This is a genomic window from Micromonospora sp. BQ32 (assembly GCF_059358895.1).
This window is the reverse complement of sequence record NZ_JCADBI010000017.1, coordinates 57,672-153,008: the sequence shown is the minus strand read 5'-3', so window position 1 is coordinate 153,008 and position 95,337 is coordinate 57,672. Positions and strand designations below refer to the sequence as shown.

88 protein-coding genes (1 of these 88 cut by a window edge) are annotated in these 95,337 nt (G+C 70.4%); 39 read left to right on the top strand and 49 right to left on the bottom strand.

The features are described 5' to 3' along the window. Positions 1-277: 277 nt before the first annotated feature. The 5 genes from AC5L30_RS27190 to AC5L30_RS27170 all read right to left on the bottom strand — a co-directional run bounded on the left by AC5L30_RS27190 (position 278) and on the right by AC5L30_RS27170 (position 6,901). Positions 278-1,477, bottom strand: coding sequence for a right-handed parallel beta-helix repeat-containing protein (locus AC5L30_RS27190; protein ID WP_494870575.1), 1,200 nt, complete (start codon positions 1,475-1,477; stop codon positions 278-280). Positions 1,478-1,680: 203 nt separating this feature from the next. Beyond that, positions 1,681-2,598 carry a manganese catalase gene (locus AC5L30_RS27185; RefSeq protein WP_494870565.1) on the bottom strand — a complete coding sequence of 306 codons (918 nt, stop codon included), beginning with the start codon at positions 2,596-2,598 and terminating at the stop codon, positions 1,681-1,683. Between the two features lie 97 nt (positions 2,599-2,695). Next, the gene (locus AC5L30_RS27180; RefSeq protein WP_494870563.1) at positions 2,696-4,006 is read right to left on the bottom strand and encodes a M20/M25/M40 family metallo-hydrolase; all 1,311 of its coding nucleotides are present in this window, start codon (positions 4,004-4,006) and stop codon (positions 2,696-2,698) included. A 142-nt stretch (positions 4,007-4,148) separates the two neighbouring features. Then, positions 4,149-5,291 carry a carboxylate-amine ligase gene (locus AC5L30_RS27175; RefSeq protein WP_494870561.1) on the bottom strand — a complete coding sequence of 381 codons (1,143 nt, stop codon included), beginning with the start codon at positions 5,289-5,291 and terminating at the stop codon, positions 4,149-4,151. Between the two features lie 323 nt (positions 5,292-5,614). After that, complete coding sequence (locus AC5L30_RS27170; protein WP_494870560.1) at positions 5,615-6,901, bottom strand: cytochrome P450; 1,287 nt, start codon at positions 6,899-6,901, stop codon at positions 5,615-5,617. A 177-nt stretch (positions 6,902-7,078) separates the two neighbouring features. On the opposite strand from AC5L30_RS27170, the gene AC5L30_RS27165 reads away from it, so the two are divergent. The 5 genes from AC5L30_RS27165 to AC5L30_RS27145 all read left to right on the top strand — a co-directional run bounded on the left by AC5L30_RS27165 (position 7,079) and on the right by AC5L30_RS27145 (position 11,380). Then, positions 7,079-7,840: a cyclase family protein gene (locus AC5L30_RS27165; RefSeq protein ID WP_494870559.1), complete on the top strand. Its 762-nt coding sequence runs from the start codon at positions 7,079-7,081 to the stop codon at positions 7,838-7,840. 12 nt (positions 7,841-7,852) lie between these two features. Further along, positions 7,853-9,496 carry a thiamine pyrophosphate-binding protein gene (locus AC5L30_RS27160; RefSeq protein WP_494870557.1) on the top strand — a complete coding sequence of 548 codons (1,644 nt, stop codon included), beginning with the start codon at positions 7,853-7,855 and terminating at the stop codon, positions 9,494-9,496. Positions 9,497-9,591: 95 nt separating this feature from the next. Continuing rightward, on the top strand, positions 9,592-9,975 hold the full coding sequence (locus AC5L30_RS27155) for a VOC family protein (RefSeq protein ID WP_494870556.1): 384 nt from the start codon (positions 9,592-9,594) through the stop codon (positions 9,973-9,975). 389 nt (positions 9,976-10,364) lie between these two features. Next, on the top strand, positions 10,365-11,078 hold the full coding sequence (locus tag AC5L30_RS27150) for a GAF and ANTAR domain-containing protein (RefSeq protein WP_494870555.1): 714 nt from the start codon (positions 10,365-10,367) through the stop codon (positions 11,076-11,078). Between the two features lie 119 nt (positions 11,079-11,197). Continuing rightward, a complete protein-coding gene (locus AC5L30_RS27145) occupies positions 11,198-11,380 on the top strand; it encodes a ribonuclease (protein ID WP_494870554.1) in 183 nt (60 codons plus the stop codon). A 330-nt stretch (positions 11,381-11,710) separates the two neighbouring features. Here the strand turns inward: AC5L30_RS27145 and AC5L30_RS27140 are convergent, their stop codons facing one another. From AC5L30_RS27140 to AC5L30_RS27125, 4 genes are all read right to left on the bottom strand, one after another. Further along, a complete protein-coding gene (locus AC5L30_RS27140; RefSeq protein ID WP_494870552.1) occupies positions 11,711-12,118 on the bottom strand; it encodes a four-helix bundle copper-binding protein in 408 nt (135 codons plus the stop codon). A gap of 78 nt (positions 12,119-12,196) precedes the next feature. Beyond that, positions 12,197-12,709 carry a hypothetical protein gene (locus AC5L30_RS27135; RefSeq protein WP_494870551.1) on the bottom strand — a complete coding sequence of 171 codons (513 nt, stop codon included), beginning with the start codon at positions 12,707-12,709 and terminating at the stop codon, positions 12,197-12,199. Positions 12,710-12,712: 3 nt separating this feature from the next. Further along, the gene (locus AC5L30_RS27130) at positions 12,713-15,148 is read right to left on the bottom strand and encodes a molybdopterin oxidoreductase family protein (protein WP_494870549.1); all 2,436 of its coding nucleotides are present in this window, start codon (positions 15,146-15,148) and stop codon (positions 12,713-12,715) included. Positions 15,149-15,317: 169 nt separating this feature from the next. Continuing rightward, positions 15,318-17,144 (bottom strand): thiamine pyrophosphate-requiring protein, encoded by a 1,827-nt coding sequence (locus tag AC5L30_RS27125; RefSeq protein ID WP_494870548.1) that lies wholly within the window; start codon positions 17,142-17,144, stop codon positions 15,318-15,320. Between the two features lie 222 nt (positions 17,145-17,366). Here AC5L30_RS27125 and AC5L30_RS27120 point away from each other — a divergent pair, with 222 nt between their 5' ends. From AC5L30_RS27120 to AC5L30_RS27110, 3 genes are read left to right on the top strand one after another with little or no spacing between them, the layout of a single operon-like run. Beyond that, a complete protein-coding gene (locus AC5L30_RS27120) occupies positions 17,367-17,762 on the top strand; it encodes an STAS domain-containing protein (protein WP_494870547.1) in 396 nt (131 codons plus the stop codon). Between the two features lie 58 nt (positions 17,763-17,820). Further along, a complete protein-coding gene (locus AC5L30_RS27115) occupies positions 17,821-18,627 on the top strand; it encodes an alpha/beta fold hydrolase (protein WP_494870546.1) in 807 nt (268 codons plus the stop codon). After that, positions 18,624-19,868: a PP2C family protein-serine/threonine phosphatase gene (locus AC5L30_RS27110; RefSeq protein WP_494870544.1), complete on the top strand. Its 1,245-nt coding sequence runs from the start codon at positions 18,624-18,626 to the stop codon at positions 19,866-19,868. The genes AC5L30_RS27115 and AC5L30_RS27110 overlap by 4 nt, the downstream gene beginning before the upstream one ends. A 61-nt stretch (positions 19,869-19,929) precedes the next feature. Here AC5L30_RS27110 and AC5L30_RS27105 read toward each other — a convergent pair whose 3' ends face one another. From AC5L30_RS27105 to AC5L30_RS27065, 9 genes are all read right to left on the bottom strand, one after another. Next, complete coding sequence (locus AC5L30_RS27105; protein ID WP_494870543.1) at positions 19,930-21,216, bottom strand: ricin-type beta-trefoil lectin domain protein; 1,287 nt, start codon at positions 21,214-21,216, stop codon at positions 19,930-19,932. Positions 21,217-21,335: 119 nt separating this feature from the next. Then, positions 21,336-22,682 carry an RICIN domain-containing protein gene (locus AC5L30_RS27100; RefSeq protein ID WP_494870542.1) on the bottom strand — a complete coding sequence of 449 codons (1,347 nt, stop codon included), beginning with the start codon at positions 22,680-22,682 and terminating at the stop codon, positions 21,336-21,338. 371 nt (positions 22,683-23,053) lie between these two features. After that, positions 23,054-23,620: a DM13 domain-containing protein gene (locus tag AC5L30_RS27095; protein ID WP_494870541.1), complete on the bottom strand. Its 567-nt coding sequence runs from the start codon at positions 23,618-23,620 to the stop codon at positions 23,054-23,056. A 57-nt stretch (positions 23,621-23,677) separates the two neighbouring features. Beyond that, positions 23,678-24,514, bottom strand: coding sequence for an S-methyl-5'-thioadenosine phosphorylase (locus AC5L30_RS27090; RefSeq protein ID WP_494870540.1), 837 nt, complete (start codon positions 24,512-24,514; stop codon positions 23,678-23,680). A gap of 43 nt (positions 24,515-24,557) precedes the next feature. Continuing rightward, entirely contained in the window at positions 24,558-24,983 is a 426-nt protein-coding gene (locus tag AC5L30_RS27085) for a hypothetical protein (RefSeq protein WP_494870539.1), read from the bottom strand. Further along, entirely contained in the window at positions 24,980-26,146 is a 1,167-nt protein-coding gene (locus AC5L30_RS27080; protein WP_494870538.1) for a molybdopterin-dependent oxidoreductase, read from the bottom strand. The genes AC5L30_RS27085 and AC5L30_RS27080 overlap by 4 nt, the downstream gene beginning before the upstream one ends. Then, positions 26,143-26,856, bottom strand: coding sequence for a class I SAM-dependent methyltransferase (locus AC5L30_RS27075; RefSeq protein WP_494870536.1), 714 nt, complete (start codon positions 26,854-26,856; stop codon positions 26,143-26,145). The genes AC5L30_RS27080 and AC5L30_RS27075 overlap by 4 nt, the downstream gene beginning before the upstream one ends. Further along, the gene (locus AC5L30_RS27070) at positions 26,853-27,533 is read right to left on the bottom strand and encodes a TIGR04282 family arsenosugar biosynthesis glycosyltransferase (protein WP_494870534.1); all 681 of its coding nucleotides are present in this window, start codon (positions 27,531-27,533) and stop codon (positions 26,853-26,855) included. The genes AC5L30_RS27075 and AC5L30_RS27070 overlap by 4 nt, the downstream gene beginning before the upstream one ends. Beyond that, entirely contained in the window at positions 27,530-28,207 is a 678-nt protein-coding gene (locus AC5L30_RS27065; RefSeq protein ID WP_494870533.1) for a glycosyltransferase family 2 protein, read from the bottom strand. The genes AC5L30_RS27070 and AC5L30_RS27065 overlap by 4 nt, the downstream gene beginning before the upstream one ends. A 147-nt stretch (positions 28,208-28,354) precedes the next feature. On the opposite strand from AC5L30_RS27065, the gene AC5L30_RS27060 reads away from it, so the two are divergent. Next, on the top strand, positions 28,355-29,719 hold the full coding sequence (locus AC5L30_RS27060) for a hypothetical protein (RefSeq protein WP_494870531.1): 1,365 nt from the start codon (positions 28,355-28,357) through the stop codon (positions 29,717-29,719). Here the strand turns inward: AC5L30_RS27060 and AC5L30_RS27055 are convergent. After that, positions 29,691-30,770: an NAD-dependent epimerase/dehydratase family protein gene (locus AC5L30_RS27055; protein ID WP_494870529.1), complete on the bottom strand. Its 1,080-nt coding sequence runs from the start codon at positions 30,768-30,770 to the stop codon at positions 29,691-29,693. The genes AC5L30_RS27060 and AC5L30_RS27055 overlap by 29 nt on opposite strands. 160 nt (positions 30,771-30,930) lie before the next feature. Here AC5L30_RS27055 and AC5L30_RS27050 point away from each other — a divergent pair, with 160 nt between their 5' ends. The 8 genes from AC5L30_RS27050 (at position 30,931) to AC5L30_RS27015 (ending at position 35,657) form a co-directional block, all read left to right on the top strand. After that, positions 30,931-31,626: a response regulator transcription factor gene (locus AC5L30_RS27050; RefSeq protein WP_494870528.1), complete on the top strand. Its 696-nt coding sequence runs from the start codon at positions 30,931-30,933 to the stop codon at positions 31,624-31,626. Then, positions 31,619-32,635, top strand: a complete 1,017-nt coding sequence (locus AC5L30_RS27045) for a sensor histidine kinase (protein ID WP_494870526.1) — start codon at positions 31,619-31,621, stop codon at positions 32,633-32,635. Before AC5L30_RS27050 ends, AC5L30_RS27045 begins: the two co-directional genes overlap by 8 nt. Positions 32,636-32,817: 182 nt before the next feature. Beyond that, positions 32,818-33,240: a YbaB/EbfC family nucleoid-associated protein gene (locus AC5L30_RS27040; RefSeq protein ID WP_494870524.1), complete on the top strand. Its 423-nt coding sequence runs from the start codon at positions 32,818-32,820 to the stop codon at positions 33,238-33,240. Then, positions 33,237-33,560 (top strand): hypothetical protein, encoded by a 324-nt coding sequence (locus tag AC5L30_RS27035; RefSeq protein ID WP_494870522.1) that lies wholly within the window; start codon positions 33,237-33,239, stop codon positions 33,558-33,560. The genes AC5L30_RS27040 and AC5L30_RS27035 overlap by 4 nt, the downstream gene beginning before the upstream one ends. A gap of 4 nt (positions 33,561-33,564) precedes the next feature. Beyond that, positions 33,565-34,059: a WXG100-like domain-containing protein gene (locus AC5L30_RS27030; RefSeq protein WP_494870520.1), complete on the top strand. Its 495-nt coding sequence runs from the start codon at positions 33,565-33,567 to the stop codon at positions 34,057-34,059. After that, the gene (locus tag AC5L30_RS27025; RefSeq protein ID WP_494870519.1) at positions 34,052-34,582 is read left to right on the top strand and encodes an endonuclease; all 531 of its coding nucleotides are present in this window, start codon (positions 34,052-34,054) and stop codon (positions 34,580-34,582) included. Before AC5L30_RS27030 ends, AC5L30_RS27025 begins: the two co-directional genes overlap by 8 nt. Positions 34,583-34,590: 8 nt before the next feature. Next, complete coding sequence (locus AC5L30_RS27020; protein WP_494870517.1) at positions 34,591-35,121, top strand: SUKH-4 family immunity protein; 531 nt, start codon at positions 34,591-34,593, stop codon at positions 35,119-35,121. Beyond that, positions 35,118-35,657: an SUKH-4 family immunity protein gene (locus AC5L30_RS27015; protein ID WP_494870516.1), complete on the top strand. Its 540-nt coding sequence runs from the start codon at positions 35,118-35,120 to the stop codon at positions 35,655-35,657. The genes AC5L30_RS27020 and AC5L30_RS27015 overlap by 4 nt, the downstream gene beginning before the upstream one ends. A 37-nt stretch (positions 35,658-35,694) precedes the next feature. Here AC5L30_RS27015 and AC5L30_RS27010 read toward each other — a convergent pair whose 3' ends face one another. Beyond that, the gene (locus tag AC5L30_RS27010) at positions 35,695-36,339 is read right to left on the bottom strand and encodes an alpha/beta fold hydrolase (RefSeq protein WP_494870515.1); all 645 of its coding nucleotides are present in this window, start codon (positions 36,337-36,339) and stop codon (positions 35,695-35,697) included. A 112-nt stretch (positions 36,340-36,451) separates the two neighbouring features. Further along, positions 36,452-36,982, bottom strand: a complete 531-nt coding sequence (locus tag AC5L30_RS27005) for a GNAT family N-acetyltransferase (protein ID WP_494870513.1) — start codon at positions 36,980-36,982, stop codon at positions 36,452-36,454. A gap of 135 nt (positions 36,983-37,117) precedes the next feature. Between AC5L30_RS27005 and AC5L30_RS27000 the strand changes: the two genes are divergently transcribed. After that, positions 37,118-37,993 carry an endonuclease/exonuclease/phosphatase family protein gene (locus tag AC5L30_RS27000; protein WP_494870512.1) on the top strand — a complete coding sequence of 292 codons (876 nt, stop codon included), beginning with the start codon at positions 37,118-37,120 and terminating at the stop codon, positions 37,991-37,993. A gap of 19 nt (positions 37,994-38,012) precedes the next feature. Here the strand turns inward: AC5L30_RS27000 and AC5L30_RS26995 are convergent, their stop codons facing one another. Continuing rightward, positions 38,013-38,612, bottom strand: coding sequence for a GNAT family N-acetyltransferase (locus AC5L30_RS26995; protein WP_494870511.1), 600 nt, complete (start codon positions 38,610-38,612; stop codon positions 38,013-38,015). Positions 38,613-38,639: 27 nt separating this feature from the next. Then, positions 38,640-39,185: a DUF6817 domain-containing protein gene (locus AC5L30_RS26990; RefSeq protein WP_494870509.1), complete on the bottom strand. Its 546-nt coding sequence runs from the start codon at positions 39,183-39,185 to the stop codon at positions 38,640-38,642. 455 nt (positions 39,186-39,640) lie between these two features. On the opposite strand from AC5L30_RS26990, the gene AC5L30_RS26985 reads away from it, so the two are divergent. The 4 genes from AC5L30_RS26985 to AC5L30_RS26970 all read left to right on the top strand — a co-directional run bounded on the left by AC5L30_RS26985 (position 39,641) and on the right by AC5L30_RS26970 (position 44,816). Continuing rightward, on the top strand, positions 39,641-41,017 hold the full coding sequence (locus AC5L30_RS26985) for a family 43 glycosylhydrolase (protein WP_494870507.1): 1,377 nt from the start codon (positions 39,641-39,643) through the stop codon (positions 41,015-41,017). Positions 41,018-41,053: 36 nt separating this feature from the next. Next, on the top strand, positions 41,054-42,493 hold the full coding sequence (locus AC5L30_RS26980) for a glycoside hydrolase family 43 protein (protein ID WP_494870505.1): 1,440 nt from the start codon (positions 41,054-41,056) through the stop codon (positions 42,491-42,493). 29 nt (positions 42,494-42,522) lie between these two features. Further along, positions 42,523-43,998, top strand: a complete 1,476-nt coding sequence (locus tag AC5L30_RS26975) for an RICIN domain-containing protein (RefSeq protein ID WP_494870503.1) — start codon at positions 42,523-42,525, stop codon at positions 43,996-43,998. Between the two features lie 146 nt (positions 43,999-44,144). Next, a complete protein-coding gene (locus AC5L30_RS26970; protein WP_494870501.1) occupies positions 44,145-44,816 on the top strand; it encodes a hypothetical protein in 672 nt (223 codons plus the stop codon). A gap of 36 nt (positions 44,817-44,852) precedes the next feature. On the opposite strand, the gene AC5L30_RS26965 is transcribed toward AC5L30_RS26970, so the two are convergent. The 4 genes from AC5L30_RS26965 to AC5L30_RS26950 all read right to left on the bottom strand — a co-directional run bounded on the left by AC5L30_RS26965 (position 44,853) and on the right by AC5L30_RS26950 (position 54,787). Beyond that, a complete protein-coding gene (locus AC5L30_RS26965) occupies positions 44,853-46,193 on the bottom strand; it encodes a M1 family metallopeptidase (RefSeq protein WP_494870500.1) in 1,341 nt (446 codons plus the stop codon). Continuing rightward, positions 46,190-50,098: a Pls/PosA family non-ribosomal peptide synthetase gene (locus tag AC5L30_RS26960; RefSeq protein WP_494870573.1), complete on the bottom strand. Its 3,909-nt coding sequence runs from the start codon at positions 50,096-50,098 to the stop codon at positions 46,190-46,192. The genes AC5L30_RS26965 and AC5L30_RS26960 overlap by 4 nt, the downstream gene beginning before the upstream one ends. Positions 50,099-50,355: 257 nt before the next feature. Then, a complete protein-coding gene (locus AC5L30_RS26955) occupies positions 50,356-50,823 on the bottom strand; it encodes a peptidoglycan-binding protein (protein WP_494870498.1) in 468 nt (155 codons plus the stop codon). 184 nt (positions 50,824-51,007) lie between these two features. Further along, positions 51,008-54,787 carry an nSTAND1 domain-containing NTPase gene (locus AC5L30_RS26950; RefSeq protein WP_494870496.1) on the bottom strand — a complete coding sequence of 1,260 codons (3,780 nt, stop codon included), beginning with the start codon at positions 54,785-54,787 and terminating at the stop codon, positions 51,008-51,010. An 822-nt stretch (positions 54,788-55,609) separates the two neighbouring features. On the opposite strand from AC5L30_RS26950, the gene AC5L30_RS26945 reads away from it, so the two are divergent. The 4 genes from AC5L30_RS26945 to AC5L30_RS26930 are packed head-to-tail and all read left to right on the top strand — an operon-like array spanning position 55,610 to position 58,606. Further along, the gene (locus AC5L30_RS26945) at positions 55,610-56,320 is read left to right on the top strand and encodes a ThuA domain-containing protein (protein WP_494870494.1); all 711 of its coding nucleotides are present in this window, start codon (positions 55,610-55,612) and stop codon (positions 56,318-56,320) included. Beyond that, positions 56,290-57,402 (top strand): Gfo/Idh/MocA family protein, encoded by a 1,113-nt coding sequence (locus tag AC5L30_RS26940; protein WP_494870492.1) that lies wholly within the window; start codon positions 56,290-56,292, stop codon positions 57,400-57,402. Before AC5L30_RS26945 ends, AC5L30_RS26940 begins: the two co-directional genes overlap by 31 nt. 50 nt (positions 57,403-57,452) lie before the next feature. After that, positions 57,453-57,812, top strand: coding sequence for a DNA polymerase ligase N-terminal domain-containing protein (locus tag AC5L30_RS26935; RefSeq protein ID WP_494870490.1), 360 nt, complete (start codon positions 57,453-57,455; stop codon positions 57,810-57,812). A gap of 59 nt (positions 57,813-57,871) precedes the next feature. Next, entirely contained in the window at positions 57,872-58,606 is a 735-nt protein-coding gene (locus AC5L30_RS26930) for a VOC family protein (RefSeq protein WP_494870489.1), read from the top strand. A gap of 75 nt (positions 58,607-58,681) precedes the next feature. Here AC5L30_RS26930 and AC5L30_RS26925 read toward each other — a convergent pair whose 3' ends face one another. Beyond that, positions 58,682-60,745 carry an amylo-alpha-1,6-glucosidase gene (locus AC5L30_RS26925; protein WP_494870487.1) on the bottom strand — a complete coding sequence of 688 codons (2,064 nt, stop codon included), beginning with the start codon at positions 60,743-60,745 and terminating at the stop codon, positions 58,682-58,684. Between the two features lie 286 nt (positions 60,746-61,031). Between AC5L30_RS26925 and AC5L30_RS26920 the strand changes: the two genes are divergently transcribed. Next, entirely contained in the window at positions 61,032-61,310 is a 279-nt protein-coding gene (locus AC5L30_RS26920; RefSeq protein ID WP_494870485.1) for a hypothetical protein, read from the top strand. Between the two features lie 44 nt (positions 61,311-61,354). Next, a complete protein-coding gene (locus AC5L30_RS26915; protein ID WP_494870483.1) occupies positions 61,355-61,639 on the top strand; it encodes a TraR/DksA family transcriptional regulator in 285 nt (94 codons plus the stop codon). Between the two features lie 72 nt (positions 61,640-61,711). On the opposite strand, the gene AC5L30_RS26910 is transcribed toward AC5L30_RS26915, so the two are convergent. From AC5L30_RS26910 to AC5L30_RS26890, 5 genes are all read right to left on the bottom strand, one after another. After that, positions 61,712-62,377, bottom strand: a complete 666-nt coding sequence (locus AC5L30_RS26910) for a DUF2306 domain-containing protein (protein ID WP_494870482.1) — start codon at positions 62,375-62,377, stop codon at positions 61,712-61,714. A 98-nt stretch (positions 62,378-62,475) separates the two neighbouring features. Continuing rightward, positions 62,476-63,138 carry a response regulator gene (locus tag AC5L30_RS26905; protein ID WP_494870480.1) on the bottom strand — a complete coding sequence of 221 codons (663 nt, stop codon included), beginning with the start codon at positions 63,136-63,138 and terminating at the stop codon, positions 62,476-62,478. Next, on the bottom strand, positions 63,135-64,274 hold the full coding sequence (locus AC5L30_RS26900; RefSeq protein ID WP_494870479.1) for a sensor histidine kinase: 1,140 nt from the start codon (positions 64,272-64,274) through the stop codon (positions 63,135-63,137). Before AC5L30_RS26900 ends, AC5L30_RS26905 begins: the two co-directional genes overlap by 4 nt. Before the next feature lie 96 nt (positions 64,275-64,370). Beyond that, positions 64,371-65,258: a tetratricopeptide repeat protein gene (locus tag AC5L30_RS26895; RefSeq protein ID WP_494870477.1), complete on the bottom strand. Its 888-nt coding sequence runs from the start codon at positions 65,256-65,258 to the stop codon at positions 64,371-64,373. Next, a complete protein-coding gene (locus AC5L30_RS26890) occupies positions 65,227-66,684 on the bottom strand; it encodes a helix-turn-helix domain-containing protein (protein ID WP_494870475.1) in 1,458 nt (485 codons plus the stop codon). Before AC5L30_RS26890 ends, AC5L30_RS26895 begins: the two co-directional genes overlap by 32 nt. A 117-nt stretch (positions 66,685-66,801) precedes the next feature. On the opposite strand from AC5L30_RS26890, the gene AC5L30_RS26885 reads away from it, so the two are divergent. The 3 genes from AC5L30_RS26885 (at position 66,802) to AC5L30_RS26875 (ending at position 68,830) form a co-directional block, all read left to right on the top strand. Further along, positions 66,802-67,200, top strand: coding sequence for a hypothetical protein (locus AC5L30_RS26885; RefSeq protein ID WP_494870473.1), 399 nt, complete (start codon positions 66,802-66,804; stop codon positions 67,198-67,200). A gap of 5 nt (positions 67,201-67,205) precedes the next feature. Then, positions 67,206-67,397, top strand: a complete 192-nt coding sequence (locus AC5L30_RS26880; RefSeq protein ID WP_494870472.1) for a hypothetical protein — start codon at positions 67,206-67,208, stop codon at positions 67,395-67,397. A 167-nt stretch (positions 67,398-67,564) separates the two neighbouring features. After that, positions 67,565-68,830: a prolyl oligopeptidase family serine peptidase gene (locus AC5L30_RS26875; protein ID WP_494870470.1), complete on the top strand. Its 1,266-nt coding sequence runs from the start codon at positions 67,565-67,567 to the stop codon at positions 68,828-68,830. 55 nt (positions 68,831-68,885) lie between these two features. On the opposite strand, the gene AC5L30_RS26870 is transcribed toward AC5L30_RS26875, so the two are convergent. The 4 genes from AC5L30_RS26870 to AC5L30_RS26855 all read right to left on the bottom strand — a co-directional run bounded on the left by AC5L30_RS26870 (position 68,886) and on the right by AC5L30_RS26855 (position 74,251). Next, positions 68,886-69,410 carry a hypothetical protein gene (locus AC5L30_RS26870; protein ID WP_494870468.1) on the bottom strand — a complete coding sequence of 175 codons (525 nt, stop codon included), beginning with the start codon at positions 69,408-69,410 and terminating at the stop codon, positions 68,886-68,888. A gap of 128 nt (positions 69,411-69,538) precedes the next feature. Further along, positions 69,539-71,197: an RICIN domain-containing protein gene (locus AC5L30_RS26865; RefSeq protein WP_494870466.1), complete on the bottom strand. Its 1,659-nt coding sequence runs from the start codon at positions 71,195-71,197 to the stop codon at positions 69,539-69,541. A 79-nt stretch (positions 71,198-71,276) separates the two neighbouring features. Beyond that, complete coding sequence (locus tag AC5L30_RS26860; RefSeq protein ID WP_494870464.1) at positions 71,277-72,791, bottom strand: family 43 glycosylhydrolase; 1,515 nt, start codon at positions 72,789-72,791, stop codon at positions 71,277-71,279. Between the two features lie 272 nt (positions 72,792-73,063). Next, positions 73,064-74,251, bottom strand: a complete 1,188-nt coding sequence (locus AC5L30_RS26855; protein WP_494870462.1) for an amidohydrolase family protein — start codon at positions 74,249-74,251, stop codon at positions 73,064-73,066. A gap of 367 nt (positions 74,252-74,618) precedes the next feature. Between AC5L30_RS26855 and AC5L30_RS26850 the strand changes: the two genes are divergently transcribed. Together AC5L30_RS26850 and AC5L30_RS26845 are read left to right on the top strand one after the other, a co-directional pair. Further along, entirely contained in the window at positions 74,619-75,500 is an 882-nt protein-coding gene (locus tag AC5L30_RS26850; protein ID WP_494870460.1) for a DUF1963 domain-containing protein, read from the top strand. Positions 75,501-75,609: 109 nt separating this feature from the next. Then, complete coding sequence (locus AC5L30_RS26845; RefSeq protein WP_494870458.1) at positions 75,610-76,563, top strand: cyclase family protein; 954 nt, start codon at positions 75,610-75,612, stop codon at positions 76,561-76,563. On the opposite strand, the gene AC5L30_RS26840 is transcribed toward AC5L30_RS26845, so the two are convergent. After that, a complete protein-coding gene (locus AC5L30_RS26840; RefSeq protein ID WP_494870457.1) occupies positions 76,491-76,973 on the bottom strand; it encodes a ribosomal maturation YjgA family protein in 483 nt (160 codons plus the stop codon). The genes AC5L30_RS26845 and AC5L30_RS26840 overlap by 73 nt on opposite strands. Before the next feature lie 177 nt (positions 76,974-77,150). Here AC5L30_RS26840 and AC5L30_RS26835 point away from each other — a divergent pair, with 177 nt between their 5' ends. Beyond that, on the top strand, positions 77,151-78,506 hold the full coding sequence (locus AC5L30_RS26835) for a glycoside hydrolase family 6 protein (protein WP_494870455.1): 1,356 nt from the start codon (positions 77,151-77,153) through the stop codon (positions 78,504-78,506). Positions 78,507-78,555: 49 nt separating this feature from the next. Here the strand turns inward: AC5L30_RS26835 and AC5L30_RS26830 are convergent, their stop codons facing one another. The 4 genes from AC5L30_RS26830 to AC5L30_RS26815 are packed head-to-tail and all read right to left on the bottom strand — an operon-like array spanning position 78,556 to position 81,630. Then, on the bottom strand, positions 78,556-79,503 hold the full coding sequence (locus AC5L30_RS26830; protein ID WP_494870454.1) for a hypothetical protein: 948 nt from the start codon (positions 79,501-79,503) through the stop codon (positions 78,556-78,558). Between the two features lie 47 nt (positions 79,504-79,550). Next, the gene (locus AC5L30_RS26825; RefSeq protein WP_494870452.1) at positions 79,551-80,090 is read right to left on the bottom strand and encodes a hypothetical protein; all 540 of its coding nucleotides are present in this window, start codon (positions 80,088-80,090) and stop codon (positions 79,551-79,553) included. Next, positions 80,087-80,614, bottom strand: a complete 528-nt coding sequence (locus tag AC5L30_RS26820) for a hypothetical protein (protein WP_494870451.1) — start codon at positions 80,612-80,614, stop codon at positions 80,087-80,089. The genes AC5L30_RS26825 and AC5L30_RS26820 overlap by 4 nt, the downstream gene beginning before the upstream one ends. Beyond that, a complete protein-coding gene (locus tag AC5L30_RS26815) occupies positions 80,611-81,630 on the bottom strand; it encodes a hypothetical protein (protein WP_494870449.1) in 1,020 nt (339 codons plus the stop codon). Before AC5L30_RS26815 ends, AC5L30_RS26820 begins: the two co-directional genes overlap by 4 nt. Positions 81,631-81,866: 236 nt before the next feature. On the opposite strand from AC5L30_RS26815, the gene AC5L30_RS26810 reads away from it, so the two are divergent. Beyond that, on the top strand, positions 81,867-84,347 hold the full coding sequence (locus tag AC5L30_RS26810) for a M14 family zinc carboxypeptidase (protein ID WP_494870447.1): 2,481 nt from the start codon (positions 81,867-81,869) through the stop codon (positions 84,345-84,347). An 81-nt stretch (positions 84,348-84,428) separates the two neighbouring features. Here AC5L30_RS26810 and AC5L30_RS26805 read toward each other — a convergent pair whose 3' ends face one another. Then, a complete protein-coding gene (locus tag AC5L30_RS26805) occupies positions 84,429-84,896 on the bottom strand; it encodes a cupin domain-containing protein (protein WP_494870445.1) in 468 nt (155 codons plus the stop codon). 110 nt (positions 84,897-85,006) lie between these two features. On the opposite strand from AC5L30_RS26805, the gene AC5L30_RS26800 reads away from it, so the two are divergent. Next, a complete protein-coding gene (locus AC5L30_RS26800; protein WP_494870444.1) occupies positions 85,007-85,483 on the top strand; it encodes an RrF2 family transcriptional regulator in 477 nt (158 codons plus the stop codon). An 18-nt stretch (positions 85,484-85,501) separates the two neighbouring features. Here the strand turns inward: AC5L30_RS26800 and AC5L30_RS26795 are convergent, their stop codons facing one another. The 5 genes from AC5L30_RS26795 to AC5L30_RS26775 all read right to left on the bottom strand — a co-directional run bounded on the left by AC5L30_RS26795 (position 85,502) and on the right by AC5L30_RS26775 (position 90,732). Continuing rightward, positions 85,502-87,631 (bottom strand): ThuA domain-containing protein, encoded by a 2,130-nt coding sequence (locus tag AC5L30_RS26795; RefSeq protein ID WP_494870443.1) that lies wholly within the window; start codon positions 87,629-87,631, stop codon positions 85,502-85,504. Between the two features lie 94 nt (positions 87,632-87,725). Next, positions 87,726-88,259, bottom strand: coding sequence for a hypothetical protein (locus AC5L30_RS26790; protein WP_494870442.1), 534 nt, complete (start codon positions 88,257-88,259; stop codon positions 87,726-87,728). A gap of 160 nt (positions 88,260-88,419) precedes the next feature. Next, positions 88,420-89,634, bottom strand: a complete 1,215-nt coding sequence (locus tag AC5L30_RS26785; protein WP_494870441.1) for an RNA polymerase sigma factor — start codon at positions 89,632-89,634, stop codon at positions 88,420-88,422. Further along, positions 89,634-90,020, bottom strand: coding sequence for a YciI family protein (locus AC5L30_RS26780; protein ID WP_494870440.1), 387 nt, complete (start codon positions 90,018-90,020; stop codon positions 89,634-89,636). The genes AC5L30_RS26785 and AC5L30_RS26780 overlap by 1 nt, the downstream gene beginning before the upstream one ends. A 100-nt stretch (positions 90,021-90,120) precedes the next feature. Next, the gene (locus AC5L30_RS26775; RefSeq protein ID WP_494870439.1) at positions 90,121-90,732 is read right to left on the bottom strand and encodes a hypothetical protein; all 612 of its coding nucleotides are present in this window, start codon (positions 90,730-90,732) and stop codon (positions 90,121-90,123) included. Between the two features lie 415 nt (positions 90,733-91,147). Between AC5L30_RS26775 and AC5L30_RS26770 the strand changes: the two genes are divergently transcribed. The 3 genes from AC5L30_RS26770 (at position 91,148) to AC5L30_RS26760 (ending at position 93,371) form a co-directional block, all read left to right on the top strand. Continuing rightward, positions 91,148-92,329 carry a cellulose-binding domain-containing protein gene (locus AC5L30_RS26770; protein ID WP_494870438.1) on the top strand — a complete coding sequence of 394 codons (1,182 nt, stop codon included), beginning with the start codon at positions 91,148-91,150 and terminating at the stop codon, positions 92,327-92,329. A gap of 128 nt (positions 92,330-92,457) precedes the next feature. Then, positions 92,458-93,099: an N-acetyltransferase gene (locus AC5L30_RS26765; protein ID WP_494870437.1), complete on the top strand. Its 642-nt coding sequence runs from the start codon at positions 92,458-92,460 to the stop codon at positions 93,097-93,099. A gap of 83 nt (positions 93,100-93,182) precedes the next feature. Further along, complete coding sequence (locus AC5L30_RS26760) at positions 93,183-93,371, top strand: hypothetical protein (RefSeq protein ID WP_494870436.1); 189 nt, start codon at positions 93,183-93,185, stop codon at positions 93,369-93,371. 163 nt (positions 93,372-93,534) lie between these two features. Here the strand turns inward: AC5L30_RS26760 and AC5L30_RS26755 are convergent, their stop codons facing one another. Further along, positions 93,535-95,337, bottom strand: the 3' portion of a protein-coding gene (locus AC5L30_RS26755) for an FAD-binding and (Fe-S)-binding domain-containing protein (protein ID WP_494870434.1). The gene runs 1,071 nt beyond the window's last position; the window shows 1,803 of its 2,874 coding nt (coding positions 1,072-2,874); the start codon falls outside the window, past its right edge; its stop codon occupies positions 93,535-93,537.

Genomic DNA, 95,337 nt, shown 5'->3' with positions numbered 1-95,337 from the left:
CACGCCGGGCAGGTCACAGAAACGAACGTCGACGAACTTCACGTCCTCGTTCTTGAGGTATCGCAGCAGTTCCTCGGAATTGGCGAACATCAGTCCCCCGAAAGACGTGGTCCGATCATGCCCGGTGTGGTGGGCGTGCCCGACCCGGTCGGCACAGCCCGCCTCGACCGTAAACGGCGGCGGCGGCGCGCGCCGCCGTTTGTTCGGCTTCGCCCGTTGTCGTCCCGTGAGCGGGAGCCGGCGGCCTGTGTTCAGGCCCCGCCGGCCGATCGTCAGATCACTGGTCGCCGTGGTTGCCCTCCCAGTGGCCGCCTCCGGGGGGAGCGTCGGTCTGGATCGCGAACCGGTTGCCGTCGAGGTCGTTCTCCACGACCCGGCAATTGACGCAGTCACCCCGACGGGTGATCAGGATTCCGTGGGTCTGGGTGTGGGACTTGATGTCGCGGATCAGGTTGCCCCGAATGGTCACCGAGTCGGCAGCCGCGTTGATCATGATGCCGGCCCGGCTGGTGGGAGCGGCCGGCAGTTCGTACGGCGTTCCGGGCGGGGGTGTGTCGGCACTCCAACTGTTGGCGCTGCCGGGGCGGATCGGGGTGAGGGTCAGGGTGGTGGCGTCGTTGGCGGCCACGACGGCGTACCGGTGGCCGACGCGGAGCACCTTGCCGCGGTGGCCGTCGTCAGGCCAGCTCACACGCTGGTCCACCAGGGTGTTCTGGCTGTAGCGGACCGATTCTCCACCCCCCCTCGGCGGCGGCCTGATTGCCATCACGAGGTCCTGGTGGTGGTAGCCGTAGCGGCCGTTGCCGGTGATCCGGTTGCCCCGCACCGTGTAGGGGCCGGCGGTGTTACCGATGCTGACTCCGTCACGCAGATTGCCGTCGAGGACGCAGTCGGTGAGCAGGCCGCCCTTGCCCGGGATGCCGGTGGTGCCCTTCGCCGACACCTGGAAGCCAGCCTCCAGGTTTCCGGTCATCGTGCATCCGGTGACGATGGGACCGTCGGCGCCCCAGTCGGAAATGCCGAACCGGTTCGCCTCGGCGTGACAGCCGACGATCCTGATCCCGCGCGGCTGGGGTCGATCGATGCCCGCGCCGCCCATCTCCATGCCGTTGTCGATCCGGCCGCACTCGAGCACCCGGACCGCCTGGATCAGGGTGTCCTGGAGGAAGTCACAGCCGAAGCCGGTGGCGGCGGTGTGGTGGATGAACAGATTTCGAAACAGGCATCCGGTCACGTACTGCAACCCGAGCCCCTTGGCCAGCGGGTCGTACGCCGGCTGCGCCACCCCCGACCCGTCGATCTCGAAGTCCGCGAAGGTGCAGTAGGCGAGATGACGCTCCGGACTCGCGCCCTGCAGCTGGGCGGTGTAGAAGGCCAGCGGTACCGCCTGGGACCGGTTGCCCTCATTGCTCAGGACGAACCGGGTGGCGCCAGCGTTGCAGAGCAGCGGTGCCCCGGCCACGGGGTACGGACGCACTCCCGGGCTGGCCGGGGTCACCGGGCTCGGCACCGAAATCTCTCCCCTCGTGACCGCCGGTGGGCGACCGGTCCCTCAGCCTCGATCCGGCCTGGAGCCTGCGAGCTGGCCTGCTCCGACGGTACGGCGATCCACGCCCACCGACGGGTCAATCGCGGCGAACGTCCCACCCCGTCCTTCGGACGGAGACCGACGCGCGAGGGTTACTCCAGAGCGTCCTTGACCTTCTTCACGACGTTGGTGAGCCCCTGCTGGTGGGCGCCAGCGGCGTTGCCCGGCTTGCCCGGCCCCTGCGAGCCGTCGTAGGTGACGAACAGCTTCGGGTCCGGTGGTGGGGGCAGCGGCGTGTCGTCGGTCAGCGCGACCGGTTCGGACAGGCAGTCCAGATCCGGTCCGCCGATGAGGCTGGGACCCTGCGCCCAGCGGCCTTCGCAGGCACGGCTGTCGGTGCCGAAGCTCCAGAAGGTGTGGTTGTGATCGGCGTTCTCCTGGTCGCCGTGGGAATTCTCGATGCCGTGCTCGACGTAGCCGTCGGCGATGAGCTGCTCGATGCCGAGCAGCCACTGCTGCTGGTGGTAGGTGTCGCGGGCAAGGTTGAAGCGCAGCATCTCCTTCACGCCCGGGTCGTCCGTCATGCCCATCACCCGGCTGGTCTGCAGCCGACTCTGCGCCTCGGCGGCGACGTTGGAGCGGAAGTCGGCGAGCAGGTTGCCGCTGGCGACGATGTAGCCGGCGTTCCACGGCACACCCTGGCTGTCACGAGGCAGCGGACCGCCCCCGCCGACAATCGCGTGCTGCGGGTTCATGCCGCCGATGACGGCCGCGAGCACCGGATTGGCGGCCACGGCCTTCTCGGTGGTCTCGGCGGGGGCGCCTTCGAGCAGCCGGGCCAGCATGGTGGTGAGCATTTCGACGTGACCGATCTCCTCGGTCCCGATGTCCATGATCATGTCTTTGTACTTGCCGGGCACCCGGCAGGTCCAGCCCTGCCACAGGTACTGCATCATCACGGTCATCTCGCCGAACTGCCCGCCAAGAATCTCCTGGAGCTTCATGGCGAACAAGGCGTCGGGCTTCTCGGGCTTGGCTTGGAACTGCAGATGCTGGTCGTGGCGGAACACTGCGTTCTCCGATCGTGGCCAGCGCCGCCCTGCGCGGCGCTGGCCTTCCTGTTCCCCGCCCGGCGGCCCCCCGGTGCCGCGTCGTGGCCCCACCGGGTCATCGACCGCCTCCGCCCGATGCACCGCCGGCCAACCGGGACCAGAACTGAGCCAGGGTGGCGGCACCGGCCAGCAGCACGTCCACCGCCAGACTCTCGTCGCTGTCGTGCCAGCGGTCCTCGGGCAGGCCGGTGCCGAAGAACAGCACCGGTGCGTCGAGCTTGCGGGCCAGCAGCTCGGCCGGCCCGCCGCCAGCGTTGGCCATCCGACCGACGGGCCGGCCGAAGCCGTCGCCCATCGCCGCGGCGAGCACGGCGACCGCCGGATGGTCGGCCGGTGTCCGGTACGGCTCCTGCGCGGTCTCCTCGGAGACGGTCAGCTGGTACTCGACCCGGTCGCTGATGGTCTCCGCCACCCACCGGCGCAGTTGGTCAGCGACGTCCGCGATCAGCTGGTTCGGCACGGTGCGGATGCTCAGGCTGGCAGTGGCCACGGCGGGCACGGCCGCGCGAGAGGCGCCGGTGATGTCGCCGGTGGCGACGGTGAGCACCTCGCCGGCGGGTCGGGTCCAGAGCCGTTCCAGGACGCTGTATCCGTCCTCGCCGCCGATGCTGCGGGTCTCCGAGCGGGCCAGCCAGTCCTCGTCGCGGTACGGCAGCGCGGCGAGTTCCTCGCGGAAGCGCTCCGGCGGATCGATCACCTCGTCGTAGAAGCCGGGCAGAGTGATGCGGCCCTTGTCGTCGTGCAGCGCGGCGAGCAGCTTGCTCAACTCGACCGCCGGGTTCGGGGCCGGCCCGGAGACCGCGCCGCTGTGCACGTCGCGCAACGGCCCGTACACCTCGATCTCGGCGCTGATCATGCCGCGCAGGCCCATGCAGAGGGCCGGGTGCTCGCGGTGCCACAGCAGCGTGTCGGAGAACAGCACCAGATCGGCGGTCGGTTGGTGCTCATCGAGCAGGTCCGCCAGCGCCGCCGAGCCGGTCTCCTCCTCACCCTCGACAAGCAGCTTGATGTTGACCGCGGGCGCGGTACGCCCGCCGGCCGCCAGGTGCGCCCGCAGACCCCACAGGTGCGCGAGAACCTGACCCTTGGCGTCGGAGGTACCCCGGCCGTAGACCCGCCCGCCCCGCTCGGCGGGCTCGAACGGGGGAGCCTCCTCCCACTGCTCGTCCTTGGCGGCCCGCACGTCGTGGTGGCTGTAGACCAGCACGGTGGGGGCGTCCGAGGCGGCGCACCACTCGGCGTACACGGCGGGGGCACCCTCGCGGTTCCACACCTTGACCACCGGGAACCCCAGGTCGCGCAGGGTGCCGGCCAGCCAGTTCGCCGACCTGAGCACCTCGACCTGACGCTCCGGGAGCCCGGCCACCGACCGGATCCGTACCCACCCGTGAGTTCGTCGATCAGCTGGCGGCGGTGCGCGTCGAGGTAGGCATGGATGTCAGACGTCATGGATACCTCCTGGGGTTCCCTTCGTAACTGGCGGGGCGTCATGAGGGCGTGATGGGTTGTCAGCCGGCGACGGTTCGCTCGGCCACTTCCTGGAGAACCGCTCGTAGGTCTCCCGTGCGGTGCAGAGTGCGACGCTGCCGGATTGCGCCGTTGCCCACCCGGCGGAGCCGGGACAGTCGGACGCGTACGAAATCGAGGTCGTCGTGCTCCCGCAGGGCCGGCTCGACGGAGGTGAACAGGTCACCGACGAGCTCCCAGGCCGGTCGGGCAACGCCGGTCCGCACGTCGGTCAAGGTGCCGTCGAGGCCGCTGTGCGCCGCGTGCCAGTGCGCGGCGGCCACCACGCAGTCACGGACCCGGGGCGCCGGCACCCCGTCGTACGCCTCGGCGACGGCCGTCGCCACCAGGGCGCGGACCAGCGCGGCCACCAGGACCGTGTCGTCGACGTCGGTGCAGACGTCGCTGACCCGCACCTCGACTGTCGGGTACGCCGTCGAGGGGCGGGCGTACCAGTAGACCATCGTCTCGTCCAGCATCAGCTGTGCCGAGATGAGCGCGGCAACCGTCCGGTCGTAGTCCCGGCGGGAGTCGAGGTGGGGCGTCGGCCCGACGCCCGGCCAGCGTTGCAGCTGCACCGACCGCCAACTCGCCTGGCCGGTGTCCCGGCCGTCGTGCAGGGGAGAATTCGCGGTCAGCGCCTGCACCACCGGCAGCCACACCCGTAACCGATTGCAGACCTCGACAGCCAGGTCGGGGTCCGGCACGCCGACGTGCACGTGGCAGCCGCAGACCGCGGGATCACCGGCGATGGGACCGTAGTGCTCGACCATCGCCCGGTAGCGCTCCTGCGGTGGTACCGACCGGTGTGGCTCCGCGACCGGGGTCGCGCCGATCGCCACCAGCCGCGCCCCCGCCGCCGCTGCGGCGACGCCCACGCCGCGTCGGTGCCGCAGCAGGTGGGCCCGGAGGGTGGACAGGTCGGTGCAGACCGGGGTGACCATCTCCACCATGCTGCGCCGCAGCTCGCGTCGAGCCTGGCCCCGCATCGCGGCCGGCAGGGCGCCGACGACCTCATCGGCCACCGGCAGGTTCGCCCCGCTGTCCGGGTCGATGAGGAGGAATTCCTCCTCCACGCCCAAGGTCAGCGGGAGCCGTCCGGCGGGCGGGACGGCGTCGTGACGGGCGAGGGGTGTAGTGACCATGAAAGTTGCCCATCGTCAGGGGTGACACCACACCGGCGTCACCGGGTCAACAGTCGTCGATGTGGCGGGGGAGGAAATCCGGCTCCGCTGGTCGTCGCGACAGTCGGGCCTCAAGCGCTTCAGACCGTCACTCGTGGGAGTCGACGACAAGATTGAGGTACCGAGCCGCGCTGCTCCGTGAGCAGACTGACGGCCCGTGCACCTACCCGACATCCCGCTCCCGCTGTTCACCGACTGCCTCCGTACCGCGCGAGACGCGGCAGGAGAGCCTTGCAGGGCGCGTGTCTTGACCCGTTATCTGTCCCTACCCCCGGAAGTCGATCTCACACGTGGCGGGTATCCCGTCGGCCGGAGGTCGGCGAAGCGCCGGTCCCGCACACGTCGGTCACGACGAACCGGCTGCGGGGCAGCGTGGGGATTCGGCGCAGCGAGATCGTCAGGTCCTGCTCGGGCACCGTGTAGTCCAGCCGCGCCAACCAGCCGGCGAAGGCCGCGAGCAGGGCCACTGTGACGTCCTCACCCGGGCAGCGGTGTCCGGTACTCGGATCGGCCCCGCCCTGAGGGACGAGCTCGTACGGATCGGGAGTGCGCCCGACGAATCGCCGCGGGTCGAAGCGGTACGGGTCGGGCCACAGTGCCGGGTCGTGGTTCTGACCGTAGATGTCGAGTAGGACGAGCGACCCGGCGGGAACGTGTTGGCCCTGCCAGGTCAGGTCGGTGACCGCTCGGCCACCGACGAACGGGGCGAACGGATAGAAGCGGCGTACCTCGTGGGCGAAGGCGACCGCGTAGCCGCTGTCGCCGGTGCGCAGGTTGTCGCGGTGTTCGGGCCAGCGGTGCAGCGCGTGCGCCGTGAAGGCCACGAACCAGGACACCGCGACGGTGGGACGGATGATGTTGAGCAGCTCGACCGCGGCGAGCTTGGGCTCCACCAGCTGACCGTCCCGGTGGCGGTGCCCAGCGACCGCTTCCAGTGCGGATCCGGCAGGTGCGGTGACAGCGCCCGCGCGGACCTGCTGGACGAGTCCGGCCAGCCAGTCCTCGCGCCGGCCACGGGCACGCCGTGCCCGCCAGTGTCGCGGGCCGAGCGTGGCGAAGCCGTCGACCAGGGCGGTCAGGTCGCGGGCCACGGGCCCGACAGTGGCATCGCCGAGTGGGATTCCGGCCCAGCCGCAGACGCCCTTGGTGATCGCGTGGCTCGCCTCGTCGAAGAGTACGACCGGTCGCCCGTCACCGCTTGTCGCGATCGCCTCGTTCCAGGCCGAACCGACCTGGTCGACCAGTGCGGCAACCCGCCTCGGATCGGTGAGCAGGGACAGGAACAGCGCCTTGCGGTGACGATGGTCCCCGCCGTCGAGGGTGTGCACGGCCCGGTGGCCGAACAACGTTCCCTGTACCGGTTCCGGGATGGCCGCACGCCGACACACGTGCCGTTCGTCGTAGAAGAAACGCACCGCGTCGGGCCCCCGTAGCGCCAGTGCGCGCTGGCCCAGCACACGGGCCCGCACGGCGCATCCGCCTCCATGTCGCAACAACCCGGGCAGCCAGGCGTAGCCGTTGAGCATCGCCCCGAGGGTGTCGTCCAGGTGTGGTCCGCGCTGGTCGGTCATGAGCGGGCAGTGCCCACAACGCCCGGCGCGAAACCCCACCCGACCGACGCGGTGCCCCACCGCCGGGGCGACGATCAGCGGCAGAGCTGCGGCGCCATGTCGCCGCGGAGAGCAACGCGCCAAGTGGCACCGTTCCGACGATCCAACGTGGAGGAAGGGCGGGTGTACCGTCGCCGCATGACGGTGCTCCCGGAGTTTGTCGCCGCTCTTTCCAGTGGCCGGATCCAGGTTGTCGACCTCACCGCTCCGCTCTCGGACCAGACCCCGATCCTGGGTCTGCCCGAGCAGTTCGGCCAGACCTGGCCGTTCCGGCTCAGCGAGATCAGCCGGTACGACGACCGAGGTCCGGCCTGGTACTGGAACAACTTCTCCACCGGCGAGCACACCGGCACCCACTTCGACGCCCCGGTGCACTGGGTCACCGGTCAACAGGGCGCCGACGTGTCGCAGGTTCCGGTGAGCCAGCTGATCGCCCCGGCGGTGGTGATCGACCACGCGGCGGACGCCGCCGACGACCCTGACTTCCTGCTGGAGGTCGATCACGTCAAGGCGTGGGAGGCGGAACACGGCGCCCTGCCCACCGGTGGCTGGTTGCTCTACCGCACCGGCTGGGACGCGTACGGCGACGACCCGGAACGGTACGCCAACGCCGGGCGTACTCCGGGCATCTCCGTGGAGTGCGCCCGCTGGCTGGCCGAGGAGTCGCCGATCCAGGGCGTCGGGGTGGAGACGGTCGGGACCGACGCGGGCGCCGCGCATTCGTTCGACCCGCCGTTCCCGTGCCACTCGTTTCTGCTCGGTCAGGACAAGTACGGCCTGACCCAGCTCCGTAACCTGGCGCAGTTGCCGGCGACCGGCGCGGTGGTGATCGCGGGACCGCTGCCGATCGTCTCCGGGTCGGGCAGCCCGTGTCGGGTCCTCGCGCTGGTCGAACGGTAGGCCGGGCCACCGGTGCGGGTAGCGGAGGTGGTCGGCCGGGTCCTGTACGGGCACGGCGCACGGCACGTCTTCGGGGTGGTCGGCAGTGGCAACTTCCATGTCACCAACGCGCTTGTCGCGGCCGGTGCCCGGTTCGTGGCGGCGGCCCACGAGGGCGGCGCGGCGAGCATGGCCGACGGGTACGCCCGCACCTGCGGGAGGGTGGGGCTGCTCTCGGTGCACCAGGGGCCGGGCGTCACCAACGCGCTGACCGGCCTCACCGAGGCCGCGAAGAGCCGTACCCCGATGGTGGTCCTGGCCCCGGAGGCGACCGCGCCGCGGTCGAACTTCTTCATCGACCTGCCGGCGCTCGCCGCCGCGGTCGGGGCCGACTTCCACCGGGTACGCGCGACGCACGCGGCCGAGGACACGGGCGCGGTCTACCGGGCCGCCGCCCGGGGCGCGACGGTGGTGCTGGGCCTCCCGTTGGAGGTGCAGCAGGCCGTGACCGAACCGTGGTCCGGCCCGGTCCCGGCGGTCGCGCCGGCCTCGGCCACCGCCCCGCGGATCGAGCCGTTGCTGGCCGCGCTCCAGGCCGCCCGTCGACCGGTCTTCATCGCCGGTCGGGGCGCCCGGGCAGCCCGGGAACCGCTGACCCGGCTCGCCGACGCGTGCGGCGCGCTGCTCGCGGTCTCGGCCGCCGCGAAGGGCCTGTTTGCCGGGAACCCGTGGAACGTCGACGTGGCCGGTGGCTTCGCCACCCCGCTCGCCGCCGAGCTGATCGGCTCTGCGGACCTGGTCGTCGCGTGGGGCAGCACGCTGAACATGTGGACCACCCGGCATGGCGAGCTGATCCCATCCTCCGCCGTCGTCGTCCAGGTGGACCACGACCCGACCGCGTTCGGGGTCAATCGCCCGGTCGACCTGACGGTGGCCGGCGAGGTGACGGCGGTCGCCGAGGCATTGCTCGCTCGGCTGGGCGTCGGCTCCACCGCGCCGGTGGACGCCAGCACTGGCGGGTGGCGTACGCCGGAGCTGGCACGGCGGATTCGCGACCACGGCCGGTGGCGGACCGTTCCGTACCAGGATGAGGGCGGCGGTGCCCCGGCGACGATCGATCCGAGGACGCTCTCGGCCGCCCTGGACGACCTGCTGCCGCCCGACCGGACGGTGGTGGTCGACTCCGGCAACTTCATGGGTTACCCCTCGATGTGGCTCGACGTACCGGACGTGGCCGGATTCTGTTTCACCCAGGCGTTCCAGTCGGTCGGGCTCGGCCTGGCCAGCGCGCTCGGCGCGGCGGTCGCCCGCCCGGACCGGCTCACCGTGGCCGCGGTCGGCGACGGTGGCTTCGTCATGTCCGCGACCGAACTGGTCACCGCCGTTCGGCTGGCGCTACCCCTGCTCGTGGTGATCTACGACGACGCGGCGTACGGCGCGGAAGTGCACCATTTCGGTCCGGACGGGCACCCGTTGGAGACGGTCACCTTCCCCGAGACCGATCTGGCCGCGATCGCCCGCGGTTACGGTTGTGACGGGTTGACCGTCCGGACCGTCGACGATCTCGGACCGGTACGCCACTGGCTCGCCGGTCCCACCCGGCCGCTGGTGATCGACGCCAAGGTCTGCGCAGAGCGCGGCGCTTGGTGGCTGGAGGAGGCGTTCCGTGGTCACTGAGCCACCGCCGCCGGGCCCAAGACCGGGCACCATCGCCGCCGGGCGACACCGGTCGGGTCGGTGACAGGGCGTCACAGCTGACGTACGTTGGCGCGGTGGCCACTCTTTGGACCCTGGGATGCGATGCCGACGATCCCCAGCGGATCGCCGCTTTCTGGGCGCTGGCCCTCGGCTACGTCAAGGAGCCCGGTTTCGACGAGCCCGACAACGCGTCCATCGTCGATCCGGACGGCCGGGGTCCGGCCATCAGCTTCCTCAAGGTCCCCGAGGCAAAGTCCGCCAAGAACCGCATGCACATCGACATCCGGGTGGCAGGTCCCGGCTCCACGGACATGGCCAAGCGCGCCCGGTTGATCCGGCAGAAGGTGCCCGACCTGGTTGCCGCCGGCGCGACGGTGGTCCGCGAGGAGTGGTACGGCGACGTTCTCGGCCATGTCGTCATGCGCGACCCCGAGGGCAACGAGTTCTGCGTCGCCTGATGCCATGATCAGGACCGGTGTCCTCGACGGGGCCGGCGTGCGTAGGTCGCTGCAGGCCCCGCTCCGGGGGTCCTAGACCTACGCCGCTTCTTGACGATGGTTCGGTCGACGGTTGCAGGCGTCGACTACAGACCTCCAGCGTACGCGTCTTCACGAACGGCCGGCGATCGTCGCGGGGGGCAGCACGCCGGCACCGCAGGGCGTGAATGACAGCCGAGCTTCCGGTACGGGTAGGCTAGAGACCTGTGGCACGTCGCCTTCGATGGGCGTCGTCGAGACCAGCGTCAAGAAGCGGCGCGGATCCCGGACTCCGCCTGTGGAGTCCTGCAGCGATCCGCGCACCCCACCCCAGGCACCTGGTGGTACGCGCCCTCGTTTAGGACGCTTTGATGACGCACGTCGAACCCATGGACCCGCACGAGGCGTTCGCCGAGCTCGGCCGTATTCGACTCGCCGACGTTGATCTCGACGCCCTGCTGGACAAGATCGCGCTGCTGGCCAAGCGCACGATCCCCGGGGCCAGTGAGGTCAGTGTCACCCTGCTGCACGGCAACAAGCCGCAGACCGCCGCGTTCACCGGCGAGCTCGCCCGCGCCTTGGACGAGCAGCAGTACGAACGTGGCTACGGCCCGTGCCTGCAGGCCGCTGAAAGCACCTCCAGTCTGATGGTGCCGGACACCGGCAGCGAGCAGCGGTGGCCCGGCTGGGCCGAGACCGCCGCCCAGGCCGGCGCGCACAGCTCCCTCTCGGTCGGGCTGCCGGTGCACGAGCCCGTCACCGGTGCGCTGAACATCTACGCCACCACACCGAACGCCTTCGACGACGACGCGATCGCGATCGCTCAGACGTTCGCCGGGTTCGCCGCCGTCGGCCTGGCCAATGCCCACCTGTACGAAACCCAGGCCACCCTGGCCGGGCACATGCAGAAGGCGATGGAGAACCGCGCCGTCATCGAACAGGCCAAAGGCATCATCATGGGCGAGCGCCGTTGCACCCCCGAGCAGGCCTTCGCCATCCTGAGCAAAATGTCGCAGGACACCAATCGCAAAGTGCGCGACGTCGCCTCGGCCATTGTCGAGAACGCACGCCGCCCACAGCCGTAGCAGACTGTTGACGGTGCACCCCGATATCTGGGACGACCGTCCGGAAGACGTGCCAGCTTCGACCAACGGCAGCACCGGCGGGACCGTTTGCTGGTGGACCCGGAGGGTAGGGGGAATCCATGACTACGCCTGAGCAGAGTCAGCAGGAGAGAGCCCTCGAAACTGGCGCGGTGTACCAGGACGCCGAGGGGCGCCGGACGACGGATCCCGGCTCCGGGGCCGCGAATGCCGAGAGCGAGGCCGACCGCAACGCGGAGCACCTGAAGCGGGGCGAGGTCGGCCCGCGCATCCCGGAGGAGTAGCGGGCCGGTGCGGGGGGCGAGGATTCCCGACCGGCGGACGCCGAAGCCGACCGTGACCGGGCAGCCGGCGGGCGGGTGACCCGACCAGGCGCCAGCTGGCCCGCCCCGCCGCCCTTCGGCGGCGGGCAGCGTGGAAGCCGGCGAACCCCGTGCCGACGATGACGCTTGCCAGTACGGTTCCCCTCAACTCGACTGTCGTTCCTCGTCTCGTTCAGGTGGTAACCAACCCCATGCAAGAGGCGGAAACGTCCGCATCCTGGAACCGGGTGCCGGCTGGCGCCGTTTGTGCCTCCAATCGTCGGGAAAGCGGCCGGCACCCCTGCCTGTTGCTCAGCTCATGGTGGCCAACAGGTCCCGGCAGGCCCGCTCGCACGCCCGACACGCCTCGGCGCAGACCCGGCAGTGCTCGTGCTTGTCGGCGTGAGCGGCGCACTCGTCCCCACAGGCATTGCAGGCGGTGGCACACGCCTCCAGCAGACTGCGGCTGATGTTCGCGTCGTAGCCGGTGTGCCGCGACAGCACCCGAGCCGTGGTGGTGCAGATGTCGGCGCAGTCCAGGTCCGTGCGAATGCACTTGGTCAGCTCGGCGACCATGTCTTCGCTCAGGCAGGCGTCCGCACACGCGGTGCAGGCCTGGGCGCAGTCGTTGAGCGCGTCGATCGTCGCCGCCAGCTTCGCGCGGTCCAGGTTGATCGATTTGGGGTACGTCTGCAGCATCGGCATGGTGGTGCTCGGCATCAGGAGTCCCTCTCTCTCGGTTCCTGATGCCCTACCCGAAGAGCCCCGGGACACACCGGGAAGAAGCGGGCGGGCGGCCTAACCGGAGAACCAGCTGACCGGGGCAGGCGGCCGCCTGCCCCGGTCAGCGCCGTCAGTCGGCGACGACGAGCGCCTGGGCGCGGCGGCCTTCATCCGGGTACGCAGCCACTTGAGCTGGATCGCCGTTTCTCCCTCGCAGCGCTGCACGACCGCGAGCAGATCCTCGTCGCGGGCGCCGTAGGCGGCCTGGCCGACCACGGTCCAGGTGATGTCGCACTCGGCGGCCATCAGATAGAGGTCCTGGAGGTCCCGCAGCAGGCCGATGCCGCCGGCCCGGGTGCCGGTGAACAGCTGCGAGTGCAACCGGTCGGGCTCGTCGGGGGCGTCCTCGGAGTAGCGGACCACGAACGGGTGCAACTGTTCGGCGTGTGCGTCGCAGCGCTTCGCCTGCTGCTGGCAGAGGTGCTCGATGTCGGGCTCCTCGGCGTGCGCGTCGGCGATCTCCCGAAACGCGTCCGCCAGGTTGACCTGCGCGCGGTGCAGGAGACCGAGGTAGTGGGCGAGGTGCACGGCTCACTCCTTCCCGCTGGTGGCTTCGGCTGTCGGCCCGCCAACGGTGGGCGGCAGGTCAGCGTCCGCTGGCGGTGCGCTGCCGCCGACCGTCGGCGCCGGCGAGGGTACGCCCCGCCCGTCGGCGAGTTTCGCCACCGCGACGGCGGCGACCTTGAAGAGGGGCTGCTTGGATACCGGATCCCAGGCGGTGATGGTCAGCTCGTTCGCCGCGCGCGGGGTGCGCCCGGCGGGGTCCTGGTCGAAGTAGCCGTAGTGGAACGGCAGGAAGACGACGCCGGGGCGGATGCCGCAGAGCCTGGCGCGGGCCTGGATGGCGCCGCGCGCCGAGGAGACGCCGACCAGGTCGCCCTCGACGATGCCGAACCGGGCCGCGTCGGTGGGGTTGAGCTCCACCCACACGTCCGGGGCCGCCTGGTTGAGTTGAGGGGCGCGGCCGGTCTTGGTGCGGGTGTGGAACTGGTAGACGGTGCGCCCGGTGGTGAGGAGCAGCGGATGCTCGTCGTCGGGCACCTCGGGTGAGGGTTGGTAGTCGACGGTGTGCAGGAACGCCCGCCCGTCCGGTTCCTTGGCCCGGTATTCCGCCTCGGTGAACTCCGCACCGGTGGCCAGGTCCTGGCCGTACGTCTCGCAGTAGTCGGGGTCGGTGTGGAACCGTCCGTCGGTGTAGAGGCGCTCGGTGCCGTCGGGGTGCTCGTCGGTGCACGGCCACTGGATGCCGGAGCCGCCGCGCAGCTTCTCGTAGGTGATGCCGGTGTAGTCGCACGGCCGACCCCGCGAACACTCCTTCCACGCCTCGAACACCTCCTCCGGCCCGGTCCAGTCAATCAGCGGCTGGCCGTCGCGGTCGCGGAAGTCCATCCGGCGGGCGTAGTCGAGGAAGATGTCCAGGTCCGGGCGGGCCTCCCCGGGCGGGTCGACGGCCTTGTCGGAGATGTGCACGGTCCGGTCGACGCTGGTGAACGTGCCGGTCTTCTCGCCCCAGGTGGCGGCGGGCAGCACGACGTCGGCCAGCTCGGCGGTCTCGGTGAGGAAGAGGTCCTGGACCACCACGAACAGCTTCGGCCGGGTCAGGATCTGCCGGATCCGGTGCAGCTCCGGCAGCGAGACGGCCGGGTTGGTGGCGGAGATCCAGAGCAGTTTGATCGAGCCCTGCTCGGCGTACCGGAAGATCTGCATGGCGTGCGTCGGCGGCGCCCAGTGCGGGATGGTGTCCACGTCCACGTTCCACAGCCGGGCCAACTCCTCGATGTGGGCGGTGTTCGCCCAGTTGCGCAGGCCGGGTAGGTCGCCGTCGGCGCCGGTCTCCCGGGTGTTCTGGGCGGTGGGCTGGCCGTTCATCTGGTAGATCCCGGCACCGGGTCGGCCGATCATCCCCCGGATCAGGTGCAGGTTGTTGACGGCACAGGCGGCGGCGGTCGCCTGGTTCGACTGGTAGAAGCCCTGCAACACTGTTGACAGCAGCCGCTGCGAGGTGCCGAGCAGTTCGGCGGCGCGCTCCACATCGGCGGCCGGCACGTCGCAGATGTCGGCGACCCGCTGCGGCGGATAGCCGTCGACGATCCGGCACAACTCCTCGAAACCAAGGGCGTGCGCGTCGACGTAGTCGTGGTCGTACCAGCCCCGGCGGAGGATCTCCCGGAGCAGGCCGTTCATCAGGGCCACGTTGGTGCCGTTACGCACCGCCAGGTGCAGATCGGCCTCCCGGGCGACCGGGGTGGCGCGCGGGTCCACCGCCAGCATCGCCGGTGGGTTGGGGCCACGGCGTCGGTCCAGCATCCGCATCCACAGCACCGTCTGCGTCTCGGCGACGTTGTGACCCCAGAGCGCGATCGCGTCGCAGTGGTCCACATCGGTGTACGAGCCGGGCTGCCCGTCGGTGCCGAAGCTCGCCTTCATCGCCGCCGCCGCGGTGGCCGTGCAGAGCCGGGTGTTGCCGTCCATGTGCGGCGTGCCCAGACCTGCCTTACCGATGACACCCAGCGTGTAGTACTCCTCCAGGAACAGTTGCCCGGTGGTGTAGAAGCCGAAGTGCCCCCACCCACCCGGCCCGTCGAGGAGTTCCTTCGATCGGGCCACGATGCGGCCCATCGCGGTGTCCCAGTCCGACTCGACGAGGCGATCGCCGTCGCGGACCAGCGGTCGGGTCAACCGGTCCGGGCTGTGGTTGGCCTGCCAGCCGTACAGGTCCTTCGGGTCGACCCGGCCCCGGTTGATCCGGTCCACAGCCCGCCCGCGCACCCCGACGATCCGCCCGTCGGCGACGCCGATGTCCAGCGCGTCGCCGTTGGAGTGCAGCACCGACGCCGACTGCACCCACCGGTCCACGTCGGCATCCGTTCGGCCGTCGGCCAGGTACCGGTCCACCCGCACCGGCCACTGCTGCCCCGGCCCGTACGGGGTCCGCTCACCCCACGGGTTGGCGATCCGGTCCACCACGATGTCCTCCTTCCGGTGACGGCGCGGGCGCCGCCCACAGCGGCATCGGCCGGCCCGACACGGTCACCGCCAGCGACCCGGCCACCGCCACGATCCTCATCCCGCTCACCCCCGCTCCGCGTCTGCTCGGAGGCTTCTCCCGAATCTTGTTCGCCATGCCCGCACGCTGTCACCGCGGATCGTCGAAGCCTTCGGTGGCCCGTTCGCGGCGCAGGTGCGCCAGCGCCCGCCGGCCCAGGTCGGTGTCCTCCCGACCGAGCGCCTCGTACATGGTGGCGACCTTCTCGTAGGGCTGCGCGGGCGGAAGCAGCGGGATCGCCGGGTCCACGATCGCCTCGATCAGCATCGGTCGGTCCGCCGACAGGGCCTCGTCCCAAGCCTTGTCGACCTCGCTCGGACTGGTGATCCGGACGCCGCGCAGACCCAGCAACTCGGCCCAGCGGGCGTACGGCGCGTCCGGCAGGCGCTGGGAGTCGACGAAGCGCGGATCGCCCTCCATCTCCCGCTGCTCCCAGCTCACCTCGGCCAGGTCGCGGTTGTGCAGCACCAGCACCACGAACCGGGGGTCCGCCCAGTCTCGCCAGCGGTGCGCGACGGTGAGCAACTCGGCCAACCCGTTCATCTGCATCGCCCCGTCCCCGGCGAGTGCCACCACCGGTCGGTGCGGGGCGGCGAGTTTCGCGGCCAGCCCGTACGGCAGCGCCGAACCCATCGAGGCCAGGGTGCTGGACAGGTGCGCGTCCACACCGACGGGCAGCCGCAGGTGCCGGGCGTACCAGTAGGTCACCGACCCGACATCCACCGCCACCTGCGCGTCTGCGGGTAGCCGGTCGGTGAGGGCGTGCAGGACGTACTGCGGGTTCACCGGCTCCGCCGGAGCTGTCGCCCGCTGTCGGGCGATGTCCCGCCAGCGGGTCACCTCGCCCTCGACACGCTGACGCCAGCTCCGCTCCGACCGGGCGGTCAGCAGCGGCAGCAGCGCCCGGATGGTCTCGGCGGCGTCGCCGAGCAGCGGCACCTCCACTGGGTAGCGCATGCCCAGGCGTCGGCCGTCGATGTCGATCTGCACCGCCCGGGCCTGCCCCGGCGCCGGGTAGAACTCCGACCAGGGGTCGTTGCTGCCGACGATCACCAGGGTGTCGCACTCGTTCATCAGCATGCTGCTGGCGGTGCTGCCCAGGTGGCCCATCACGCCGGTGTGAAAGGGCAGCGCCTCGTCCAGCACCGGCTTGCCCAGCAGCGACGCCGTCACGCCGGCGCCGAGCGCCTCGGCCAGCTCGACCACCTCGCCGACGGCGGCTCGGGCACCCTGCCCCACCAGGATCGCTACCCGCTCCCCGGCGTCGAGCAGGTCCGCGGCTGCCCGCAGATCGTCGGCGCGGGGCCGCAGCTCCGGCACCGGCAACCCGGGGTTGGTCACCATGATCCCGTGCTCCTGCGCACCGAGGTCCGGGGCCGGGGCGGTCTGCACGTCGTGCGGCAGGATCACACAGGTCGGGCTGCGGGTCGCCAGGGCGGTGCGGATCGCCCGGTCGAGCAGCATCGGCAGCTGTTCCGGGGTGTACGCGGTCTGCACGAACTGTGCGCACACATCGCCGTAGAGGCGTACCAGGTCGATCTCCTGCTGGTAGCCGCTGCCCAGCACGGAGGTCACCTGCTGACCGACCAGGGCGAGCACCGGCTGGGAGTCCAGCCGGGCGTCGTAGAGGCCGTTGAGCAGGTGCACCGCGCCCGGTCCCTGGGTCGACAGACACACCCCCAGCCCGCCGGTGTACTTGGCGTGCCCGCAGGCCATGAACGCCGCCGTCTCCTCGTGCCGGGCCTGCACGAACTCCGGCCGACCGGCCCGACGCAGGGCCCCCATCACCCCGTCGATACCGTCCCCGGAGTAGCCGAAGACCCGGCCCACGCCCCAGTCGGCCAACCGGGCCACCACCAGGTCCGACACCGTCGCGTCCGCCACCGTCGCCTCCTCGCCTCGACCGCCTTCCAGCATGTGGCCCTACCCCGACGCCGGCGGACCGAACCGGACGAGCAGCACCTCTTCGGGGATTCTCGCCATCACTGCCGATCGAGACTCGTCCACCGCTCGAATGGTGTCAGCGGCGGACATGGTGGGTAGGGTGGTCGGCGGGTCAAGACATGCGCCCAGGTCCGCCGCCCGCGCCTCGTCGCGCGGGAGGGTCCGACTCACCGATGAACCAGATCGGGAGGCGTCATGTCCATCCTCGAACAACCCACTCGGCAGCACGCTCAGCCCACTCGGCACGACGCGCAGCCCGCCAAACCGATCATGACGCTGGATCTGAACAATGATCGGCACACGCCACTGATCGTCGTTTCCGGCGAGGTCGACATGAGCACCGCTCATCTCATCAGCGAGCTGGCCGAACACGTGATCACCCGGCGACCCGCACGTCTGGTGCTCGATCTCTCCGGGGTGACCTTCTTCAGCGCCCACGGCATCACCGCACTGCTGCGAACACAGCGCGCGGCCGAGTCCGCCGAGGTCGCGTTGGCTCTGCGCGCCGCCGCTCCGTGCGTCACCTACCTGCTGGCAGTGACCAGCACCGGGATAAATCTGGATGTCCCGGTGACCAACGCGAGTCGGTGATCATTCCGGTTGGGAAGCGCCGGTTGGTCCGCAGATGCGGGTGATGGAAGATAGGCGAATGCGTGTACGGAACCGCAACAACGTGGTGCTGACCGGTCGTGAGGGCGGCCCTACCGTTGTGCTCGCGCACGGCTTCGGATGCGATCAGCACATGTGGCGCCAGGTGGCCGCCGAAATCGGACAATGGGCCCAGCTGGTGTTGTTTGATCACGTCGGATCAGGCAAGGCTGATCCGGCGGCCTGGGACGCTGACCGGTACGCCTCCCTGGACGGCTACGCCGATGACGTGCTGAGCATCTGCCAGGACCTCGACCTCCAGCAGCCGATCTTCGTGGGGCATTCGGTCAGTTCGAGCATCGGGGTCCTCGCGGCGAACCGCGAACCGGACCGCTTCTCCGCGCTCGTCCTGGTCACCCCCTCACCGTGCTACATCGACGACGAAAATTACCGAGGCGGTTTCACCCGCGACGACATCGACGACCTGCTCGGTTCACTCGAGAGCAACTACCTCGGCTGGTCGTCGACCATGGCGCCCGTGATCATGGGCAACCCGGAGCGGCCGGAGCTGGGTGAAGAGCTGACGGAGAGTTTCTGTCGGACGGATCCCGCGATGGCGCAGGTGTTCGCCCGTGCGACGTTCCTGTCCGACAACCGCGCGGATCTCGCCGCGGTGAGCGTTCCCACGTTGATCCTGCAATGTGCTCAGGACGCCATCGCGCCGCCCGAAGTCGGCGCGTTCGTGCATGCGCAGATCGCCGGAAGCCGGCTCGTCACCTTGAATGCGACCGGGCATTGCCCGCAGTTGAGCGCGCCGGAGGCCACGGCCGCAGCGATCACGTCATTTGTCAGGGCCGCCTACCGATGACCGCCACTGCGGGGCATGACCCTCATGGCCAAGGTTCAGGCGATGACAGGAGTGCCCAGCCGAGTGAGGTCGGCTTCCCTGCCCTGCTGGAAGACAACCTCGAAGACCTGTACGAGAATGCGCCCTGCGGGCACCTGTCCACCCTCCTGGACGGCACCATCGCCAAAATCAACGGCACCCTGCTGGGCTGGCTCGGCTACCGCCGCGAGGAACTCGTGGGTCAGCGCCGCTTCAGCGATCTCCTCACCGGTGGCGGCCGGATCTACCACGAGACCCACTTCGCGCCGATGCTGGCCATGCAGGGCGAGATCGGCGGTGTGTCCCTCGAGCTTCGCACCAAGGACGGCGCCCGGATGCCGGTCCTCGTCACGTCGATCGTCAAGGCCGGCAGCGAGGGCCAACCCCAACTCATCCGGACGGCGATCTTCGACGCCAAGACACGCCGCGCCTACGAACGAGAGCTCCTCGATGCCCGCAAAGCCGCAGAACGCGAGGACGAACGGCTACGGCATCTGGTCAGCAAGCTGCAACGCAGTCTCCTCCCCGCCGTGCTGCAGACTCCGCCCGGACTTCACAGCGCCGCCTACTACCGGGCGGCGTCCACGGACCAGGTCGGCGGCGATTTTTACGACCTCTTCCCCCTTGTCGACGGCCGCTGGGGGTTCTTCCTCGGCGACGTCAGCGGCAAGGGCGTCGAAGCGGCTGCCGTCACCGCCCTGGCCCGCTATACGTTGCGGGCCGCAACCGTCTACGACCCCGACCCCGCTGCCGCGCTGCACAACCTCAACACCGTGCTCTGGCAGGAATACCGCGAGGACGCACGCTACTGCACCGTCGTGTTCGGCATCCTCACACCCACGACGGCTGGCGGCGGTTTCACCGCGATCATCGCCAGCGGTGGGCACCCGGAGCCACTGCTACTGAGGGTCGATGGCTCGACCCACTACCACCCCACGAAGGGCCGCATCGTGGGGGCCTTCCCGAACTCCCGATACACCAACACCACCGTCGTGGTGAACCCTGGCGACACGTTGCTGCTCTACAGCGACGGACTCACCGAGGCGCGTCCCGTCGGCAGTGAGACCGCCGATGGCCGCTACGGAGCGGCAGCCCTCGCCCGATTCGCCCGCTCTCTCGCGCCCACGACCGCAGCCGCCGCCGTCGCCGCCGTCACCGACCTACTCGATACCTTCGGTGCCGGCCTCACCGACGACACCGCTGTCCTGGCCATCGGCGCCTGACGGTCACGCGCCGCCCGGGACAGGGCCCGAGCGGCGCGTTTCCGACCTGAGGCGTGCGGTACTAGGCGCGCCTTGCCCACTGCTGGTTGGCGCCGCCGTGGCAGGCCCAGAGGTGCAGTTGCGTCCCATTCGCCGTGCCGGAACCGACGGCGTCGAGGCACAGCCCCGATTGGGCGCTGGTGATGGTGCCGTTGGAGTTCAGGTTCCACTGTTGGTTGGCTTGGCCGTTGCAGTCCCAGATGAGGACCGCGGTGCCGTTGCTGCTGCCCGCTCCGCTGGCGTCCAGGCACTTGTTGCCGTAGACGGTCAGGGTGCGGTTGGCGGTATGGGTCCAGCGCTGGTTGGTGCCGCCGTGGCAGTCCCACAGTTGCGGGCGGGCGCCGTTGCTGGTGCTGGAGTTGGGGATGTCGATGCACCGCCCGGACTGGCTGCCCGCGATCAGCACGTTCTGCTGGCCGGGCGGCGGGGTCGTCGGCGGGGGAGTGGTGGGCGGCACGTCGGAGCCGAACTGGGTGAAGAACCGCCACACCTCCTGCTTGACCCAGCTCCGCGCGCCGCTCTCACAGCCGGCGCACCCGTCCACCGGACCCTGCTGGTGGCCGCCGTCGAACGCGGCCCAGAGCACCGGATATCCGGGCTGGCAGGAGTACGCGGTGGTGATGTGGGTCAGGCTGCCAGCCCTCGGCTCGGGCGGGCTCTGTGCGGCGCATCCGTTGTTGCGGACGAACCTGTCGCGCAGCGACCGTCCGCTCGGGATGTTGTCGTTGATGCCGTGGATGCCCAGGTACGCCACTGGCTGGGTGCCGCCGTTGCATCCGCTGATCGGCCCCGGGGCCGCGATTGCCGCGACCGCGCGGAACACTGTCGGCCGGGAACACGCCAACGAGTAGCTCATCGCGCCGCCGTAGCTGAACCCGACCGAGAAACGTTGGGTGGTGTCGACGCAGAGAGCGTTGTCGATCACGCGGATCATGTCGTCGGTGAAGGTCACGTCTTCGCCGTTGGAGTTGCCCCAGCCGTTGTTGAGGCCCTGCGGTGCGACGAAGATCGTGGTGTTGTTGGCCTGGGACTGCATGCCGTAGTAGGCCCACGCGGCCCCGTCGGTTCCGCCCGATGCGACCTGGCTGGCGGTGCCGCCCAACCAGTGGAACCCGAAGGCCAGCCGGTGGGCATAGGTGTTGTTGTAGCTGTCGGGCAGCCGAAGGATGAAGCTGCGGCTCTTCCCGCCGCTCTGGATGGTGTGGGTGCCGCTGTTCAGCCCGGGCGCCTTGCCGCAGCCGGCAGTGGTGGCCGCGGCTGCCGGTGCGACGGTCGTGACGACGTACATGGCGACGGCGATCAGAACCATGACCGCCGAGGCTGCCCCGAGCCAGGGGGCGGATAGTTTGCGAAGTGGCACAGCTGAGCCTCCTTGTGGGTGGACGAACATCGGTTGGACCGGTTCCCCTTGCGGGAACCTCGCCGGGCTCAGCTCCGGCTCCATCGTTGGTTGGCCGCGCCGGTGCAGTCCCAGATCTGGATGCGCGTGCCGTTGGCCGTGCCGTTGCCGACCATGTCCAGGCACCGGCCCGAACCAACCCCGGTGATCGAGCCGTCGGCATTGAGCCGCCACTTCTGGTTGGACTGGCCGTTGCAGTCCCAAATGATCACCGAGCTGCCGTTCGCGGTGCCGGCGCCGTTGACGTCGAGGCACTTGCCGCCGAAGACACGCAACTCCTGGGCGGCGGTCGAGGTCCAGCTCTGGTTGCTCTGGCCGTGGCAGTCCCAGATGATCGCCGCCGCGCCGTTGGCCTGCGAGCCGCCGTTGACGTCCAGGCACCGTCCGGACGACGTGCTGCGCAGCGCCGACGTGCCGCTCGGTGGCGGGGTGGTCGGCGGCGGGGTGGGTTCGGTGCTACCGAACTGGGTGAAGAACCTCCACACCTCGCCCTTGGTCCAGGTTCTGGCTCCGCTGTCCCCGCCGCCGTCCACCGGGCCGGGGGTGTGCCCGCCGTCGAAGGCGGCCCAGACCACCGGATAGCCGGATCGGCAGCCGGAGTAGGTGGTGGTGATGTGGGTCAGGCTGCCCGCCCTCGGCTCGGGCGGGTTCTGTGCGGTGCACCCGTTGTTCCGCACGAACCTGTCGCGCAGGGACCGTCCGGCGGAGATGTTGAGCACCGCGTCCCCGATGCCATGGATTCCCATGTACGCGATCGGCTCGGTGCCGCCGCTGCACCCGCTGAGCTGCCCGCCGGCGTAGACCGCGACAGCGCGGAAGACTCCTGCCCGGGAACAGGCCAGCGAATAGCTCATGCCGCCGCCGTAACTGAAGCCGAGCGCGAAGCGCTGCGTGGTGTCGACACAGAGGTCTGCCTCGATCACCCGGATCATGTCGTCGACGAAGGTGACGTCCTGGCCGCCGGGGTTGGCCCAGCCGTTGCCGTTGCCCTGGGGAGCGACGAAAATGGTGCTGTTGTTCGCCTGCTGCCGCAGTCCGTAGTAGGACCAGGCAGCCCCGTCCGACCCACCGCCGTCGATGTCGTTGGCGGTGCCGCCGTTCCAGTGGAATCCGAAGATCAGCCGGTAGGCGTGGTTCCTGTCGTAGTTGTCAGGAATCCTCAGGATGAAGCTGCGGTTCTGGCCGCTGCTCTGGATGGACCGTTGCCCGCTGGTCAACGTGGGCGCCTTGCCGCACCCGGCGGTCGCCGCGGCCGCGCCGACGTCCGCCGCCGACGCGCTGGTGTTCACGCCGCCGGCCAGTGCTGTCGCGCTCATGGTCACGACGACGACCGCCGCCGTCGCGAGAAATCCAAGGATGGGTCTACGTCTTGTCATGAAAGGGGCTCCCGCCACTCGGCACGAACTGGTTGAAGGGCCTACGGCGACTCGCGCACCGTCGCGACGCGCCACTGCGGGTCGCCCCGCCGACCACGTTCGTCGTGGACGATCCCCAGCGGACGCGATGTGCCCACGGCGCCCGGCCCGGCGCATCGACACAGGTTTCCGCCGCTGGTCTCGCCGCCCACGCGCGACCAGTCGGTCGTCGAATCGATGGTGGCCACGCCGTGCGCCCGAACACCACGCGACCGATCGCCGGAGGGTGCCGGAGCACCTGGTTCGGCGTCGAATCGATTCGCCCCGACGCTAGATCTGATAGTGAAAGATGTCAATGCCGTGTCCGGCAGGTTGCGGCCGGGATGGCCCGGTCAGGCGCTCGTGAGCTCGGCCGCGCCGAAGGAGACCGAGAATCGCTTGCACCAGATGGAGACGCTCCGGAAGTCGCGTGGGTCAACCGAGGCCGGTAGCTCGTACACCTGGTTGCCCTTGTTGCCCTTGAGCCTGGCCAGCTCGACCCATTCGCCATCGTCGAAGACCCGCCAGCCGGCCGTGCCGCGGATGACCGGTTGGTCGGTCAGCCACACCCGCAGGTCCGGACCGTTCGAGGTGTTCAGGTCTCGGATGACGAGCTGGTGGCGTCCGTCGGCGAGCCGGCGAATCTCGGCACTGCCGGTCGTCCGGTGCTCATGGGTGACGAACTCGCCAGCGGTCAGGATCTCGTTGGCCGCCGAGGTCGCGGGAGCCGGGGTCGCGGATGTCGGAGTTACGGCGGCCGGGGTGACTGAGGTCGTCCCTACCTGGGGAATCGCGTCGTCGACGTAGGTGTCGGTGAACAGCTTCCACGGTTGGAACCAGTAAAGGGCCAGCATCACCACGACGACAGCGCAGGCGAGAGCGGCCCGGGCCGCCGCCGACCGAAAGATCCGTTTTCCCACCCCCGCAGCGTACGGCCGCGGTCGCCGTCGAACTGGTCGCGAACCCTTTCGGAATTCTTACGACGTACCTGCCAGCGCCTGTCCGCACGGGCAGGCCCCCTGCTCCGCTGGCAACCCTTTCACCGCCTCGCCGAGCAGGACGCGCAGCCGATCGATGTTCCGGGCGAAGACCGCGAACACCTCCTGCTGCGTCACGCCGTGACCAACCTCGACGCCCGAGTCGAGGTCGGTCACCAGGGACAACGCCGTGTAACACAGCGCCAGTTCGCGTGCCAGCACCGCTTCCGGGTGGCCGGTCATGCCGACGACCGACCAGCCCTCCCGGCCGTACCACCGTGATTCGGCACGGGTGGAGAAGCGGGGCCCTTCGATGACGACCATGGTTCCGCCGTCGACCGGCCGCCAACCGGTGTCGCGGGCGGCGTCGAGGACCGTGGCCCGTCCGACCGGGCAGTAGGGGTCGGCGAAGGGCACATGGACGACCTGGGGGAGTTGCCCGTCCGCGCATGGCTGTCCGTCGTAGTAGGTCTGCTCGCGGCGGCTGGTCCGGTCGACCAGCTGGTCCGGTACGACGAGGGTGCCAGGGCCCAGCTCCGGTCGCAGACTGCCGACGGCGCCGGGGGCGAGTACCTGGCGGACGCCGAGTGCGCGCAGTGCCCACAGGTTGGCCCGGTAGTTGATGCGGTGTGGGGGAAGGGTGTGCCGGCGGCCGTGGCGGGGCAGGAACACCGCCGGCCGCCCGGCCAGGCTCCCGACGGACAGCGCGTCGCTCGGCGGTCCGTACGGTGTGTCGACGGTGACCTCGGCGACGTCGTCCAGGAACTCGTAGAAGCCGGACCCGCCAATCACGCCGATCGGCGATTGGTCGGTCGTGCTGATCTCTCCTGCTGACATGTGTACCCCTCCTGGTCGAAAGCGGAGAATGCGGGGGGTCGACTCAGGGACGGTCGGTTCGTCGGCCCGGGACGCGCCGCTCGACCGCCGTGGCGACGACCAGGACGATCACGATCGCGGCCCAGAGGACAGCCAGCCCGACAGTGAGCCCCAGCGGATAGTCGCGGTCCGGCAGACCCGGGTTCGCAGGTGCCGAGGGCGGTCGCCACAGCAGGGGCACCGCGATCAGCACCAACGTGGCGCTGGCCATCAGACCCGCGCCGATCCAGGCCAGGCGTAACCGGTCTGTCACCAGTCGACCCAGCACCAGCCCGACCAGCCCGACCAGCGGTGCCACCAGGAGGTCGTGCAGCACCGGTCCGCCGATCAGCCACGGCAGGGTGGTGCCGAGCTGGGGCAGGAGCAACCAGCCGCCGTACGCCGTGGCCGTGGCGCCGACCACGAACAGGAGCAGTCGGACGACTCTCACCGCAGCACCTCCAGCCGCGCCACCCACTTGGTCTGGAGGACACCTGGCCGGCTCGGAGCGATGAGTCGGCAGGGGTAGCCGTGGTCGGGGGAGAGTTGCTCGCCATTGATCCTCAGCGCGAGCAAGGTCAGCGGGTCGCGGGCATGGGCCGCGGGCAGTGTGCTGGCCGCGTACAGGCCCTCGGTTTCCAGTGAGGTGATCCGAACCGGTCGGGCGGTCGGTGCGCCGGCCCAGCGGAGCAACTGGACGACGGGCACGCCGGTCCAGTGGGCCGAGGCGCTCCAGCCCTCGACACAGGCGATCGGCAACTCCGCCGTGCGTTGCGGCAGGACCGCCAGGTCGGCCAGGGACAGGGTGTCCCGCCCACCCGGCCAGACGATCTCCAGTCGCCAGTCCGGTGGAACGACAATGCGCGCGGCCGCCGCCGTACGGTTGATCGGTACGCCCTGCGGTCCCGAGGCGGAACGCCACGCCAGCGGCGACACCCGACGTAGCCACGGCACGGTGACCCCGGCGGTGGCCAGCACGGCGATGCCGGCGACGCCCGCCGAGGTGCGCAGGAAAGCGCGTCGCTGCGCCGAGTCCCGATCGTCAGGCTCCGGCACCGCGGCCTGCACCGCCCTCCCGCGCCGCAGCGGCGTGCTCAGCGCCGCGCGGGCGACCGGAAGCTTCACCGCGATGTGCAGCAGCAGCGCACCCGCCACCAGCCAGGCGACCGCATAGTGCGCGGTCGGAAAGAAGAACCCCCACGGGTACGACTGGGCGACGTTGAACAGCCCCGTGACCAGTTCGAAGAACGCTGCGCAGACCAGCACCAGGACGGAGATCCGTTCGAGGGCGTGGGCGGGCAACCGGAGCGGCTGGCGCACGGGCGGCCGGACGAACAGCCGCGGATAGACGCTCCACAGTTTGGCCAGCAGCAACGGGATCGCCGCGACACCGGAGAGCACGTGGACACCCTGGGTGATTCGGTAGAGGTTGACCGGTCGGGTGGGCCAGGTGAACCAGCCCGGCGGGTGCTGGAGGTAGTGGCTGAGCAGTCCGGTGCCGAAACACAGCCCGAACGCCACCCCGAGCCAGAGGCCGAGTCGGGCGGCGACCAGCGGTGAGTGCGTGGGCGCGGTGAAGTCCTCGGGGGCGGGGACGCGGGGCCGGCGGATCATGAGCGCGCCAACTCGGCGAACCAGCGTGGACCGAACCGGAAACGGTCGGTGACCCGCAGGCCGGCGGCGGCGGCGGTACGGGCCACCGCCTCGGCTCCGACCCGTGCCCATCGAAACGCCGGTCCCGGCCGCTCCCGCTCGCCGGACGTACCGGACAGGACGTACGCCTGTCCCTGCCACAGCCCGGCCCCCGGGGGTTCCACCTCGACCACCAGCGTTCCGTCCGCCGCGATCAGGGCGCCGCACCGGCGCAGCAGCCGGACCGGGTCGCCACCGATGCCGATGTTGCCGTCGATGAGCAGGGCGTGCGCCCATCTGCCCTCGCCGGGAAGTGGTTCGAAGACGTCGCGTCGCAGGGCGACCACGCCCCGGCCCTGGGTCAGGCGCACCGCCTCGGCGGAGATGTCCACCCCCAGTGCGACCAGACCCCGCTGGGCCAGTGCCCGGGTCAGCCGGCCGGGGCCGCAGCCGAGATCGATCGTAGGCCCGGTGCAGCGTGCGGCGAGGGACTCAACTGCCGGTTCGGGCGGGCCGTGCCAGCGCCACACCGGCAACAGGTCACGTCGCCCGTCGGCGTGCACCAGCCAATGGTCGGGTTGGGCGGTGGGCATCGGGGCGGCCGGCGTACCGCACGCGTCACGGTCGGCGGCCCACCCGCCGAGTCTGCCCAGCACACCAGCGAAACCGTCGAGACTGATCGTCGAATTCACCTAGGGCGTCCACTCACCAGCTGACCGCCTACCGCCGCCACGGCATCCGCGAACCGGGTGCCGGGCAGGTCGGCCGCGACCGCCAGCGCTGTCGGCCAGTCGTCGACATCTCGCTGAACGGGCAGGATCGCCGGGTGTACGCCGAGCCCGCGCAGGGCGGCGAGGGTACGGCGACCGGTGTCGCCGGTCGACATGGGCACGTCGCGTAACGCGCTCGCGTACCTCGGATCGCGTAACCCGAGTGCCCACCAGCCGCCGTCGAGCGCCGGCCCGAACACCGCCTCGTGAGCGGCGAGCCGCTCCAGCGCGGCACCGAGCAGGGCCGGCCGGATCTGCGGCGTGTCCATACCGATCTGCAACACCGGTCGGCCGGGAAACGCCGCAGCCGTGTCGGCGTGGGCGTTCGCGAGGCGCTCGGCGAACGTGCCACCGCGCTGCGCAAGCAGGTGCCAGCCCGCCAACGCCGCGGTCAACTCCGCGCCGTACTCGGCATCGGCGAACCGACCGATGTGGGCCAGCACGGGAATGGCCGACGCGGTCGCGCGTACCGCCGCGAGGGTGTCCAACAACGACGCCGCCGCGACCCGGGCCGCCTGGGTGGGGTCGGCGGGCGGGCAGAGGCGCGTCTTGGCTGACCCGGGGACCGGTGCCTTCGCGACCAGGAGCAGCACGTTCACCGGCCACCACCGACGTCGGGGCGCAGCACTCCGGCGAAGTCCCGGGTGGCCCGCCACGTGCCCCGGACCGACCCGGAGACCTTCGAGCTGGTGCCGGCGGCCCGGGGCGCGTACGCGACGTCCAGCTCGAGGATTCGCCAGTCCGCCTCGGCGGCGCGGAGCAGCAACTCCAGGGGGTAGCCGAACGCGCGGTCGTTGACACCGAGGTCCAGCAGCGCCGCCCGGCGGGCAACCCGGATCGGGCTGATGTCGTACACCGGCACACCGCGACGCCGCAGCAGCGCGGAGACCAGCGCGTTCCCGGTGCGGGCATGCCACGGCCAGGCACCCGCCGAGACCGGCCGACGCCGCCCGACGGCGAGATCGGCCCGACCGTCGCGCACCGCCGTGACGAGCCCGGGCAACTCGGCCGGGTCGAACGAGCCGTCCGCGTCGAGCACGCAGACCAGATCCGCCTCCGCCGCCAGCAGGCCGGCGTGCACGGCCGCGCCGTACCCGCGTCTCGGCTCGTGGACGACCCGGGCCCCGTACGCGGCTGCGACGACCGGCGAACCGTCCGTCGAGCCGTTGTCGACCACGATGGCGCGGTAGCCGGGCGGCAGCGCGCTCAGTACGGCAGGCAGTGCGGCCGCCTCGTCCAGGCACGGCAGCACCACGTCGATCGTTGTGTGCATACCGGCGACGCTAGGCCCGCCACCGGCCGTCCGGACCGCCGTTCGTCCTTACGAATCGCTTACACGGCAACGGATCTTACGACTCCCTGACGTCTTACCGTCCGGCCGTCGAATCCCTGGTCGGAGGTCGTAGCGTCGGCCGTCACCATGACCAAGATGACCCGGCCGGGACGCCCCCGGTCCGCCGACCTGATCGTCCTCGGCGCCGAGGTGGCCCTGCTCGCCGTTGCCGTCGCCGTCGGCGCGCTGCTCAACCAGCGGGGTGTGCGGCTTCATGCTGACGCGGCGCCGCTCTACGCCTCCTGGCAGCCCCATCTGGGGCCCGGCACCCCCGTCGCGCTGCTCGTCGCGGCGCTGTTCGTCTGGCGGGGCACGCGCTGGGGAAGCGACACACCGTGGCCGCGGCTGCTGGCGGTCGGCTATCTCGCCTCGGTGCTCTGGACGCTGTCGCTGGCCCTGGTGGACGGTTGGTCCGCGGGGTTGACCGAGCGGCTCACCGTGCAGGCCGAGTACCTGCACGAGGTGCCCCGGGTAACGGACGTCGGCGTCATGCTGTCCGGCTTCGCCGACCGGATCCTCGACTTCCAGCCCGATTCGTGGTCCACCCACGCCGCCGCTCACCCACCGGGAGCGTTGCTGTTCTTCGTCTGGTTGGAGCGGGTCGGCCTGGGCGGCGGGACTGCCGCCGGGCTCGCCTGTGTGCTGCTCGGCGCCACCGTCTCGGTGTCGGTTCCGGTGGCGTTGCGGGCGCTCGGCGCCGAGGACGCGGCCCGGGCGGTGTGGCCGTTCCTGGTGCTCCTGCCGGGGGCGGTCTGGGTGGGCGCGTCCGCGGACGGGATCTTCGCCGCGGTGGTCGCGGCCGGGCTGGCGCTGCTGGCAGCGGGTGGCCGACCAGGGTCCGCACTGGGCGGGTTGCTGCTCGGCTTCGCGCTCTACCTGTCGTACGGGTTCGTCCTGGTCGGGTTGCTCGCGTTGACCGTGGTGTTGCTCCGGGCGCGGGACCGCCTCGGTGTGCTCCTGGTCGCGGCGACGGCGGTCGCGGCCGTCGTCGCCGTGTTCACCCTCGCCGGCTTCTGGTGGCTGGACGGCTACCACCTGGTGGCACGTCGTTACTACCAGGGTTGGGCGGCCGAACGTCCGTACGGTTACTGGATCTGGGCGAATCTCGCCGCGCTGCTGCTCTCGGCCGGCCCGGTGGTCGGGCCGGCGCTGCGGCGGGCGGTGACCGCCCTGCCGATCCGAGCACCGCAGCCACCGCGCGCGGTGGCCCTCCGGCAGCGGATAGCCAGCGCCGGACCCACGGTGTGGTTGCCCATCGCGGCGACGGTGGCGGTGCTCGCGGCGGACCTGTCCGGGCTCAGCAAGGCCGAGGTGGAGCGGATCTGGCTACCGTTCGCCGTCTGGCTGCTGGTCGCCACCGCGCACCTGCCCAACGGCCACCGACGGTGGTGGCTGGCCGCTCAGGCCGCCACGGCTCTCGCCGTCAACCACCTACTGTGGACGGTGTCGTGACCGCTGCCGGATCCCGCATCACCGCGGTGGTGAAGTCGGTGATGCCAGCGGCGAAGCCGATTCGGGCGGTGAAACCCAGCAGCCGGGCGGCGCGCGCCGGATCGGCCACGACGTGCCGTACGTCCGCCGCCCGCCCGCCCCCGACCGTGACCGGCGCTGGCCCGCCCATCGCCGACGCCAGCTCGTGGGCCAACTCGCCGACGGTGTGCGGTTCGCCCGAGCAGACGTTGACCGGGGTCAGGGGATCCGGTGCCGGTGTCGTGAGGGCCAGCAGGTTGGCCGTGGCCACGTCGGTCACGTGCACGAAGTCGCGCCGTTGCCGGCCGTCCTCCAGCACCCGGGGCGGTCGCCCGGCGGCCAGGGCCGACCGGAAGATCGACGCGACGCCCGAATAGGGGGTGTCGCGGGGCATTCGCGGACCGTAGACGTTGTGGTACCGCAGGGCCCAGACCGATCCGCCGGTCTGCCGGGCCCAGGCGCCGGCGAGGTGTTCCTGGGCCAGCTTGGTGGCGGCGTACGTGCTGCGCGGCTCCAGCGGCGCGTCCTCGGGCACGAGACCGGGGGAGAGTAGCTGGTCACAGCGAGGGCAGGTCTGCTCGTACTGGCCCTCGGCCAGGTCGACGGCCCGGCGGCCGGCGGGCCGGACGATCCCGTGGGTGGGGCAGTGGTAGCGGCCCTCGCCGTAGACCACCATCGAGCTGGCCAGCACCAGTCGGCGTACCCCGGTGGCGTGCATCGCCGCGAGGACGGTGGCCGTGCCGAGGTCGTTGTGAGCGGCGTACCGGGGAGCGTCGGCCGGGTCGATGCCATGGCCGACCATGGCCGCCTGATGGCAGACCGCGTCGACCCCGGCCAGAAGTCGGGTCAGCAACTCGCTGTCGCGTACGTCGCCGACCACCAGATCGTGCCGCTCGGCCCAGGACGGTGCTGTCGCACCGTGCGCCTCGGGCAGGAGCGCGTCCACGGCCACCACCTCGTGCCCGTCTTCGGTGAGCAGGTCGGCGACGTGCGAGCCGATGAACCCGGCCGCACCGGTGACAAGTATCCGCATTCCGGTCACCGTATGACCTCGCGTCCGCCCGCCCGGGTTTCCGCGGGCAGCCGTAAGAACCTCGCAAGGTTTGCCGGGATGGGCGGACCACGGTGCGTGGCTACGCTGGGCCGATGGACATCCGAGGGGAGACGTTGACCGGTCGGAACGGGGACGGTTCGTGACACAGCGCGTGCTGGTGGTCGACGACGATCAAACCGTCAGCGACGTCATTCGTCGCTACCTCGAGAACGACGGCTTCCAGGTGAGCCTCGCGGCGGACGGCGCGGCGGCGCTGGCGGCGGTGGAGCGGCAGGCGCCACACCTGGTCGTGCTCGACCTGATGCTGCCCCGGATCAGCGGCCTGGAGGTGTGCCGGGCGCTGCGGGTGCGGCCGGACGGCGTACCGATCGTCATGCTCACCGCGCGCGGTGACGAGTCCGACCGGATCCTCGGGCTGCAACTGGGCGCGGACGACTACCTGACCAAACCCTTCTCCCCCCGGGAACTGGTGCTGCGGGTCCGTTCGGTGCTCCGTCGCGCCGGCGTTGGGACCCCACCCGGGCGGCCGGAGGCGCTCACCGACGGCAAGCTGGTGGTGCACACCACCTCCCGAACCGCCCGCCTCGCCGATGCCGATCTGGCGCTGACGCTGCGCGAATTCGACCTCCTCGTCCACCTCATGCGACACCCGTCCCGGGTGTTCGGCCGGGCCGAACTCCTTGAGCAGGTGTGGGGCTGGAACTTCGGGGACCACTCGACCGTGACCGTGCACGTACGCCGGCTGCGGGAGAAGATCGAGACCAACCCGGCCGATCCGCAGCGGATCGTGACCGTCTGGGGCGTCGGCTACCGCTACGAGCCGGCCAATGCGTGACGTCCTACTGATCTTCGCGATCGCGCTCGGCGCGGCACTCGGCATCGGGCTCGCCGGCGCGGTGCTGCTCCGCGCCCTTCGACGCAGCTCGATCACCGTGCACCTCAGCGTGCTGCTCACCACCACGGTGGTCGCCGTCGTGGTCGGGGTGATGGCGGTCGCGGAAGCGATGTTCCTCTCCGCACACGACCTTGAGGTGGTCCTGATCACCGTCGCGGCGGCGGCGGTGGTCAGCCTCGTCGTCGGCGGGCACTTCGGCCGGCGACTGGCCCGCGCCGCGGTCTGGCGCGACCAGGCCCGGGAGCGGGAACGGCAACTGGAGAAGGGTCGGCGTGACCTGGTCGCCTGGGTCTCCCACGACCTGCGGACCCCGCTCGCCGGGCTGCGGGCCATGGCGGAGGCGCTGGAGGACCGGGTGGTTCGCGATCCGGACACGGTCGACGAGTACCACCGACGGATCCGGCTGGAGACCGACCGGATGACCCGACTCGTCGACGACCTGTTCGAGCTGTCCCGGATCAACGCGGGAGCGCTGCGATTGTCGTTGACGGCGGTGCCGCTCGGAGAGGTGGTCTCGGACGCGCTGGCCAGCGCCACCCCGCTGGCCGACGCTCGCCGGATCACGCTGATTGCCAGCGAGTCGGGGTGGCCGACGGTTGCCGCGAGTGAACCGGAGCTGGCCCGGGTCGTGGCCAACCTGCTGCTCAACGCGGTCCGCTACACCCCGGCCGACGGCACCGTACGCATCGAAGCCGGCCGGGAGGAGGACCACGCCTGGCTGTCGGTCGCCGACACCTGTGGCGGCATCCCCCCGGCCGACCTTCCCCGGCTGTTCGACATCGCGTTCCGCGGCGAGCCGGCCCGCACGCCCGGGCCCGGTGACGGTGGGGCGTCCGGAGGGCTCGGCCTGGCCATCGTTCATGGCCTGGTGGAGGCGCACGGCGGTCGGGTCGAGGTGCGCAACACTCCCGACGGCTGCCAGTTCATGGTCCGACTGGCGACCGCCTGACGGTACGAACGCTCGGGGTGGCGGGATCAACCTGGCGCCGGGCGTACCCTCGTTGCGTTACCTCTCCGTCGACGGGTCACAGCCGTCGACGATGTTCGATGGGGTGTCTGCTCGCGGGTCCACACTGTTTGCCGGATCTGACTACGCTTTCCACTGTCTCGGACGCGATCGATGGAGGGCGCATGTCGGTGAATGAGCCGGCGAGTGGAGAGTTCGCTCGCATGCTGGACGCGACTGTTGGCGCGTTGCGCGCCACCAACACTGCGCCGGAGGACGAGGAGGCCGCCCGTCTGCGCCGGGTCGGTGAGTCCGCCGAGGGGCAGGTCCGTGCCGAGTTCGGCGCTGATGGCCGGCTGGAGTCGCTGACGTTGGATCCGCGAATGATGCGGCTCAGCTCGGCTGAGGTCTGCGACCACGTGATCGCAGCCGTGAACGCGGCGATCGACTCGATGCGCGGCGGCGGCCCGGCGGTGGCCCCCGGCGACCTTTCGCAGCTCACCGAGCAGCTGGAGCAGGTTCGTGACACGGCCGTGCCGCGGCTCGGCGCGTTCCTGCAGGCGCTCACGGACGCGCAGGAGCGGATGGCCCGAGGAGGTACCCGATGAACGGCTTCGAGGTCGAGCCCGCGTTGCTGCGTTCCGGCGGCGATGAGGTCATCGGCGCCGCCGAACGCTTCATCGGGCAGCTGGAGAGCTTCGAGGCGCAGATGCAGGGGTACGGCGAGCCGTGGGGCGCCGACGACATCGGCTCACTCATCGGCATCGCGTACACGGAGGCATCCACCTGGGTCCTGGACTGCATCGGCGTGGCGGCCGAAGAGATCGGCTCAGCCGGTAGCGCCCTGACCCAGATGGCCGACAACTTCGAGCTGGTCGAGGAAGCCGCCGAGGGCGCGCTGCGGGACATTCAGGGAATGCTGGGGTGACGGCATGGGACTGCAACTGCCGGGTGAGCTGATCACGGCACTGGGCTGGATCGGCTACACCTGGCCCGAGGCCGACGAGGAAAAGCTGTTCGAGATGGGCCAGGCATGGCTGGACTTCTCCGGCACGGTCGCCGACGCCTCCGGGGAGGCCGGTTCGGCCGCGGCGGCGATCTGGTCGCAGCACCAGGGCGAATCGGTGCAGGCGTTCCAGAAATGGTGGTCCAAGCCGGAGAGCGGCCCCGGAACGCTGCCGGACTACTCCCAGGCCGCGATGCTGATCGGCACCGGGCTGATCATCGCCGCCGCGATCGTGCTCGCGCTGAAGATCCAAGTGATCGTGCAGCTGGCGATCCTCGCCTTCGCGGTGGCACAGGCGATCGCCACCGCCGTCGTCACGTTCGGCGCGTCGCTGGCCGAGATCCCGATCTTCCAGATGATCACGCGGGAAATCGTCGGCCTGCTGATCGACCAGGTGATCCAGGAGCTCCTCGATGCCTAGCAGGGCACCGAAGAGCTCGAAGAAACGCGGCGGAGCGGGCAAGCCGAAGGTTGGCAAGGGCATCCGCGCGGCGGTGAAGAAAGCCGCCGCCAAGCCGGTGGTGCGCAACAACGACCTGCCCGAGGTCACGATCAAGGTGCAGCGCAGGTCGTTCCACGCCCGTGGCCAGTTCGACCGCAAGATGAACGCGCTGAAGAAGCTCAGCGACGAGGGCAAGCTGTTCAAGCAGGCGAACCCGGTCGGCCGGGACAAGAAGATCACGGCCGACTACAAGAAGCGCATCCGGCAGAAGATCTTCGACAAGTACTGGCCCCACGACAAGAAGATGGCGAACGCCCTCGCTGCCCGACTCCGTCAGCAGCAGCCCGACCATGTGTGGGAGCTGCAACTCGGCGGCGCCGACGACGTTAGTAATCTGAAGCTCCTGCACGGCAGAACAAACTGGGATGTCGGCGGGCAAATCTGGCAACAGATCAAGAACCTGCCCGATGGCACACCGATCCGAATAGAGGTAGTGGATTGAATCCCGACTTGCGGGAGCTCATCGCGGAGCTGCGTACCGACCTGGAGGCGGACCAGCCCGCGACGCTGGCCTGGGCCCAGATCAACGAGGGCGCTCCGGCCGACACGATCCCCGCCGAGCTGCCACAGCCGGTCCGCGAGCTGCTGGAAACCGCCAACGGCATCCTGGCCGGCGCGATCGACCTGCCCGCAGTCACGGACATCGACGACATTCAGTACTACATCGAGCAGATGCCCGAGTTCACCGGCGTCGCCGACGAGGCCGCCGAATGGCTAATCATCGGCACGCTCAACGACGAGCCGCTGCTGATCCGACGTGACACCGGCGCGGTCTGGTACTTCCCGGCGGAGACCACCGACGAGTGGTTCGCCCGTGAGCTGTTCCTCGACGTCGCGCCGGACCTCGACTCGTTCCTCGCCTACTACGTCTTCGGCGCCGGGTACGGCGAGGTCGGCTTCGACGACGACGAGTGGTGGGGCTTCCTCGACGAGCACGGCCTGACCACGCCCGACGACGAGGACGAGGAGACGGACGATTGACCGCGACACATGAGGAACTCACGGCGCTCTGGGGCGCCGATGGGATGATCTATTTCCCGGTCGACCGGTTCGACGACGTCCTCGGCCCACTGACACCGGAGGTCTTCCCGCCGTTCGGGGCCATCCCGGTCGACGTGCCGATCCTGTTCACGGTCGACGTCGACGTCTCCGGCATGGAGTTGTTCTCCAAGCTGAAGATCGAGATCGGCGAGGCCAGCCCGCGCATCCACATCGTCCTCGGCAGCTCACCCGAGGACCCACAGCTGCTCTTCTGCCTCGACGCGCTGACCGGCGCCGTCGTGCTGCTGGACCTGGAGACCCCCAACTTCGAGGCGGTCAACGCGACCTTCGCCGCGTTTGTCGAGTTCCTCTACCGGCTCGGGCAGCTCATCGCGACAGATCCGGGCGGGCGGGCCCGCGCCGCCCGCGCCGCCGCGATCCGCGCCGACCTGATGGCCGTCGACTCGTCCGCGTTCGCCGACCCGAAGTCCTGGTGGAGCATGGCCTTCGATCAGCTGGAATCCACCAGCGGGTAGCCTCGTCGCCGGCGGCGTGACGGCCCTGGCCCCGCCGTCAGTGCAGCGGGTACGCGGTGAGGCGGTCGGCGAGCTGCTTCGGGTGGCTGAGCGGCACCGAGTGGCCGCCGTCCATCTCGTCCGGGGCGACGCCGAGTCGATCGGCGGTCACCCGGCGCTGGAAGTCCGCCGGGAAGAACCGGTCCTCGCGTGCGATGAGCACCGTCGTCGGCACGTCTGGCCAGGCGTCCAGGGGCCACGGCTCGTTTCCCTCCGCGCTGACCTGGTCCCGGCTGTGTGCCGCTGCCTCCGCGACGATCTCGGCCGGGACACCGTTGTAGAACTGCTGCTCCTCGCTGAGCCCTTCGGCGCTGCGGTAGCCGGTGTCGGCCCACCAGTCACCGGGTCTCTCACCGGGCCTGGGGACCATCGGAGTGAGCAGGACGAGCAGCCGCACCGGCAGCTTGTCGGCAATGAGCGGCGCGGTGAACGCACCGTAGGAGTGTCCGACGACCACGAGGTCGCTCCGGTCGCCGATCGCGTCGACGACCGTCTGGCAGAACTGGGCGAACCCCGCGGAGCTGTCCTCGATCGGCAGTTCCGGTACGACCACGTCGTGGCCGCGGCTGGTCAGCTCGGGGACAAGGAGATGCCAGTCCCAGGCGCTGCCCCCGCCGCCGTGGATCAGAACGAAAGTCGCCATGCCCCGAAGCCTCACACACAAGTACGACAGCCATCGCTCGACTGTTGCCTCGTTTTCCGGCGAGAACCCGGCCAGCCGCAGCCGCTCGGTGAGATCCTGCCGGTCGTGCGGCTCAATCGACCCGTTGGGCCAGCACCTGCCCCGGCCAGGATCCGGCCAGGAAGGTTTCGGTGGGAGTGAACCCGTGGCGTTCGTAGAACGCCACCAGCTCGCCTCCGCCGCCGGCCCAGCAGTCGACCCGTAGCAACCGCACGCCGGCGCGCCGGGTTTCCTCCACGGCGTGTGCCAACAGGGCCGACCCGAGTTTCCGACCGGCGACTCGTCGGTCGGAGATCAGGAGGCGGACGTACCGTTCGGGTTCTTCCGCAGCCGCGATCGGTACCCGCGGATCGGGCCCGGAGTCCAACACCAGGGCCGCGGCCGGCGTCCCATCCACTTCCGCGATGTACGGGAGGTTCTCGGTCAGATACCGATCGACCTGTTCAACCCGTGCGGGCGTTGCAGAGAACGGCGTCGTACCCCACTGCTCGGTGTTGCCGCGCTCGTTCATCCAGACCACCGCGGAGTCGAGCATGTCCAGTACGGCCGGCGCGTCGGCCGGGCCGCCGCGTCTGATCCGTACGCCGCGGGTGGTGTCGTCCATGGCGGAATGGTAATCCCCCGCACCGGTCGACCCAGGTCTGTTGATGCTTCGTCACCGGATGTTCGGCGTCGCGTCGACTCGAATCGATAGTGTGCGTTGGCCGCCACCGACGGCGGTTCGTGCGGAGGGAAAACGATGCGCAGGACAACGGACTGGTCGGCCCGCGCCCTGGGCGCTCTCGCGGGCGCGGTCGCGCTGGTGGCGGCCCTGCTGCCGGCGGTCCCGGCAGCCGCCGCGACCGTGGGCTTCAAGGCGGCCACGCTGAACATCTACTACGGGCTGAGCCAGGCCGACTTCGCGCACGACCTGAACCTGATCGCGTCCAAGGCGGACCTCGTCGGTCTCAACGAGGTCGGTGCCCGCAAGGCGTTCCTGGAGAACTGGGCCGCCGACAACGGCTGGTGGTTGTACGCGCCGGGCGGGACCAACCAGGCTGGCGAAGCGTTGATCGCCAAGAAGAGCATGTTCGACGTGCTCGACAAGGGTTCGGTTTTCGTCTGTGACACCAACGGCCCGGGCGAGGTGCCGCCCGCGCGGTACAACAACTGGGTCAAGTACCGGCACAAGGCCAGTGGCCGCAACGTCACCCACATCAACGCCCACGCGGTGGCCAGCATCGAAACCGCGGGTCGACCCGAAGACCTGCCGCGGACCAGGTGCGCCGAGGCGCAGTTCCAGGGCCTCAAGGAACTGGCGGTCGACAAGCAGGACGAGGGTCAGGTCATCGTGAGCGGTGACCTGAACGTCGACTTCAGCGCCGACCGGAGCTACCGGTACGCGAAGTTCCCGTGGCAGGTCTTCGAGGCCAACGAGCTGCCGAATCTGCGCTCCAACTACAACCTGTACGGCGAGAAGGGCACCGGAACGCACGGCAACCGGCACATCGACTACGTCTATTTCTGGAAGCGGCTGCCCGAGTATCAGCTGATGTGGATGACCGATTACGACATCGTCGGTGCCACCAGGTCCGACCACAACGGTGTCGTCGCCACGTTCTCCATCCAGAGCTGACGCCTGCGGCTTTCGTCAGCTACGCGCCTCGGCGCTCGGGATGTCCCCGATGCGCCGCCCATTCAGGCGCGAGGATCGACATCACTGTGGCGTCGACCCAGTCGTCGCCGTCGCGCAGGACCTGCCGCAGCACACTCTCGGCGACGAAGCCGACCTTCTCGTACACCCGGCGGGCCCGGGGGTTGAAGGCGAACACCTCCAGCGAGATGCGGTGCAGGTCGAGCCTCTCGATACCGTGGTCGACGACCAGACGTACCGCCTCGGTGCCCAGGCCGCGGTCGCGGCCGGCGGCGGCGAGGAGGGTGCGGAAGTTGCAGTTCCGGTTGGCGGGGTCCCAGTCGTTGAGGACGACCTCGCCGACGCAGGCCCCGGTGGCGCGGTCCACGACCGCCAGGTCGAGTCGGTCGGTCTGCGCGTTGCGGCTGCCGTACCAGGAACGCATCCGCTCCTCGTCGGGAACGCCGTCGGCCGGGCTGCCGGTCAGCCGGGCCACCTCGGGGTCGGCCACCGCCGCCCGGAAAGTGTTTAGGTCGTCGTCGACGAAGGGACGCAGGATCACCCGCTCACCAGTGAGGGTGGGCTTGATCGAGAAGTCGGGGGTCGCCTGGTCGCTGGGCACCGACTGATCTTCGGCGTGGGACCTGGCTCAGGCAAAGGTGTCACGGCCGCAAGACCGCTGCGCATCGCTGATGACCTGCTCCGAGGCGATCGGGGCCCACGAGGCGAACAACTCCCGGAAGTATGCCCCGTGCCGGTCCGCCACCACAGGGTCGTGCTCGATGACGTCCAGTTCGTTGACGATGCTCAGGTCCACGAGCGACCGAAGTTGGGTCTCGTCGGGCGTTCGCACCTGACGTGCGAAGCGATCGAACACCTCGCCGGTCCTTGCCAGCTCTCGCCAGGTGCGTCCGCGGTCGCAGGCGCCGTACAGATAGACGAGTTCCTCGGCGTCGGCGCCAACGAGATCCCGCAGCACGGTACGTTCGCCCCGATCGAGCAGGGTGAGGTCGAACCCGTCGGTGCCGTAGACGGCGTGGGTGAGGCCCGCGGCCTGCACGTCACGGTTGCAGCCGAGCACGGCGAGTCGTTCGCTGACTCGACAGAGGTGGGCGTACAGGTTGCCTCCGGGATGGGCGATCTGCTCGGCTCCATGCCGGCGGAGCCAGACCCGCACGCCGTCGTCGGTGCTCATGGTCCGACTGTAGGTATCGGCCGTCGGATTCGATGGCCGCCGGACGTGGGCAATATGTCACAGCGCCGTGGGCGCGCCTGGCGTCGCGACGGCCGCGAGCACGTCGCCGCGGTCGGAATGCGGGGTACGCGGAACGCCGGTGACGCACACTCGCCATCATGCTGGCGACACCGCCAGGCAGTCGATGGATCCCTTGACACGTGTCGATGCGATCGCTAACACTGTTTCGCAACGCGAGCTTAACGAGCCGAACACATTGTGCCTGTAGTGGCGTGACGCGTGCGAGATAGCCCGTGCGGGCGCGTCACCCGTCGCCAAGTCTGAGCCCGGTCCCAGCCTGCTGTTGTTAACGCTAACATAGATGATCTCTCCGAGGGGGCGGGACCGTGGTTCCACGACGTACGGCAGCGGCACCGCTGTCCGGAGCATCGACCAGGCGTCTACGTCCCCTCCTCGTGCTCTGCACCGTGGCCGCCGCGGCTGTCGTGGTGGTGACCGACGGGCCGGCGCATGCCGCCACGCTGCCGACCGGCGCCGTCTCGTTGGAGGCGGTCAACCAGGCCGGACGGTACGTACGGCACATCGACTATCTCGGTCAGCTTGACCCGGTCACCTCCAGCAGCGCCAACCAGACCAAGCTGGATGCCACCTTCACCGTGGCCAACGGTCTGGCGTCGCCGACCTGCTACTCGTTCCAGACCAAGGCCGGCATGTTCCTGCGGCACCGCGACTACCGGCTCCGGGTCGACCCGAACACCGGCGACGCGGCGTTCCGGGCCGACGCCACCTTCTGTGCCGTGGACGGCTCGGTCAGCGGATCGGTGGCGCTCGCCTCGTACAACTACCCGAACCGGCGGATCCGGCACCGCGACTTCGCCCTCTGGCTCGACGCCTACCAGGACACGGCCGTGTTCCGGGCGGACAGCGCCTTCCGCCTCGTCGCGCCCTGGGCGCCCAGGGCCACCAAGGGCCCGGTGATCCCGGGCCTGTTCGCCGACCCGCACCTCACCATGATCAATGGCCGCTACTACCTGTACCCGACCACCGACGGCTACGCGAGCTGGTCCGGCACCTACTACAAGGCGTTCTCTTCCACCGACCTGGTCACCTGGACCGACCACGGCGTGATCCTCGACCACGGTCCGGACGTGTCCTGGGCGGACAACTCGGCCTGGGCGCCCGCGGTGGCCAGCGCCAACGGCCGCTACTACCTGTACTTCAGCGGCGGCGCGGCCAGCGGCAACACGGCCAAACACCTCGGCGTCGCGGTGGCCGACAGCCCCACCGGGCCGTTCCGCGACGCGCTGGGCCGACCGCTCATCCGCAGCGACCAGTTCTCCGGCGGGCAGACGATCGACCCGATGGTGTTCACCGACGACGACGGGCAGTCCTACCTGTACTGGGGGCAGGGCGTCGCGCGGGCGGTGCGGTTGAACTCCGACATGGTCTCCTTCGACACCGCGCAGGCGCGGGTCATCACGCCGTCGGGCTACAACGAGGCGCCGTTCGTCTTCAAGCGCAACGGTCTCTACTACTTCATGTGGTCCGAGAACGACACGCGCAGCGAGGACTACCGGGTCGCCTACGCCACCGGATCCTCACCCCTCGGGCCGTGGACCAGGCGCGGCGTGGTGCTGCAGAAGCGGCTCGACGTCGGCATCAAAGGCACCGGTCACCACTCCGTGGTCCGGGCACCCGGCAACGACACCTGGTACATCGCCTACCACCGGTTCGCGGTTCCGGCCGGCAACGGCACCAACCGTGAAACCGCCATCGACCGGATGGAGTTCAACACCGACGGCACCATCCGCCCCGTCGTACCGACCCTCTAGCTGTCCGGTAAACCCCTGCGCGAAGGAGAGAGACACATGTCGAGAGTCCTCGCCCGGCTCGGTGCGGTTGCGGTCGCCGCGTGCCTGCTGTTCACCACCTGGTCGGCGGCGACACCGAAGGAGGCGGCCGCGCTCGACCCGACCGTCGGCTACCTGATGGCGCACTTCACCGGCGAGTCCTCGACCGACCAGCAGATCTACCTCGCCCACAGCACCGACGGCCTGCGCTGGACGGACCTCAACAACGGCGGGCTCGTGCTGCGGTCCACCGTCGGCACCCGCGGCGTCCGTGACCCCGCCCTGGTTCGCTCACCGGCCGGCGACCGGTACTGGATCATCGCCACCGATCTGTGCATCGGCTGCGGCCAGGACTGGTCGACCGCGATCAACAACGGCAGCCGCAACCTCGTCGTGTGGGAGTCCACCGACCTGGTCAACTGGTCGGCGCCGTGGCTGCTGAACGTCGCCGGGGCGATTCCGGACGGACGCAACGCCTGGGCTCCGGAGGCGATCTGGAACCCGGCCACCGGTGACTACGTCCTCTACTGGGCGACGAACGTCCCACTCAACGGTGCGGCCAAGCACCGCATCTACTACGCGCGCACGACGGACTTCCGCAGCATCACCACCCCGCAGATCTACGTCAGCCGGTCCGGCAACCAGGAGATCATCGACACCCAGATCGTCGAGGTGCCCTCCGGCGTCGGCGCCTACCGCTACGTCCGGGCCTCCCGCGACGCCCAGATCACCCTCGAGGGCAGCAACTCGCTCCTCGGCACCTGGACCACCCTCGGGAACCTGTCCGGCATCGGGCTGACCGGCGCGCAGGTCGAAGGCCCGATGTGGATGAAGATGAACACCCGCAACGAATGGGTGCTCTACCTCGACCAGTACTCCAGCGGACGCGGCTACCTGCCGGTCCTGACCACCGACCCGGCGAGCCCGGGCAGCTACCGACTCCCGGCGTCCGGCTCGTACGCGATGGGTGGCACCAAGAAGCGGCACGGTTCGATCCTCAACCTGACCGCAGCCGAACAGAACCGGGTGCTCGCCCGCTGGCCCGCCACCGCGGTCAACCGGATCCAGTCGTACAACTTCCAGGACCGGTACGTGCGGCACTACGACTACGACGTCCGCATCGACCCGAACGTCAGCCCCGCCCAGGATGGCCAGTGGCGGGTGGTGCCCGGCCTGGTCGGCTCCGGCACCGTCTCCATCCAGTCGGTCAACTATCCGGGCCACTACCTGCGCCACTACGGGTTCGACCTCCGGCTGGAAGCCAACGACGGGTCCGCCACCTTCGCCGCCGACGCCACCTTTCGGCAGGTCGCCGGCCTCGCCAACTCCTCGTGGACGTCGTTCCAGTCCTACAGCCACCCGGACCGCTACCTCCGGCACTACGCCTACCTGCTCCGGCTCGACCCGGTCCCCGATGCGCAGAGCCGGGCCGACGCCACCTTCCGCGTGACCAGCTGAGCCTGGTCCCTGTCTAAGGAGTTCCGACTGTGGCACTACATCGACGGGTGCTCTCCGCCCTGATGGCCGCGTTGACGGCGATGGTTGGCATCGTCGCCGTCGCGTCGTCGCCGGCCACCGCCGCCACCAACCAGTTCCGAGGCATGAACTGGGCCATGTTGGGTGACAACTTCAAGACCAGTCCGCTCGTCGTGCAGGGCCTGAGCATGTCCGACAGCAACGCGACGGTGCGGGCCAAGGCCAACGCGCTCTACGACGACATGGCGTCCACCATGGGGGTCAACACCATCCGGCTGCCCATCAACACCCACACGGTGGGGACGGCCTGGTGGGAGGCGTACCGAGGCGCCATCGACGCCGCCACCGCCCGCGGCTTCAAGGTCATCCTCGCCTACTGGGAGGACGGCGCCGCCTCCGGCGGCAGAATCACGAACCTCGCCGCATGGAACGCGATGTGGTCCACCGTGACCAACACGTACGGCACGAACACCAACGTCTACTTCGAACCGATGAACGAGCCGCACGGCTACAGCTCGGCGGAGTGGCGCACCGTCGCGGCGAACTGGCTCAGCTACCACTACTCGGCGGTGCCCGGCCGGGTGCTGATCGGCGGCACCGGCTTCAGCCAGGACCTGCGCGACATCTGCAACGACAGCCGCTTCAACTCGACGCTGCTGTCCTTCCACTACTACGCCTTCTTCTACGGCGCGATGACCTACGACGCCTTCCGCAGCCACATCCAGGCCCGCCTCGGCAACTGCGCCTCCCGCGCGGTCGCCACCGAGTTCGGCGCACCCATGAACGACGGCCGCAACTACGCCGACGCGGGCAGCACCGACAACTTCGTGCGCTACATCCGCGCGATGGCCCAGGTGATGCGGGACAACCAGATGGGTGGCACCTACTGGCCCGCCCTCGGCGGCAAGACCGGCACCATCGGCTACGACTGGTACTCGATGTTCGCCCTCAGCGGCAGCGGCACCGACCTCAACCTGACCGTCCGCAACACCTCCGGCGCGGACCGGATCCGGTACGCGTGGGGCGACACCGTCGGCGGCGACCCGACGACGCCCCCGCCGTCGACCGGAACGTTCTACCGAATCAACGTGCGGCACAGCGGCAAGGCCATGGACGTCCAGTCACCGAACACCGACAACGGCGCGCGCGTCGGCCAGTACACGTACAGCGGTGGTGCGTGGCAGCAGTGGCAGTTCCAGGACGCCGGCAGCGGCTACTGGCGCATCGTCAGCCGAAACAGCGGGAAGTGCCTCGACGTGGTGAGCGCATCGACCGCCGACGGTGCCGAGCTCGTCCAGTACACCTGCGGTACCGGCACCAACCAGCAGTTCCAGCTGGTCACCAACGGCGGCTACTTCCAGCTCCGGGCACGACACAGCAACAAGTGCGTGGACGTACCGGCCGCGTCGACCGCAGACGGGGTGGTCCTCAAGCAGTACTCGTGCAACACCGGCGCCAACCAGCAGTGGTCACGCACCACCGTCTGACGGTCGTTCCGACGTAACGACCGGTTCAGGGTCGCCTTCCCGAGCTGGACAACGACGGGTTGCGTGTCGGCAATCCGTCGTTGTCCGGGCGGCGGGCCGCTCCGTAGCGTCGCGACTACGGACCGATGCCCACCGGAAGGACCCTCGTGACCGAAATCGTCGCTCCGCAGCTCGTCGTGAACAGCAGAATGATCTACTTCGGTTGGCTGCCGGCCGACCCCGACGCGGTGGCCGCCCTGGTGCCCGACGGGCTCGAGCCGGCACCGAACCACCAGGTCTTCATGAACCAGTACGTCGTCGACGACGCCGGGCAGACCTCCGGCTTCGGCGCCTACTCCCTGACGTACATCGGCCCGGACCTCTCCGGGGTCGACGCTCCCGACGGTGTCACGCCCGGCCGCTGGTGGACGCACTACGTCAACTCCAGCCCGGTCGTCCGGGCGTACGCCGCCGCCCGGGGCGTGCCGGCGACCCCGGGAAGGACCACCATCGAGGTACGCGGGCACCGGCTGATCGCCATCACCGAGGCGGACGGCGTACCCGTGATCAGGACGACGGCCCGCGTCGGGCGCACCAGCGACGCCGTCAACCGGGGTCAGCTGCGTTACCTCACCCGGCTCGACGGCAGGCTGCACAGCGGCAACTACCCGTTCGTGGCGGAGCCGGTCGACCCGTTCGAGGTCGAGTCGTTGGAGTTCCTCGAACCTAACCACCCGGTGTTCGCGCTGCGTCCGGCCGATCCGCTGGAAGTCGTCTGGGGCTTTTACTCGCCGCGCGCGTCGTTCGCCTACCCGGGTGGCGAGGCGGTACTCGACTGAGCCCGTCTGGATGTCTCCGGCGGTAGGTGAAGGTGGTCAGCGCGGTAGCGGGGGCAGCGCCGGGTTGTCGAGCCAGGCGGCGAAGAGGCCGCCCAGGGGCTCGCGGGCGAAGCGCTGGGCGTGCAGCCGGAACTGCTCGGTCGTCACCGTCGCGTGCTGGTTCTCGGTGACCCAGGCTCGCAGGAGCGCGAAGAACGGCTCCTCGCCGACCGTCTTCCGCAGCGCGTGCACCGTGAGCGCGCCACGCTTGTAGACCAGCGGGTCGAACATCCGGTCGACGCCGGGATCCGCGACGATGACGTCCCGTGGGCGATCCGCGATCCACGCGTACCACTGCGCGGCCACGGCGTCCGTGGGCAGGTCGCCGCAGACGCCGGACCACAGCCACTCGGCGTACGTGGCGAAGCCCTCGTTGAGCCAGATGTGCCGCCAGTCCGCCACTGTGAGGCTGTTGCCAAACCACTGGTGGGCCAGCTCATGCACGACAAGCCGCTCGTGCGTGCGTCGTCCGTCGACGTGATTCCGGCCGAAGACGGCCATGCCCTGCGCCTCGACGGGATCGTCGAGGTCGTCGTCGGCGACCACGACGACGTACTCCCGGAAGGGGTACGGCCCGAAGAGCCGCTGCAGCGCCGACATCATCTCGCCGTGCCGGCCGAAGTCGTGGGCGACGTTCCTGCGCAGCGCACGCGGGATGGCTGCGCGCTGCACCACCTCACCGACAGCCAGGCCCACCACCTCGTAGCGTCCGATCTGCACGCTCATCAGGTACGGCGAGGTGGGCTCGCGCCGTTCGTACACCCAGGTCGTGCTGCCCGCGCCCCGCCGCTGAAGCACCGGATCACCGGTCACCAGCACGGTGTACGGGGAGGAGGTCGTGACCGCCACCCGGAAGGTGGCCTTGGCAGCGGGCTGGTCATCACACGGAAACCACGACGGAGACCCGTTCGGCTGGCTGGCCACGAGCACGCCGTCGGTGAGTTCCTCCCACCCGAGCTCACCCCACCGGCCGGAGATGGGCACCGGCTTGCCCGCGTACCGGATCTCCACCCGGAAGGTGTCCCCGGCGCCGATCGGCTGCTCGGTCTTGATCTGTAGCTTGTCCGACCGGTGGACGTACTTCGCCGGGCGCCCGTCGACGCGGACGTCCTGGACGCGGAGCCGGCTGAAATCGAGGGTGAACCGCGACAGCGACTGCGTGGCTACCGCGGTGATGTCGGCCCGGCCGGCGAGCCGGTTGGACACCACCCGGTAGTCGAGGTCGAGGTCGTAGTGCAGGACCCGGTAGCCGCCGTTGCCGTGCTCGGGTAGGTACGAGTCGCCCGAGCGCTCGGCGCCGGGTGTGGCACCGCGCGACGCCGACGCGTTCGGACTCACGCGCGCCGCGCGGTCGATGCGGGCCAGTTCGCGATCGGGTTGCCCAACCACTGGCTGTCGCAGGGCACGGCGTCGCCGCGGGTCACCAGCGAACCGGGCCCGACGGTGGTCCGCGCGCCGATGCTCGCGCCCGGCAGAATGATGCCGTGCGGGCCCAGGGCGGCGCCCGCGCCCAACTCCACCGTGTCCATGCTCATGACACGATCATGGAACAGGTGGGTCTGCACCACACAACCGCGGTTCACCGTCGCGCCATCGCCCAGCCGCACCAGGTCGTACTCGGGCAGCCAGTAGGTCTCCAGCCAGACGCCCCGGCCGATCTTCGCGCCGAGCGTGCGCAGCCACGCCGCGAGTAGCGGCGTGCCGGTCGCGAAGCGGACCAGCCACGGCGCGGCGAGGACCTCGACGAACGTGTCGGCGAGCTCGTTGCGCCATACGAAGGAGGTCCACAGCGCCCGCTCGGTGACCCGGAACCGCCCGACCAGCAGCCACTTGGCAGCCGTCGCGATGGCGGCGGCCGCGAGCGCCGCACCCAGCAGCACCGGCCCGGACGCGAGCGCGGCCGCTGCGTACCCGGCGGTTCGCCAGACGAACGCGAGTGCGGCCAGGACACCGACCGCCAAGGCGGCGGCGAACATCACCGGGACGATCCGGCACAGCTCGATCGCGGCCCGGGCCAGCTTCAGCCGAAGCGGAGGGTCGAAGGTGCGGCTGGTGTCCGCGGCTTCCACGGTGCGGCGCAGGGGCATCGGCGGCGCGCCGAGCCACGACGAGTCCTTCTTCGCCTTCCGCGGCGCCGACGACAGCACGCCGACGAGCCCACGCTTGGGCACCGATCGGCCGGGTGCCGCCATTCCCGAGTTGCCGAGGAATGCCTGCTTGCCGATGCGCGCCGGAGCGACGCGCAGCCACCCGTGGCTCAGCTCGTACGTTGCGACCATGGTGTCGTCGGCCAGGAAAGCCCCGTCGGCAACCGTGGTCATCGTGGGCAGGGCGAGCACCGTGGAGGCCTCCACCCCGCGTCCCACCTTGGCGCCCAGCAGCCGCAACCACACCGGCGTGAAGAGGCTGGCGTAAAGCGGGAACAGCCCGACCCGCGCCATGCCCATCAGGCGTTCGGTCGTCCAGATCTGCCACGCCACCCGCCCCTGCACGGGGTGGTAGCCGGCGCGCAGGCCGATGCTGAGCGCCCGGACGGCCCCGAGCACCAGCAGCGCGTAACCCACGACGTAGGCGATGGTCGCCACCGCGACGGCGGCCAGGACCGCGCCGACCGTCGGTCGGGCCGTGAGCGTCCAGCCGAGCAGGGCGAGCGACGGCAGGGCGGCGACGACCGGGACCAGCCCCAGCAACTGGGCGGTCATCGCGTACGTCATCGGCCAGAGGCGAGCCCCCATCCGCGATCGCGGGGGACGCTGCTCGGGCCACCCGGCCGAGTCCTTGGCGGCGGGGGCGGCCGGTGAGCCCGCCCAGAGCTGGTTCGCCGGTACGGTGCCGGTCACGGTCGAGCCGGCGGCGATGCGCGCGCCCTTGCCGACCCGTGCGCCGGGCATCAGGGTGCTGCGGGACCCGACCCGGGCCCCCGCGCCGACGCGTACCTTGCCGATGCGGACGACGTCGCCGTCCACCCAGTGGCCAGCCAGATCGACCTCCGGCTCGATGGCCACGCCGCGACCGAGCTTCAACAGGCCGGTGACCGGCGGCGCGGAGTGCAGGTCGACGTCGGCACCGAGCTGGGCGCCGAGCGCCCTGGCGTAGGTGATCATCCAGGATGCGCCGGCCACGCTGGTGGCACCGGTCAGTTCGGCGAGGCGTTCGGCGGCCCACAGCCGCAGGTGCACGCCACCACCGCGTGGGTAGCTGCCGGGGCGTACCCCGCGAAGCAGCAGCCGTGCTCCTCCGGCGGCCAGGGCGATCCGCCCCGGCGGGCTGAACAGCAGCGCCCAACCCAGCGCCACCCACCACCAGGACACGGTCGGCGCCCAGGGTGCCGGCGTGAGCAGGGTGAGGACGTTGCCGAGGGCGGCCAGGACGGTCAACCAGCGGAGCCCGACCAGCGCGAGCATCGGCACCATCAGCACGGCCTGGATCACCCCGGTGCGTCGGGGCGTCGGCGTGACCTCCCGGCGAGCTGCCACCGTGCCGTCGAACGCGTCGAGGACGGCCGCCAGCTCCGACAGCCTCGGGTGCAGGTAGATGTCGGCCACCGAGACCCGCGGGTGCCGGCGTCGGATCCACGCCACCAGTTGCGCCGCGTTCAGGCTGCCGCCGCCGTGGGTGAAGAAGTCCGCGTCCGCCTCGGTGGGACGTACGCCCAGGATTTCCGCCCAGCCACCGGCCAGCCAGTCCTCGGTCGGGGTCAGCTCACCCGTGGTCTCCGGCGCGCCGGCCAGCGGCCAGGGCAGCGCCGCCCGGTCGACCTTGCCGGACGTCCGGGTGGGCAGCGCGTCGACCACGGCCAGCAGCGGCACGAGCGCGGCGGGCAGTTGCGCACGGATCCGTAGCGCCGCCGCCGCGGCGTCGAACGGGACGCCGTCGTGCGGGACCACGTAACCCACCAGCAGTTGGTTACCCGCGGCGGTCCGCCGCACCGCGGCGGCGGCACCGGCGACTCCCGGAAGCGCCTGCAGCCCGGCGTCGATCTCACCCAGCTCGATCCGACGTCCGCCGAGCTTGACCTGTTCGTCGCCGCGGCCCACGAAGACAAGCCCCTCGGGCTCCGCGCGGACGATGTCCCCGCTGCGGTAGGCCCGCTGCCAGCCGAGCGCCGGCAACATCGCGAACTTCTCGGCGTCCTTCTCCGGGTCCAGGTAGCGGGCCAGGCCCACCCCGCCGATCACCAACTCGCCGGTCTGGCCCATCCCGACCGGGGCGCCGGATCCGTCGACGACCGCGAGTTCCCACCCGGCCAGCGGCAGTCCGATGCGTACCGGTCCGTCGCCGGTCATCCGCGCGGCGCAGGCGACCACGGTGGCCTCGGTCGGCCCGTAGGTGTTCCAGACCTCGCGGCCGGCGACCGCCAGGCGCTGCGCGAGCTCCGGTGGGCAGGCCTCCCCACCGAAGATCAGCAGCCGGACCCCGTCCAATGCCTCGACCGGCCACAGGGCGGCGAGCGTCGGCACGGTCGAGACCACGGAGATGCGCTGTTCGGCCAGCCACGGTCCGAGGTCGACGCCGCTGCGGACGAGCGACCGCGCCGCCGGTACCAGACTGGCGCCGTGCCGCCACGCCAGCCACATCTCCTCGCACGACGCGTCGAAGGCCACCGACAGCCCGGCCAGGACCCGGTCCTGCGGGCCGATCGCCTCGCTCGCTTCGCCGACCAGGAACAGTTGCGCCTCGGCGTCCACGAAAGCCGCCGCCGCGCCATGGCTCACCGCCACACCCTTCGGGGTCCCCGTCGAGCCAGAGGTGAAGATGATCCAGGCGTCGTCGTCCGGGCCGGGTCGGCCTCCCTGACCCCCGGGGGGACGGCGGAGCGACACCGTCAGCCCGTCACCGAGCACCGCGACGACGCCCGCCTCGCCGAAGACGAGCTCGGCGCGTTCCTCGGGATCGTCCGCATCGACCGGTACGTAGGCCGCGCCCGCCGCGAGCACACCGAGGATCGCCAGGTACAGCTCGGCCGTACCGGATGAGATCCGGACGCCCACCCGGTCGCCGACGCCGATCCCGTGGCTGGCGAGCGACGTCCGGACGGCCTCGACCTCGTTGGCCAGCTCGCGGTACGTCAGCGCGGCGGCACCGTTGTCGAGAGCCGAGGCCCCGGGGTGTGCGCGTACGGTCTCGTCGAGAATGTCGACGAGTGTGCGGCGGGTCGGGGCCGAGGAGGAACGGAACACCGCCGGTGCTGCCGGTGCGGTTTCCACCGGCGGAAGCGTGCCCAGCCGTAGATCAGTCGTCACGGTCACCGGGCGTGCACCATCTTCACCTCGCGGGTCAGCGTCAACCAGGTGTGCGGCATGCGGACCCGCCCTGGGGCAGCCCTCGACGCTACGTCGCGATATCGGAAAGTGCAGGCATAGCAGCGGATTCGTGTCCACCACCACAGCGAATCGTGCTGAGCCGGCGACTGGTGGCCGGTATCGGGCAGCTTTGTGCCGGTGAGCCGGCGGTGACAGCGTTTGCGCTGTCACCGGCGGCGCGGCCTAACCCGCGGCAGTTACGGCAGCGGACGACCGAGGCGGGCGCAGGTAGGGGTTCCGTAGGTTCCGCCCGTGAAGGCGGGGAACTTCAGGGACGCGCGTGACAGCGGCCCGAACTGGCCGTCCGCGCTGATGCCCGCCTTGCTCTGGGCGAACTTCAGCGCGTTGAAGGTCAGCTGGCCGAACGCCGCGTCATCGTTGAGCAGCGGCCGGCCCGCGGGTGCGAGGTAGCAGTCGTTCAGGGCCCACTGGAGGGCCAGCGTGCCCGGCCCGGCGTCGCCCCAGACCAGCGAGCACGGCAGGACGCCGTACTTGCCGATCGGCGCGGCGACCTGATAGCCCGCCTGGTTGCTGACGACGGTGTAGGACTCGCATTCCGGCTGACTGCGAGCGTGGGCGGGGCTGGCGGCGACGAGCGTGCCCGCGAGCACGGTCATGAGCAATGCGAGCAGTGCTGCCAAACGCTTCATCGAGTTCTCCTTCATCGCAGTGTCGTCCGGTGCCCGGGGCCCCCGTCGGGCTGCTCCCCGGGCAGTCGGACTCCTCGGTGGACATCCACCGCACGGCTCGTGTCCTGGAGTCAGGCTGGTTCGGGGCGAGGTTGTCCGACACGGCGACGGCACCGGACAAACAACGTCGGACAATCCTTCGGACGTTTGCGCAGCTCAGTCAGCGACTCGGCGGTGCGCCGCAGGAGGGGTCGTACCGCTGCGAGGGGATGTGCGTCGCCCACTCCTGCCGGGTCAGCTGACGGCCGGCCGTGGCGCAGATTCGGGCCCTGGCGGCGCGCAGATCGAACGACCAGCGGATGATCCGGCCGTCCTCGGCGCCGGAGATGAGGGTTCCGGCCGCGGTGAAGGCGAGCCCGCGGACTCTCGCGCCATGACCGCTGAGGGTCGCGGCGCGTTGCTGGGTAACGGTGTCCCAGACGACGATGGTGCGGTCGTCGCCAGCGGAGGCGATCCTGCGGCCGTCGCGACTGAAGGCAAGGACCTGGACGGGCGCGGTGTGGCCGTGCAGAACCGCGAGTTCGCTGCCGGTCGCGGCGTCCCAGAGCTTGACGGTACGGCTGTCGCCGGCGGTCGCGAGCAGAGCTCCGTCGGGGCTGACCGCGATGTCCTGCACTGTGCCCTGCTGGCTTCTCACACGGCTGAGAAGTTTGCCGGTGGTGACGTCCCACGTGTTGACGAAGCCGCCGACGCTCGCGCCCAGGAGGCGGCGGCCGTCCGGGGTGAAGGCCAGCGACGTGACGATCTGCGCCGGGAACCTGGCCGTGATGTCGGTCGGTTTGTTGATGTCGCCGACGTCCCAGACGAAGGCGCCGAGCGTGGCGGCTGCGACGAGACGGCCACCAGGATCGAAGGCGACGTCCGTGGACGCACCGATTCCCTTGGACACGATCGGTCCGGAGGCGTGTCGTTGCCGTTGGAGATCCCAGATCGTGATGATGTTGTTCCGGGTCACGGCGGCGAGCCGGAGCCCGTCGGGGCTGAACGCGACGGCCTGCACCTCGTCTGCGTGCCCGGCGAGGACGGCCAGCTGTTTACCGTCGGTGTCCCAGAGGCGGACGGTGCCGTCGCTGCCCGTCGAGGCGACACGGGTTCCGTCCGGGCTGGTCTTCATGTCTTTGACCTGCGCCGCGAAACCGCTGAAGGGAGCGTCCTCCAGATTGTGGAGCACGATGGTTCCGTTGAAGCCGGCGGAGGCGAGCATCGCCCCGTCCCGACTCAGTGCAACGGAGACCGTCTCGGTGCGGCCCCGGTCTTGAAAGGTCTGCAGGGACTCGCGGCGTCGCACGTCCCAGATGGTGATCGCGCCGTTCTCGTCGGCCACGGCGAGCTTGCTGTCGGTGGGCGCGGAGATGGTCCATGCGTAGCGGCCGGCCAGCGGTAGCGGCGGAAGGCGGACCGGCTGGCCGCCAGCGAGATCCCACAGGTACACCCCGCGGTCGTCGGCGGAACCCGCGAGGACATACCCCGAGGGACCGAAGGCGACCGAGAAGACATGCTCGGCGGGCAGTCTGGCGAACACCGTGCCGGTCCCCACACGCCAGGCGGCCGGGTGCTCCACCCCGTCGCTGGAGACAAGGATCGCGCCGTCGTGGCTGAACGTGAGCGATCTGACCGGACTCCGGTGCTCGCGGAGCAGGGTGCGAGTTGTGGTCCGCAGATCGTAGAGGGCGATGTCGCCGGCGGGGCCGGTGTTCGCGCCGGGGCCGCCGGTGAGGCCGACGGCGAGCTTGGTCCCGTCGGGACTGAAGGCCATGCCCGACCCGAGGCTGTTCTCCGTCAGCCGGGTCTTCTGTTGGCGCGTCGCCACGTCCCAGATGATGATGGACTTGTCGATCCCGACGGAGGCGAGCAGCTTTCCGTGGTCCGCGAAGGCCAGGTCGGCGGTCCGCCCGGTGTGGCCGGAGAGGGTGGCGATCCGCTCGCCACGTGCGGGGTCCCACAATCCGATGGTGCCGTCGCCGGCCGCGGAGGCCAGCAGGGAATGGTCCGGGTTGAACGCGACCGTGTAGATGGACGGCCCGCCGACGTTGAGTTCGGTGCGGTGGGGCGCGGCCGCCGCGCTGAGCACGCCGCCCTGGGTCTCGGTGTTCGAGTGGAGCTGGTCGGCCTCGACGGCCAGCAGGCCGGCCAGGTCGGGATCGGTGGCGAGCAGGGATCGGGCTTGCAGCGACAGCTCGCTGGAGAGCGTGGTCACCTGCTGTCGGCGGGTGTCCTGACGTTGTCGTACCGCGACGCCGCCACCCAGCAGGGCGAGCACCAGTAGCGCGGATATGCCTGCGACGAGACGCTTGAACAGGCGGGCCTGACGTCGGGCGGCGTTCTGCTCGGACTCGGCGAGAGCGGAGCTGGCGTGCAGGAAAGAGCTTTCGAGTTCGTTGAGCTCCTCCGGATGGTCCTCGGCCAGGGCCTGCGCGCCCAGGAGCTGGGTGCCCCGGTACAGGGCGCCGGCATCACGGTGGAGCGTCGCCCAGGTGCGCGCGGCTTCGGTGAGTCGCCGGTGGATCAGCAGGTTGGCGCGATCATCGGTGAGCCATCGGTGTAGCCGCGGCCAGGCCCGGATGAGTGCCTCATGGGCCACCTCCACCGTGCCGTCGCCCATGACCACCAGCCGGGATTCGGCCAGCTGGTCCAGAACCCGGGCGGTGACCCCCTCGTCGGCGATACCGTCGAGTTCGGTGCGCATGATGGGCCGCCGGGTGTCCTCGGTACCGTCGCCCAATGCGGTGAGCCGCAGGAAGACCCGGCGAGCGGCTTGCTGCTCGGCCGCCCCGAAATCGCCATAGGCCCGCTCGGCAGTCTGGGCGATCGCCCCGCGCACGCCGCCACTCGCCTGGTAGGCCGACAGGGTGAGGGTCTCCCCGCTTCGTCGTTGCCAGGTCTCGAGGAGCGCGTGTGAGACGAGCGGCAACGCGCCCGGCTCGTCGGCGGCATCGGCGAGCACCGTGCTGACCAGGTCGGCTTCGACGCCCATGCCGACCTGGGCGGCGGGCCGGACGATGATCTCCCGCAGGTCGGTGGAGCTCACCGGCCGCACGAGAAGGTGCGCCTCGTCGTCCAGGGCCGCGGCCAGGTTCGGATACTGCAGGAGGTGGGCGAGGAAGTCGGCGCGTACCCCGAGCACCACCGTGGTGCGGCGGTCGGGCCCCTGCGCGGCGTCCAGCAGCGCCTCGATGAATCGGCGGCGTTCCGCCTTGTCCGCGCAGAGTGTGAACACCTCCTCGAACTGATCCACCACCAGCAGTGCGCGGGCCTGCGGCGGGCCGCCCGCCAACGCGCTCCGCACCGCGATGTCGAGCGCGGCGGCATCCGCCGCCAGGTTCTTCCGGATGTCTGGGGCATCGTGCCCGGTCAACTTCGCGACCTCGGCGGCCAACGCCTCCAGCGGGCGGTCGGTCGGCGTCAGCAACATCGTCCGCCACCGCTGCGCGAGCCCACGGTCGGCGGTGACGGCACCCAGCAGACCGGCCCGCAGCAACGAGGACTTGCCGCTTCCGGAAGCCCCGATGACCGCGCTCAGGCACCGCCGGTCGGCCAGTGCCAGCAGCCGTTCGACCAGCTCCGTACGGCCGAAGAACAGCTCCGCCTGCTCGGGCTGGAATGCCGTCAGCCCCTGATACGGGCAGCGCTGCGCGACGGTCTCGGCGGTGCCGGAGGCGACCGCCGCCTCGGCGATGGCCGACCATCGTGCCCGCCACTCGGCCAGGTCGCCGCCACAGGCATGGACGTACGCGAGCGTTACCTCCAGCGACGGCAGCCGGTCACCCTTCGCCGCGTCCGCCAACGTGCTTGCCGAGTAGTGCGCGCGCCGAGCCAGGAGCCGATAGCTCGGGTTGCCCGCGTGCTCGCGCAACTGTCGTAGCTGCCACGCCAACCGTTGCACCGGGCCCGCCGTCGGGTCCACCGGCTTCTCCGGACGGCCCAATACCCACCTCCGCATGCTGGGCCGTAACTCTGGCCGCGCGACCATGGCTTCGGCACGGGCGCCCATTGGATCGGGCCAGAGAAGTATCCAGTTGCGGCGATGCGGTCGCGGCCTGGGGCTCGGTCTGCGCCGGGAGGCAGCAGGTAACGACTGTCCCGTCGGAGTGGGGGAACATTCAGCCGGGCCTGGCGTTGCGCTACCGTCGAGGCGCGCACCCCGGCGTCGACCAGTCGGCGTCCGCCGGCCGTCGATGGGCCGTAGGCACCCACCACATCCAAGGAGAACCCGATGCCGGAGCCTGAGCCCACCCAAGACGCCCCTGCGGTGGCTGCCGACACCTCAACAACGGCCGAGACCGAAGCCGACCCGGCTGCCGTTCCCGCGAATCGGGCTGCCCGACGCGCGAAGGGCAAGGTCGTCTCGCCCCAACCGCACGGAAAGGGTCAGCACCTCGGCGGCCGGGGCTCGGTCCAGAGTCCTCGCCAGTGGGGTAACCGCCGTAGCGGTTGATCCGTTGATGGGCGCTTCGTCAGCGCACCTCCCAATCATCACGGCGCTCAGCTCATGTCGATACCGGGTCGTGAGCGCCGTGACGTCCCCGCCGCAGTGCTCACGATCCAACCCGGCCGGCCCGGAACCCCTGCGCCGGTCCAGCACCGGTGCCGCTCGCGTGTGCCGTGAGCGGACCGGGCACAGTGGAATCCGGACGCCGGCGTACGTCGGCTTTGTCGGCGACCACGGGTACGGTTTCAGTGCGCGACACGTACGGGCATCGATGGCACGTCGTCGGGGCGGAAGCGCCAGCCCGGTGGCGACGGGCCGTGGGAGGGAGCGAGGGTGGCGCAGCGGAGAGCACTGGTGGTTCGGGGCGGTTGGGAGGGGCACCAGCCGGTCAAGGCGACCGAGTTGTTCCTCCCCTTCCTCGAACGTAGCGGCTATGCCGTACGGGTCGAGGAGTCGACGGAGATCTACGCCGACGCCACCGAGATGGCCGCGACCGACCTCGTCGTGCAGTGCATGACGATGTCGCAGATCACCACGGACCAGGTGGCGGGCCTCAGCGCGGCGGTCATCGCCGGTACGGGCTTCACCGGTTGGCATGGCGGCATCGTGGACTCGTTCCGCGCGTCATCGGAATACCTGCATTTGGTGGGTGGTCAGTTCGCGACCCATCCGGGCCGGGAGCCGTGTGAGCGTCACGGTGGCCCGGAAGACAACTTCCTGCCGCACACGGTGCGCGTCACCGACCTCGGCCGGGAGCACCCGATCACCGCCGGGATCGAGGACTTCGACCTGGTCACCGAACAGTACTGGGTGCTGCACGATGACCTGATCGACGTACTGGCCGTGACCACCCACCCGACGCAGGCGTGGCATCCGTGGCATCGCCCGGTCACCTCGCCGGCGATCTGGACCCGGCTCTGGGGTGCCGGGCGCGTCGTCGTGACGACCCCGGGCCACAGCCTCGACGTGCTGGAGCACCCAAGCGTCCGTACCGTCATCGAGAGGGGAATGGTGTGGGCGACCCGCACCGCGTCGGCGTCGTAGGTGTCGGGGTCATCTCCCGGGCGTACCTGGACACCCTCGCGGACCACCCCCAGCTGAGCATCGCCGCGGTGGCCGACCTCGACGCCGCCCGGTCGGCCGAGGTCGCGGCCACGATTCCCGGGGCCGAGGCGTTGAGCGTCGAGCGCCTGCTCGCCCGCCCCGACGTGCAGACGGTGCTCAACCTCACCATCCCCGCGGCGCACGCCGACATCTCGCTGGGTGCCATCGACGCGGGCAAGAACGTGTACGTCGAGAAGCCGCTCGCCGTGACCTTCCCGGACGGCCGCTCGGTCGTCGAACGGGCCGCGTCGGCCGGCGTCCGCGTCGGGTGCGCGCCGGACACCGTCCTGGGCACGGGTACGCAGACGGCGCGGGCGGCGATCGACGGCGGGCTCATCGGCCGCCCGATGTCCGCGTCGGCCGTCATGGTCACTCCGGGGCACGAGCGCTGGCATCCCAACCCCGACTTCTACTACGCCCCGGGCGGCGGCCCGCTGCTGGACATGGGCCCGTACTACATCTCGGCGCTCATCCACCTGCTCGGGCCGGTCCGCGCGGTGACCGGCGCCGCCAGCCGCCTGCGCGCCGAGCGCGTCATCGGCTCGGGCCCGCGCACCGGCCAGCGGATCCCGGTCGGGGTGGACACCCACCTGACCGGCGTACTCGAGCACGCCAACGGTGCGCTCTCCACCATCACGACGAGCTTCGACGGCGTCCAGACGACGGCAGCCCCGATCGAGGTACACGGGGAGGCCGGCACGCTCGCCGTACCCGATCCGAACTACTTCGACGGCGAGGTCCGCCTCTTCGCGCTCGGCGGCACCGAATGGCGCGCTCTCGAACCGAGGGCCGGTTACGCCAAGGGTTCCCGGGGCATCGGTCTGCTCGACCTTGTCCGGGCTGACGACCAGCGTCCGCCGCGCGCTGACGGCGACCTCGCACTGCACGTACTCGAAACCATGACCAGCCTGCTCCGGTCGGCGGCGGAAGGCCGGCGAATCGAGCTGACGACGACGGTGCAGCGGCCCGCACCGGTTCCGCTCACTCCGGTCGAGGACTGGAAGGCGTACCAGGCGTCGTGAGGTGGTCGCGTTGACAGGCGGAAGGGCCGGCAGGTGCCGACAATGGGGGAGTGGCACCGGCCTTCGTCCTGCACCACCACCGCAAACCACGACCGCACTTTGACCTGCGGCTCGAGGAAGATGGTGTGCTGCGCTCGTGGGCGGTGCCTCGCGGTCTGCCGGACAGCCCCAGCGACAACCGGCTCGCGATCGCCGTGCCCGACCACGACCTCGATCACCTCACCTACGAGGACGTCGACAAGTCGATCTCCGACATTGGCACCTGGGAAGAGCATGATCGTACCGACCGTCGGATGCTGTTCACGTTGCACGGCCGCACCGGCCGCCGACGATATGCGCTCATCCGCACCGGCGACGGGTGGCTGCTTCACCTGACGAAAGAGCAGCCTCCGGACGAGCGCGGACGGTAGCGCGGGTAGGCGGCCATGACGGTCAGCGAGACGTCGGCGCAGGCCCTAGCATCGCCGGCATGGCGACACGGCTTGTTCAGATCAACATGAAGGCTCGGGACGACTCCGCGCTGGGCGGCTTCTGGGCACAGGTGCTTGGTTGGGGAGTCTCCAGTGAGGGACCGGGCGTGACCAACCTCGAACCCGAGGGCTTCGTCTACCCCGACCCCGTCGCTGTCTGCATCGACCTCGTCGTCTCCCCGGAGCCCAAGACGGTGAAGAACCGGGTGCACGTTGACCTCGCCACCACCTCGGCGGCCCACCAGGCGCAGGTGGTCGCGCGACTGAGGGATCTCGGCGCGACCACCGCCGACGTGGGCCAGGGTGACGTGCCATGGACGGTCATGGCCGACCCGGAGGGCAACGAGTTCTGCGTGCTGGATCCCCGACCGCTCTACCGGGACACCGGACCGATCGCCGCTGTGGTGGTCGACTGCGCGGACCCGCGAGCCATGGCCCGGTTCTGGAGCGAGGCCACGGACTGGACGCTGCACGAGGTGACCGACCAGGGGGCGAGACTGCGCTCCGCCAAGGGCATCGGCCCCTATCTGGAGTTCGTCCGTACACCTGACGTGAAGAGCGGATGGAACCGCGTCCATCTCGACGTCCGCCCGTACCCCGGTGACGACCCGGAGGCCGAGGCGGCCAGGCTGCGGGGTCTCGGCGCGACCCCCATCGACCTGGGCCAGGACGTCCCGTGGCGGGTGCTCGCCGACCCGGAGGGCAACGAGTTCTGCCTCCTCACCCCGGGCTGACCCCAACCCCGCTCGACCGCTGACCGCAACCCGCGGTCGGGTCCCGCCTCCGCGGTGAAGGACGAGCGCCGCGGCTCAGGCCGAGGTGGGAGGCTGCGACGCGGATGCCTCGACAGTGTGACGTGCCCCGTGGACAGCCACCCCGGTCAGCCGGATGTTCCCCAGCGCCTCGGGCACATGCGGGTCGGTGGCGAGGATCCCGCCGTCGACGTCGAGGCCGAGCATCGTCCGCAGGAACAGCAGGGGCGCCCCGCTGGCCCACGCCTGGGGATTGCAGGCGGTGGGGTACGGCACGGGTCGTCGGCCGAGCGAGCGGTCGTACCCGGAGATGGCCTCGGGCAGGCGGTATTCGAAGTGGGCGGCGGCCTCCAGCATCGCCATCGCGATGCGGTTCGCCGCGTCGCGGTGGCCGTACCGAGCGAGCCCCGCCGCGATGATCGAGTTGTCGTGTGGCCACACGGTCCCGAGGTGGTATCCGATGGGGTTGTACCCCACATCCTCGGTGGAGAGGGTCCGGACGCCCCAGCCGGAGAACATCTCGTCGGACATCAAGTGCCGGGCCACCGTGGCGGCACGGTCGGGCGGGACGATGCCACTCCACAGCAGGTGACCCATGTTCGAGGTCATCGAGTCGATGGGGCGCTTGTCGGCGTCCAGGCCGACCGCGTAGAAGCCGCCGCGCGCGGGCAGCCAGAAGTCGCGGTTGAACCGCTCGCGTAGCTCGGCGGCCTCGGTACGCAGACGTTGCGCCAGAGCGCTGTCGGCCCAGGGCCCGTCGGCGAGTTGCGCGGCGCGGAGCTTCGCGTCGTAGGTGTAACCCTGGATCTCGCAGGTGGCGACCGGCAGGGAGGGGAGCATGCTGTCGGCGAACTGGACCCCGTCCGGTGAGTCGCGCCAGCAGTGGTTGCGCATGCCTTCGGGGGAGCGCGTGGCGTACTCGACGTAGCCGTCGCCGTCGCGGTCGCCAAAGGTGTCGATCCAACGGAGAGCCGCGTCGGCGTTCGGACGCAACCGCCGAACCAGCGCGTCGTCGCCCGTCCACCGCCAGTACTCGGAGAGCAGGATGAGCCACAGCTGGGTGGTGTCGGACGCGCCGAAGCACGGGCCGTACGGCATGATGCCGAGTTGCGTCAGCTCGCCGGACCGGAACTCGTGAAGTATCTTTCCCGGCTCCTCGTCGCTGAAGTCGTCGACGACGCTGCCCTGGTGCGCGGCAAGAGTGACAAGCGCGCCCCGGGCGACGTCGGGTCCGCAGCTGACGCTCTGGTAGGCGGTGATCAAAGTGTCCCGCCCGAAGACCGCCAGGAACCAGGGCATGCCGGCGGCCAGCAGAACGACCTGCTCACCGCGGATCTCCTTGGCGATCCGCATCGACACCAGATCACTGGCCGACTTGTGGTAAACGCTGCGCAACAGCTCTGATTCGGCGCTCAGGTGCGGCTTGTTCTCCCGCCACCGCCAGGCTGCGTCATCGGCACCGGGGTCATGCTCCTCGCCGAAGGTGCGGCTGGCCGGCTGGTAGTCCTTCCCCTGACAGTTCAGCAGCACCCGCAGCTCACAACCCCAGGTCTGACCTCGCCCCAGGTGCACGTCCCAGACCAGTGCGTCGTCCTCGACCCGGTCGGCAGGCGGCTCGGCCTCGACTGTCGTGACCGCCGACCAGTGCGAATTCTGGTAGGAGAAACGCAGCGCAGAACCGTCCGACCGGTGGCTCCGCCGGATGTCAGCCAGCCTGCTTCGCCCCGTTCCCTTGATCTCGAAGAGATCGGCGAAGTCCGCACCGACATCCAACCGCAGGCGCACGGAGACCGGCTCGGCGCCGAAATACTGCACCGTGATCCGCTCGTACATGCCGTCGCCGACGAATCGTTCCCGCCGCACGCCGATCCGGTTCGCCGCCAGGCCATCGAGCTCAGGGTTCGCGAGAAAGAAAGCCGCCGAGTACGGATCGACAGGGTTCGCGCTCAGGACGAGTGGAGCATGCCGGTCGAGCGTCATCTCCCAACGGCTGATGTAGCGGGTGTCGTCATGCACCAGACCAGCGATGGAGTCCGTCGGTACGTCCCCGGCCGGATTGGACAACATGAAGGTCCGGCCTTCGAATATGCCGACAGCATTTGAGCCCAGTTCCGGCGGCATGTCGCGGTTGGCGCCAGCCTGAGGTTTGTCGGGTTGTTGGGTTGCCGACGGAGACCCGGACGGCGTTGACCGAGATGGCATGGCGTTCTCTCCCCCCGGTTGGCAGGGTAAAACCCCGCCATGCACCGCAGTCTAGGACTCGAAAAGATGACTCCGCTGCGATATCGAAGGGCACCCACCGGGTTCGGGCAACGGCCCTGTTGCGGCGAAAAGCGGCAGTTTGTGGCGGAGTGAGGTCCCATCGCGGACGTTGGCTTTAGGGCAAACACCCCTCTATGGTGGGGGCATGCCGCCGGTGACCTTCCGCTCGCCCGCCGCCACCGAGGTGGCGGTGGGCGGTGCTGTCCGCGTGCCGACGGCGACCCGCCTCAAGGCCGACATGCGGGTGCCGGTTGTCCGCGCACCGCGCACCGCGCCCACGCACACAGTGTCGAGCCCGATGCGAACCGGCCGAGGCCCACCCGCGGAGTCGTTGCATATTCAGAACGACCGCCAGGGCGAAGCTATCAAGCTTCGGCCCTTTTTGTTTTTCACGCCCATTTCCCCTTTGAAAGGCAGACCATGAGCGTCGATCATCGTCGTACTCTCGACCAGACCTGGTTGGCTGACATGCGAGCGTCCCTGGCGGACGACTTCGCCACCCAGACGGCTCGGTTGCGGGAACTGACCGAGCTCAACGCGGACACCGGCGACCCGGGCGAGGCCCACAACCAGGCCGCGCTGCTGACGGCCACCCGCCAGAACATCGAGCAGATCACCGGTGCGCTGAGCCGGATCAGCGACGGCACCTACGGCGCCTGCCAGCGGTGCGGCCAGAGCATCCCGGCCGAGCGACTCGAAATTCTCCCGCACGCGCGCTTCTGCGTGCCGTGCCAGGAGAAGCAGAACCGGTGACGCCCCGGTGTGGCTGCCGTACCGCCGGCACGGCAGCCACACCGTCAGGTGTGAGGGGAGCCGGCTGACCCCTCAGCCTTTCTGCCGAAGGGGCTCAGCTCGGCGCGGGGCCGCCGCGGTGACGACCGCCGCCGGACGCCGCAAATACCACTCGGCCACCGCAAGGTTGATCAACCAGCCGGCGACCACCAGCCCGGCCCGGACGTTGCCGTCGGGCTGTTCGCCGGTCGCGATGAGGTACGGCGCGTGGGTGAACGCCTGGGTGCCGGCGCCGAGGCCGATCGCGTAGCCGCGCGCCATCCACCTGCGATGCTGGGTGATGTCCCGGCGTAACACGGCGGCGAGGCCGAGCACGATCGAGCCGGCCATGGCCGAGCCGAAGACGAGCCGCATCCCGGCGAGCACGTCGTTGTCATGGGCCGGCAGGTCGTACGCGACGGCCATCCACAGGCCGGTGAAGGCGACCGTCAGCCCGCAGGGGACGAGCACCCGGCCGGCACGGCGGTGCCAGCGGTGGCGGCGCAGACGGGGCACGAACTGGAACGCGCCGAGGATCGTGTAGATCACCGCGCCGACGATGTGCAGCACCACCGGCAGCGGATCGGCGACGAACCGAGCGTTCGCCGGGGTGAGCGCCGGTCCGGTGCCCAACTCGGCGAGCCGTCCCGCGCCAGCGAACACCGGTATCAGGCCCAGCAGGATCAACGCGGCGGGTAGCCGCCACTCGCGCATCGTCATGCCACCGATGGTGGACGCCGCACCCGCCCCCGCTCATCGGCACATGGGCCGCGATCCGGTCGGCCCAAGGTCGGGCAGCGTCGTCGTACTTCCGTCGGTCACCAGTGCCGACGGCGGCGGTTGGTCTCGTACGCCCACATCGCCACCTCGACCCGGTTCCGCACCCCCAGCTTCGTCATCAGGCTGGTGACGTGCGACTTGACCGTGCTCAACGTGATGTAGAGCTCGTCGCCGATCTCCTGGTTGGTGCGTCCCCGCGCGACGGCGACCAGGACCTGTTCCTCCCGGTCGGTGAGCGCCTCGATGGGCTGCTTCCGCGGCGCGGCCGGATCCGCGTCGGCGAACGCCTTCAGCAGCCGCGTGGTGACGCTCGGCGCGATCAGCGCGTCCCCGTTGGCGGCCGCGTGCACGGCCTGGCTGAGCAGGTCCGGGCCGGCCTCCTTGAGCAGGAAGCCGCGGGCGCCGGCGCGCAGCGCCGCGTACACGTACTCGTCGAGGTCGAAGGTCGTGATAACGACCACCGCGAGCGGTTCCGGGACCATTGGCCCGGCGAGCGCCCGGGTGGCCTCGATGCCGTCCATGACCGGCATGCGAATGTCGAACAGACACACGTCGGGGCGGAGCCGCCGGGCGAGTTCGACCGCCTGCCGGCCGTCGCCAGCCCCACCGACGACCTCGATGCCGGGCTGAGTGTTCAAGATGATGGTGAGGCCGGTGCGGACGATCTCCTGGTCGTCCGCCACGAGCACGCGAACCGTCACGCGCCGACCCCCTGGCGCGGGAGCACTGCCGTGACGGTCCACCCACGGTCGGGGTTGGGGCCGGCCTCGCAGGTCCCGCCGAGCAGGTCGGCGCGCTCCATCATGCCCACCAGGCCGAAACCGGTCGAGGCGGTCGGTCGGGCGGCACCGACCGCGCCGTCGTCGCTGACCCGCAGGCGCACGGACGCGTCGTCCGCCGCGACGCTGACCTCGATGCGGGTGGCGTGGCGAGCGTGGCGACGGGCATTGGTGACCGATTCCTGAGCCAGGCGGTAGAGCGCGGAGCCGACCGTGGGCGGCAGGTCGCCGAGGTCGCCGCGCAGCTCCACGTCGACCCTCGGCCCGGTGCGGAACTGGCCGGCGAGCCGCCCGATGTCGGCCACCTGCGGGTTGGGCCCCAGGTCGGCGGGCTGGTCGCGGCGCAGGACGCGGACCATCGCGCGCATCTCGGCGAGCGCACGGGACGCCTCGGCCTCGATGGTGCGCAGCGCCTCGACGGCGGCACCCGGCTGGCTCGCCGACGCGGCGATGCCGGCCTGGGCGCGGATCGCCATCGCCGACACGTGGTGGGCCACCGTGTCGTGCAGGTCACGGGCGAGCCGTTCACGCTCCAACAGCTTCACCTGATCGAGTTCGCGCAGCCGGGCGGCGGCGCGGAAGCGGATCGCGACGCCCAGGGTGGCGGCGGCGAACATCACCGCGAAGCCGGCGACCAGTTCGCCGCCGTCGGTCGACCCGACCAGGCCGCCGGCGGTCACCTTGGCCACCACGAAGAACGAACCGATCACGGCATCCCGGCCGGAACCCCAGCGGAACAGCGCGTAGACCAGGAGGACCAGGAAACCCGCCGTGAACAGCTGGCAGGGGTCGCCGGGCAGCACGTACGGGGCGACTGTCGTACCGCCGAACGCGATCGTCACCATCGCGAGCGGCTTCGTACGGCGCCACCGGAGCGTGGGCAGCAGCGCGAGTGCGACGACGACGCAACCCACCCGCCACGGCAGATCGGGTCGGAAGATCCCTTCCAACACGATCGCCGGCGCGAGGACTGCGATCACCGCCCAGTCGCGCCACACCCGCGACGGGGCGGGGGAGACACGCGGCTCGGTCATCACCGCGTGCAGGCGAGGGTGCATGGGACCCATCGTACGAACGGTGGTGCGACTCCAGATCGTCCCAAAGTACGACCGGTGGCTATCGGGTGCCCTGGTGGCCGGGCGAGGAGACGTCCGTCACGGTAGCTGGAGCTTGGCGCGGACGGCGGCGGCGTCCGGGTGATTGAGGGCGGTGAAGATGTCCAGCGCCCGCTGCCAGTCGGCCCGGCCGGAGGTGGGGTCGGCGAGGGCGTGGCGGGTGTCACCGAGGCGGCTGAGAGTGTCCGCCTCGCCCCAGAGGTCGCCGAGGTCGCGGGTCAGCTCCAGCGTGCGCTCGTAGCACTCCACGGCCCGGTCGTACTGGCCGAGGTGGTGGTGTGCGAAGCCGAGGCTGTCCCAGGTGGCGGCCTCGCCGGCGCGGTCGTCGAGCTGCCGGAGGAGGTCGAGTGCCTGCTCGCAGTGCGCCAACGCCTCGACGTGCTCGCCGAGCTGGGCATGGCACCAGCCGACCGCGTTGAGCGCGTCGGCCTGGGCCCTGCGGTGGCCGGCGGCCCGGGCCAGGGCGAGGGTCCGCTCCGAATGATCGAGGGCCTTCCGCGGCTCACCCTGCCGGTCCCACAGCGAGGCGAGGTTCTGGTGCGTACGTGCCTCGCCTTCCACGTCTCCGGCGCGGACGTACAGGTCGAGGGCCCTCTCGAGGTGGCCCAGCGCGTCGGCGTACTGGTTGACCACGGTGTGGGCGCCGGCGAGGAAGCGGTGGGCGACCGCCTGCGCGACCGGGTCGCCGAGACGCTCGGCGGCGCGTAGGGCCGCCCGGCAGGTCTCGACGCGGTCCTGCCAGTGCCCCTGCCGGTCCAGGAACGTGTCGAGGGCCCGCCCCAGCCGCCAGGTGTGCGTGTCGAATCCGGCGCCGGCGGCCTGGCGGAGCGCGGCGAGCAGGACCGGGTGCTCGGCGGTCAACCAGGCCATCGCCTCCGGATGGGTGGTGGGCCGCTCAGGTCGCACACCGGCCGCGGGCGGGGTCATGAGGTGGTCGACCGGGTCGCTGTGCGGGCGTAGCAGGGCGTCGGCGGCGTGGGTGGTGTGGGTGTAGTGGTCGAGAAGCCGGGTGGTGGCGGCCCTGCGGTCCGGCTCGGGGTCGGTGTTGTCGCTGAGTTCGGCAGCGTACGCCCGCAGCAGGTCGTGCGCCGTGAACCGGCCGGGCCGGTATTCGGCGAGCAGGTTCGCGCGGGTCAGCTCGGTCAGCGACCGGCGGGTTCCATCCGCCGGAAGGCCGGCCAGGCTCGCCGCCGCGGCCACCGTGATGTCCGGGCCCGGGTGCAGGCCCAGCAGCCAACAGGCCGGCCGCCGGCGGGGTGAGCGCGGTGTACGACCAGGAGAACACCGCCCGTACCTCACCGACCGCGTCACCCGCGTCCAGGACGCCGAACCGTCGACCGGCCGTGCCCAGCTCGGTCGCGAGGGTGACCAGCGGAAAGCCGGACTGCTGGGCTCTGGCGGCGGCGATGCTCAACGCCAGTGGGAGGCGGGCGCAGGCGGCGATGATCGCCTCGGCGGCCGCCGGCTCGGCGGCCACCCGTTCGGCGCCGAGCCGGTTGGTGAGCAGATGACTGGCCGCGTCGCGGCTGAGCAGGCCGAGCGGGATCGGGTCCGCGTTGTCGAGGCTGACCAGCGAGGTGAGCTGGTTGCGGCTCGTCACCAGCACCATGGTGGTGGGTGTGCCGGGCAGCAGCGGACGGACCTGCTCGGCGTCGCGGGCATTGTCCAGCACGATGAGGATCCGTTTGCCGGCCAGCGCGCTGCGGAACAGGGCGGCCTGGGCGTCGAGGTCGGCGGGCACCCGGGCGGCCGGTACCCCGAGCGCGTCCAGGAAGCCGTGCAGCGCCTTCGCCGCGCTCACCGCCTGCCCACGCGGGTCGAAGCCGCGCAGGTTCACGTAGAGCTGACCGTCGTCGAACCGGTCGGCGACGCGATGCGCCCAGTGCACGGCCAGGGCGGTCTTGCCCACCCCGGCGGTGCCCGAGATCGCGGCGACCACGACGGCGGTGGGCGCGGCGACGAGCTTGTCGAGAAGGGCCAACTCGTCGTCACGGCCGGCGAGGCTGGCCACGTCCGCGGGCAACTGCCGGGGCACCATCCGGTCGGGCGGGCGCGGCGCGCGGCGGCGGCTCTCCTCGATGCGGTCCCGGGCGGTGGCCAGCGCGCCCTGTTCGGCCGGCGTGGCACCGAGGAGCCGGACCAGGGCGTCGAGCCGGTCGGTGGGGGGCAGCGTCTTCCCGGTGAGGTATTCCGCGATCGCGGTGTGCGACCAGCCGGTGCGGGCGGCCAGCTCCCGATAGGTCAGCTCACCGTCGCCCTGTTGGCGTGCGTGCCTGCGTCGCAACGCCCGCAACAGGCCAGCAAGGTCGTCGGACGTTTGGGCCCCCGCAGCATCCAGCGCCTTGCTCCCCACCGTCGGCAATCGACGTTTGTCAGTGTACGGCGGTGTACGGAATCGCGGCCAGAGGTCCGGCCCGATCGGCGATCCTGCTCGGGTGCAGAGCGCACTGATCGAATCATTGGAGGTCATGTGTCCGTACATCTCAAGTCTCTGGTCCTGGCCCTGAGCGTGCTCGCGGCGACGCTCACCGTCCCGGCGGCGGCGTCGGCGGCGCCCGACGTGGCCATCTGCAAGACGAAGGCGGCCTGCGCCGACGGCGGCCTGCGCGCGGCGTCGTCGGGCAAGTCGGCCCGCACCACCGGTGACATCACGACCAACGCGATTCCGGTGCCCCCGCCGGCCGGGTTCCCGCCGGGCACCCCCTGTTACCGGGAGGAGGTCTCCGAGGAGGTTTACGAGACCGCCACCTACACCACCATCTACGAGTTGTACTTCCAGGCGAGTGTCTGCCTGTTCCCCAACGAGATCGTGCTGTACGGCCTGGACACGTCCTCTCCTTCCCCAACGACGTGCAGGACCCCCGACTGACCTCGATGCAGTTCGTCGTGCGCGACGAGATCGTCAACTACAGCCCGACCGAGAAGGATGGTTACTCCGAGCTGTGGGTGACCTTCTGCCCCGACCCGGCGCAGCCCAGCGCCTGCCAGCGGTACCTGCACCGGCTGGGCCTCATCTTCAACCCCGCCTGGGTCTACCCGTTCTCCGTGTTCGAGCGCCTGAGCTGACCGTGCGGGCGGTCTTCCTCCCGTGACTGATCAGGGCGCCTCCCACGTAGCTGTACCGACGTGGGGCGCCCTGATCACTCGTGGCGGCACCGGTTGCCAGCGGATCTCCACGGCGTTACGTTGAGATACCATCGATGAGCTTCTACATCGCAAGGTACGGGGGCCGCATGTCCACGCCTGTCACTCGTCGCACCGTTCTGGCCGGTGGGGCCGGCGCCGCCATCGGCCTGGCCCTGCCGGGCCTCGCCGCCCACGCCGGTGGTCACCACCCCACCAGCGTGAGCTTCACCCTCGACGCGAGAACGCTCGACGGCGGTGAGCAGGTCACCTCGGTCACCCTCGACACCGGCCGACTCGGGCCGATCGACCCGGCCGGGCTGACCCCCGGCACGTTCACCGTGCACGCCAAGGCCACCAGCCCGATCCCGATCGCTCCCGGCGACCAGATCTTCAGCGAGTACGACCTGAACCGCACGGTGACCGCGGCCCGACTCGACCGGCACGGGAACATCGTGCTGGAGCTGAGCCACGCCGAAGGTCAACCCGGCGGTGGCACCCTCGGCTACATCCTCAGCAGGGGCCGCAACGTCCGACTGGACCTCGTCTACACCATCACGCAGAACACCCCGATCGTCCGACGTCACGGCTCGCCGGTCACCATCGGCCGCTTCGTGCAGGCGGGGCTGTCGAACCCCGAGGTGGACGCCTTCAGCTACCACGTCTCAGGCTCGGGCCTGAAGTACCGGCTGTACTCTCCCGACCACTCGCCCCGGCGCGGCCGGCGGCCGCTGATCGTCTGGCTGCACGGCGGCGGCGAGGGTGCCTCACTGCCCGACGACTACTACGACAACGAGACCACACTGCGCGCCAACCGGGGAGCGCTCGGCTTCGCCACCCCGCAGGCTCAGCGGATCTTCTCCGGCGCGTACGTCGTCGCTCCGCAGAGCACCTCCTACTGGATGGAGGACGGCCCCCGGTTCGCCCCGCTGATCCGCGAGATCGTCCAGGATCTGGTACGCCGCAAGCGTGTCGACCCGGACCGGATCTACGTGGTCGGTTGCAGCAACGGCGGCTACATGTCCCTTGAGATGACCTCGACCTATCCCGACCTGTTCGCCGCGTCGGTGCCCATCTGCGGCGTCGTCCAGCCGCTCGACGGGGAGGGCCCGCCGCTGATCACCGACGCCGAGTTGGCGAAGATTCAGACCCCGACCTGGCTGGTCACCTCGCTCGACGACGACACCGTGCCACCCGAGACCAACACGATCCACGCCCACGACCTCATCCCGGGATCGCTGATCACCCTGTACGACCACGTCGTCTGGAACGGCTACCAGTTCCCCGGCCACTGGTCCTGGATCTACGTGGCCCGCAACGACCCGAGCGTCAACGGCACCCACATCTGGCAGTGGATGGCCCGCCGTCGTCGGTGATCTACCGTCCGGGATCGTGCCCACGCGCGACGCCGACGGCACCGGCTGGCGTGGATCACTGCTTGCGGCGTAGCTCGCGCAACACGCCGTGCCGGCGCATCGCCCACGCGAGACGTCGGACACGCGGGTGCCACACGAACAGCACCGCCGCCCGGCGGATCAGGCCGAACCGGTTGTCGCTCAGCTGGCTGTCGATCGCCTGCCAGATCAGCTCGCGCACCTTGGCGCTGGCCAGCACCGCCCGCACCTCACGCCGCACCGCAGGATCCTCGGCCGCCGACGCGATGGCGGCCGCCTGACCGGGCCGGTCGGCAAGCGGCTCCACCGCCGCCGCGACGAGCGGCCTGCGTACCTCGTCCCGCTCCAGCAGCAGCAACACCGCTTCCCGAATCTCCACCGTGTCCAGGCCGGACCGCAGCAGGCCCAGCAGGCTGCGCTCCACCTCGCGGTCACGGTCCGGGACGGACAGCGTGGCCAGCAGCCCCGCGATCTCCTCAAGATCGACGACGTGTCGCACCCCGGAGCGGAACTCCGGCAGCTCCCACGCGACCTGGAGAGCCTTGACGAGATGGCGATTCATGGGCCAACGGCTACCCGGAAGCGCCGACCGGCGAAACCCCGCGACCTGTCCGGGCCGACGCGGCAGCCACGATCCGGCCCAAGGGCTGAGAGCGGCCGCCCGCACCCGGGCGGCCGCCCTTCACCGGGTCAACACCAGGTCAGCGTCGAGTTGACCCGGGTGACGTTGCTGATCGTGTTGTTCGCCCCACCGCAGGGGCTCTGGGTGATGTTGGTGCCGCTGACGGTCAGATTCTGGAACCGGATGCCGGAGGAGATCGGGAACTCGCTCCGGGCCGCGATCCGCACCTCGCCACCGCCCGTCACCGTCCCGGACACCCCGGCGATGATCACGTTGTAGCAGTTCTCCACCAGGATCGAGTTGTTCCCCGTGTTCGAGATCGTCACCCGGTCGATGACCGCGCCACCGGATTCGGACACGCAGAAGATCCCCCGACCACCGCCGGACGCGAGCACGGTTCCGACCCGGATGTTGGTCGGGTACGAGTTGCCCACCCGGCCGTTGCGGTTGGCCATCCGGAACGCCGCGTACCCGGTTCCGGCCCCGGCGCCCTGCGCGTCGACCGTACCGACCGTGGCGTTGATCGTGTCGTTGAGCAGCAGGCCGGAGTCCCGGGTGTTCCGCGCCGTGACCGTGCCGATCGTCAGACCGTCCACGCCGTACGTCTCCACCCCGTGGCTACCGGTACCCGACACGTACACGTTGTCGATGCGGATGTTGCGCACCTTGACCGCTCGGTCTCCACCGTGGTTGTCGATACGGACGCCCAGCCCGGCGGAGAGCCGCATGTCGATCTGCCCGAGGGTCAGGTTGTTCACGTTGCGCATGAAGATCCCGTACAACGGCGCACCGGTCAGCGTGAGGTTCTGCACCTCGACATCCGTGGTTCCCCGCGAGTACACCGGCGCCTGGTCACCCGAGCCCGACCCGGTCACGTTGATCGTGCCGCACACGGCCAGGGTCGTGTACGACGGCAGCGACAGCCGCGAGCCCGCGCTCATCGAGCCGGAGCCGCGAACCACCACCCGCTGCTTCGACGTGCGACCCGCCGACAGCGAGTTGACCGCAGCCTGCATCGCCGACAGCATGTCCGAACCCGAGTAGACCGTCGACGAGCCATTGCGGACCGTCCAGGTGCCTCCGCTCAGTACGGCCTCGGCGTTGGTCGACCCGCTGCCACAGCCGGTGGCCGGTGGTGTGCTGCCACCACCGACCGCGACCAGCTGCCACTGCTGGTTCGTTCCGTTGAGGTCGGCGTACTGGCTGATCCGGCCGCCATCGGCCGTGGACCGTTCCCAGACCTCAAGTGCCTTCGCGGAGTGGCGGTTAATCAGCCGGACGTGCCCGCCGTCGGAGTCGAGGACCTGGAACTGCTGGTTGGTGCCGTTGACATCGGACCACTGGCGGTACTCGGCGCCGTCGGCGGTGTTCCACTCCCAGAGGTCGACGACCTTGCCGCTGTGCCGGGCCTTGAGGCGGTAGTAGCCGCTGCCGGAGGAGACGAACTGGAACTGTTGCCACGCGCCGTCGTTGCGGGACCACTGCTGGATCACGGCGCCGTCCGCCGTCGAGGTGTCCCGGACGTCGAGGACCTTGCCGCTGTGTCGGTTGACCAGCACGTAGTAGGCGTTGGTGTCGATGTTCGCCGCCGCCGCCGGCGGTGCGCCGACCAGAACGGCGCCGGCCGCGCCGACCAGCGTGGTGATCACGGCGAGCACCAGGCCGGCACGCCAGCCGCGACGGACCGACCCGCCGCCGGACGGTCTCCTGGTGATGATGAAGGGCATCGCTCCTCCTGGGCTGGAATGGGCTGCGGGCGAACCTGGACGGGTGTCGACGACCGCGGGCGCTTCGACCGGTGGGTGACTACTCCAGGTGGAAGGTGGCCGAGGCGCGGTCGGTGCTCGAACTGACCGCCTCCACGTAGAGCAGTCCGTCGCGGTGGCGCACATGCCGGCCCGGGAAGTTCTGCGACTCCAGGGAGATCCCGGCGCTGTCGGCGAGGCCGGCCTGGCGACGGAAGCTCGCATCGGCGCCGAACAGCGCCGAGCCGTCGTTCTTCTCGACGTAGAGGGCGTAGCCCCGGTGGCGTAGGTAGTAACCGGGGAAGTTGGTCGACTCCAGCGACACCGAACCGCCGCCGGCGAGGCCGGTGACGAAGCGGAACTGGGAGTCGGCCAGGTTGGTCACGTTCGGCTCGATCCGGGCCCGGTAGTCGTAGTGCCGGATGTAGCTGCTGACCTGGTCATGGGACCGCAGCCGCACCGGTGTGGCCCCGTCGGGCACCGGGATGCCGAAATTCGGAGTGCCGTCGGCGTTCCAGTACACCTTCTGTATTCGGGTGCGTCGGTTCGGGTCGTTGAGCGGATCGCCGGTGATGTCGCGGTAGTTCCGGTCGTGGTAGACGAGGATGTCGCTCTGCCCGTCCTCGGAGACGGTGAACGAGTTGTGGCCGGGGCCGTACTGGCTGGTGGCCGCGTTGCTGGCGAACACCGGGCTGGGGCTCTTGCTCCAGGAGGCGGCGTCGAGCAGGTTCGCGGTGGCGGAGGCGCTCAGCATCCCGAGGCAGTAGTTGGCGTCGGTGGCGCTGGCCGAGTAGGTCAGGAAGATCCGGCCGTTGCGTTGGATCACCGCCGGTCCCTCGGCAACCCGGTAGCCGCGGGTCTCCCAGTCGTACGTCGGCACCACGAGCCGGGTCACGGTACCGGTGATCTGCCACGGGTTGGCACCCATGCGGGCGAGGTAGACGTTGGAGTTGTTGGAGATGCCCGGCTCCTGCTGTGCCCAGGTCAGATACCGCACCCCGTTGGCGACGAAGGTCGAGGCGTCCAGGCTGAAGGTGTCCCAGGGTGTCGTGATCCGGCCGCGTTCGGTCCACGAACCGGCCAGCGGATTGGCGTTGGCGTTCTCCAGCACGTACATCCGGATCCGCCACACGTCGTCGGTCCGGCCGGCGGCGAAGTAGACGTACCACCGGTTGTTGATGAAATGGATCTCCGGTGCCCAGATGTGGGCGCCCATCTCTCCGCTGGTGTGGCGGCTCCAGATCGTCGTCTCCGCGGCCGTTGCCAACCCCTGCAGGGTGGTGGCCCGGCGCAGCACGATCCGGTCGTACTGCGGCACCGTCGCGGTCAGGTAGTAGTAGCCGTCGGTGTGCCGGAAGATGTGCGGATCGGCCCGCTGGTTCACCAACGGGTTGGTGAACGTGACGGCCGGCGCGGCGTGCGCCGGCCCGGCCACGGGCAGGCCGGCCGACACGGCGAGGACCACCAGCACCGCGGCCAGCACCGAGCGCAGACGCCGAGAGCCACCGTGGCCGGCAGGCCCCCGGTGGATGGCCCGACAGGTGTTCGGGTCGGTTCGAGGGAATGGCAGCGGCATCTGTCCTCCGCGAGCTGGGAACGGCCATTGGCCAGCACCTGTAGCACCGCGGCGATGCCGTGGCTGATCCGGTCGACGCCGAGCAGCGGCGTCGGGCAGGACCGGGGGAGAGGCGCGAAGGGCTGGGAATGTGACGGTGGTGTTGCCACCAGGTGGCGGAGTTCATGTTGGCGTTAACATCGATACATGTCAAGGCGTGATGGTCGCCGACCTGGCAGGAACAGCGGGCATCGCGTACCTAAAGGTGGCGCTGCTGCTGTCGCCGTGGGCCCCTACCTCACCGGCTCACCGGCGCGGTACACGGCGAGCGGGCGGCGCAGCGCCGTGATGTCGCTCGTCGGATCGCCATCCACGATCAGCAGGTCCGCGTCGAATCCGCGGCGCACGCGGCCCTTGCGTCGCCCCAGGCCACACGCCTCGGCGCCGACCGAGGTGGCCGCGGCGAGGGCGGCGGTGGCGGGGATGCCGCAGGCCACGTACTCGACGAGGGTTTCGGGCAGGATGCCGTGCGGCTTCGCCGGGCCGAGGCCCGCGTCCGAACCGGCCACCAGGCGGACCCCGGCCCGGTGCAGGGTGGCAGCGCCGTCCCGCAGCGCGGCCTCGCTGAGCCCGGCCCGCGCCGCCATCGCCACCACCTCCGGTGGCGTGACCACGGCCGGGTCGGTGCCGAGCGTGGCACAGACCGCCACCCCCGACCCGGCCAGGCGGTCAGCGAGCTCAGCGGGGACGAGGGCGCCGGCCGCGGTCACGCAGGTGCAGTGCTCGATGCCGTCCACCCCGACGCGCAGCGCCTGCTCGACCGCGCTGAGCGCGTGCGCGTGCGCGGTCACCGGCAGGCCCAGGTCATGGGCCTGGGTCAGCGCGGCGGCCAGCTCCTCGTCGGTGAACTGCGGCCTCGTGGTGTCGGTGCCGGGGGTGAACACCCCACCGCTGGCCATGACCTTCACCAGGTCCGCGCCGGCCGCCGCCCGCAGGCGAACGGCCTCGCGGACCCCGTCGACACCGCTCGCCTCGCCCCCCAACGACCAGCAGTGCCCGCCGACGGTGGTGAGCGGGGCACCGGACCCCACCACCGTCGGTAGGTCGTCCCGCACCCCCCGATCCCGCCACCGGAGCACCGCGCCACGCCGGTCGCCCAGGTCGCGCACCGTCGTGACGCCGGCCGCCGCATGTGTACGCAGTGACGCCTCGACAACCGCGTCGAGGTCTGCCTCGGGACGCTCGGCGAGCCGGCCGAGCGCATCGGGCCCGGCGTCGGCGCACAGGTGCACGTGCGCGTCGACCAAACCGGGCAACACGGTGCCGTTCGGCTCCTCGCGCACCGGCCAGCCGTCCGGCGCCTCGGCCCTACCCCGGTGCACGTCTTCGATGCGCCCGCCGTCGAGCAGGACCAGTAGCCCGCCGTCCACGAGCCGCTCGCCGTCGAACATCCGGGCCACCCGGACCGCATGTTTCGTCATCGTCACCCCCCAGCCCACACCGCTCAGCCCAGCTGCCACCGGTCATGGCCTGACCATCGCACCGCCGAGTGCGCGCAGCCTCCCTCGCCAGAGCGATGTCTCGTCCCCCAGGCCGAGTCAGCGGCCCGCCCGTACGGTGTGCCGCGCGGAATCCGCCCTTTGCTCTGCACCCGCCCACGCACCACGCACGGTCCGTAACTGGCGCGTGGGCGGGTGCAGAGCAAAGGTGGGGTGCCTCTGGTGTGGCCGGTGGGGGCCGGGGCCTCCCGCCACCTGCGCGACCCGGACGGATGTCGGACAGCTTCTTTGTCCCACCCGGTTGCCGGGGTCGTCCTCCCGTCGTATCTCCATGGCAGCATGCTGGGCCATGGATCATCAGGGGCAGTTTCGTCGTGCAGCGCTCGAGTTGGGCATTCCGGATGACGAGATCAGCCGGTTCACCACACACCTGCGTCTGTCGATCCGGTTGAGCGGCGGGTCCGGCGGTGCCCCGGTCGGGCAGGTCGGTGGGTTGCCCCGACTACCGGTGGGCATGGACTGGCCGAGCGCCGGGGCCAGTCCGTTGCCGTTCATCTTCTCCGTCGACTGTGCGGTGCTGCCGAGAATCGACGGCTTCGGCCTGCCGGCAGCCGGGTTGCTGCTCTTCTTCCTGAATCACGAGGAGGACCACCTGGCCGGTGGCGCCGGGGACCGGAGGTACGCCCGGGTCGTGTACGTACCGGCCGACACCGATACCGAGATGGCGGAAGAACCCAGCATCCCCAACTTCGTCGGCAAGCAGTACGACCTCCGCGCCACGCTCGGCGCGGAGCTGCCCCAGTGGATCGCGACCGACGACGACGATGAGGACGAGGACGACCTGTCGCCCTTCCAGCAGCAGGTGGCCCGTGACCTCGAGCGTGACCTGCCGCACCTGGATGAGCTTCGTGCGCTGGCCGACGACCTCTGGCCGCCCGACGAAGGGCTCGCCACCGCCGATATCGGTGGGTACGCCGACGACGAGGTGGTCAGGAGTATCGCGGAGCAGACCCTCGCCGGGCGGGAGAAGGCCGGCGAGATCGTCGTCCCGGTGGCGCAGTGGTACTCCCAGGTGGAGCAGGAGAAGCACCGGCTGACAAGCGAATGGGTGTCGCTCGCCCGTTTTCCCCTGGACGATGGGTTCTACTACGGCAGCTTCGTGATCCGCCACGACGACCTGGCCGCCGGGCGGCTGGACGAGGCGCTCTCCGTGACCGAGTTCAGCGAGTAGAACAGCAGGTAGCGCAGCTGGGCTGCCTGCGGTCGTCCGTCGATCAAGCGGCGGGCTAGCCTGACCTGCGGTGCCTCGAAACCCTGTGACCGGAGGAGTCGGTGCTGAGATGACGGCAGGGCGACCGATGCCGACCCAGGACGACGTGCTCGGGTACTTCGACACGCTGTCGAACTGGGGGCGGTGGGGCGACGACGACGAGCTCGGGACGCTGAACCACATCACCGACGACGTCCGGCTGGCGGCGGCGCGCGCCGTGCGCCACGGCAGGAGTGTGTCGTGCGCGTGGGAGGTCGCCGCACCGGCAGGCATGGAGCGGACGACGACGGCGTGCCCGTGCACCGCCGACATGCCGGGTGCCGAGAACATGCCGCCCGCCTTCCACGCCGACCGGCGTTGGGGCTTCTCGTCCGAGCGGCTCGGCATCACGTTCCACGGCAACACCCTGACCCATCTCGACTCGCCGTGCCACATCTTCTGGGACGGCACGATGTACAACGGGCGGTCGCACTCGTTGGTAGACGCCGCGACGGGCTCGGCGTGGGCGGCCGTCACGGCGGCCGCGAACGGGATCGTCACGCGTGGTGTCCTGCTGGACGTGGCGGCGGCCCGCGGTGTGCCGTGGTTGGAGCCGGGGGAGGGAGTGTTTCCCGACGATCTCGAGGAGGTCGAGCGTCGCCAGGGGGTGCGGGTGCGACCCGGCGACGCGGTACTCCTGCGGACCGGCCATGGCCGCTTCCGGCACGAGAACGGTGCGGCCAGCGGTTTCACCCAGGCCGGCTGGCACGCGTCCTGCCTGCCGTGGCTGCGTGAACGGGGGGTGGCGCTGATTGGCGCTGACAGCCCCCAGGACGTTCAGCCGTCGGGGTACGACGACGTGTTGATGCCGGTGCACGCCGTGAGTCTCGTCGCGATGGGTCTGTGGATGCTCGACAACTGCGACCTGGAGGCATGCGCGACCACCGCTGCCGAGCTCGGGCAGTGGGACTTTCAGCTGGCGGTCGCACCGGTCCGCTTCGCCGGCACGTCCGGCAGCCCGGTCAACCCGATCGCCACCTTCTGACCGTTACGGCGGTGGCGGGCGTGTAGCAGGTGGTGCAGCACCATCAGGGGAATCACGCCGGCCGGGTACCAGGCCAGGTCGACGGGGTCGAACTGCGCGCCCAGCGTCAGCCTCGCGACGAGGCTCCGCGCCGACAGTTCGGCCGGCACCCCGGTCAGCTGCGCGAGTTCGACCATCCAGCAGAAGGCGATGGCGAGAACCCCGGCCGGCACCGGCGCCATCCGCGGCCACAGGAACAGCATCACGACCCAGACCATCGAGGCGTACAGCGCGGTGCCGGAGTATTGCCGCAGCGCCCCGTCGTCGACGACGCGGATCAGCAGGGCGAGGCCCAGGAGAAGCAGCGCTGCCACCGGCATGAGCAGCCGTACGGTACGGACCGTGATCGGTGTTCTCGCAGTGGTAGCCACCGCACCACGGTACGGGGCCCCGGTCTGACGTCGGTACGGCATAATGCGATAAGAATAGAGGTGTATCAATATTTGGAAGAACTTGCGGCCGTGATGCGATGCGATGCGGTCGGAGCAACCGAGCCGGGCCGGTAGCCGCAGGCCCTGCCAGCTCAGGTTCTGAGGGGGCCTACCACCATGACCATGCCACGTCGCGAACGCGTACCCGCCCGGATTCGGCCGGTCCTCGCCGCCGCCGTGTCCGTCCTCGTCGTCGGGGTGCTCGCCGACGCCGGTCCGGCCAACGCCGCCGATCCGCCGCACCGGGCGGCCAACCCCTACGTCGGAGCCCAGGTCTACGTCAATCCCGAGTGGGCCGATCGCGCCACCGCGGAGCCCGGCGGCGACACGGTCGCCGGACAGCCGACAGCGGTCTGGCTGGACCGGATCGCCAGGATCGAGGGAGAGGGCGGGAGGATGGGCCTGCGCGAGCACCTCGACGCTGCCGTGGCACAGCACGACGACCTCATCCAGTTGACCCTGTACAACCTGCCGGCCCGCGACTGCGGCCGACAGGCCCCGCAGGGTGAGCTGTCAATCGGGGATCTGGCCCGGTACCGGACGGATTTCATCGATCCGATTGTCGAGATCCTCTCTACTCCCGACTATGCCGATCTGCGGATCGTCGTCTTCGTCGAGCCGAACTCGCTGCCCGACCTTGTCGTCAACACCGGCAACCGGTACGCGGCCACCCCGGCCTGTGAGGAGGCGCTGGCGCGGGGCACCTACCAGCACGGGATCGGGTACGCCCTGGAACGGCTCGGCACCGTACCCAATGTCTACTCGTACCTGGACATCAGTCACCACGCCGAAGTCGGCTGGCCGGAGGACTCCGGTCCGCTGACGGCGCTGCTGTTGCAGGCCGCGACCACCGCCGGTAGCACGGCGGCCGACGTTCATGGGTTCGTCGCCAACACCGCCAACTACTCGGTCCTGCACGAGGAGTACTTCCGCGCCGACGATGTCATCAACGGCCAACCGGTGTACCAGTCCAAGTGGGTCGACTGGAACCCGTTCATCGACGAGGTGCCCTACGCGCGACACCTACGGGGTCTCCTGACGGAGGCGGGCTTCTCCCCGGACGCGGGTGTGGTTGTCGACACCTCACGCAACGGCTGGGGCGGCCCGAACCGACCCACTGGCCCGGGGCCGTTGGGCGATCTGAACCGTTACGTCGACGGCAGCCGGATCGACCGGCGGGCAGCGATCGGGAACTGGTGCAACCAGAGGGGTGCCGGCCTCGGGCAGCGTCCAGTCGCCGAACCGGAACCGGGCATCGACGCCTACGTCTGGGTCAAGCCGCCCGGCGAATCCGACGGCACCAGCGGCAGCCCGAACGTCGGCCAGCCGTACGAGCCGTTGTGCGACCCGAACTACCTGCCGCCTCGCGGATCGGCGTACGACACCGGCGCGATGCCAGGGGCGCCGCCGTTCGGAGAGTGGTTCCCGGCGCACTTCCGTCAGTTGCTGGCCAACGCCTGGCCGCCCCTGTGATCGTAGTTTCACACCACACGGTGGCGCCGACGACCCGGATTGGCGCTGCTCAGCTCAGCTCCAGGACGGGCCGGGTCAGGATCTCTTCGGCGTACCCGTCGTCAGAGGCGAGCCACTGGCCGAAATCCTTGTCCCGGTAGGCGGTCGCGAGGGCGAGCCACCCCAGGAAGAAACCGCTGCCTCCGCAGGTGGTGCTGCCGCCATCGCCGCCGCACACGATGGTGCGTTCGGTGGTCGCCTCGTGCTTGTACGGATCTTGCCCGATCGCCAACCCCCACAGGTTGGTCTCGCGATGCGTGCCGGCCTTGTAGTCGAACGGGTAACCGCCGTTGGGGCAGTCATCACCCCAGCGGAACAAAGTTGTCACCCCCGCGCCGCATGCCCACTCCCACTCATCCGGGGTCGTCGTCCGCAGGCCGACGCTCGCGAGCTGGGCCATCGCCTCGTCATAGGACACGTCAGTAACCGCTCGGGCACTCGTCACCTGCCCAGCCCGGTCGAACTCGACGGTCAGCCCACCGGCAGACCGGAACGTGCTCACCCCGTCGAGCTGAGCCCTCTCCGACGCGATGAGTTTGAGCACCCGGGGGTCGTCCGACGCCAGCGAAACCTCGCAGGGGTCGAACGCCTCCACCGCGACCAGCATCGCCGGCAATTCGACGCTGCGCACCGGCGAGGTCATCGCGTCGACGTACTCGGCCAACGGTGGCAGGCCGTACTCCGCGACGCTGTCGGCGTAGCTGGCCAGCTGGTCCGAAGTGGGCTGGAAACGGGTCGCGTCGTGACCGAGCGTCGGTCGGCCGCCGGGCACCAGAGCGAACCGCATCCCGTCCCGCTCGAACAGTGCCACCCGGTGCGACCGCCCCGCGTACACCGTGTCCTGAAGGCCGACCGGCACGGTCAGACCGTGCCGGTCGGCGATCTCCTCGGCGAGCCGGTGGGCAGCACCATCGGAGAGGTCGTTCCACTGCGCATAAGTGAGATCGGCGTACGACACCACGCAAGGATAGGACCGGACGTCCTGCTCCCACAGGCGCGGAAACGTCACGACCCAAACGCGTAGCCGCCGGATCGGACCGGGTAGCGGGGAACGTTGTACGGGGCGGTGTCGATGCAGTACCGCTTGGCGGGTCTCGTCGGATCGCCGCCGGCCTGCAGCGTCTCGATCTGGTCGGCTCGTCCCGGACCGCCCTCAATGATCTTGACAACGAAGACGTGGTTGACCATCGGGCTGCCGCCCGCCGGGACGACAGCGGTTACCAGTGCGGTGTCGCCCACCACGCTGACGCACGTCACCTCGGCCTGCCCCTCGCTCACCACGTGTCCGTCGGGCAGCGCGTGCCGGAAGCGGAACACGCCGTGGCCTGTCCCGTGACGGTCGACCCAGCCCAGGACGCCGAACCGGATCTGATGACCGAGTGTCCCGGGCTCGTCGTAGACGAAGCCGCCGACGCCGGCGATCCACGCACCCGGCGTGGCGGGTACCTCCGGTGGGTCCTGGTCGTCGGCCTGCGCCGACACCGGGGCACCGACGGCCGTCACGGCCCCGGCGAGCACGGCGACAAGCATCCTGCGGATTTTCATGGCTTCTCCAGTCTTCGAACGATGGCTGCGCGCCGGCGGTAGTCGGCGGCCACGGCGATGACGAGCGGGCCCCACGCGAGCAGCGGGGTGTAGTAACGGAACACCTCCCAGCCGGGAGGCGGGTGCACCGGTTCGTCGTCGCCGATGCCTACCCATCCGCTCTGCACGAGGTGGAACCTCTGGTTCAGGAGGAAGTACACGCAGATGGCGACGAGCGACCAGCCACCGATCAGCGCGACGCGCACGACCGGACGGGCCGGGATGGGACGGCCCCCGATGCGGGGCACCCAGTGCGGAACTCGCTGTCCCCACCCGTGCACCAGCCCGAGTGTCAACAGGGCCAGTCCCATCGACAGGGCGGACAAGAAGATCATGTACCACGGTGTGACGGCATCGTCGGTGAACACCAACGACAGTCGCCAGAGTACGGACGGCAGGACGCAGAGCGGTACGGCGTAGGCGGCCCAGACGGCCCAGGGCGGCGGGGCGGCGGTCGGGACGCGGGCAGAGTCAGTGGGGCTCACGGATGCTCCGATCCTGGGAGGCCGGTCAGGGAGACGTCGGCAGTGGTGGCGAGGGCGTAGCCGGTGGTGGTGACGGCCAACGACACTCCCCAGCCGAGGAACACCAGCAGCGTGGCGGTGACGGCCCATCCGTCCCACACGTCGGACCAGCGCGTGTCCCCAGTGACCAGCTGGCCGACGAGCACCGCGATGCTCAGCACGCCGTAGGTCACCAGGGTGAGCGCCACGACGCCGGCCGGGATCACCGCCAGCCGTCGGGGGACCTGTCGGCCGTGTAGTCCCGGCACCCAGCGCGGAAACTGCTGCCCCCAGCGCTGTACCAGCCCGAGAACGAGCAGGCCGGCGAGCGGCGGGACGAGCGTGATCGCCAACCCCGTCGCCGTGGAAAGGTTCCGCTGGATGTCGTCCAGTTCCCGCTCGGAGATGCCGATCGGCACGCCGGCCACCCACAGCGCGTGGGGCACGGCCCAGCCGACCACGGGCAGCGCAACGGCGACGTACGCCCAGCGGCGCGTCCACCGCGGCACCGGCCGGTAGCCGCCGGCGGCCGGTCCGCGCCGGGGCCTGGATGCGTTCGCAAGCCCGGCGAACAGGACGCCACCGGCCACCAGCGCGAGCCGGGCTCCGAGGTCACGCCAGTCCGAGGGCCGCCCCGCCAGCGCTGCCGGGATCTCGAAGACCAGGTGCAGCGGGAACGCGGCCACCAGGAGCAGCGCGGCCGTGGCCCAGCTACCGGCGGTCGCCCAGGTGCCGGGAAACCGGACCGTGCACCCGAGCACCAGCGCGAGGGCGACGCCGACCCCCACCGCACCCCACCCCGACCAGACCGGCAACGCCACGACCTGGTCCGCACCGCACCCGCCCGCCGGATCGACCAGATCGGTGCGATCGCAGGCGGTGTACCCCCACCGGCCACCCGCGATCCAGTACAGCCGCTGAGCCACCGCGGCGACGACGAACACGACGCACGCAATCGCCCACGGTCTGGTGCGGCTCGGTATCTCAACAACTGCCATGGACCAACGATCGCTGGCTGCGGATCAGCTCTCCTCCCCGACAGAAGGGGAAGCGCTCCCTCCGCCGGGGGACAGGCCGACCCGGGGTACGGACACGGCGGCGTGGGAACGGCGACGGTCGCCTCAAGGAATGCTCAAATTCGATCGACGTCAACCACTGGAGCTGCGAACGCACATACGCTCACCGGACTGGACCGGTCCGCCGGCAATCACCCGTCGTAGCAGAAGGAGGGGGAATGCGGCGATCACAACGGCGCATCGCGCTGCTCGCGCTGTCCACCCTGGTGGGCAGCATCCTGGTGACGACCGGCCCTGCGGGCGCGGACCCCACGGGGCCGTCCGCCGCCGCCAGCCGATCCCAACCCGAGGATCGTGAATCGGTACGCCTCGTACACCTCAGGCTGACCGGTGCCGACATGCTGGACAAGGTGGCCGCGGCCGGCTTCGACCTCGAACACGGCCTCCGGCGCGTGCCGAACGGCATCGAGGGCGAGGCGGTGGTGACCGCCGAGCAGGTCACCGAACTCACGGCGATGGGCGTCGAGGTGCTCGGCGACGACGCCGGCTTCGCCTGGAGCGACGAGGCCGACGGCGGCCTTGGCGTCGGTGCGGCCAGCGCGCGGGCGGCCCAGCCGGCGAACCACGACGCGACGGTTCGCGTCGTCCGCGCCGACTGGTTCACCACCAAGGGTCAGGGCTTCCTCTACGTCGAGGCACGGACCACCGAGGGGCAGCAGGCGGACCCGATCGTCGGGATGCAGCTGGAGAACGATTCGGGGAAGGGTACGCCGTTCGGCTTCGCCCGGACGATGAGCCGGTTCGTCGATTCCGGGCAGTACATGTTCCACCGGAACCTGTTCAAGCTCGACGTACGCCCCAACAAGATCAAGCTGACGAGTTCCACCGGTGGCGTCGCGACCGGTGTCGTCTCCAACTGGTTGGAGGACGCCCCGCCGCCGCTGACGGCGAACCCGTCCTACAAGTCGGACTTCGTGGACGGCTACCGGCACCCGCAGCAGCTCTACAGCCGTGCCAAGGAAATCGCCCGTCAGTACCCGGACATCGCCGAGATCGTCTACCTGCCGAACCAGACGAACGGGTACCAGCGCAGGGCGCAGGCACAGATCGGCGGTACGGGGCAGGCGGCGGTCGTCGTCACCTCGGCGGCGTGGGGCCACGAGGGCGGCAACGACATCACGGTGGACTTCGTGGACCGGCCCGACCCGGGTCTCCCGCTCGCGGTGGAGGTCACCGGCAAGGCGGTCCGTGTCCTGCTCGCCACGGACGGCTCCGGTGCGCCGGCGAGCACGGCCGCCGAGGTGGCCGAGGCGCTGCGGACCCGCTCCGCGGGCCTCATCGACCGGGCGCACCCGTACCGCACCAACGAGGGCACCGGAATCGTCGCGCCGACGGCGGGACCGGTCGCGCTGACCGACTTCCTCGACCAGAAGCGGGTCGGCGCGCCGGCGGGGGAGGTGCCGCGCGGCCCGGTGACGATCCCGGTCCTGCGGATCGGCAAGCACCGTGACGGGAAGAAGCCCGGTGTGCTCATTCAGGCGCAGGACCACGCCCGGGAGTGGGTGCCGGCGACGACGAGCCTGGAGTCCGCCGAACGTCTGGTGCACAACTACCGGTCCGATCGGGAGACGAAGAAGATCGTCGAAAACACCGACGTCTTCTTCATCCTGTCGAACAACCCCGACGGGGCGAACTACAGCTTCTACAACTTCGCCTCGCAGCGGAAGAACATGACGAACCACTGCCCGGACGCGAGCGCCGATCCGGCGCAGCGGAACTCCTGGGGGGTCGACCTGAACCGGAACTACCGGGTCGGGTCGGGCCACGACGGTTACGCGGGCGGGTCGACCAACTGCGTCAGCGGCACCTACCAGGGGCCGGAGGAGCTGTCCGAGCCCGAGTCGAAGAACATCATCTGGTTGGTCGAGAAGTACAAGAACATCAAGTTCATGATGTCGGTGCACTCCAACGGCGGACAGCTCTTCTGGCAGCCTGGCGCCTACATCGCGGACGGCCGGATCACCACGCCGCGTCCGCCGCTGGGTGACGAGGCGTTCTACTGGCAGTCCGCCGCCCGGATCCTGTCGCAGGTCAAGGCGCACCGGGAGACCGTCGTCACGCCGGAGAACGTCGGCGGCTCGTCCGACGTCCTCTACTCCTCGGCCGGCAACGTGCGCGAGGACCTGTACCACACCTACGGGATCTACGCGTTCGGCTGGGAGGTCGGCGGGTCCGTCTACAACCCGGCCACCGGCGACTGGCAGGGCGGTTCGTTCCAACCGGAGTGGGACGGGAACCCCGAGCTCGTCAGTGGCCATGCCGAGACGATGGAGTACGCCAACGGGATCATGGAAATGTTCCGGGTCGCGGCCGACTGGGGCAGGGACAGGAAGAACCCGACGTCCCAGCTTGTCCCGGGTGCGGGGCGCTACTCCGGGCCTGTCGATGTGCGCTTCGAGACCAGTGAGCCGGCCACCATCTACTACACGACCGACGGCAGCCGGCCCACGCTCGAGTCGCCCCGCTACGCGGCGACCGAGTTCCGTGAGCCGGGGCAGGTGTTCCACGTGACCGAGACGACGACGTTCAACTGGTTCTCGGTCGACAGCGCTGGCAACATCGAGAAGGACTACGACCCGACGAAGAACGACAGGCGCAACAACTACCGCACCGCGACGATCAGGATCGCCACGAGGTAGCGCCGCTCCGACAATCGTTGCCCCGTCGGTGCGGTCCACCCGCGCCGACGGGGCAACTTCTGCACGAACAGGTCGCGCCGGTCAGCCTCGTCGCCCGGCCCACAGCGGGCTGTCCACGTAGTGGTTGTCGAAACGGTCCTGGGTCTCGCCGACGTCCTGCCAGGTGGCTTCGCCCTGGTGCACCCGGTCGAGCAGCCGGTAGTAGTCGAACCGGGGCTTGCCAGGGGTGATCACGACGAGGAAGTCGGCGTCCTGACCGTCGGCGGGGGCGAAGGCGTGCGGGGTGTTCGGCGGGACGAAGAGCACGTCTCCCTTGTGCAGGATGTGCAACTCGTCGTCGACGAGCATCTCAAGGGCGCCGTCGAGCACGAAGAACAGCTCACCGGAGTGGGTGTGCAGGTGCGGCGGCGCACCGTCGGTGCCGTGCTTGAATAGGGTGCGGTTGCTGGTCAGGGCGCCGCCGGTGTGCTCGGGGTCGAGGAGCAGCGTGATCACGCTGGCCGGGTCGCTGTCGAGAACCTCGGCCTGGGCTGCGCGTACCAAAGTCATTGTCGGCTCCTTCGTCGTCCGTCGATTCCTAGACACTAGGTGTCCAGAATAGGCCGACGCCAGCGATCATGGTCCGTGTCACAGATTCTGGACATGTAGAGTCCAGGATCATGCGGATGAGTCAGGGTGTCGAATGGGCCCTCCACACGTGCCTCAACCTGAGTTGGCTGGACGCCCCGGTGCCGACCAGCACCCTCGCAGCCTTCTACGAGCTGCCGCCGGCGTACCTGAACAAGCAGCTCCAGGCCCTGGCCCGGGCCGGGATCCTGACCTCGACCTCAGGGCCGCGCGGGGGCTTCCGACTGGCCCGAGCCCCGGCGGCGATCTCTCTCCTGGACATCGTGGCCGCGATCGAGGGCCCGGAGGAGTTGTTCCAGTGCGACCAGATCCTCAACAGGGGCCCGGGCGAGCACGCCGGCGTCGACTATCGACAGTCCTGCGCGTTCGCCCAGGCCATGCGGGGCGCCGACCTGGCCTGGCGACGAGAGCTGGCCGGCAAGACCGTGGCTGACGTCCGGGCCGACGTCGAGTGCGGGCACCCCGAAGCCCCAGCCGACACCCGGGCCCGGATCGCGGAACTGCGCTAGGGCGTGTTCGGCTCGGGTTCAGCGGCCGTGCACCTCCAGCTCCCACAGCGAGTAGCCGTACGCGGGCAGGGCCCGCTGGGTGCCCTGGACGCGCAGGTAGCGGCCGGTGGCCGAGATGGCGATGTCGTCCACGCCGCCGTCGCCGGTGGTCGTGGTGTGCACCGGTGACCAGGTGACGTTGTCCGGGGAGACCTGGATCTGGTACGCCCGTGCGTACGCCGCCTCCCAGGTCAGCCGGACCCGGTCGAGGGTGCGGGACGCGCCGAGGTCCAACGAGATCCACTGCGGGTCGGCGTACGCGCTGCCCCAGCGGGTGGCCGGGCTGCCGTCCACGGCGTTGCCCGCCGCGTGCGCGCTACCCGGCTCCACACTGGACGCGGTGACCGGTCGGCCCCGGGAGAGCAGGGTGCCACCGGCGGCGGCGCCGTAGACGTTCAGGTCCCACAGCGAGTAGCCCCACTGGGTGGCCCGCTGGGTGCCGTACACCCGCAGATAACGGCCGGTGCCGGTGACCGTGAGGTCGTCGACCCCGCCGTCTCCGGTGGTGGTGGTGTGCACCGTCGACCAGGCGACGTTGTCCGGCGACACCTGGACCTGGTACGCCCGCGCGTGGGCCGTCTCCCAGGCCAGCCGCACCCGGTTGATCGCATACGTGGCCCCCAGGTCGACGGTGATCCACTGCGGGTCGGCGTAGGCGCTGCCCCAGCGGGTGCCCGTGTTGCCGTCCACGGCGTTGGCCGCCGCGTGCGCGCTGCCCGGCTCGACGCTGGACGCCGTCACCGGCCGGCCCTGAGCCAGGTCGGTGGCGGGCGGCTCACTCGGGCCATCGGTCTTGATCCGCACGTTGCGGTAGTTGATGTCCATCCCGGCGCCGTCGTTCTGCAACCCGATGTAGCCGTTGGCGATGGCCCGGCTGCTGACGTAATCGTTGATCTTGACGCCGTTGAGCCAGATCTCGACCCGCTGGCCGTGCACGCCGATCTCGTAGGTGTTCCAGGAGCCGGGCGGTTTGAGCGCCGCCGCGCGGGCGGCCTGGTTGGGTGCCTGGAAGCTGTAGACGCTGCCGGTGGTGCGCGTCGGGTCGCCGTCGGTGGCGTCGATCTGGATCTCGTGACCGGCGGCGACCGGGCCCCACGGGTCGCCCTGCGGATCGGGGAACCCGATGAAGACCCCGCCGTTGTCGTCGCCCGGCATCATCCAGTCGACCTTCAGCGAGTAGTTGGCGAAGGTGCGCACCGGGTACCAGAGCAACCCCATGCCACCGCTCGACGTGAGGGTGCCGTCGGCCAGCGTGAAGCCGCCCGGCCCCGCCTGCCGCCACTGCCCGAGGCTGGCCTGGGTGCCGTCGAACAGCGGGGTGTAGCCGGCCTCCGGCCGGCAGTCGGCCGCCACCGCCCCGGCCGCCACCTGGATGCCGCCGAGCAGCATCCGGGTGAAGTTCGGGTCGCTGTAGCTCTGCTCGGTGTGGCCCAGGCCGGTGTACCAGGAGCGTCCGCCGCCGTAGCTGTGGCACCAGGTGATCGGGTGGTCACCACCCATCGACCCACCGGTGTACGACGACTCGTCGAGGCTGGCCAGCACCTTGACCGCCGAGCGGGGGTTGGCCCGGTAGTTGTACCACTCGTCGGTGCGGGTCCAGGTCGGCGGCAGGTGCGCGGTCGAGGCGTTGGCCCGGTCCTCGACCCGCACGGTCGCCTGCTGGGTGGCCGGGTGCGAGGCGAAGTACGCGCCGACCAGCCCGCCGTACCACTGCCAGTCGTACTCGGTGTCGGCGGCGGCGTGCACTCCGACGAAGCCGCCGCCGGCGGCCACGTACGCCTCGAACTCGCCCTGCTGGCCGGCGTTGAGCACGTCGCCGGTGGTACTGAGGAAGACCACCGCCTGGTACTGGGCGAGGTTGGCCGTGGTGAAGGTGGCCGCGTCCTCGGTGGCGGTGACGGTGAAGCCGTTCGCCGCGCCGAGTTGCTGGATGGCGGCGATGCCGTTCGGGATGGAGGAGTGCCGGAAGCCGGCGGTCTTGGAGAAGACCAGGACCTTGCCCAGCGGTGCGGCCTCGGCCGGGGTCGAGGCCAGCGTCGTCGCACCGGCGGCGAGGGTGAGTCCGGTGACGACGGCGGCGGCGAGCGTGCGGATCGTGCGTCTGCGCATAAGGAGCTCCTTGTGGGAGGGGTGGACGGACGGGGCACGGCAGGGCCGGCCGGCGGGCCCGCGCGGGCCCGCCGGCTTCGGCGTCAGAGGGCGATCAGGTCGAACTTCTCCCAGGGGCGGTGGTGTAGCCCGTGTCGAGCTGCGGGTTGCTGTACAGGTTGACCAGCCCGGCGGCGTAGGTCGACTGCTGCGCCAGGTCGACACCGAAGACCTGGGCGGTCAGACCGTTGTTGTTCCACAACACGGCGCCGGTGCGGCCGTCGCCGACGGTGAGCCCGTGCAGAGGGTTGGTGTTCGGGCGGTTGTAGACGATGTCGTGCTTCGACAGGTAGGCAGCCCGGTTGACGTTCATTGTGCCGCTGCTTGTCCCGAACGCGGCGTCCGTCGGTGCCGCGGTCGCTGGTCCAGCCGGCCCGACGGCGACGACACCACCGGCTAGCAGGACAGCGAGCGCGAGTCGTAGCGGCGGCGTCATCTTCATCGACACGATCTCCTCTGGATCGTCGCGGATGCAGGTCTCGCACCCCGGGAAGTGCCCCGGTGTGCCCACGTCCGCCGAAACGAGGGCGATGTCGAGACGACGCGGAGCGGTGCCACCGTGCCGGGTTGACGGCAACCGGATGAACATCGATCTACATCGTTGATGTGCAGTTAACATCGGGCGTCGGTGAGGGTCAATCCCTCGGGATCTTCGGCACCGCTTCGAGAGCGGTTCGCCGCCACGATCGACGACCACACCGCCTGTCATCCGCCGGAGTCAGCGGACGCTGCCGGCCGCGCCGGAGCAGTCAGTCCAGCGCGGCCGCCTTGCCGAGCAGCACGTAGCGTTCGCGCTGATTGGCGCAGAGCCGGGCGGCCAGCTCCAGTTCGGCGCGGGCCTCCGGAAGCCGGCCGAGGCGGGTCAGCAGCTCACCGCGTACGGTCGGGACGAGGTGTGAGCCGGGGAGCCGGTTCGAGGCGATCAGCTCGTCCACGATGGCCAGGGCTGGCGTCGGGCCCGAGGCCATGGCGACGGCGACAGCTCGGTTGAGTTCGACCACCGGTGAGGGCGCGACCCGGCCGAGCGCCTCGTAGAGCTGGACGATCCGGGCCCAGTCGGTCTCCTCGACCGAGGGTGCCGACGCGTGCGTTGCCGCGATCGCGGCCTGTAGTCCGTAGGGACCGAGGCCGCGCTGCGATGCCCTGGCCAGCGCGGCCACCCCACGGCGGATCGCCGGGAAGTCCCACAGCCGGCGGTCCTGGTCCGCGAGGAGGATCGGCGTGCCGTCCGGGTCGGTCCGGGCCGGAAAGCGCGCGGCCGTCAGCTCGCACAGGGCGAGCAGGCCGTGCACCTCCGGCTCGTCTGGTTGGAGCGCGGCGAGTGTGCGGGCCAGCCGAATTGCCTCGTACGCGACGTCGGGGCGCAGCAGCCGGTCGCCCGACGTGGCCGTCGACCCCTCCGTGAAGATCACGTAGAGGACGCTGAGCACACCGCCCAACCGCTCCCGGCGCTCGCCGACCGGCGGCAGCTCGAACGGCACTCCGGCCGCCGCGATCGCCTTCTTGCCCCGGGTGATGCGGGCCTGCACGGTCGGCACGGGCACCAGGAACGCGCGGGCGATCTCCTCGCTGGACAGCCCGCCGACCACCCGCAGGGTCAGCGCCACCCGCGCCTCGCGGGGGAGCACCGGGTGGCAGCTGACGAACATCAGCGCCAGCACATCGTCCTCGATTCGGTCCGGGTCGATCTCCTGGTGGAGCGCGGGATCGGCCGCCAACAGGGCGTATCGGTCCTGGAGGGCGGCCCGGCGGCGGATCGCGTCGATCGCCCGCCGCCGGGCCGTGGCCATCAGCCACCCGGCCGGATTGGCCGGTGAGGCACGCGGCCAGGACACCAGCGCCTCGGTCACCGCCTCCTGGGCGGCGTCCTCGGCCAGCCCGAAATCACCGGTGAACCGGGTCAGCGCGGCGACGATCCGCGCCGACTCGACCCGCCAGACGGCCTCGACGTCGGCCGTACCCATCAGATCTGGCCGTTGTTCTCGCCACCCTGCGGGACCTCGTCGGCCTCGGCCACCCGCCGGACCTCGATCTTGGACCCGCGGACCGCCGGGACCCGCTTGGCCCACTCGACCGCCTCCTGTCTGGTGGCGACATCGAGCAGGAAGTAGCCCCCGAACAACTCCCTGGTCTCGCCGTACGGACCGTCGGTGACCACCGGTGTCTCGCCACCGAAGTCGACCACGACGCCCTGGCGCGGATCGTCCAGCCCTTCGGCCGCGACGAGAACGTCGGCCTTCATCATGTCCTCGATGAACCGGCGGGTGGTGGCCATCATCTCGTCGAGGTCGGCCATCATGGCCGCGTTCGTCTCATCGGTGCCCCGCATGATCAGCAGGTACTTCGACATCGCGTTCTCCTCATCCGACGGGGCCGTCTCCCGGCCCTAGCATTCCCACGTCGAACGGGCGGCCCACGGATCGACACGGGCCCGGAACATTCTTTCCCTCTCACGGCGTGGTCAGGGGTCGCTCGTCCTCCGGCGGTGCCGTCAGCTCGGCGTGCCGCACGGTGACGTTGCCGCGAGTCACCGTGGCGAACGCCGCCGGCGCGAGGCACGTACCGATTCGGGCTGGGCCCCATTGGCCTTCCTCGTCCTGATCCATGCTGGCTGACCAGGTGAAGCCGACCCGGTCGCCGCCGCGCCCGCCGTCCTGCACGCTGAATCCGACCCGCTTACCGACGAGATCATCGGCCATCTGGTCGGCGCGGGTGACGATGCCGGTCAGGGTCGCGTGACCCGGGCTGGTGATCATGCAGTCCACCGACGCTTCCCACCGTACGGTGACGTCGGCTGCGGCCAGCCAGTGCGAGACTCGTACCGTCCCCGCCGCGTCCGCCGGGGTGCCGTTCTCCCCTCTCGGAATCGGGAGCGGGCGGCTGTACGGCGCCGACCGGGCGTCGAAGGTGAACGCTTGCACGTCGCCGTCCTGCCCGAACGGTAGGTCGAACTCCGCCGATCCGGTCACCCGCGCCGGTCGGTGGTCCGCCGCCCCGGCCGGCGTCGCCGCCGCGACTGCCATCGCCGCTGCGGCCATGCCCCACCCGAGTGCTCTGCGCATCGTTGTCCTCCCCATCTGGCCGCGGCACCGCGGCCCTGCGATGCCTTTACGGTCGGCCAGCTGGGAGCGGGAGTGATCCCCTCCGCGGGGGGAATTACTCCCTCGCGTCCGGGACACCGGACCTCGCATGCGGGAGAGCACGCAGGCGTAGGGGCGCGCCCGAGCGAAACCCGGAACGCCGACGCTTGATTCAATAGGCGATCGTCAATAGATTGAGGGTGGGCGCCGCCGGGGTCCGGGTGACCGGGCCGTCGGCGACTGACAGGTCCACCCCGAGCCGGGCACGTCGGTCGTACGCACGACCGGTCGCTGTGGCGCACCGCCGCGCCGCATCCAGGGCACGTTGTCGCGCCGCGTCCGTCAAGGACGCGCCGCCGTGTCGCCTCCGCTCAGCTCGATGGCAGAAGGACCCTTCATGACGATTTTCCGTGCCCGTCCCGCCGCGACCCTGGTGGTCGTCGCCGCGCTGGCCGCCGCCGCGACCACCACCGGAGCGGCGCTGCTCACCGGCCCGGCCTCGGCCGCCCAGGGCTGCCGGGTCGACTACACGCCCAACCAGTGGCCCGGCGGATTCACCGCCACGGTCAAGGTCTCCCCGGGGGATGCCGCCGTCTCCAGTTGGACTGTCACCTGGACGTACGCCGGGGACGAGCGGGTCACCAGCGGCTGGAACGCCACGGTCAGCCAGTCCGGATCGACGGTGACCGCCCGCAACGCGTCGTACAACGGCAGCATCCCGGCCGGCGGTTCCACCGAGTTCGGGTTGCAGGGCACCTACGGCTCCAGCGGTGGCGCGCCGGCCGGGTTCAGCCTGAACGGCGTACCGTGCAACGGCGCCACCCCGCCACCGACGACGCCTCCGCCGACCACCCCGCCGACCACCCCGCCGCCCACCACCGAGCCGCCGACCGGGTGTGCCGGCGCGGTGCTCTGCGACGGCTTCGAGAGCCAGACCGGTTCGACGCCGTCCGGCGACTGGGCCGTGGTGAGCCCGGACTGTTCCGGCACTGGTACCGCCACCATCGACACGGCCACCGCGCACAGCGGCAGCCGGTCGGTCCGGATCAACGGCGCCGCCGGCTACTGCAACCACGTCTTCATCAGGTCCACGAAGAACCTCGGCAGCGTCGGCACCGTCCGGTACGGCCGGATCTGGGTCCGGCACACCACCGCCCAGCCCACCGAACACACCACGATGATGGCGATGGCCGACGCCGCCGACGGCAACAAGGACCTGCGGCTGGGTGGCCAGAATGGCGCGTTGCAGTGGAACCGCGCCTCCGACGACGCGACCCTGCCCGAGCAGAGCCCGGCCGGGGTGGCGCAGAGCGTGCCGCTCCCCACCAACCGGTGGACCTGCGTGGAGTTCGCGGTGGACGGCGCGGCCGGTCAGCTGCGTACCTGGGTGGACGGCACCGCCATCCCCGGGCTGACCGCCGACGGCGCACCGACGCACGACATCGACGGCCAGTGGTACAACCGCACCTGGCGGCCGCAGCTCACCGACCTGAAGCTGGGCTGGGAGAGCTACGGTGGCGGAGCCGACACCCTCTGGTACGACGACGTCGCGCTGGGGTCCAGCCGGATCGGCTGCTGACCCGTCGAGGTCGTGTCCTCATCCCACCCGGGAGGATGTGGGGGCACTGTTTGGTCCGCGTGGTGCCAGAAGGGCGGGAAACGCATTGCTCGGCAGCCGCGCGGTCCGGGACCGAGGAGAGGGCGACCATGGACCGCACGTTGGCCGACATCCTGGACGCGGCGGCACACGGGCATTTCCCGCCACCCGACGGCGGGACCACCGTGGTCTCGCAGCCGAGCCCTCGTGACGCCGGAGTCATCGCCTTTACCGGGCACTCGGTGGTGTTCACCGACGAGGAACCGCAGTGGGTGCGTCGTACGCTGGCCACTCTCGACTGTGACTCCCTGGCGGCCACGATGAATCCGCGCTTCCTGGGTGCGCTGCTCGACCGCACCCGGCGGTCCATGGACACGATCGACCTGCTGACCGTCGCGAGCAGCCTTGCCGGGCCGCCGCCACTGCAGCTGACTGAGCTCGCCGACGCCGATCATCCCCGCGAGGTCAGGGCACGCCGACGCCGTAACGACGTCCGCGTCTGGGCCGCCGAGGGTGGGGTGGTCGTTCTCGGCCGAGGGGTGGCCGGCCGTTGGGAGGCGGCGATCGAGGTCGACGACGAGCGTCGCCACCAGGGCCTGGGGCGGGCGCTGGCGACCGCCGCCCGACATCTGGTGCCCGACGGCGAGCCGGTCTGGGCCCAGCAGGCCGCCGGCAACGCCCGCAGCGTGCGCGCCTTCCAGGCGGCGGGGTTTCGACCGGTGGGCGCGGAAGCGCTCCTTCTCGCGACGTAGACACTGCGCCGGACGTACCACTGTGGGCCGAACCGTGATCAGCGGGACGGTTTCCGCGATCACGTCGGAGGGCATCCCGGCGGATGAAGGCAGCCGCCTCCTACCCCCTGATCGAGGAGAGCAACATGTCGGTCCAGGCATTTCTCTATGTTGTCGCCGTCATCCTGATCGTGCTCGCTGCTCTGCCGCTGCCCACGAGGGGTGTCTCGCTCGCGCTTCTGGGTGCCGCCTGCGCCCTGCTCGCCTACGCCTGGCCGGTGATCACCGAGTGACCCTGCCGTGATTTCTCCTCGGCGCGGCCCTGGCCGGTAGCCAGCGGGCGATCAAACGCGGGCGGCCTGCTGCTGCGGCGCCGCCCGCGTTCGGGTGCGTGCGGACGTATCGACGGTTTCTGAGATTCTTTCACATGCGTAGGAAGTGAGCAGGAACCGCCGGCTACGCCGGCGACTCGACCGCCTCGACGAGAACCTCGAGCACATGCCGGTACGGCTGGCCGGTGGCCCGGCTCATGCCCATCTCGCAGGTGCGGTTGCAGGAGGCGTACGCGTCGTGGTCGCGCTGATTGATCTCGGCGGCCTGCGCCGCGGTGGCGCCGGCGGTGACCTCGGGATGCAGCAGACCCCGGTCACCGGCGAAGGCGCAGCACCCCCAGCTGTCCGGCACGGTGACGGTGTCGGCGACCGCCTGGGCCACCGTGCGCAGGTCGTCGATGCCGCCCAGGTGCACGGTGGAGCAGGTCGGGTGCAGGGCCAGCGAGCCCAGTCGCCGGGGCTGCGGCAGCGCCGGCAGGAGGCGCTCGGCGGTGAAGGTCACGCTGTCCACGAAGCGCAGCGCGCCGTACCGTGCCTGGTCCTCGTCGGCCAGCGCGGCGCTCAGCTGCGTCAGCCCGTGCGTGCAGGATGACGCGTCGCACACGATGGGCAGGCGACCCTCGTCGCTGGCCGCCCAGAGCGCGGCCAAGGTTCGTTCGGCCATCTCGCGGTGACCGGCGGGGTAACCCTTGGACTGCCACGGGGTTCCGCAGCACAGACCCGCCGTGCCGGTCGGTACGACGAGCGGCACCCGCGCCAGTTCGCAGAGGCGCAGGAACGCCGCCGCCGAACCGCCGGACGGGCCGCCCTCTGGGGCGAAGAGGCTGCCCATGCAGGCCGCGAAGAACACCGCCTGGGCGTCCGGCGCGCTGCGGGGTGTGGGGCGTGGCGCGCCGGCGCGCGGCATGTCGTCGCTCCACAGCGGCACGAGTTCGGTGGCGCCGAGCCCACGGATCACCCCGGTGGCGGCGCGGGTCACCGGCGTCGGTACGGCGTGCGCGGCGGCCAGTCCCACCCGGACGCCCGTCACGGCGGCCTGCCAGTGCCGGGCGGCGGTGCGGGCGGTTCGCTGGGCGCGAGGGGTGTGGCGCTCGGCGCGCAGCCGCTTCATCGCCGCCCCGGTGTCGATGCCGACCGGGCAGGCGGTGACGCAGAGGCTGTCCGCCGCGCAGCTGTCCACCGCGGCGTACTCGTAGTCGGCGGTCAGCTCCCGGCGGCGCTCCTCGTCGCCGGCGGCGGTGGCGAGGGCGATCTGCCGTTGCAGGACGATGCGCTGCCGGGGGGTGGTGGTGACATCGGCGGTCGGGCAGACCGGCTCGCAGTAGCCACACTCGACGCAGGCGTCCAGCTCGGGGTCGACCGTCGGGACGGCCTTGAGGTGCCGCAGGTGCACGGTCGGGTCGTCGTTGAGCAGCACACCGGGGTTGAGCAGGCCGCTCGGGTCGCACAACCGCTTGAGTTCGCGCATCACGTCGTACAACTCGTCGCCGTACTGCCGGCGAACGAAGGGTGCCATGGCCCGGCCGGTGCCGTGCTCCGCCTTGAGTGTTCCCCCCTCGGCGAGCACGAGGTCGACCATGTCGTCGGTGAACCGGGCGTAGCGGTCGATCTCGGCCGGGGTGTCGAAGGACTGGGTCAGCATGAAGTGCAGGTTGCCGTCGCGGGCGTGCCCGAAGATCACCGCGTCCGGGTAGCCGTGCCGGTCGAACAGGCGAATCAGCCCGTCGCAGGTGCCGGTCAGGCGCGGCATCGGCACCGCGACGTCCTCCAGCAGGGCCGTGGTGCCGGGCGGGCGGGCCCCGGCGACGGCGGTGTAAAGGCCCTTGCGCAGGTGCCAGAGGTTGGCCCGTTCGCGCGGGTCCCGGGTCAGCTCGGTGCCGGTGACGGCCGGCAGCCGGTCGAGCACGGGTCGGGCGTCGGCCAGCGT

What these genes read in the sequence shown, in the direction of transcription:
- AC5L30_RS26765 (WP_494870437.1), top strand. Translation starts at nt 92,458, where the DNA reads ATGGACCGCACGTTGGCCGACATCCTGGACGCGGCGGCACACGGGCAT.
- AC5L30_RS27145 (WP_494870554.1), top strand. Translation starts at nt 11,198, where the DNA reads ATGACTACGCCTGAGCAGAGTCAGCAGGAGAGAGCCCTCGAAACTGGC.
- AC5L30_RS27100 (WP_494870542.1), bottom strand. Translation starts at nt 22,682, where the DNA reads ATGACAAGACGTAGACCCATCCTTGGATTTCTCGCGACGGCGGCGGTC.
- AC5L30_RS26785 (WP_494870441.1), bottom strand. Translation starts at nt 89,634, where the DNA reads ATGGGTACGGCCGACGTCGAGGCCGTCTGGCGGGTCGAGTCGGCGCGG.
- AC5L30_RS27030 (WP_494870520.1), top strand. Translation starts at nt 33,565, where the DNA reads ATGGGACTGCAACTGCCGGGTGAGCTGATCACGGCACTGGGCTGGATC.
- AC5L30_RS26915 (WP_494870483.1), top strand. Translation starts at nt 61,355, where the DNA reads ATGCGAGCGTCCCTGGCGGACGACTTCGCCACCCAGACGGCTCGGTTG.
- AC5L30_RS27055 (WP_494870529.1), bottom strand. Translation starts at nt 30,770, where the DNA reads ATGCGGATACTTGTCACCGGTGCGGCCGGGTTCATCGGCTCGCACGTC.
- AC5L30_RS27065 (WP_494870533.1), bottom strand. Translation starts at nt 28,207, where the DNA reads ATGCACACAACGATCGACGTGGTGCTGCCGTGCCTGGACGAGGCGGCC.
- AC5L30_RS26950 (WP_494870496.1), bottom strand. Translation starts at nt 54,787, where the DNA reads ATGCGGAGGTGGGTATTGGGCCGTCCGGAGAAGCCGGTGGACCCGACG.
- AC5L30_RS27115 (WP_494870546.1), top strand. Translation starts at nt 17,821, where the DNA reads ATGCGTGTACGGAACCGCAACAACGTGGTGCTGACCGGTCGTGAGGGC.
- AC5L30_RS27125 (WP_494870548.1), bottom strand. Translation starts at nt 17,144, where the DNA reads ATGCTGGAAGGCGGTCGAGGCGAGGAGGCGACGGTGGCGGACGCGACG.
- AC5L30_RS27140 (WP_494870552.1), bottom strand. Translation starts at nt 12,118, where the DNA reads ATGCCGAGCACCACCATGCCGATGCTGCAGACGTACCCCAAATCGATC.
- AC5L30_RS26835 (WP_494870455.1), top strand. Translation starts at nt 77,151, where the DNA reads ATGACCATGCCACGTCGCGAACGCGTACCCGCCCGGATTCGGCCGGTC.
- AC5L30_RS27175 (WP_494870561.1), bottom strand. Translation starts at nt 5,291, where the DNA reads ATGGTCACTACACCCCTCGCCCGTCACGACGCCGTCCCGCCCGCCGGA.
- AC5L30_RS26900 (WP_494870479.1), bottom strand. Translation starts at nt 64,274, where the DNA reads ATGCACCCTCGCCTGCACGCGGTGATGACCGAGCCGCGTGTCTCCCCC.
- AC5L30_RS26770 (WP_494870438.1), top strand. Translation starts at nt 91,148, where the DNA reads ATGACGATTTTCCGTGCCCGTCCCGCCGCGACCCTGGTGGTCGTCGCC.
- AC5L30_RS26845 (WP_494870458.1), top strand. Translation starts at nt 75,610, where the DNA reads ATGACGGCAGGGCGACCGATGCCGACCCAGGACGACGTGCTCGGGTAC.
- AC5L30_RS26780 (WP_494870440.1), bottom strand. Translation starts at nt 90,020, where the DNA reads ATGTCGAAGTACCTGCTGATCATGCGGGGCACCGATGAGACGAACGCG.
- AC5L30_RS27105 (WP_494870543.1), bottom strand. Translation starts at nt 21,216, where the DNA reads ATGGTTCTGATCGCCGTCGCCATGTACGTCGTCACGACCGTCGCACCG.
- AC5L30_RS27000 (WP_494870512.1), top strand. Translation starts at nt 37,118, where the DNA reads ATGCGCAGGACAACGGACTGGTCGGCCCGCGCCCTGGGCGCTCTCGCG.
- AC5L30_RS27170 (WP_494870560.1), bottom strand. Translation starts at nt 6,901, where the DNA reads ATGACCGACCAGCGCGGACCACACCTGGACGACACCCTCGGGGCGATG.
- AC5L30_RS26795 (WP_494870443.1), bottom strand. Translation starts at nt 87,631, where the DNA reads ATGCGCAGACGCACGATCCGCACGCTCGCCGCCGCCGTCGTCACCGGA.
- AC5L30_RS27060 (WP_494870531.1), top strand. Translation starts at nt 28,355, where the DNA reads ATGACCAAGATGACCCGGCCGGGACGCCCCCGGTCCGCCGACCTGATC.
- AC5L30_RS27025 (WP_494870519.1), top strand. Translation starts at nt 34,052, where the DNA reads ATGCCTAGCAGGGCACCGAAGAGCTCGAAGAAACGCGGCGGAGCGGGC.
- AC5L30_RS26760 (WP_494870436.1), top strand. Translation starts at nt 93,183, where the DNA reads ATGAAGGCAGCCGCCTCCTACCCCCTGATCGAGGAGAGCAACATGTCG.
- AC5L30_RS26930 (WP_494870489.1), top strand. Translation starts at nt 57,872, where the DNA reads ATGGCGACACGGCTTGTTCAGATCAACATGAAGGCTCGGGACGACTCC.
- AC5L30_RS27040 (WP_494870524.1), top strand. Translation starts at nt 32,818, where the DNA reads ATGTCGGTGAATGAGCCGGCGAGTGGAGAGTTCGCTCGCATGCTGGAC.
- AC5L30_RS26855 (WP_494870462.1), bottom strand. Translation starts at nt 74,251, where the DNA reads ATGACGAAACATGCGGTCCGGGTGGCCCGGATGTTCGACGGCGAGCGG.
- AC5L30_RS26775 (WP_494870439.1), bottom strand. Translation starts at nt 90,732, where the DNA reads ATGCGCAGAGCACTCGGGTGGGGCATGGCCGCAGCGGCGATGGCAGTC.
- AC5L30_RS26980 (WP_494870505.1), top strand. Translation starts at nt 41,054, where the DNA reads ATGTCGAGAGTCCTCGCCCGGCTCGGTGCGGTTGCGGTCGCCGCGTGC.
- AC5L30_RS26990 (WP_494870509.1), bottom strand. Translation starts at nt 39,185, where the DNA reads ATGAGCACCGACGACGGCGTGCGGGTCTGGCTCCGCCGGCATGGAGCC.
- AC5L30_RS26910 (WP_494870482.1), bottom strand. Translation starts at nt 62,377, where the DNA reads ATGACGATGCGCGAGTGGCGGCTACCCGCCGCGTTGATCCTGCTGGGC.
- AC5L30_RS26825 (WP_494870452.1), bottom strand. Translation starts at nt 80,090, where the DNA reads ATGAAAATCCGCAGGATGCTTGTCGCCGTGCTCGCCGGGGCCGTGACG.
- AC5L30_RS26800 (WP_494870444.1), top strand. Translation starts at nt 85,007, where the DNA reads ATGCGGATGAGTCAGGGTGTCGAATGGGCCCTCCACACGTGCCTCAAC.
- AC5L30_RS27110 (WP_494870544.1), top strand. Translation starts at nt 18,624, where the DNA reads ATGACCGCCACTGCGGGGCATGACCCTCATGGCCAAGGTTCAGGCGAT.
- AC5L30_RS26805 (WP_494870445.1), bottom strand. Translation starts at nt 84,896, where the DNA reads ATGACTTTGGTACGCGCAGCCCAGGCCGAGGTTCTCGACAGCGACCCG.
- AC5L30_RS26870 (WP_494870468.1), bottom strand. Translation starts at nt 69,410, where the DNA reads ATGAATCGCCATCTCGTCAAGGCTCTCCAGGTCGCGTGGGAGCTGCCG.
- AC5L30_RS26920 (WP_494870485.1), top strand. Translation starts at nt 61,032, where the DNA reads ATGCCGCCGGTGACCTTCCGCTCGCCCGCCGCCACCGAGGTGGCGGTG.
- AC5L30_RS26880 (WP_494870472.1), top strand. Translation starts at nt 67,206, where the DNA reads ATGCAGTTCGTCGTGCGCGACGAGATCGTCAACTACAGCCCGACCGAG.
- AC5L30_RS27035 (WP_494870522.1), top strand. Translation starts at nt 33,237, where the DNA reads ATGAACGGCTTCGAGGTCGAGCCCGCGTTGCTGCGTTCCGGCGGCGAT.
- AC5L30_RS27080 (WP_494870538.1), bottom strand. Translation starts at nt 26,146, where the DNA reads ATGATCCGCCGGCCCCGCGTCCCCGCCCCCGAGGACTTCACCGCGCCC.
- AC5L30_RS26875 (WP_494870470.1), top strand. Translation starts at nt 67,565, where the DNA reads ATGTCCACGCCTGTCACTCGTCGCACCGTTCTGGCCGGTGGGGCCGGC.
- AC5L30_RS26810 (WP_494870447.1), top strand. Translation starts at nt 81,867, where the DNA reads ATGCGGCGATCACAACGGCGCATCGCGCTGCTCGCGCTGTCCACCCTG.
- AC5L30_RS27150 (WP_494870555.1), top strand. Translation starts at nt 10,365, where the DNA reads ATGACGCACGTCGAACCCATGGACCCGCACGAGGCGTTCGCCGAGCTC.
- AC5L30_RS26865 (WP_494870466.1), bottom strand. Translation starts at nt 71,197, where the DNA reads ATGCCCTTCATCATCACCAGGAGACCGTCCGGCGGCGGGTCGGTCCGT.
- AC5L30_RS27120 (WP_494870547.1), top strand. Translation starts at nt 17,367, where the DNA reads ATGTCCATCCTCGAACAACCCACTCGGCAGCACGCTCAGCCCACTCGG.
- AC5L30_RS26850 (WP_494870460.1), top strand. Translation starts at nt 74,619, where the DNA reads ATGGATCATCAGGGGCAGTTTCGTCGTGCAGCGCTCGAGTTGGGCATT.
- AC5L30_RS26895 (WP_494870477.1), bottom strand. Translation starts at nt 65,258, where the DNA reads ATGACCCCGCCCGCGGCCGGTGTGCGACCTGAGCGGCCCACCACCCAT.
- AC5L30_RS26860 (WP_494870464.1), bottom strand. Translation starts at nt 72,791, where the DNA reads ATGCCGCTGCCATTCCCTCGAACCGACCCGAACACCTGTCGGGCCATC.
- AC5L30_RS27005 (WP_494870513.1), bottom strand. Translation starts at nt 36,982, where the DNA reads ATGGACGACACCACCCGCGGCGTACGGATCAGACGCGGCGGCCCGGCC.
- AC5L30_RS27090 (WP_494870540.1), bottom strand. Translation starts at nt 24,514, where the DNA reads ATGTCAGCAGGAGAGATCAGCACGACCGACCAATCGCCGATCGGCGTG.
- AC5L30_RS26790 (WP_494870442.1), bottom strand. Translation starts at nt 88,259, where the DNA reads ATGTTCATCCGGTTGCCGTCAACCCGGCACGGTGGCACCGCTCCGCGT.
- AC5L30_RS26955 (WP_494870498.1), bottom strand. Translation starts at nt 50,823, where the DNA reads ATGAAGGAGAACTCGATGAAGCGTTTGGCAGCACTGCTCGCATTGCTC.
- AC5L30_RS26925 (WP_494870487.1), bottom strand. Translation starts at nt 60,745, where the DNA reads ATGCCGCCGGAACTGGGCTCAAATGCTGTCGGCATATTCGAAGGCCGG.
- AC5L30_RS27010 (WP_494870515.1), bottom strand. Translation starts at nt 36,339, where the DNA reads ATGGCGACTTTCGTTCTGATCCACGGCGGCGGGGGCAGCGCCTGGGAC.
- AC5L30_RS27045 (WP_494870526.1), top strand. Translation starts at nt 31,619, where the DNA reads ATGCGTGACGTCCTACTGATCTTCGCGATCGCGCTCGGCGCGGCACTC.
- AC5L30_RS26815 (WP_494870449.1), bottom strand. Translation starts at nt 81,630, where the DNA reads ATGGCAGTTGTTGAGATACCGAGCCGCACCAGACCGTGGGCGATTGCG.
- AC5L30_RS27165 (WP_494870559.1), top strand. Translation starts at nt 7,079, where the DNA reads ATGACGGTGCTCCCGGAGTTTGTCGCCGCTCTTTCCAGTGGCCGGATC.